Below are 112,055 nucleotides of genomic sequence, written 5' to 3'. Positions count from 1 at the left end.
TCGCCGTCGCGCGGGCCCTGGTCGTCGTACGTCAGCAGCGCGCCGTCGACTTCGAGCTGCGGCATGGGGCGCCTCCTGGGGTGCATTCGATTACTGACGAGTACGGTAGTCGGCCGCCCGGCTGTCGTCACCGCCGTTCGCCGAGGAAGTCGAGGATGTGTCCGAACACGTCGAGGGCGGCGCCCCGGCCCAGGAAGGTGTCCAGATGGCCGTAGCCGGGGATCTCGGTGTATGTCACGTCCAACTGCGGTTGCCGGTGGGCGAGGACCTCGTGGCAGAGCTTCTGGGAGTCGAGCCACAGCCCGTTCTCGCTGCCGGCGAGGAGCAGCACCGGGGTGTCGATGCGGCCGGCCGCGTCGAGCGCGTTGGGGGGCAGGGCCCGGTAGCGGTGGTCGGTGTCGTGCCAGCGGACCACGGTGCGGGCCAGCTCGATGCGCCGCAGGTGGGGCAGGATCCACAGCGGTGCGGGGCCGAGCAGGTCGGCCAGCCGGTCGTGGGTGGCTTGGGACAGGTGCTCGTGCACGAAGAGCGAGGCGCCCGTGCCCCAGGCGGAGTTGTGCAGGATCTGGCAGGTGGGGTCGGGGCAGGACGCCTTCCGTGCGGCCAGCGCGAACAACGGCGTGTACCTGGACCACAGGCCCACCTTGCGGAAGTCCACGGGGATGTGGTCGATCCGGGTCTTGAGCAGCTCCCCCGCGACCGACATGCGCAGCGAGGTCCGGCCCGCGAGCTTCGGCGTCAGGAACACCCCCTGGGACACCACGCCCGCCAGCCCGGGCACCAGCCCCGCCGCCATGCTCAGGGACAGGGTGAGCGAGCCGATGCAGTGGGCGACCACGAACAGCGGGCGGTCGCCGACGCGTTCGCGGATGTGGGCGACGGCGGCGGGAATGTCGTACAGGGCGACGTCGTCGTACGTGTATCGCCGCCCGGTCTCGTTGTACGGCAGCCGGCAGCTGCCCCGCCAGTCCAGCAGCCAGGGCTCGTAGCCCTCGTCGAGGAGGACGTCGACCAGGTTGCGGGTCTCGGGCAGCAGGAACATGTCGGCGGAGGCGGTGTGGCCGTGCAGGAGCAGCACGGCCGGGCGGCCGGTGTCGCCGGTGTGGATGCGGGTCAGGCCGAGGCGGAGCCCGTCGCCCGCCCGGAAGGGGATCTCCTCGACGGCGGCCGGGTCGAGACGGTGCTGGAGGGGGCGCAGGGCCGGGGTGGTCCTGACCCTGCGGAGCGCCGGCCTCGGGGCGCGGGAGTTCGCGGCTGGGAAGATCATCGGTGGTGCTCCGTGAGGGTCGGGGTGCGGCGAAGGTCGAGCAGGTCGGCCGCGGCCCGTGCGAAGGGGCCGAGCAGGCCGCGGCCCATCTCCAGGCCGAACCAGGCGAGCCAGGTCAGCTTGGCGGCGCGCTTCTCCCGGCTGGTCAGGCGCGGGTCCACCTTGATGCCGTCGATCTGGTCGCGGACGTAGGAGTCGGCGGGTACGACGACCTCGCCGGTGAGGCTCGCCGGTTCCCCGGCGCGGCCGATCTCGACGGTCAGTGCGCGGGTCTGCCGCCACAGGTCGCGCCGGGCGCGGGCGTGCTTGCGTCCCTCCAGCCACCAGTGGCCGCCGTCCGCGTCGCGCAACAGCAGCCGGTAGCACAGGAGTTGGTGGGCCAAACCGTGCTGCCGCGGGATGCCCTCCTCGGGCCGGATCCAGACGTCGCCGCGCTCGACGGTCAGCGGCTCGGGGTGGACCGCCGCGCAGGAGACCTCGCCCGTGACGTCCACCCGGCGTTCCTTCATCAGTTGGTACATGCTCGCGATGGAGAGGGTGAGCGCCATCGAGCAGGGCGTGTCGGCGGGGGCGCCGGCCGGGCCGACCGCGCCCTCGGTCGTCTCGGCGAACCACAGGTACGGCTGGTCGTCCTTGTGCGGCAGCCGGGCGAGGCCGTCCTGGGCGAGCCGCTCGAACGTCTTCAGCTGAGCCCGCGCGTCGTAGCGGGCCGCGGGCGGCAGACCGAGCGCCGCGACGAGCGCGGCGGTGCGTTCGCCGGTGGCGGCCGGGCCCTTGAGGGTGGCCTCGCAGAGCTTGACGGCCGTGGGGCTCTGCAGCACGCGGCTCAGGAAGGCCAGTTCGGGCACCGGTTCGGCCTCCAGTCGGGCCAGCGCGTCGGTCCGCCACTCGTCCCAGTCCTGCACGCGCACGTGCATGCCACCGAGCGCCATGTCGCGTACGACGTCGTCGAGTGTGTTGGGCACACCGGTGAGGTTGTAGTCGAAGCCCCAGGCGTCCGGTTCGCAGATCGCGGCGACGGCGACGCGGCTGACCCAGTCGACGGGCGCCGCGTTGAGGCAGTGGAAGGCGGGGACGGTGCGGAAGCGGCCGAACGCGGAGATGAGGCCGCTGCTGAGGTCCTGGGGGTTGTAGGCGCCGGTTCCGGTGTGGCCGCCGATGCCGCCCGGGCGCAGCGCGGTGACCACCAGGCCGTGGTCCCTGGCCCGGCGCAGGGCGACTTCCGCCGTCCACTTCGACTGGTCGTAGCCCGAGATGAGCCGGTCGGCATGGGCGAGCGGGTCGTCCTCGCCCATGGAGGTGATGCCGATCTCGTTGAAGACGGCGATCGAGGAGATGTGGTGCAGCGGTTTGGGCCTGCCGGTGGCCGCGAGTTCGGCCAGGGTGAGTGCGCCGAGGACGTTGCTGCCCCGCAGCGAGTGGTAGCCGCGCAGGAAGTCCACGGCCGCGGCCACGCCCACGACGCTGTCCAGTTCGTGGGCGAGGGTGTGCCACTGCTCGTCGGTCAGGCCGAGCCGCGGCTGCCGGATGTCGCCGGGCAGGACGGTCACGCGCCTGCGCACTTCCGAGGACCAGGGCAGGCGGTAGCTCTGCAGCGCCTCGCCGAGCCGGGCGACGGCCGCCTTCTCGTCGGCCGCGCGGACCAGGCAGTACACGTGGGCGTCGCTGTGCCGCAGCAGATCGAGCAGCATGTGGCTGCCGAGGAACCCGGTGGCGCCGGTCAGCAGGATGCGGCGGGGCGGCAGCGGCTCGGGCAGGTCGGTGAACGGCAGGCGGTCGGCGAGCGAGAGGTCGGCCAGGATCTGGTCGAGGTCCTCTCGGCGGGCCCTGGAGTACGGGGCCTCGGCGGACCCGGGGAGGAGATCGGCCGGCACCGCCTCAGCGGTGCGCGGGGACGGGCCGGGCAGGGGGCCGGGAGGGGATGTGGTGGTGCCCGGGTTCGCTTCGGCGCCCGCTGTTGCCGGCAGGCAACGCCGGGCCAGGCTGATCGGCCGTGCGTCGGCGAACACCTCGTCCAGTTCCAGGGCGATGCCCAGCTCGGCTTCCAGTTGCGCCACCAGTTCCACGGCGTGCACGGAGGTGCCTCCGGCGTCGAAGAAGTCGGTGTCGGACGACAGGTGTCCGCCGGGCAGGTAGCGGCCCGCGGCGGCCGCGATGGTGGCGGCCAGGCCGTCGACGTCCCGGGCAGTGGTCGAGGCGGCACCGGAGTCCGTCGCCGTCGCCGACGCCATCACCCTGGCCAGCAGGTCGGTCACACTGAGGCCGCCGCCTCCGCGCTCGATCGACTCGGCGGCCGCCCGTTGTCCGGCGTCCTCGTGCATGTCACGCATCGGAGCCCCTCACCATGTGCCCGCTTCCTTCCCTGACTTCAGTGCTTTTTCCGACAAGTGAGTGCGAAGTGCGCATTTTCCTCAACGCTGCTCCCAGGAGCGGAACGCCCGCAGCTGGTCCGGCGTGACGACGGCTTCCAGTCGCTCGTCGTCGGGTTCGCCCCCGCCCAGCGCGGCCAGCAGCCGCCGGGCCGGTGCGTTGCGCGCGGTGCGTTCCGCCGTCAGCCGGACCTTCGCACAGCCCCGCTCCTCCGCGTGGCCGGCCAGCCACTGCAGAAGGCGTTCCTCGACGCCCCGGCCGAGCGCACGGCAGCTCATCAACCAGGCCAGGACGTCGAGTTGACCGCCGTCCGCGCACACGGCGAGCAGGCCGATCTGACCGTAGTCGCCGAACCGGTCGCGGGCGGCCGCCGTCCACACCTCCCCCCGCTCCCGCCACCGGGCGACGTCGCCGCCGTCGGCCGACCGGGCCCGCAGGGTGAACTGATTGGTGCGGCGGACGAGTTGCTCGGCCCGCTGCACGTCGGCCGCGGTCAGGGCCCGGATGTCGACCTCGAGGTCCAGCTGCGCCAGGAACTCGGCGAAACCGGCCTGCTCGCGGACGGCGTCCCGCTCCCGCTCCTGTGCGTAGAACCGGGCCCGCAGCGTGTCCTCCGCGGTCGCCGCGGCCGGGACCAGCGGCCACAACCGGCCCAGGAAGTCGTCCAGTTCCGCGACCGGGGGGCAGGTCACCGACAAGACCTCTGGAAGCGCCGCGCGCATCTTCGCGATCTCGGCCGGGTTGTCGTCCAGGAACAGGAAGCTGTCCAGGCCGAGGCCGAGCGTCCGGGCGGCCTCGGCCAGGCGGCCCGGCTTGGGGCCCCAGGCGGCGGAGACCACGCTGAAGTGCTCGGCCTTCAGCAGGCTGTCCGGACGGTCCAGGACGGCCCGCACGGTGGCCTCGTCGTTGTTGCTGACCAGCACCAGCAGCGCGCCCGCCGCGCGCCAGCGCAGCAGCCTGCGCGCGAGCCGGGCCCGCGGACCGGCCAGGTCGACGGCCTGCGGCCCGATCTCGCCGGCGACCCCACCCCACAGGGTCTCGTCGCCGTCCACCGCGATGACCTTCGGCGCGGGGCGCAGCACGGCCCGTACGACGTCCGCCAGACGCAGCGCCACGGCCGCCTGGAAGGGCGGGGTGAACGGCAGGTGGGCCAGCCGCTCGGTCCGCTCGTCGAAGCGCTGCTCGACGGGGTGGTGCCGGGTCCAGTCCTCGGGGCCGAGGACCGCCACACCGGGCACGTCGGCCAGCTCGCCGGCGATCCCGCGCTCCCACCGTGTGAGGCGGTCGTCCTTCCCCGCCGAGGGCAGGAGGCCGACGACCAGGGGAGTGCGGGTGCGGGCGGCCAGGGCCTTCACCGCGGCCGGGTAGGCGGTACGCAGCTCGGCCAGCAGCGCGTCGTCCACCGGACCGAAGCGCTCCAGGTCCGCCGCCCGCAGCAGCACCACACCCACGGCGGTCGAGGGGTCGGCGAACACGCCGGAGGGGTCCTGGAGGCCGGCGAGCACCTGGTGGTACGGCGCTTCGGCGATCGTCAACTCAGCGCCGTGCGTTCCGCCGTCTGTTCCGCCGTCGAGGGCCGCACGGCACATCAACGGCAGGTTGCCGAGCGCGAAGGTGGCACCGAGGGCCAAGGACCGGCGCGGCCCTGGCACCGAGGCGACGGCGGGCACGGCGTCGGCTGCGGCGGCGGACTCGGGTACTGGAGCCGCGTCGAGTGCAGGAGCGGCCACGGGTGCGGGAGCGGCGTCCGGTGCGGGAGCGGCGACGACCGCGGCACCGGCATCCTCCGCGGTCTCCTGGAGCAGCCGCAGGAACTCCTCCCCCAGCTCCGCCGTCGCCACCGCGTCCAGGATGTCCAGGTTGTGGTCGAGCCGGATGCGTGCCGCGTCCGGGGTCATGGTGATCATCAGGTCGAGGTCGGAGTAGCCGGTGCCGGCCGGCAGGACCTCCAGCCGGGTGAGGCGGCGTGCGGAGCGCACGTAGTTGAAGTAGACCTCGACCAGCGGAGCGTTCTCCCGGTACAGACCCTGCCGGGCCAGCGTGGCCAGGACGTCGGAGAACATGGCGCCCTTGGCCAGCACCCGTTGCAGGCGCCCGTCCGTGCGCCGCAGCACCTCGGCCACGGGCTCGCCGGCCCGCGCCTCGGCCGGGAACGGCACCGGCACACCGAAGAAGCCCACCGCGTCGTACGCGTCCGCGTGGATGCGGGTGTCCACGGGTACGGCCAGCACGAACCGCTCCCGCTCCCGTTTCCTGGCCAGCAGCACCGTCAGCGTGCCCAGGCAGAACGCGGCGGGGGTGATCGCCAGCCGGCCCGCCGCCGCCGACACCCGTTCCGTCAGCCCGTCGGGGATCGTCACGGTCACGCTGCCCGCCCGGTACGACCGTGTCGCCGGGCGCGGCCGGGCCGGAGTCAGGTCCAGGCGCTCGCTGCCGTGGAACGACTCGCGCCATTCGGTGTCCACGCCCTCGCCGCCGCGCTGGGCCTCGACGAGCAGGGCGATGTCGCGGTTGGTGACGGCGTCGCCGAGCGGGGTGCCGGAGAGTTCCGCGTCGATCTCGCCGGCCACGAGCAGCAGCGACTGCAGGTCGCTGACCGCGTGGTGGGCGCCGAAGACCAGGATCTGGCCGTGCGGGCCCGCGTCGACCAGTTCGAACCGCCACAGCGGCGCCCGCGCGGGGTCGAAGGGCGGCTCCAGCAGCTGCCGCAGCCGGTCGGCGGCGTCGGGTTCGTCCTCGGCGACCGTCCGGCGCAGCACCGGTTCCGCGAGCTCGCGGTCCACGCGCAGCTGCCACCCGCCTTCGCCACCGCTGACGATCGCGGTGCGCAGGGCGGCGTGCCGGGCCACGAGCCGTTCCAGGACGGCGGTGAGCTCCTCGCCGGTGGTCGGCGTGGTGAGCCGGACGGCCAGGCCGATCGCGTGCGCCGCGCCCGGCATGCCGGGCCGGGCGCTGCGCAGCAGCCGCACGACGTCTCGGGTGGCGGGCCGCAGTTCGGTGCCGGGTACCGGTACCTCCGTGACGGCGGTGTCGGTCTGCTGTCGTGCTGCCTGGGCCGCCCGTTCGGGCAGCGCCTCGCCCAGGGCCCGGGCCAGGCCGCGGATGTCGGCGGCGGCGAAGACGTCGGCGGCCGGGAGTTCGACACCCAGTTCACGGCCGAAGGCGTTGCGCAGCCGCACCAGCATGAGCGAGTCCAGGCCGAGTTCCTTCAGGGCCGTGGTCGCGGACGCGTCCACGGCGCCCCCGGAGACCTCACCGACCCTGGCCCGTACGTAGGCTTCGAGCCAACTGGCGCGGTCCTGCTCGGTCGTGGCCGCGAAGACCTTCTTCACGAGGTCGTCGGAGCCGGCCGTGCCGGTCGGTGCGGTGATCAGGCCGCCCAGCAGGGGACGGGTGCGCACGGCGTCGGGGACGAGTGTCAGCATCTCCCAGTCCAGGGCGAGCGGGGCGAGTTGGCGGCGGCCCGTGGCCAGCACCCGTTCGAACAGCTCGCCGCCCTCCTGCGGGGTGAAGGCGACCAGGCCCGACCGGCTGGTCTCGGCGGCCCGGGCATCGGACCCGGCGACCATGCCGACCCCGGCCCAGGCTCCCCAGTCCAGGCTCAGCGCGCGTCGGTCGGTGCGGGAGAGGTGGTGTGCCCAGGCGTCGAGGAAGGCGTTCGCCGCCGAGTACGGGCTCTGCCCGGCCGAGCCGAGGAGTCCGGCCGCCGAGGCGAACAGGACCAGGTCGCGGGCTTCCGGGACCAGTTCGGTGAGGAGGGCGGTGCCGAGGACCTTGGGGGCGAGCACGCGCAGGACGCGTTCGTCGGTCAGGTTCGCCACGGTGGCGTCGTCGAGCACACCGGCCGCGTGCACGACCGCGGCGATCGGCCCGGCCTGCTGTCGTACGGCGTCCAGCGCGGCCGTCAGACTGTCCCGGTCGGCCACGTCGGCGCGGGCGAGGTGCACCGTGACGCCGCGTTGCCGCAGGTCCTCGATCCAGCCTGCGGTGTGGCTGTCGGGGGTGCCGCGGCTCATCAGTGCCAGTCGGCGGGCGCCGCGCCGGACCAGTCGCTCGGCGACGACCCGGCCGATGCCGCCGAGGCCGCCGGTGATCAGCTGCACACCGTCGGGAGAGGTCTCGCCGGGTCCGCCGTCGTCCGGGTGGGTGCGGGCCAGCCGCGGTACCAGGCGGCCCGTCCCGCGCAGGGCGACGAGCCGTTCGTCGTCCGCGTGCCGCAGCTGGGTCCACAGGGCTTCGGCACCGCCGGTGGGCGGCAGGTCGACCAGTGTCGTCGACAGGTTCGGGTACTCCTGCGCCACGGCGAGCCCGAAGCCCCAGGCGAGCGCCTGCTGCGGGTTGGTCACCGCGGTGCTGTCACCGGCGGCCTGGCTGCCGCGCACCACGACGAACAGGCGCGGTGCCCGGCGCCGCGGGCGGTCGGCGAGCGCGCGCACCAGGTGCAGGGTGCTCAGGCAGCACAGCCGCGCCGCCTCCTGGGCCGTGGTGGCGTCCGTGATGGAGGGTGCGTCCAGGGCGGACAGCTGGACCACCTGCTCGGGCGGTCCGTCCGGGAACGCCTCGTCCAGCAGCCGGGTCAGGTGCCGCGGGTCGGCCGGGTCCAGGACGTAGCGGCCGGGGCCTTCCACTGCGAAGGCGTTGCCCCTGCGGGCGATGACGTGCGGGACCGACTCGCCGAGGCGCTCGCCGAGTTCCCCGGCCACTCCGCTGTCGTCCGCCAGGATCAGCCAGCTCCCCTCGGTGGGGGGCTCCTGGGCCACCGGCCGCGTCTGCCAGCGGGTCTCGAAGAGCGCGCCGTCCAGCGGCGACAGCGCGGCCAGACCGAACTCCTGGGCCTCCAGCAGGAGTTGCTCGTCCTCGTCCCAGATCGCGAAGTCCATGGTGGCGCTGTCCCCGGCCACGGACCGCAGTCTGCAGGTGGCCCAGGCGGGCGTGCCGCGATGCCCGGTGAACCGCAGCCGTCCGACGCCGGACGGCACGAACGCCCGGCCCTCGGGTGCGTCGCCGGGCAGGGCGGCCGTGTGGAAGGCGGCGTCGAGGACCGCGGGGTGCACCAGATGGCCGGCCGCCGGTCCGGCGCTCAGCCGGCCGAGGGCGGCGGCCCGGCCGCGCCGGCCCTCGGTGAGTCCGCGGAAGGCGGGGCCGTAGTCGATGCCGAGCGCGGCCAGCCGGGCGTAGACGTCCGACGTGTCGACCTCTTCCGTGCACTGTTCGCGCAGCTCGGCCGGTCCGGGGCCGGCCCGGCCCGGTGTGGCGGCGGGTGCGGGGGTGAGACGTCCGCCGGCGTGCTGCTCCCACCGGGGGAACCGGCCCCCGGCGGCCGCGGAGGCGACGGTGAAGTCCCGGATGCCGTCCTCCTGGGCGGGCCGCAGCACCAACTGCAGGCGGACGGGCCGCTCCGGGTCGAGCCGCAGCGGCCGCAGGAATCTCACGTCGGTCAGGCACACGTCCCGTTCGTCCTGCACCGCGGACGCTGCCTCCAGGGCCATGCCGAGGAGCGCGGCCCCGGGCAGCCAGATCTCGCCGTTGACCCGGTGGTCGGTCAGGTGGGCGAATCTGCTGTCCCGCAGGTCGATGTCGCTCTGGAAGATGTGCCGACCGGGTTCGTCGCTGGACTCGACGTGCGTGCCGAGGAGCGGGGAGGAGCCCTCGGTGGTGGCGGGGGCGGGCGCGAGCCAATGGCGTTCGCGGTCGAAGGCGTAGGTCGGCAGATCGACGCGGTGGCCGTGCGGGAACGGCACGGTCCAGTCGGGGGTGTGGCCTGCCGTGTACAACTCGCCCAGTCTGCGCACCAGTACGTCGGGGCCGTCCTGCTGGCGGCGCAGCGAGCCGATGCCGACGGCGTCGACCCCGGCCTCGGCGGCCACCGCCTCGATGGAGGAGAGCAGGGAGGGATGCGGGCTGAGCTCGACGAAGTAGCGGTAGCCGTCGTCCAGCATCCGCCGGATCGTGTCGGCGAAGCGCACCGGCTGCCTCAGGTTGGCGTACCAGTACTCGGCGTCCAGCCGGTCGCCGGTCACGGCTTCGGCGAGGACCGTCGAGTACAGCCGCGTCGACGACGGTGTGCCGCGGACGCCCGAGAAGCGGTCGAGCAGTTCCTCGCGCAGCGGCTCCATCAGGGGGGTGTGGGAGGCGAACGGCGTGGACAGCGGCCGGGCGGAGATCCCTTGCTCTTCCAGGTACCGGCGCAGTGCCGCCAGCGCCTCGGCCTCGCCGGACACGGCGGTGGAGCCGGCGCTGTTGACCGCGGCGACGAACAGCCGGTCCTCGTGCGGGGCGAGCAGTTCCTCGACCCGGGTGCGCGGCAGGTCCACGGACAGCATGCCGCCCTGCCCGACCAGCGGCACGACGGTCCCGGCGCGCCCGGTCACCACGGCCACGGCGTCGTCGAGGGTGAGGGCGCCGGCGCTGTACGCGGCGGCGATCTCACCCAGGCTGTGCCCGACCACGGCCTCCGGTGCGACGCCGAGCGGCCGCCAGGCCGCGGCCAGGGCCGCGTTGACGGCGAACAGCACCGGTTGCAGGTACTCGGTCCGGTCGAGGGGGGAGAACTCCTCCGGCGCCCGCAGCACATTGAGCACCGACCAGCCGACGTGCCGCCGCACCGCCTCGTCGATGCGCGCCAACTCTTCCCGGAACGCGTCCGATCCGGCCGCCAACTCCAGTCCCATGCCGGGCCATTGACCGCCGTGCCCGGAGAAGACGAAGGCCACCTTGCCCGTCGGGTCCGCGCGGGGCGGAGCCAGCGGTGCCCGTCCGGTGCCCAACGCCTCCAGCGCCCCGCGCAGTTCGTCCCGGTCGTCGGCGGCGACCGCCGTCCGCCACTCGAAGTGGCTGCGATGCCGGGCGAGGGTGTGGGCGATGTCGGGCAGCGCGGTGTTCCCGCTCAGGTGCCGGGCCAGCCGGGCGGCCTGTCCGCGCAGGGCGGCCTCGGTCCGTCCGGACAGAACGAACAGCCGCTTTCCGGGCGAGGGTTCAGGTGTGCTCGCGGTCGGTGTCCGGGGTGCCTCCTCCACGACGACGTGGGCGTTGGTTCCGCTGATCCCGAACGCGCTGATCCCGGCACGCCGCACCCGCTGTGGCGTCGACGGCCAGTCGAGCGCCTCCCGCAGCAGGTGCAGCCCGCTGCCGTTCCAGTCGACGTGGCGCGTGGGCGTGTCGGCGTGCAGGGTGGCCGGCAGCGTCTCGTGGCGCAGCGCCTGCACCACCTTGATCAGCCCGGCCACGCCCGAGGCGGCCTGCGTGTGCCCGAGGTTGGACTTGAGCGAGCCGAGGTGCAGCGGGCGGTCCTGCGGGCGGAACCCGCCGAAGACCTGTGCCAGGGCGTTCGCCTCGATGGGGTCGCCGAGCGTGGTGCCCGTGCCGTGGGCCTCCACGTAGTCGATGTCCGCGGGCTCCAGCCCGGACAGTCGAAGGGCCCGGCGGATCACCTGTTCCTGGGCGGGGCCGTTGGGCGCCGACAGGCCCTGGCTGCGGCCGTCCTGGTTGACGGCGGTACCGCGCAGCACCGCCAGCACCTGGTCGCCGTCGCGCAGCGCGTCGCTCAGCCGCTTCAGTACGATCATGCCGGCGCCCTCGGCCCAGACGGCGCCGTCGGCGTCGTCGGAGAACGAGCGGCACCGGCCCGTGGCGGACAGGCCGCGCAGCCGGCTGAACTCGACGAAGGTCTGCGGCGTCACCATCAGGGTCGCCCCGCCGGCGAGCGCCAGGTCGCACTCGCCCGACCGCAGTGCCTGCGCCGCCAGGTGCACCGCCACCAGGGACGACGAGCACGCCGTGTCCACGGTCAGCGCGGGGCCGTGCAGACCCAGCGCGTAGGCGAGCCGGCCGGAGGCAACGCTGAGCGCCGACCCGGTGCCGACGTACCCGTCCAGCTGGTCCAGCCGGGATCCCGCCAGGTACTCGCTGCCGAACATGCCGACGTACACGCCGGTGGTGCTGCCCGCCAGCCCGGCGGGGACGATCCCGGCGCCCTCCAGGGCCTCCCAGGCGGTCTCCAGCAGCAGCCGCTGCTGGGGGTCCATGGCCGCCGCCTCCTTCGGGGTGATGCCGAAGAAGCCCGCGTCGAAGGACTCGATGTCGTCGAGGAAGCCGCCCTCCCGGGCGTAGGACTTGCCCGGGGCGTCCGGGTCGGGGTCGTACAGCGACTCCACGTCCCAGCGCCCGGCGGGGAACGGGCCCACCGCGTCCCGGCGTTCGGCCAGCAGCTGCCACAGGCCTTCGGGATCGCTCACCGAGCCCGGCAGACGGCAGGCCATGGAGACGACGGCCACCGGCTCGTCGCAGGGCACGGCCGTGGTGCGGGCCGGGCGTGCTTCGAGGCGAAGGGTGCTGCGGCTGCTCGTCGCGAGCGCCGTGCTCAGCAGGTGCTCGGCGAGCCGGGCAGGGGTGGGGTGGTCGAACAGGAGGGTCGCGGGGAGGCGGGCACCGATGCGGGTGCCGATGCGGTTACGGAGTTCGACCGCCGTCACGGAGTCCATGCCGAGTTCGCGCAGCGGCTGGTCGGGGCGGACGGACTGAGCCGAACGCAGGCCGAGCGCGCGGGCGGCCTCCTCGCGGACCAGGCCCAGGATCCGTTCGGCGCGTTCGGCTTCCGGCAGGCGGGCCAGGCGGTCCGCCAGGCCCTGGCCGTCGTCCTGCCCGGTGCGGGGTGCGGGCAGCAGGGTGCGCCACAGCGCGGCCGCGGCGCCGCCGGTGGCGGCCGTGGTCCGGCGCAGGCGGGACAGGTCCAGGCTCCAGGCGACCAGGTGCGGGTTGTCCCGGCGCAGGGCGAGTTCGACGAGGTCGCGGCCCTGCTCGGGGGTGAGGGACCGGTGCCCGAGACGGGCCATCCGTTCCAGGTCGGCGTGCTCGGCGGCCAGGCCTTCACCCGCCCAGGCGCCGAAGGAGACCGACAGGGCGGGCCGGCCCAGGGCTCGCCGGTGGTGGGCGAGTTGGTCGAGGAAGACGTTGGCTGCCGCGTAGTTGGCCTGTCCCGCGTTTCCGACGACGCCGGCGGCCGAGGAGACCAGCAGGAACAGGTCGAGCGGCGTGTCGCCGGTGAGCCGGTGCAGGTGGGCGGCGCCGTCGGCCTTGGGGCGCAGCACCCGGGCGAGGCGCTGCGGCGACAGCTCGGCCACCACCCCGTCGTCGAGGACGCCGGCGCAGTGCACCACGCCCCGCAGCGGCAGCTCGTCACCGATGGCGCCGAGTACGGAGGTCAGGGCCGCCGCGTCCGTGACGTCGCACGCCATCACCTCCACCTTGGCGCCGAGCGCGGTGAGTTCGGCGGTGACCTCGGCGGCGCGTGGGTCGGCCGGTCCCTGACGTGACGTCAACAGCAGGCGCGAAACGCCGCGTTCGGCGAGCAGCCCGGCGATGTGGCGGCCGACCGCACCCAGGCCACCGGTGATCAGTACGGTGCCGTCGGTGGGGATCGGCGCGGGGGTGGGCTCCCCGGCGCGGGCGCGCACCAGCCGGGGCGCGAACAAGGCGCCCGAGCGCAGGGCGAGTTCGGGCTCGTCCACGCACGCGACGGCGGCCCGCAGGGCGACCGAGGGGTCCTCGGTGCCGTCGAGGTCGAGCAGGGTCAGTCCGAGTTCCGGGTGTTCGGCGCGGGTGCTGCGGGCCAGGCCCCACAGCACCGACTGGGCCAGGCCGGGCACCGTGTCCCCGGAACCGGTGGCGACCGCGCCCCGGGTCACCCAGACGGTGCGTGCGGGGGCCTCCTTCCGGGCCAGGAGCGCCTGCAGCTCGGCGAGGGCCTGGGCCGCGAGGTCCCCGGCCCCGGCCGCCGGTTCGGCGGGGTCGGCGGCGCGGGGCCAGAACCGTACGAGGACGTCGGCGCCCTGCTCGCGCACCCGGACGCCCGCCGCCGCGATGCCGTGCAGGGCCGCGGCGAGCTGCGGGTCGGTCCGGTCGCCGACGACGTCCCACTCGGTGCCGGGCGCCGCGTCCGGCTGCTCGGTGAGCGCCGTCCATGCCACCTCGTACAGGTGACGGCCGTTCTCCGCCGCGCCGACGAGGTCCGCCGGGCCTGCGGGCCGCAGCCGTACGCCTTCCAGGCGCCCGGCGGGGAAGCCGTCGGCGTCCCACAGCGTGACGTCCAGGGTGAGGTCGGTACCGGAGCCGCCGGTCCGCCGTACGGACACGGTCAGTTCGTCGGTACGACCGTGCGGCAGTGCGCAGCGGCCCACCGAGACCGGCAGCAGCACCCGGTCCGCGGAGCTGTCGAACGCGGTGGCCACGTGCAGTGCGGCGTCCAGCAGCGCCGGGTGGACCGGATAGGGGTCGGCCGCGTCGCGGGCCACGGACGGCAGCGAGAGCCGGGCCAGCAGTGCGCCGTCGCCGGTCGCCGCGGCTTCCCGCACCCCTTGGAAGGCGGGGCCGTAGCCGAGGCCGAGCGCGGTGAGCCGCTGGTAGGTGCCGGGAGGCCAGGCCGCCTCCGCGGCTTGAGGCCATGCGGGCTCCGGCGTCGGCGCCGGGGTCACCGGCTCGGCAGCCGAGGCGGTGGCGTGCAGGGTCCAGCCCGAGTCGTCCTGGCCGCGGGGTCGGCTGTGCACGGTGACCTCGGGAACCGGGCCGGCGGTGACCACCTCGACGGACACCTCGACGGTGCCGGAGCCGGGCAGCGTGAGGGGCGCGAGGAGCAGCAGGTCGGTGACGTCGGCCGGGTCCTGCGGGCGAGCCACGGCCAGGGCGGCGCGGCACAGCTCCATCAGGGTCGTGCCCGACACCACGGTCCGGCCGAAGACGGTGTGGTCGGGCAGCCAGTCGGCGGTGGCCGCGGACCACTCGTTGCGGAAGGTCCAGCGGGTCTCGTCCGCGGACTGCAGCTGGATGCCGAGCAACGGGTGTGCGGCGCGGTCGAGGAGGCCGGGGGCACCGGCCGCGGGCTCCGGCTCGATCCAGTGCCGCTCGCTGTCCCAGGCGTAGGTCGGCAGGTCCGCGGGGGCGGTGTCGGCGACCAGGCGCCGCCAGTCGACCGTCCCTCCGTGGACGTGGAGTTCGGCGGCGGCGCGGTCCAGACAGGAGGGTCCGTGCTCGTCGCGGCGGAGCGAGCCGACGGCGACCAGTGCGTGGCCGGAGTCCTCACCGATGGTGTGCAGGGCGGTCAACAGCGAGGGGTGGGGGCTGAGTTCGACGAAGTAGCGGTGGCCGTCGGCCGCCATGCGCTCGACGGTGGACGCGAAGCGGACCGGCTCGCGCAGGTTGGTGTACCAGTAGTCGGCCCCCAGCTCCTCGGTGACCGGCTCGGCCGTGACCGTCGAGTACCAGGCGACCCGGGCCGGGTGGATGGTGACGCCGTCGAGCTCGTCGAGCATGCGCGTGCGGACGGCCTCCACGCCCGCGCTGTGCGAGGGGTAGTCGACGTCCAGGCGGCGGGCGAAGACCTGCTCGCGGTCGAGGTCTGCGAGCAGGGCTTCCAGCGGCTCGACGGCTCCGGCGACGACGGTCGTCCGGGCGCTGTTGACGGCGGCCACGCAGACTTGGCCGCCGAGACCTTCCAGGCGTGCCTCCACCTCGGTGTGCGGCAGGGCGACGACGGCCATGGTGCCGGTGCCGGACAGCCCGGTCAGGATCTGGCTGCGCAGGGCGACCACCGCTGCCGCGTCGTTCAGGCCGATCGCTCCGGCGACGCAGGCGGCGGCGACCTCGCCCTGGCTGTGCCCGATCACGGCGTCGGGCCGGACGCCCCGGGCCCGCCACACGGCGGCCAGGGCCATCATCACCGCGAACAGCACCGGCTGGACGACGTCCACACGGTCCATGGACGGTGCGTCCGCGTCGCCGCGCACGACAGCCGCCACCGACCACTCGGTGAAGGGGCGCAGAGCGGCGTCGCAGCGGTCCAGTTCGTCGGCGAACACCGGCTCGCTCGCGAGCAGGTCGCGGGCCATGCCGGCCCACTGGGCGCCCTGGCCGGGGAAGACGAAGGCCACCTTGCCGGCCGGGAGGGTCCGTTCGGGGCCGACGGTGCGGCCGGTGTCCGGCTCGCCGTCTGCGAGCGCCCGGAGTGCGGTGAGCAGTTCATCGCGGTCGGCGGCCCGGACGACGGCCCGGTGTTCGAACCGGGTGCGGTGGTGGGCCAGCGTCGCGGCCACGGCGGGCAGCGGTGTCCGCGGGCCGGTGGTGAGGTGGTCGTGGAGCCGCCCGGCCTGGGCGCGCAGCGCGGGAAGGCTGCGGGCGGAGAGCGGGAAGAGGGTGCTGCCCGGCAACTCCTCCGCCCCGGTGGGCCGCAGCAGGTCCGCCGGTGCTTCCTCCAGCACCACGTGCGCGTTGGTTCCGCTGATGCCGAACGCGCTGACACCCGCCCGCCGAACCCGGTCGGCACCGCGCGGCCACGGCCGGGCGGCGCTGAGGACGCGCAGGCCGCCGCTCTCCCAGTCGATCTGTTCGGTGGGCTTCTCGGCGTGCAGGGAGGCGGGTATCGCCTCGTGCCCGAGGGCGAGCACCGTCTTGATGACTCCGCCGATGCCCGCCGCGGCCTGGGTGTGACCGATGTGGGACTTCAGGGAGCCGACGCCGAGGGGCCGGTCGGCCGGGCGGCCCGGCCCGAAGACGGCGGCCAGCGCGCGGCCCTCGATGGGGTCGCCGAGGCGGGTGCCCGTGCCGTGGGCCTCCACGTAGTCCAGGTCGTGCGAGTGCAGACCGGCGGCGGCCAGGGCGGCGCGCAGCACTCGTTGCTGCGCCAGGCCGTTGGGGGCGCTCAGGCCCTGGCTGCGGCCGTCCTGGTTGATCGCCGATCCCTTGAGGACGGCGAGCACCCGGTCGCCGTCCCGGCGGGCGTCGGTGAGCCGCTTCAGCAGCACCACACCGCAGCCCTCTGCCCACACCACGCCGTCCGCGTCTGCCGAGAAGGGGCTGCACCGCCCGGACGGCGACAGCCCGCGCAGCCTGCTGAACTCGACATGGCCGCGCGGGGTCGCCATGACCGTGGCGCCGCCCGCGAGGGCGAGGTCGCACTCGCCGTCGGCCAGTGCACGGGCCGCCAGGTGCAGGGCCACGAGGGAGGAGGAACACGCGGTGTCGACGGTGACCGCCGGGCCGTGCAGTCCGAGGGTGTAGGCGATGCGCCCGGAGGCCACGCTGGGGGCCGAGCCGGTGCCCACGTGTCCGTCGAGCCGGTCGAGCGGTGCCGAGGCGAGGTATCCGCTGTCGTACAGGCCGGCGTAGACGCCCGTGGCGCTGCCGTGCAGGGTCTCCGGCACGATCCCGGCCCGCTCGATCGCCTCCCAGCCGGTCTGCAGCAGCAGCCGCTGCTGCGGGTCCATGGCGGCGGCCTCGCGCGGTGAGATGCCGAAGAAGGAGGCGTCGAACCGGTCGATGCCGTCGAGGAATCCGCCGCGCAGGGTGTAGGCCGTGCCCACCGACTCCGGATCGGGGTCGTACAGCCCCCGGGTGTCCCAACGGCCCGCGGGCACCTCGCGGATGGCGTCCTCGCTCCCGGCGAGCAGCCGCCACAGGGCCTCCGGGTCGTCGGCGCCGCCGGGGAAGCGGCAGGCCATGGAGATGATCGCGACGTCGTCGTCCGTGCGGCCGGGCGGGCCGTCCGGCGCCGAGTGGGCCGTCTCGGCGGGCCGTTCGTCGAGGATCGCCTCGGCGAGCTCCGTGATGGTGGGGTGGCTGAAGACGAGGGACGGCTCCACCGGCCGGCCGGTGCGTGCGGAGGCCTCTGCGGCCAGTGTCACCAACTGGCGTGATCCGAGGCCGAGTTCGGCGAGCGGCCGGTCGGGGTCGACGGCGAGCGGGTCGAGCCCGGTGGTCTCGGCGACGGCCGACAGCAGCCAGGCGCGCAGGTCGTCGGAGGTGGTCGGGTGCGTCTGTACGGGCTGTTGGGGGAAGTCGTTCGCAGGCATCAGCAGGGTGTCCTAGGGAACGGGATGCTGGCGGTCGCCGTACGCCGGGTACGGCGACCGCCTCGGGTGAGGGGGGACGCGTCGGGTCGCGCGGGGCCGGGAGGCACCGGGAGGCGCGGCCCCGGCGGTGGTCCGTGGGGCGCACGGCCGGTACGGCGGCCGCGGCGACGGTCCGGGATGCCGTGCGTCAGGCCGTCGCCGCAGGTCGGGGCCCTCGGCTCGGGCCGGTCCGCTTCGACCGGCCCGTCGGCGATCCGCTCGGCGCGCGGCCGGTGCGGCGGGCGGGCCGGCGCCGGCGCGACGGTGTGCGCGGGCGCCCGCCCGGCGTCATGGCGCCGCGGGCGCGCCGACCGGGGACAGGGTGCTCTCGTGGTACGCCGCCCGGGTGGCGCGGCGCTGGATCTTCCCGCTGGACGTCTTCGGGATGGTGCCGGGGTGGACGAGGACTATCTCGCGCACGGACAGACCGTGCGCCTCGCCGATCGCGCTGCGGACCCGGTCGGCGATGGTCTCCGCCTCGCCCGCCGCCTCCGGGGCCACTTCGGCGACGACGACGGGCTGTTCGCCGTCCACTCCGCCGTCCACGGAGAACGCGGCGGTGCAGCCTGGCCGCAGCGCCGGGTGGGACAGTTCGGCGGACAGCTCCAGGTCCTGCGGGTAGTGGTTGCGTCCGTCGATGACGATGAGGTCCTTGAGCCGGCCGGTGACGAACAGTTCGCCGTCCCGCAGGAAGCCGAGGTCGCCGGTGCGCAGGAAGCGTCCCTCGTGGCCCGGCAGCTTGGCCCGGAAGGTCTCGCGCGTGGCGACGGCGTTGCGCCAGTAGCCCTTGGCAACGCTCGCGCCGCTCACCCAGATCTCGCCGGTCTCGCCCTCGGGCAGTTCCTCCTGCCGCTCGGGGTCGGCGATCACCACGGTCACGTCCGTGGCGGGGCGGCCGCAGCCGACGGCCGCCGCGTCCGCCGCGCCCGCGTGCGGGCCGCTCTCGTCGGCCTCCAGGAGCGTCGCGGGCGCGTCCACCGAACCGCCGGTGACCATCAAGGTGGCCTCGGCCAGGCCGTAGCACGGGTAGAAGGCGGCGCGCCGGAAACCGGCCGCGCCGAACGTCTCGGTGAACCGCCTGAGGGTGGCGGCCCGTACCGGTTCGGCGCCGTTGAAGGCGACCTTCCAGCTGCTGAGGTCGAGCGCGTCGAGGACGCCGGGGGTGGCGTGCTTCAGGCAGAGCTCGTAGGCGAAGTTGGGGCCGCCGCTGGTGTGCGGTCGGTAGCGGCTGACGGCGGCCGGCCAGCGCAAGGGCTGCTGCAGGAAGTGCAGCGGCGAGAACAGGGTGGCGGTCACGCCGAGGTGGATGGTGTTCAGGACCGGGCCGATGAGTCCCATGTCGTGGTACACGGGCAGCCAGCTGACGAACATCTCGTGGCCGTACTCGGCGATGGTCTCGGGTGTGTGCCCCATCCGCTCGGTGATGATCCGTTCGTTGTCCAGCAGGTTGCCGTGGGTCACCATCACCCCGCGCGGCGCGGAGGTGGAGCCGGAGGTGTACTGGAGGAAGGCGACCGAGTCGGCGGTGAGGTCGGGTGCGCGCCAGGAGTCGGCCGCGTCATCGGGGATGTCCTCCGTGGCGACCCGGGTGATGGCGTCCAGTTCGGGCAGGTCGTGCGTCAACGCGCCCAGTACGTCGATGACTTCGCGGCCACCGAGGATCACCCGCGCGTCCGCGTCGGCGAGCAGCCGCTTCGTCCGGACCAGGGCGCGGTGGTTGTGTGCCCGTCCCTGCGGAGGTACGCCCGGGACGGCGACGACTCCGGCGGCGAGGCAGCCCAGGAACGCGCTGACGAACTCCAGCCCCGGCGGATACAGCAGCATGGCGCGGGAGCCGGCCAGCCCGCGTTCCTGGAGCCAGGCGGCGACGGCCCGGGAGCGGCGGGCCAGTTGTCCGTAGGAGAGCTCCTGGATCTCTCCGTCGCAGTCCCCCGTGAGGAGGTACCGGTAGGCGGTGCGTTCGGGCTGTTGCGAGGCGTGTGTGGTCAGTACATCGACCAGGGAACGAGCCATGTGACGAGTCTCACCTGTCCGGAATAGCGGGTGCGGGAACTGGAGTTCGATGGCCGCGTGCCATGTGCGCACGGAACCGGAACCGGCCTGGCCCCCTTGCCACGCCGCCCGTCTCGACCACCCCGCCGGGGGGAGCTGCGGCGCGGTCCACGCGCAGGCTCCCCGTCCCCCCAGTACAACTTGCTACCAACGAGTAGCACCATAACAAGTCCCATCGGTCGACGCGCCGAACACACGTAAACGCTGTGTGTCCAAACGGAGTTGAATGCGTCACCCCTCCGAGGCCGGGCGCCGGGAGCGGTGTGCGGGCAGGGCTGCGGACCGACCGCCACGGACGCCGCGCGCCGCCGGGGTGCGCTCCGATACGCTGCCCCGGCCACACGCGCCCGCCGCCCGACCGACCAGCGGAGCCGCCCGATGCATGTTCGCCGCGTCGTACCCACTCTCCACTCGCCCGCGCCCCGGGAGAACTCCGAGTTCTACGGGGCGCTGGGCTTCGAGGAGGTCATGAACCACGGCTGGATCGTCACGCTGGCGTCCGCCGAGAACCCCGCCGCGCAGATCAGCTTCATGAGCGAGGACAGGACCGCGCCGGTCACACCCGACCTGAGCATCGAGGTCGACGACGTCGACGCGGCGTACACCGCCCTGCGGGAACGCGGCGCGCAGATCGTGCATCCGCTGACCGACGAGGAGTGGGGCGTCCGCCGTTTCTTCGTGCGCGATCCGGGCGGGCGGGTGGTCAACGTCCTCGGCCACCTCTGACGGGCGGCCCCGCCCCCTCCCGGCGCACCGCGTCCGATGCAACCTCTTCGCAACCTCGGCACTGGTTGTCTGGGTCCGCTTCTTCCGGTGCGGCGAAGGACGGCGACTGATGTACGAGGAGACCCCGCGCGTCGAGCTCACTCCCGCGGCGGCCGGCCTGGTGCGGCGGCTGAGCGAGGCCCATGGGCCGCTGATGTTCCACCAGTCCGGCGGCTGCTGCGACGGCAGCGCCCCCATGTGCTACCCGGAGGGTGAGTTCCGCACCGGCGGCTCGGACGTGCTCCTGGCGGAACTGCACGTCGAGGGGGTGGACCGGCCGGTGACGTTCTGGATGTCGCGCAGCCAGTACGAGGTGTGGAGCCACACCCGGCTGATCGTCGACGTGGTACCCGGCCGGGGCAGCGGCTTCTCCCTGGAGGCACCCGAAGGAGTGCGTTTTCTCATCCGTTCCCGCGTCGTCGACGCCTGAGCACCGCACGGGACACCGCGTTCTGATGCACTTCCCCTGAGTCCTGGGCAAGTTGACGAGACATCAGGGGGCACCGTGACACGTCGCTACCGACGGCTCAGAACGGCACTGACGGTTCTCGTGGCATGCGGCTCACTGGCCGGTACGGCCCTCGTGGGGGCGGCACCGGCCAGCGGTGCGCTACGGGCCGAGGAGATCGCCCCGGGCGTCGAGTACACCGAGTTCGACCTCGACGCGGCACACGGCACCACGCGCGCACACCTGGTCAGCGTCGACCTGGACAACAAGCACGTCAGGGTCGATCTGCTGCACCCGGACGCAGTGGCGGCACGGGGCGCCGTGTCCAAACTCGCCGACGCGCAGGGCGCACTGGCGGGCGTCAACGGCGACTTCTTCAACATCACCGAGTCGGAGCACCCGGGCGTCGAGGCGACCGGCTCGTCCGTCGGCCCGGAGATCGCCGCCGGGCACACGCTCAAGGCCGCGGTGCCCCGCGCGCAGCGCTTCGGCCCCGCGCTGCCGCCGGGCACCGGCACCGAGGACGTGCTCGGGGTGGGCACGGACCGCACCGCCCGGCTGGACCGGCTCACCCTCGCCGGCTCGGTGAGCACCCCTCAGGGGAAGCTCGAGCTGCGCGGCCTCAACCAGTACGCGCTGCCCGAGGATTCGATCGGGGCGTACACCTCCGACTGGGGCGGCGTCTCGCGGGCCCGGGCCACGTGCGGCACCGACTCCAGCAGGGGCGCGCCGTGCAGCACCGACACCTACGAGGTGACCGTGACGGACGGCCGGGTCGTCGCCACGTCGGACGAGCCGGGCAGCGGCACGATCCCGGCGGGCACCACCGTGCTCGTCGGCCGCGAGGCGGGGGCACAGCAGCTGCGCAAGCTGTCCGAGGGCGATGCGGTACAGGTGCAGCACCACCTGGTCGCGGCCTCCTCGGGGGTCCCGTACGCCTTCGCCGTCGGTGGCTTCCCGGTGCTGCGGTACGGGATGCCGCTGTCGGGCCTCGACGACACGACGTCGGCCGTGCGCACCGCCGCGGGCATCGGGGACGGCGGTCACCGGTTGTTCCTGCTCGCGCTGGACGGGGGGTCGGCGTACCGCACCGGCCTCACGGTCGCGGAACTCGCCGTGGTGCTGCGCGACGTGGGCGCCAGCGACGGCTTCAACCTCGACGGCGGCGGCTCCACGACACTGGTCGCCCGGGAGGGGGGCGAGAGCGGGGTGAGCGTGCTCAACCACCCGAGCGGGGGTGCCGAGCGGGCGGTCGCCAACGGTATCGGGGTCTTCCCCGCCTCCTGAGTCAGGGACGCAGACTGCTGACGATCTGCGCCGTCGCCGCCAGCCCTTGGTGAATGGTCGGCGCCATGCTCGAACCGGCCAAATAGAAGCCGAGCAGAACGCAGACCAGGGCGTGCGAGATCTTCAGCGCGCCGTTACGCAGGAACACCACCGCAAGGATCAGGAGCAGCACCACCACAGAGATGGAAATGGCCATCGTCAACCTCCTCCGCCACGCCCACTTCGCGGCTTTCGGCCGCAAGTGTGGCGTAGCGGAGGGTTCGTCCGGGCGGCTGACGTGTCCGCCGAACGTGTGGTTCTACGGCCGCTCGTGGGCGTCGAGGAACGCCTCCAGGCCGGCGAGGTCGTCGGTGTTGAGGTAGTCGACGCCGGCGGCGAACAGTTCGCTCCACAGCGCCTCGCGCGCGGGGCCCGCCGTGTCCGGCGTGGCCCAGAATCGCACCTTCTGCTCGTGCGCATGGGCCTCCCGCACGATGCTCCGCAGCTTGAGCCGCTCGGCGTCCGGGAAGGGACCCTCCCCGAGCCAGGTGAAGTTCAGCGTCCAGTTGTCGGAGATCAGCGGGACGAAGGAAGCGGGCGCCGGGCTGCCGAGGTCGGTGAGGCGGCCGTCGTAGAAGGCCCGCCGCTCGGTCTGCGCCTCCATGGGCGTACGGGCCGCCCGGTCGCCGGAGACGACGGCGGTGACCGGGCCCGGCCGCACGTGCCCGTGCATGTACGTCGTGAACAGGTGCGGGTAGCGCCTCAGATGCCGGTCGAGTTCCAGGTACGTCGAGGAGCCCTCGGTCTTGATGTCGATGAGCAGTTGCAGGGGTCTGCGCCAACCCCGGTACATACAGCCGTGATTGGCCCTGACACGGGCGGCCAGCGGGGCGAGGTAGAGGGACTCGAGGGTGCGCCGCGGGTCGAGTTCGACCGGATCGTGGGCGACCAGGAGCTGGTCGCCCACGAGGTGGATGTCGGCCTCGACACTGCCGAAGCGGTGGCCGAGCGCGTCGAAGAGCGGGCGGGGATGCTCGTAGTCGTTGTGGGCGTGCGCGCGCCACAGCGGGCGCCTGCCGTGGTGGGCGTCGGCCGCGACCGCGCGCGAGGCGGCGGGCGGCGCGACCGCGCCGGCCAGGGCGGCGCCGAGGGTGGTGAGGGCTCTGCGGCGGGTGGTGAGGGCCATGCTCTGCCTCCCTTGATGTGCCGTACCGGACCTCAAGGGAGTATGCGGCCTGGCTTGCTCAAAGGGCCCTGATGTAAAGGGAGTTGGCTGGATGGCCGCGCCGTGTTCACCTCACCGGGCGCGGCGCCGGCGTGGTCCCCGGCCCCGGGCGTGCCGGAAGGCCCGCCCGAGGCCGGGGCGGGCCTTCCGCGTGGACGTCAGGGGGCTCGGAGGTCGACCAGTTCGGCCAGCGCCTCGCGGTGGGCGCCCGCCGTGCCGTAGGCGATCGAGTCGGCCTTGGCCCGCTTCAGATGGAGGTGGACCGGGTGCTCCCACGTCATGCCGATGCCGCCGTGCAGCTGCAGCGCCTCCTCGGTGGCGCGCACGGCGACGGGCGCGGCGTAAGCCTGGGCGACAGGCACCGCCACGTCGACGTCCCGGCCCGTGGCCAGCGCGTCCGCGGCGCCCCGGGCGGCCGCGCGGAGGCTGACGACCTCCAGCCAGAGCTGGGCGAGCCGGTGCTTGAGCGCCTGGAAGCCGCCGACCGGCCGGTTGAACTGCTTGCGCTCCTTGAGGTAACGCACCGTCTCGGTCAACGCCCAGTCGGCCACGCCGAGTTGCTCGGAGGCAAGCAGCCCGGCGCCGGCCCGCAGGGCCCGTCGTACGGCGGGCTCGGCGTCGCCCAGCCGACGGCCGGGCGCGCCGTCGAGGACCACCTTCGCCGGCGGCCGGGTCAGGTCCAGCGGCACCTGCGCGGCGACGGTGACGGCCGCGTCGGAGGTGTCCACGGCGTACAGTCCACCGTCCTCGGCGGGCACCAGCAGCACGTCCGCGACCGCCGCGTCGGCGATCGAGGTCAGCTCCCCGTGCAGCCGGCCGTCGTCCTGCCGCACGGCCTTGACGGCGCCGCCCGGGGCGGTGTGCAGCCCGACCGCGAGAGCCCCGACGGTCCGGCCGGACGCCAGCCGGGTCAGCAGCCCGGCCGCTTCCTCCCCGCCGCAGGCCAGCAGTGCCTCGGTGGCGACGACCGCACTCGTGAGATACGGAACCGGAGCCACCGCACGCCCCAGCTCCTCCAGCACCACGGCCACTTCCCGGTGCGTGGCGCCCTGGCCGCCCAGTTCCTCGGGTACCAGCAGACCGGCCAGCCCCATGCCCTCGGTGAGCGACTTCCACAGCGCGAGGTCGTGCGGGGCGTCGGACTCCATGCGCGCGATCACGCCGGCCGCGTCGCAGTGGTCGGTGAGCAGGTCCCGGACGGCGGCGCGCAGCGCCTCTTCCTCCTCCGAGTACAGCAGGTCGGGGTCAGTGCTCATCGGGCCAGGTCCTTCCAGGCGACGTCCTTGTCGGTGCGCGGCTCCGCGGGCAGGCCCAGAACACGCTCGGCGACGATGTTCAGCAGGACCTCGTTGGTCCCGCCCTCGATGCTGTTGCCCTTCGAGCGCAGGTAGCGGTAGCCGGCGTCGCGACCGGTGAAGTCGACCAGTTCGGGGCGGCGCATGGTCCAGTCGTCGTACAACAGCCCCTCCTCGCCGCGGAGTTCCACCTCCAGGCCGCTGATCTCCTGGTTGAGCCGGGCGAAGGCGAGCTTCATGCCGGAGCCCTCCGGGCCGGGCTGGCCGGCCACGAGCTGCTGGCGCAGCCGTTCGCCGGTGAGGCGGGCGACCTCGGCCTCCACCCACAGCGTCAGCAGCCGCTGGTGCAGATCGTGGGTGCGCAGTTCCGGGCGTTCCCGCCAGGTGTTCGCGACCGGGCCGATCATGCCGCCCTCCCGGGGCAGCCGCATGCCGCCGATGGACACGCGCTCGTTCATGAGCGTGGTCTGGGCGACCCGCCAGCCGTCGCCGACCTCGCCGAGCCGACGGGCGTCCGGGATGCGGACGTCGGTCAGGAAGACCTCGTTGAACTCGGCCTCTCCGGTGATCTGGCGCAGCGCCCGCACCTCGACGCCCGGGTCGGTCATGTCGCAGACGAAGTAGGTGATCCCCTGGTGCTTGGGCACGTCCGGGTCGGTACGGGCGATGAGGATGGCCCAGCGCGCGAGATGGGCGCTGGAGGTCCACACCTTCTGCCCGTTGACCACCCAGGTGTCGCCCTCACGGACGGCCCGGGTACCGAGCGCGGCCAGGTCCGAGCCCGCGCCGGGCTCGCTGAAGAGCTGGCACCAGACCTCCTCCCCCACCCAGAGCGGGCGCAGATAGCGCCGTTTCTGCTCCTCGGTGCCGTAGCGCAGGATGGTCGGCGCGGCCATGCCGAGGCCGATGCCGATGCGGCGCGGGTCGTTGTCGGGGGCGCCCGCGGCCTCCAGCTCGGCGTCCACGACGGCCTGGAGGGAGCGCGGCACGCCCAGTCCGCCCAGGCCCTCGGGATAGTGGACCCAGGCCAGTCCCGCGTCGAAGCGGGCCTTGAGGAAGTCGGTCCGGCCCGTCTCGGCGGGCGGGTTCGCCGCCAGCAACTCCTGGGTACGGCGGCGCAGTTCGGCTGCGTCGGTCATGCGACGGCTCCGTTCTCCGGCGCGGGCAGCACGGCGACGCGGCCGGTGGTGACACCGTCGGCGACCCGCTGCACGGCGGCCGCGGCCCCCGTCAGCGGCACCCGCTCGCTCACCAGCGGCCTGACCGCGCCGCGGGTGGCCAGTTCGGTGAGCTGCTCGTGGCAGTGCTGGATCAGCTTGGGATTCTTGGTGTTGTACAGGCCCCAGTGCAGGCCGAGGATCGAGTAGTTCTTCACCAGGGCGTGGTTGAGTGCCGGGCTGGGGATCGTGCCACTGGCGAAACCGACCACGACGATCCGGCCCTCGAAGGCGACGACCTTGGCGGACTGGGCGTAGGCCGCGCCGCCGACCGGGTCGTAGATCACATCGGCGCCCCGGCCTCCGGTGGCCTCCTTCACCGAGGCGATGACGTCCTCGCCGCGCCGGTCGATCACCACGTCGCAGCCGAGTTCCCGGGCGACGGCGGCCTTGTCGGCCCCGCCGACGACACCGATGACCCTCGCCCCGGCGGCCTTGCCGAGCTGCACGGCCGCGCTGCCGACCCCTCCTGCGGCAGCGTGGACGAGCAGCGTCTCCCCGGCCTCCAGGTGGGCCCGGCGATGCAGCCCGAACCAGCCCGTCTGGTACCCGATGTGCAGCGCGGCCGCCTCGGCGTCGTCCAGCGCCTCCGGGGCGGGCAGCAGGGCGGCGGCATCCGCCACGGCGTACTCGGCGAACCCGCCGTACGGAAGTGCCGGGTTGGCGAGCACCCGGCGCCCGTCCTCGGTCTCGCCGCAGATCTCCACGCCCGGGGTGAAGGGCAGCGGCGGCCGGACCTGGTACTGGCCGCGGCACAGCAGCGCGTCCGGGAAGTTGATGTTGGCGGCACGCACCTTGAGCAGCACCTGGCCCTCGCCGGGCACGGGCGCCTCGGCGTCCTCCAGCCGCATCACCTCACTCGGCTCGCCGTTCTCGTGCACTCGCCATGCCTGCATGCGCCGCCTCCACGGGACTGCCTCGTCCGACTGCTTCATCCGACTGCTTCGACCGCATACTAAGCGGTCGCTTGCCCATCTGGGAACAGTACGGGTCAGTCGCCTTCACCACGCTTCGACGGCCGGGCGCGTACGTGCATGCGTTCCCCCTGCGGCCCGAACAGGCTGAGGAACTCCACCGGCCCCTCCCCCGTGGACCCGAACCAGTGCGGCACCCGGGTGTCGAACTCGGCCGCCTCCCCGGCGGTCAGCACCACGTCGTGCTCCCCCAGCACCAGCCGCAGCCTGCCGGACAGCACGTAGAGCCACTCGTATCCCTCGTGGGTGCGGGGGTCGGGTTCCGTCCTGCGCCGGGGTTCGAGCACTTTGAAGGCCCGCAGACCGCCGGGCTGCCGGGTCAGCGGCCAGTGGGTGCGGCCGTGCCGCACGACCGGCTCGGCCCGCACCCGGGGATCCCCGACCGGCGGTGCCCCCACCAGCTCGTCCAAGGGCACCCGGTGGGCCTGCGCGATCGGCAGCAGCAGTTCCAGGCTGGGCCTGCGCAGACCGGACTCCAGCCGGGAGAGCGTGCTGACCGAGATGCCCGTCGTCTCCGACAGCGCCGCCAAAGTCACCTCCCGGTCCTTGCGGATCCGCCGCAGCCTGGGGCCCACGCCCGCCAGAACGTCGTCCGTACTCGTGACCGTACTCATGACCGTATTGCAGAATCGGCAAAGGCGTTTGTCAATCCGGCAGCGGCCGACGACCTTCGCCGACCTGGACGCGGCCGGCTGAGGCCTCCTTCTCCATCGGCACGGTCGCGCGTCCGGTCAGGCGGTCGCCCTCCCTGGTGCGGTCGGTGGTGCGGCGAGCGCAGCTCTCTCGCCGGTGACGCAGCTCTCTGGCCGGTGACGCGGGAGGCGCCCGGCCTTGTGCTGCCGCCCGGGTGTGGAGCGTCGTCCTCCGGTGCACCATTGCTGCATGCTGCTTGCCCGGCTGGCCCAGGTGTCGCGGGAGGTCGCCGCCACTTCGGCGCGGTCCCGGAAGATCGCCCTGCTCGCCGAGCTGTTCCGGGACGCCGAGGCGGACGACGTGCCGATCGTCATCCCCTATCTCGCGGGGAGGCTGCCGCAGGGCCGGCTCGGCGTCGGCTGGAAGGTGCTCGGCCGCCGGGTCGTCCCCGCCGCCGGGCCGTCGCTCACCGTGCGCGAGGTGGACGCCCGCCTCACCGAGCTCGGCAAGGTGTCCGGCGCCGGCTCCCAGGCCGAACGAACACGGATCGTAGGCGCGTTGATGGGCGCGGCCACCGAGGACGAGCAGCGGTTCCTGCTGGGGCTGCTCACCGGTGAGGTGCGGCAGGGGGCGCTGGACGCCGTCGCCGTCGAAGGTCTGGCCCAGGCGACCGGCGCACCGCCGGCCGATGTGCGCAGGGCGGTGATGCTGGCCGGGTCGCTGCAGACCGTGGCCCAGGCCCTGCTGGCCGCCGGCCCCACGGCGCTGGACCGCTTCCGGCTCACCGTCGGCCGTCCCGTCCTGCCGATGCTTGCGCACAGCGCCTCCTCGGTGGCCGAGGCGGTCGACAAGCTCGGCGCGAGCGCGGCCGAGGAGAAACTGGACGGTATCCGGGTACAGGTCCACCGGGACGGCGACATGGTGCGTATATACACCCGCACCCTGGACGACATCACCGACCGGCTGCCGGAAGTCACCTCGGCCGCCCTGGACCTGAAGGGCGAGCGCTTCATCCTGGACGGCGAGGTCATCTCCTTCGGCGCGGACGGGCGCCCGCGCTCGTTCCAGGAGACCGCCGGGCGGGTCGGCTCCCGCGTGGACGTGGCCACCGCCGCCGAGACGGTTCCCGTCTCCCCCGTCTTCTTCGACGCCCTGTCGGTCGACGACCGCGACCTGCTCGACCTGCCGTTCGCCGAACGGCACGCCGAACTGGCCCGCCTGGTCCCCGAGCCGATGCGGGTCAGGCGCACCCTGGTCTCCGGGCCGGACGACACCGCCGAGGCCGAGCGGTTCCTCGCCGACACGCTGGAACGCGGCCATGAGGGGGTCGTCGTCAAGGCCCTCGACGCTCCCTACAGCGCGGGGCGGCGCGGCGCCTCCTGGCTCAAGGTCAAACCCGTGCACACCCTCGACCTCGTCGTCCTGGCCGCGGAGTGGGGTCACGGCCGCCGCACCGGCAAGCTCTCCAACCTGCACCTGGGCGCCCGCACCGCCGACGGCGGCTTCGCCATGCTGGGCAAGACCTTCAAGGGGATGACGGACGCGATGCTGGCCTGGCAGACCGAGCGGCTGCGGGAGCTGGCCGTCGAGGACAACGGCTGGGGGGTCACCGTGCGCCCCGAACTGGTCGTCGAGATTGCCTACGACGGCCTGCAGAAGTCCACACGCTATCCGGCCGGTGTCACCCTCCGTTTCGCCCGGGTCGTGCGCTACCGCGAGGACAAGCGCCCGCAGGAGGCCGACACGGTGGAGACGCTGCTGGCCGCGCACCCGGAGGTGAAGCCGTGAGGCTCCGGCACATCGCGAACCCCCCGCCGACACCCCACCGCGCCCCGACCCGGCCGCTGACACGGCGGCACCGCACGAACCGCGCGCCTCAGGCACGGCCGTGACCGAGCGGCGGGAGAGGCGGAGCGCGGGCCTGCTGCTCTTCCGGCGCACGGACCACGGCCTGGAGGTCCTGCTCGGTCATATGGGCGGCCCCTTCTTCGCCCGGAAGGACGCGGGAGCCTGGACCGTCCCCAAGGGCGAGTACGCCCCCGACGAGTCGGCCTGGGCGGCCGCCCGCCGCGAGTTCCAGGAGGAGCTGGGTCTGCCGCCGCCGGAAGGGGAGGCCGTTCCGCTCGGCGAGGTCCGTCAGTCGGGCGGCAAGATCGTCACGGCCTGGGCGGTCGAGGCCGACCTGGACCCGGCGACGATCAGCCCCGGCACCTTTCTCATGGAGTGGCCGCCGCGGTCCGGCCGGACCCAGGAGTTCCCGGAGCTCGACCGCGTGGACTGGCACGGCCTGGACCGGGCCAGGGAGCTGATCGTCACGGCCCAGGCGGCGTTTCTCGACCGCCTGGCGGAGCACTCGACCTGAGGAGATGCCCACGCGTTGCGGTCGTCACCGCCGCGCGGGAAGGTCGTAGCACAGCCCGCTCCCAGGGAGGCCAGTCATGCCCATCGCAACGGTGAACCCGGCGAACGGCGAGACGCTCAAGACGTACGAGGCCATGGGCGAGGAGGAGATCGAACGCCGGCTCCAGCTGGCGGAGGCCACGTTCCGCACCTACCGGACGACGGCCTTCGACGAGCGCGCCCGCCTCCTGAACAAGGCCGCCGGTCTCCTCGACGAGGACCAGCAGGAAATCGGCCGGGTCATGACCACCGAGATGGGCAAGCCGGTCAAGCAGGCTCGCGCGGAGGCCGCGAAGTGCGCCAAGGCCATGCGCTGGTACGCGGAACACGCCGCGGAACTCCTCGCCGACGAGGAGCCCGCGGAGTCCGACGTGAAGGACTCCGGCGCCACGCGGGTCCGCGTGCGCTACCGGCCGCTGGGCCCGGTGCTGGCGGTGATGCCCTGGAACTTCCCGCTCTGGCAGGTGATCCGGTTCGCGGCGCCCGCGCTGATGGCGGGCAACGTGGGCCTGCTCAAGCACGCCTCCAACGTCCCGCAGACCGCCCTGTACCTGGAGGACCTGTTCCACCGGGCGGGCTTCCCGGAGGGCTGTTTCCAGACCCTCCTCGTCGGCTCGGGCGCGGTCGACGACATCCTGCGCGACGAGCGCGTCAGGGCGGCCACCCTCACCGGCAGCGAGCCGGCGGGCCGGGCGGTCGCCTCCACCGCCGGCGAGATGATCAAGAAGACCGTGCTGGAGCTGGGCGGCAGCGACCCCTTCGTGGTGATGCCGTCCGCCGACATCGACCGGGCCGCCCGGGTCGCGGTGACCGCGCGGGTGCAGAACAACGGCCAGTCGTGCATCGCGGCCAAGCGGTTCATCGTGCACACCGACGTCCACGACGCCTTCGCCGAGCGCTTCGTGGAAGGGATGAGGGCGCTGAAGGTCGGCGACCCCATGCAGGAGGACACCGAGGTGGGGCCGCTCTCCAGCGAGCGGGGCCGGTCCGATCTGGAGGAACTGGTGGACGACGCCAGGCGGGGCGGCGCGAGCGTGCTGTGCGGCGGCGCACGGCCCGACTGGCCCGGCTGGTACTACCCGCCGACCGTCCTCGCCGGCATCACCCGCGAGATGCGCATCCACCGCGAGGAGGCCTTCGGGCCGGTCGCCACGCTGTACCGGGCCGGGGATCTGGACGAGGCGGTGCTCATCGCCAACGACTCGCCGTTCGGACTGAGTTCGAACGTGTGGACGCGGGACGAGAAGGAGGTCGACCGGTTCGTCCGGGACATCGAGGCGGGCAGCGTCTTCTTCAACGGGATGACGGCCTCCCACCCGGCGTTCCCCTTCGGCGGGGTCAAGCGGTCGGGCTACGGGCGTGAGCTGTCCGGGCACGGAATCCGCGAGTTCTGCAACATCACCACGGTATGGCACGGAGCGTGAGGCTTCCACGGCTACGATCCCCTTTGTGAACCGCGAAGTGACTCTCCCTCTCATCGTCGACGACCGCGGTACCTTGCAGGTGGCCGCGGCCGACGTGAGCAAGCTGCTGCGGACGGTCGGCGGCCGGTGGCTGCGTCTGGTGGAGGCCGGGCAGGAGGGTCTCGACGAGGACACGGTGGCCGCGCTCACCATCGAACTGGCCAAGCTGGCCGACCGGATCGATGTGGCGTGCATCGCGCACAGCAGTGGAGCCGCCTCCGGGTGAGCGGGTGGCGCACCCCTCAGCGGGTCTGCTGGTCGCGATCCCACAAGGTGTCCCAGAACATCGCCTCGTAGCTCTGCGGCAGGGAGCCGTACCGGTGGACGAGGCCCTCGTCGACCCGTCCCTCGTCCAGGCCCTCCTGCACGGCTGCCGTGGCCTGCCGCTCCAGGCCTGGCAGCCCGGCGGTGGCTCGTGGGCCGCGGTCCGCGCCCGGTCGACACCGCGGACCACGGCGAACGCCTCCAGCCGCTCCCCCGCCCGTTCCTCGCCCTCGGCGAGCGCGGCGAAGAACGCCGCGGTCGCCGGCCGGTCGGCCGTGCTTTGCGCCAGATGCTCGCAGGAGCGCCGGTCGCCGGCGATCACCCACCGCTGTTCCAGGGCCGGCGCAGCGAGCGTGTCCCGGCTCGCCGCTCCCCGGGCTACGAGCGGCAGAAGCCGGTTGGCCTGCGGTTCCGGGGTGAGCTTTCCGGTGGTCGACGCCGGCGGTTCCCTGGCCGTGGCTGTCATCACTGCTCCGATCGTGGGGGTTTCGGGCACTGCCGCACTCCTACCCGTTGTCCCCGGTTTGGAGTAGTCCGGCGAGAGATCGTCGCTCTCTCGGGTGATCGTGGGTGGACCACCCTTCTGGGTGCACCACCCTCTGACCGGGGGGCTACCGGCCTTCCGGAAGGCGAAAGCAGGCACGGCTCATGGCGACTTTGTGCAGACCTTCGGTGTCCGTTCCAGAGCACGTGATCACGATGGAGGAAACGCTGGAGCTCGCACGCTCCCGCCACGCGGACCACCCGCAACTCCCGCTGGCCCTCCGGCTGATCGAGAACACCGGCGTGCGCACCCGGCACATCGTGCAGCCCATCGAGGAGACCCTGAAGCACCCGGGGTTCGAGGCCCGCAACAAGCTCTACGAGCGGGAGGCCAAGGCCCGGGTCCCCGCGGTCGTCCAGCGCGCGCTCGACGACGCGGAACTGCTGACCTCGGACATCGATGTCATCATCTACGTCTCGTGCACGGGCTTCATGATGCCCTCGCTCACGGCGTGGCTGATCAACGAGATGGACTTCGACAGCACCACCCGGCAGATACCCATAGCCCAGCTGGGCTGTGCCGCCGGCGGCGCGGCGATCAACCGTGCGCACGACTTCTGCACGGCCTACCCGGACGCCAACGTCCTCATCGTGGCCTGCGAGTTCTGCTCTCTGTGCTACCAGCCCACCGACCTCGGCGTCGGCTCGCTGCTCTCCAACGGCCTGTTCGGCGACGGCATCGCCGCCGCCGTGGTCCGCGGCACCGGCGGCACCGGCGTCAGGCTGGAGCGCAACGGCTCGTACCTGATCCCCAAGACCGAGGACTGGATCGCCTACGACGTCCGGGCGACCGGCTTCCACTTCCTGCTGGACAAGCGGGTGCCCGCCACGATGGAGCCGCTGGCCCCGGCCCTGCAGGACCTGGCCGGTATGCATGGCTGGGACGCGTCCGACCTGGACTTCTACGTCATCCATGCGGGCGGCCCCCGCATCCTGGACGACCTCAGCAAGTTCCTGCAGGTCGACCCGCACGCGTTCCGGTTCAGCCGGGCGACGCTCACCGAGTACGGCAACGTGGCCAGCGCCGTCGTCCTGGACGCGCTGCGCCGGCTGTTCGACGAGGGCGGTGCGCATGAGCATGCGCGCGGGCTGCTCGCCGGGTTCGGCCCCGGCATCACGGCGGAGATGTCGCTGGGCCGCTGGCACGACGGGGACGCGGAATGACCGAGCTGACCGAGGCGGCCGCACCGATCGGGGCGGCCCCGGTGACCGAGGTGACGCTCACCGGGGCCGCGCTCCCGACCGGACGGAAGCCCGGAATCACCGAGGAGAGGCTCGCCGGGGCCCTGCCCCCGGTCCGGCAGTGGCCGGCGCGCGACCTGAGCGGCGTCGGCTTGGGCCCGGTCCTCACCGACCTGATGCGGGAGGGCCCCGTCACCCGCATCCAGCTGCCCAACGGCAAGGGCTGGGCGTGGCCGGTCACCCGCATGGAGGATGTCCGCATGGTCACCAACGACCCGCGCTTCACCCGCGAGGTCGTCATGGACGGGCAGGTCACCCGGCTCGCGCCGCGTTTCGTCCCGTTCCGTGGCGCGGTGGGCCTCCCGGACCCGCCGGGCCACACCCGGCCGCGCCGCGCGGTCGCCCCCGCCTTCACGGCGCGCGGCGTCGCTCGGGTCCGCAAGCGGGGCCGCCAGACGCTCGGCGAGCTGGTCGACGAGATGCTCCGGGACGGGCCGCCCGCCGACCTGAGCGCGGCGGTGCTGAGCCGGTTCCCGATCGCGGTGATCTGCGAGCTGATGGGTGTACCGGCCGCCGACGGGCACGCCGTGCACACCTGGACGCAGCTGATCCCGTCCTCCTCGCACGGCGCCGATGTCGGCGAGGGGGCCGAGCACCGGATGACCGCGTATTTCACCGACCTCATCGGCTCGCTGAAGGACGGCACGGACCAGCGGCTCGGTTCGCTGCCGGGGGCCGCCGTCGGCAAGGGCGAGATCACGCCGGAGGAGGCCGCCGGGCTCGCCGTGCTCCGTCCGCAGGCCATCGACGAACTGCTGCGCTACGTTCCCGCACCGCAACGCGGTCGGGCTGTCCCCGATCGCCCTGCGGGAGCTCGTCGGCGCGCTCCTCGACCGGGTGCCGGGGCTGAGGCCGGCGGTGCCGCCCGACGGGGTGCCCTGCAAGAAGGGCGCGCTGATCCGCGGGCCCGAGGCGCTGCCCGTGACGTGGTGAGCCGACGATGACGGCGACCAATCAGCCTCTGCTCGGCACGGCCACCGCGGTCGACGGCTCCCCGGTCGGCGCGGCGGACGGGCTGCTCGTGCCACCGGGCCACGGCCGGGTCGTCGAGACACCCGCCCAGCGCGTGACGTTCAAGGTGACCGGCTCGCACTCGCGGTTCACCTCCACCTTCGAGGTGGAGGTGCCGCCGGGTTTCGACGTCGGCGCCCATGTGCACAGCCGCAGCGAGGAGTTGTTCTACGTGCTCGAGGGAGAGCTGGACGTGCTCGCCTTCGAACCTCTCGTGCGGACCCCCGACAACTGGCAGAAGTGGGAGTCCCGTTCGGGCAACCGGGTGGTACGGGCGACACCCGGCACGGTGATCGTCGTCCCGCCCGGCTGCCCGCACGCGTTCGCCAACCCGACCGGCACCGCGGCGAAGATGTTCTTCCAGACCTCCCCGCCGCCGGACCACGAGCGGTACTTCGAGGAGCTCCTGGAGATCCTGGGCTCCGGGGGTCCGCCGGACCTCGAGGCGATCGAGGACCTCAGGAAGCGCTACGACATCGAGCAGCTGACACCGCTGAAACACCGGTGAGCCCTCGTGTCGCAGGGGCGCGGGGAGCCGCGCGGCAAGCGCAACGGACCGGCATACCGCGATCGGACCGCACCCCTGCGGCGCTCACCGGCTCGGCGCCTACCGGATCGGCATCCCGGAGACCGTCCGCGCGATCACCAGCCGCTGAATCTCGCTGGTCCCCTCGAAGATGGTGTAGATGGCCGCATCCCGGTGCATCCGCTCCACCGGGTACTCCCGGGTGTAGCCGTTGCCGCCCAGGATCTGGATCGCCTGGGCGGTGACCTCCTTCGCGGTCTCGCTGGCGAAGAGCTTCGACATCGAGCCCTCGGCGGCGGTGAACTGCTTGCCGTTGACCGCCATCCAGGAGGCCCGCCACACCAGCAGCCGGGCCGCGTCGATCCGGGTGCGCATGTCGGCGAGCTGGAAGGCGACCGCCTGGTTGTCGATGATGGGCCGGCCGAACTGCTGACGCGTCATGGCGTAGTCGAGGGCGACCTCGTAGGCGGCCCGGGCGGTGCCCACCGCCATCGCGCCGACCGCCGGCCGGGACGCCTCGAAGGTGGCCATGGCCGCGTTCTTGACGCGCTCCGTGCCCTTGCGGGCCTTCTCGCGGGCGCGGGCGAGGCGCTCGTCCAGCTTCTCCTTGCCGCCCAGCAGGCAGGAGCCGGGAACCCGTACGTCGTCGAGGACGACCTCGGCGGTGTGCGAGGCACGGATGCCGTGCTTCTTGAACTTCTGGCCCTGGGACAGACCCGGCGTGTTCGGCGGGACGATGAAGGAGGCGTGGCCCTTGGAGCCGAGCTCCGGGTCGACCACGGCGACGACGACGTGGACGTTGGCGATGCCGCCGTTGGTCGCCCAGGTCTTCGTGCCGTTGATCACCCACTCGTCCCTGGCCTCGTCGTACACCGCGCGCGTACGCATGGAGGCGACGTCGGAGCCGGCGTCGGGTTCGGAGGAGCAGAACGCGGCGACCTTGACATCGTCGACGTCGCCGTACATCTGGGGGATCCAGGTACCGATCTGTTCCTCGGTGCCGTTGGCGAGGACGCCCACCGCGGCCAGGCCCGTGCCCACGATGGACAGGGCGATGCCCGCGTCGCCCCAGAAGAGCTCCTCCATCGCCATGGGGATGCCGAGGCCGGTGGAGTCGAAGTATTGCCGGGCGTAGAAGTCGAGGGAGTAGATGCCGACCTTCGCGGCCTCCTGGATGACCGGCCAGGGAGTCTCCTCACGCTCGTCCCATTCGGCGGCCGCGGGGCGGATCACGTCGGCGGCGAAGCCGTGGAGCCAGTCCCGAACCTCCTTCTGTTCGTCGTTGAGCTCCATGGTGAACTCGGCCATGTCCCCTCCTGCGGTGCACGTGCATGTTACTTGCGGTAACACGAGTCTGTTACTGGCAAGTAGGAAAAGTCAACTCCTACTGACCGGTCGGCAGCCCGTTCGATGCCGGGGGCTCGGTCAGTGTTAGTTTGCGCAGGCGTCACCGAATCAGCACGGGTGGGGAGAGCTCATGGACACCACGCAGCGGACCGATCAGCAACGGTCCGCCGACCGCCGACGGCGCGAGCTGCTGGAGGCCGCCGACCGAGTGGTGCTGCGCGACGGGCCGCAGGCCTCCATGAACGCCATCGCGGCCGAGGCCGGCATCACCAAGCCGATCCTCTACCGCCACTTCGGTGACAAGGGCGGTCTGTACGCCGCCCTGGCCAAGCGGCACACCGACGCCCTGCTCGATTCACTGCGGGCGGCGCTGGACGCGCCGGCCGACCGGCGGGAGCGGGTGGAGTCCACGCTGGACACCTACCTCTCGGCCATCGAGGCCCGCCCCCAGGTGTACCGGTTCCTGATGCACCCGGCAGAGGGCAGCCAGGGCGGCGACCAGGGCTTCGACGTCGGCAAGCACTCCGCACCGCTGCTGCGCCGCATGGGCGAGGAGCTGGCCCAGGTGATCGAGGAGCGACTGGACCTCGGGCCGGGCAGCCAGCAGCTCGCGCGGGTCTGGGGCCACGGCATCGTCGGGATGATGCATGCGGCGGGCGACTGGTGGCTCGGGGAACGGCCGTGTTCCCGGGCGGAACTGGTGCGGAGTCTGGCCGATCTGTTGTGGGGTCGTCTGGCGGCGGCGGGGGACAAGATGGGCGGACCGGGCTTCTGACGCCGCCCGGGTGAGCTGCCGCTCTCAGGGCCGTGGGGCTGGTGCGCGGCTGCGCCGCGTGGGCGCGACCGGCCGAACGGCGGCCCGCGGCCGCGCGAACGTCACCGCCCCCACGGCGCCCGCGCGGCCTGCCGCAGCAGGCGTCGCTTCCGCCACCCCGTGAGGTGATCCACGTACAGGCGGCCCGCCAGGTGGTCGCACTCGTGCTGAAGACACCGGGCGAAGAATCCCGTTCCGTGCACGGTCACCGGCTCCCCGGTCATCGTGAACCCCTCGACGACCGCGTGGTCGCAGCGCTCCGTCCCGGCCTCCAGACCCGGCAGGGACAGACAGCCCTCGGGTCCGCGGATCACCACGCCGTCGGACTCGACGAGCCGCGGGTTCACCACATGTCCCACATGCCGGACATCATCGTCGTCCGGACAGTCGTAGACGAACACGCGCAGCGGCTCGCCGATCTGGTTCGCGGCCAGGCCCACCCCCTGCGCCGCGTACATCGTCGCGAACAAGTCCTCCACGAGCCGGGCCAGTTCGGTACCGAAGTCGGTGACCTCCTGGCACGGGGCCCGCAGGAGGGGGTCACCGAGCAGGGTGAGGGGCCGGACGCGCCCGCGGGCGCCCGGGATCGAGCCGTTTCGCATGGCGGCAAGGGTACGGTCCTACTGTCCCGCGCGAAGGGCGCGCGGGCGTCGCGACGGTGCCGGGGTTCGGGAGCGCGAATGATCTCGATAGGCTGAGGTCCACACCACGTTGCCGAATGGCTTTGAGGCGCGGCGCGTACGCAAGGAGGATCGAGAACTGATGGCAGGCAACTCGGACCCGCTCACGCCGCGGGCCAAGCTGGCCGTGACCGCGGGCAAGGCAGTCGCTGCGGCATCGCGCGCCGCGGGACGCGGCAGCGGTTCGGTGATCGGGGGTCGGGTGGCCCTCAGGCTCGACCCCGACCTGCTCGCCCGGCTGGCCCAGAACCTGGACGTGGTCCTGGTCTCGGCGACCAACGGCAAGACCACGACCACCCGGCTCATCGCCGAGGCCCTGCGGGCGGCCGGCCCGGTCGTCTCCAACGCGCTCGGCGCCAACATGCCGGCCGGCATCACCTCGGCGCTCGCGGGCAGCTCGGAGGCCAAGTTCGGCGTGATCGAGGTCGACGAGAAGTACCTCGCGGGTGTGGCCCGCGACACCGACCCCAAGTGCATCGCGCTGCTCAACCTCTCCCGCGACCAGCTCGACCGGGCCGCCGAGACCCGCATGCTCGCGGAGAACTGGCGTGAGGGCCTGTCCGGGACCAAGGCCGTGATCGTCGCCAACTGCGACGACCCGCTGGTGGTGTGGGCCGCGTCCTCCTCCCCCAATGTGATCTGGGTCGCCGCCGGCCAGATGTGGAAGGACGACGCCTGGTCCTGCCCGTCCTGCGGCGGTGTGATGCAGCGCCCCGGCGAGGACTGGTTCTGCGGCGACTGCGGGTTCCGCCGGCCCACGCCGAGCTGGGCGCTGTCCGGCGACCACGTTCTCGACCCGCACGGCTCGGCCTGGCCGATCCACCTCCAGCTGCCGGGCCGCGCCAACAAGGCCAACGCGGCCAGCTCCGCGGCCGTCGCCGCCGTCTTCGGAGTGCCGCCGCAGGTGGCGCTGGAGCGGATGTACCAGGTGCAGGCGGTCGCCGGGCGCTACGACGTGGTCCAGTTCCAGGGCCGCGACCTGCGCCTGCTGCTGGCGAAGAACCCGGCCGGCTGGCTGGAGACGTTCTCCCTGATCGACCCGCCGCCGACCCCGGTCATCCTGTCCGTGAACGCGCGCGGCGCCGACGGCACCGACACCTCCTGGCTGTGGGACGTCGACTACACCCGCCTCACCGGCCACCCCCTCTTCGTGATCGGCGACCGGAAGCTGGACCTCGCGGTGCGCCTGGAGGTGGCGAACCAGCACTTCCAGGTCTGCGAGAACCTCGACCAGGCCGTGCAGCAGGCACCGCCGGGCCGCATCGAGGTCATCGCGAACTACACCGCGTTCCAGGACCTGCGCCGCCGCGTCGGCAACTGACCACGAAGGACGATCACTTCATGACCGACAACCAACTGCGTCTGGTGTGGATCTACCCGGACCTGCTGAGCACCTACGGCGACCAGGGCAACGCCCTCGTCGTGGAGCGGCGGGCCCGGCAGCGCGGACTGGACGTGGCCCGGCTCGACGTGCGCAGCGACCAGCCGATTCCGACCTCCGGCGACATCTACCTGATCGGCGGTGGCGAAGACCGGCCGCAGCGGCTGGCGGCCGAGCGGCTGCGCCGCGACGGGCACCTGTACCAGGCCGTGCAGAACGGCGCGATCGTGTTCTCCGTCTGCGCCGGCTACCAGATCCTCGGCCACGAGTTCATCAACGACCTGGGCCAGCGCGAGCCGGGCCTCGGCCTGCTCGACGTGGTCTCGGTGCGCGGCGAGGGAGAGCGGTGCGTCGGCGACGTCCTGGCGGACATCGACCCGCGCCTCGGGCTGCCCCCGCTGACCGGGTTCGAGAACCACCAGGGCGTCACCCACCTCGGCCCCACGGCCCGCCCCCTGGCCCAGGTACGCCTGGGCAAGGGCAACGGCACGGGCGACGGCACGGAGGGCGCGTACAACGACACCGTCTTCGGCACGTACATGCACGGGCCGGTGCTGGCCCGCAACCCGCAGATCGCCGACCTGCTGCTGAAGCTGGCACTCGACGTCAACGCCCTGCCGCCGATCGACGACCGCTGGTACGAGGCGCTCCGCAACGAGCGCATCGCGGCTGCGGAGCAGCCTGCGTAGGTACGGCTGCGGAGCAGCCTGCGTAGGTACGGCTGCGGAGCAGCCTGCGTAGGGACAGCCGCTGGGCAGTCGGCGGACGAGCCCGTCTGACGGGCCGTCCGCACAGGTGAGCGGCCCCGTCCAGCAGGCGGACGCATGGTTCGGCCCCGCCCCCTGGTGCCGCTAGGGTGGCGGGGATCGAGCCGGACAGCGCGGTCCGGTCCCGTGCCCACGTGGAGAAGGTTATTCGGGCTATGCGCATTGGTGTCCTCACGTCCGGCGGCGACTGCCCCGGCCTGAACGCCGTCATCCGGTCCGTCGTGCACCGTGCCGTCGTCGACCACGGCGACGAGGTCATCGGCTTCCGGGACGGCTGGAAGGGCCTCCTGGAGTGCGACTACCTCAAGCTCGACCTCGACGCGGTGGGCGGCATCCTCGCCCGCGGCGGCACCATCCTCGGCTCCTCCCGGGTCCGCCCCGAGCACCTGCGGGACGGCGTGGAGCGGGCCAGGGGCCATCTCGCGGAGCTCGGCCTCGACGCGATCATCCCGATCGGCGGCGAGGGCACGCTCAAGGCGGCCCGCCTGCTGTCGGACAACGGTCTGCCCATCGTCGGCGTGCCGAAGACCATCGACAACGACATCGCGGTCACCGACGTCACCTTCGGCTTCGACACCGCTGTGACCGTCGCCACCGAGGCCCTGGACCGCCTGAAGACGACCGCCGAGTCGCACCAGCGCGTGCTGATCGTCGAGGTCATGGGCCGCCACACCGGGTGGATCGCGCTGCAGTCCGGCATGGCGGCCGGCGCCCACGCCATCGTCGTCCCGGAACGGCCCTTCGACATCGAGGAGTTGACGAAGAAGGTCGGCGAGCGCTTCGAGGCGGGCAAGAGGTTCGCGATCGTCGTGGCGGCCGAAGGCGCCAAGCCCAGGCCGGGCACCATGGACTTCGACGAGGGCGGCAAGGACCTCTACGGCCACGAGCGGTTCGCCGGGATCGCCCGGCAGCTCTCCATCGAGCTGGAGGAGCGGCTCGGCAAGGAGGCCCGCCCGGTCATCCTGGGCCATGTGCAGCGCGGCGGCACGCCGACGGCGTACGACCGGGTACTTGCGACGCGGTTCGGCTGGCACGCGGTGGAGGCCGTGCACCGTGGCGAGTTCGGCAGGATGACCGCGTTGCGCGGGACCGACATCGTGACGGTGCCGCTGGCCGAGGCGGTGGAGACGCTGAAGACGGTGCCGGAGGCTCGGTACGCCGAAGCGGAGTGCGTTCTCTGACGTTCGCCCTGAACAGGCTGCTCCGCCCCCGGTCGCAAGCGCGGCCGGGGGCGGTTCTACTCTTGGGTGCGGACAGACGCGTACAACCCCCACGAAACAGGAGCCGGCGGATGGATCACAGCGGGCACGGCATGATGACGGATCTGCCGCCGTTCACGCTCGCACGGGGGCTCCACTGGTCCGCGGACCCGTTCTTCCTGGTCGCCTGCCTGCTCGGGCTCGCCCTGTACGGCTGGGGCGTGGTGCGGCTGCGGCGGCGCGGTGACTCGTGGCCGGTGGGGCGCACGGTCGCGTACGCGGCCGGTGTGCTGACCGTCGGGCTGATGATGTGCACCGGGCTGAACGACTACGGCATGGTCATGTTCAGCGTGCACATGGTCCAGCACATGGTCATCAGCATGCTCTCCCCGATCCTGATCCTGCTCGGCGCCCCCATCACCCTGGCGCTGCGCGCGCTGCCGGTCGCCGGCAAGGGCCGCAAGGGGCCGCGCGAGGTGCTGCTGGCACTGCTGCACAGCCGCTACATGCGGATCATCACGCACCCGGCGTTCACCATCCCCCTGTTCATCGCGAGTCTGTACGCGCTGTACTTCACGTCGATCTTCGACTTCCTGATGGGGTCCAAGGCCGGACACGTCGCCATGATGGTCCACTTCCTCGCGGTGGGACTGGCGTTCTTCTGGCCGATCATGGGCGTGGACCCCGGCCCGAACCGGCCGGGGTACCTCATGCGGATGCTGGAGCTGTTCGCGGGGATGCCGTTCCACGCGTTCTTCGGCATCGCGCTGATGATGGCCTCCACGCCCATGGTCAGCACCTTCAAGCACCCGCCCGCCTCGCTCGGCATCGACGCCCTCTCCGACCAGAACGCGGCCGGCGGCATCGCCTGGGCGTTCAGCGAGATCCCCTCCGTACTGGTGCTGCTCGCGCTGCTGTTCCAGTGGTACGGCTCCGAGCAGCGGCAGGCCAAGCGCAAGGACCGGGCCGCGGACCGTGACGGCGACAAGGAACTCGAGGCATACAACGCCTATTTGGCCTCACTCAACGCACGTGGGCGCTGAAAGGCCTCTCATTCAGTAGCATGAAACGCGATGGGGGAACTGCCGCCGGGGGGAGCGGTGATGAAAATTCGCGTGTTCATGCAGAACGCAGGGAAATCGGCACTCCGGAACGTCGCCGTCCTGCTGGTTTTCGTGCTGGTTCTCAGTGGATGCAGTCACGGCGCACAATTGTTCGTAGTGAAGGCGGTTGCCGCGGGAGTTCCTTCGCTCGCGCCCTTCTTCGACGAGCGTGAGGGACTGGGCCACGACACCGGGCTCCGCGCGCAGCCGGTCCGCGGCACCCTGCAGCTGGGTGACACGCCCGGCCTGTACGGCGGGACGAGGAAGCCGACCATCTGCGATGTGGCCCGGCTGAAGAAATTCCTCACCGATCCCGCCAATCACCGAAAGGCTCAGGCGTGGGCCGGTGTCTTCGGAATCACCACCGGTGAGATCCCGGATTATCTGGACCGGCTCACTCCTGTTCTCCTGCGTCACGACACTCTTGTGCAGAACCACGACTACAAGAAGGAAAAGGCAGTCCCCTTCAGCTCTCTGCTCCAGGCGGGAATCGCCGTCCTCGTGGACGCTCAGGGACTCCCCGCCGTGAAGTGCTCGTGCGGAAATCCACTGCGGCCCTTCCCCGGCGACCCGAGCCGGATTTCGGTCAGCTTCGACGACGGCAACCGGAAATGGCCGGGGTACGACCGGGCGTCGCTGGTCGCCGTGCAGCCCGCCCCGCGGAAACTGCAGCAGCTGGCGCTCGTGGACGTCGACGATCCGGGCGTGGGCATCAAACGGCCGGTCGGCACGACGGGACGGCAGGACTCGACGTTCGACGCGCACCGGCGGATCACGGTGCCGGACCTGACCGTGATGACGTTCGGGGAGGCGAGCCGGCGCCTGGCCGCGCTCGGGCTCGCGGTCGGCTACGCGGGCACCCGGCAGCCCGCGGCGGACGACAGGGTCACGGCGTCCGATCCGCCCGCAGGCACCGCACTGCGGTTCGGGGCGTACGTGACGCTGCACGTGGCCGGGGAGACGAGCGACGGTGCGCCTCCTCCCACGGCTCCCGGGCCGTCCGGCCCCACCAAAGCGCCGCCGCCGACTGACCAGGGCACGTCCGGAACCTCGTCGTCCGAGCCGGCGTCGTCCGGGGGTGGGAGCGGGTCGTCGTCCGGAGGCGGGGCGGGGACGTCTTCCACACCGTCGTCCTCCGGCCCCTCCTCCGGAGGGCTGTCCTCCGGAGGGGGGTCGTCCGCAGGGCCGTCGTCGGGAGGGCCGTCGTCGGGAGGGACCTCGTCCGGAGGAACGTCCTCAGGAGGGCCATCCTCGGGAGGGACCTCGTCCTCAGGAGGGACCTCGTCCGAAGGGCCTTCCTCAGGAGGGACCTCGTCCGAAGGGCCTTCCTCAGGAGGGACCTCGTCCGGAGGGCCTTCCTCAGGAGAGCCTTCCTCAGGAGGGACCTCGTCCTCAGGGCCGTCCTCAGGAGGACCGTCCTCGGGAGGGACCTCGTCCGGAGGAACGTCCTCAGGAGGGACCTCGTCCTCCGGGCCATCGTCCCGCATGCCGACCTCGAACCGGCCGACCGGCTCGGGGTCCTCCCCGTCAAGCCCGCAGTCCGCGTCCCCCACGCCCCGGTCGAGCACTCCGACGCCCGTACAGCCGCGGCCGTCGAGCACGGCCCCCACCGCGGAGCCGACGTCCCCCTCACCGCCGAGGACGGCCGGTTCTCCTCCCGGGGGCACCGGCACACCGCCGAAGACGAACAGCCGGGCTCCGGCCACCGGTGCCCCCGCGTCGCCGAGCACTCCACCAGCGGCCGACCGGTGAGCAGCACACCGCCCGCGGCCGTCGCCCCCCTTTGCGGGCCCGAGGACGTAGCACCCTCGCCGAACCCGGGAGTCAACGGATGCCTTCAGGATCACCGACGTCGGGAGTGGGCCGGGTCGTCGCCGGCCGGTACCTGCTGCTGAACCGCCTGGGCAGCGGCGGGATGGGCCATGTGTGGCTCGCCCTCGACCAGAGACTGGCCTGCGAGGTAGCCCTCAAGGAGATCGTGTTCAGCAGCCCCGCGGAGGCCGACGCCGAGCGGGAGGCCCGGGTCGCCCGGGCGCGGGCCGAGGCCCGGCACGCGGCCGGACTGCGCGGCCACCCGCACGTCGTGACCGTGCACGACGTGCTGGAGCACGAGGGGCTGCCGTGGATCGTCATGGAGTACGTGCCGGGCGCGCTGGACCTGCGCGAGCTGGTCGCCCGGCACGGCCCGCTGCCGCCCGCCGAGTGCGCCCGCGTCGGACTGGCCGTGCTGGACGCACTGACCGCGGGGCACGAGCGCGGGGTGATGCACCGGGACGTGAAACCGGCGAACATCCTGCTCGCAGCGGACCGCGCGGGCGCGCCGTACGCGCGGGTCCTGCTCACCGACTACGGCATCTCCGTGCGCCCGGACGCCGACGAGACGCGATACACGCTGACGTCCGTCCTCGTGGGCACCGCGGGCTATCTGGCACCGGAACGTGCCACGGGCGGGGCACCCACGCCGGCCGCCGACCTCTTCTCACTGGGCTGCACGCTCTACTACGCCGTCGAGGGACAGGGTCCTTTCGAGCGCGGGTCGCACCTCGCGGAGATCACCGCCGTGGTGATGGAGGAGCCGCGGCCACCGGTGCGGGCGGGCGCGCTGGAACCCGTCCTCCGCGCGATGCTCGAGAAGGATCCCGCGCGACGGACCACGGCGGCCGACGCGGAGGCGGCGCTGTCGCGGATCGTCGTGCCCGAGTCCGCGTCCGAGCACTACCGGCGGACCCGGACCGACGTGGGTTCCGAGCCGCCCTGGGAAGCCGGGCCAGGTCAGAACCGGCTCTTGCCTACTTCCGGTTCGACACTCGGCCGGAACACCTTCGACGCACCGTCCACCCCGGTCACCGGCCGGAACGGCTTCGAAGCCGCGTCCACCCCGGCCCCCAACGCACACGGCTTCACCGCACCATCCGCCCCGGCCCCCAACGCACACGGCTTCGCAGCACCATCCGCCCCGCCCCCCAGCCCACACAGCCTCAAAGCACCCTCCACGCCGACCTCCCGCCCACACGGCTCCGGAACACCATCCGCCCCGGACCCCGGCCCATCGCCGGCTCCCGCGCCCGCCGCCACCCCCGGTCGGCGGCACCGCACCCGCCGCCGCTTCCTCCGGCCCGTCCTGTCCCTGGCCCTCGGGCTGGTCCTCGCCCTGGGCGGCGTCTGGTACGCCATGGCCAACCGGACGACAGGCGCAACCGCGCAGCCCTACGGGAAGGCCGTCGGGCTGAGCGCGCCGCTCAAGGACGGTGACTGCGTGCTGGCCGACTGGCCGGACGGCCGCTTCCAGGGCACGCCGCGGCTGAGCGTGGATCCCAGTTGCCGGGACAAGGCACCCGACGGTCAGGTGATGGGCTTCGTGCCCGCCGCGTCCGCCGCGGAGGCGGCGCGGCTGGGTCCGGCGCGGTGCGAGCAGCGGACGCAGGAGGTCCGGGAGAGGCTCGCGGACGTGCGGGGTCTGGCCGTCGTACCGACCGTGGCGGGATTCGAGGCCGCCGGGCGGCGCACCGTGTGCCTGGTGCTCGGCGCACATGGTCCGGTGTACGGCCCGCTGGGCGATCACCGCAAAACGGGCTCGGCCTTCCCCGACACCGCCACCATGCAGAAGCGGGACTGTCTGGACGTCCACTCGAACCGGGAGGCCCGCCTGGTGCCCTGCACCGGTCGGCACGATCAGGAGGTGCTGGGCTTCACCAGGCTGGCCCGCGGTGTCACGCTCGCCGGGGCCCGCACCGCGTCCGACGCGGCCTGCTCCCAGGACGTACCGCCGGGCGACTACGGCTTCGACCCTTCGGTGTACGAGGCGGCGTCCTGGACGAGCGAGGGTCCGTGGAAGTCCGGAACGCATCTGGTCGTGTGTGCCGTCAGAAAGCAGAACGGGGGCACCATGGAGGGGGACGGACCATGAGGAGGGTGTCGCGATGCCCGGTTCCACGGACAGTTCCACGAAGGCGATGGGGGTGCTCACCGTCGGCGCCCTCGTCGTGGTGACGGCCTACACGGTGGCGCTAGGCAGCAGCGGCTGGCTGTGGTTCGGCTGGGTCGTCCTGGGCCTGATCACCCTCGGCATGGTCGTCACCCGCGGCACCTGACTCTCACTCCACGGCGAGGCGCCCCGAAGAGTGCACGCCCGGCTGGTACTTCGGCAGCCGGGTGGTGATCTTCATGCCCGCCCCCGGCGCGGTCTCGATGACGAGGCCGTGAGCGTCACCGTAGACCTGGCGCAGCCGGTCGTCGACGTTGGACAGCCCGATGCCGCCCGAGGGGCTGACCTCGCCGGCCAGGATGCGGTGCAGCAACTCGGGGTCCATCCCGGCGCCGTCGTCCTCGATGACGACCAGGGCCTCGGCCCCGGCGTCCTGCGCGGTGATCCGGATGTGGCAGGTGTCCGGCTTGCCTTCGAGGCCGTGTTTGACGGCGTTCTCCACCAGCGGCTGCAGACACAGGAAGGGCAGCGCCACGGGGAGCACCTCGGGGGCGATCTGCAGGGTGACGGCGAGGCGGTCGCCGAAGCGTGCCCGGACGAGCGCCAAGTAGTGCTCGATGGCGTGGAGTTCGTCGGCGAGGGTGGTGAAGTCGCCGTGCCGGCGGAACGAGTAGCGGGTGAAGTCGGCGAACTCCAGCAGCAGTTCACGGGCGCGTTCGGGGTCGGTACGGACGAAGGATGCGATCACCGCGAGGGAGTTGAAGATGAAGTGCGGTGAGATCTGGGCGCGCAGGGCCCTGATCTCGGCCTCGATGAGCCGGGTGCGGGAGCGGTCCAGGTCGGCGAGCTCCAACTGGACGGAGACCCAGCGGGCGACCTCGGCGGCCGCCCGCACCAGGACGGCCGACTCGCGGGGTGCGCAGGCGACGAGGGCGCCGTGCACGCGGTCGTCGACGGTGAGCGGGGCGACGACCGCCCACCGCACCGGGCAGTCCTGGGTCGCGCAGTCGAGCCGGAAGGCCTCACCGCGGCCGGTCTCCAGGGGGCCGGTGAGGCGTTCCATGATTTCGGCGCGGTGGTGTCCGCCCACGCCGTCCCAGGCCAGGACCCGCTGGTCGTCCGTGAGACACAGGGCGTCGGTGCCGAGCAGGGAGCGCAGCCGGCGGGCCGATCGGCGGGCGGTGTCCTCCGTCAGCCCCGCCCGCAGCGGGGGCGCGGCCAGGGAGGCGGTGTGCAGGGTCTGGAAGGTGGCGTGCTCGACCGGGGTGCCGAGTCCGCCGAGGCTCTCCGGGCGGGCGGTGCGCCGGCCGAGCCAGAAACCGGCGGCGAGCAGCGGCAGGACGGCCACGCACAGCCCGGCCAGGAAGCCGCTCATGCCCTGACCTCCGCCCGCAGCTGCTCGGGGAGGTGGAGCCGGGCCAGGACGGCCGCCGTCCCGGCGGGCACCCGGCCCGGCGTGGCAAGGGAGACGAGCGCCATGGTGAGGAAACCCAGCGGCACCGACCACAGGGCGGGCCAGGCGAGCAGCGTGCGCAGCGGGCCGGCACCGGGGTAGCCCGCCATGGTCGCGGCGACGGCGGCGAGCGCACAGCCGCCGCCCACCAGCATCCCGGCGGCCGCGCCGGGTGGGGTGAGGCGCCGCCACCAGATGCCGAGGACGAGCAGGGGGCAGAAGGACGAGGCGGACACGGCGAAGGCCAGCCCGACGGCGTCGGCGACCGGCAGTCCGCCGACCAGCACACTGGCGGCGAGCGGGACGGCCATGGCCAGCACCGTGCCGAGCCGGAAGTGCCGTACGCCGCGCGAGGGCAGGACGTCCTGGGCCAGCACCCCGGCCACGGCCATGGTCAGGCCGGAGGCGGTGGACAGGAACGCGGCGAAGGCGCCGCCCGCGACCAGCGCGCCCAGCAGGTCGCCGCCGAGGCCGCCGATCATGCGGTCGGGCAGCAGCAGGACGGCGGCGTCCGCGTCCCCGGTGAGAGCCAGTTCCGGGGTGTACAGGCGGCCCAGGGCACCGTAGACGGGCGGCAGCAGGTAGAAGCCGCCGATCAGTACGAGGACCGCAACCGTCGTGCGGCGGGCGGCGACCCCGTGCGGGCTGGTGTAGAAGCGGACCACGACGTGCGGCAGGCCCATGGTGCCGAGGAAGGTGGCGAGGATCAGTCCGTAGGTGGCGTACAGCGGGCGCCGCTCGCCGCCCGCGGCCGACGCGGTGGACACGGCGCCGCTGCTGCCGGGCCTCGCCTCGGGTACCTCGCTGCCCCGCGGGAAGGTCAGGCGGGTGCCGCGCTCGACGCGGTGGACGCCGGCGGACAGCCGTACCGGCCGGGCGTCGTGGCCGCGGCCGTCGACCGTGCCGGTCACGGTGACGGACAGCGGCCGGTCCAGGCGGAGATCGAGGGTGTCGCCGACGCGGACGGTGCGCTGCTCCCGGAAGGCCGTCGGTTCGTCGAAGGCGTGGCGGGGCGCGCCGTCGGCCTGCCAGGCGAGTACCAGGAAGAGGGCGGGGACGAGCAGCGCGGTCAGTTTCAGCCAGTACTGGAAGGCCTGCACGAAGGTGATGCTGCGCATGCCGCCCGCGGCCACGGTCGCGACCACGACGAGGGCGACGATCACGCCGCCGAGTGCGTCGGGTGCTCCGGTGAGCACCGTCAAGGTCAGTCCGGCGCCCTGGAGTTGGGGCAGCAGATAGAGCCAGCCGACCCCGACGACGAAGCCGCCGGCGAGCCGCCGTACGGCGTGCGAGGCAAGCCGGGCCTCGGCGAAGTCGGGCAGCGTGTAGGCGCCGGAGCGGCGCAGCGGGGCGGCGACGAACAGGAGCAGCACCAGGTAGCCGGCCGCGTAGCCCACCGGGTACCACAGCATGTCCGGGCCCTGCACCAGCACCAGGCCGGCGATGCCGAGGAAGGAGGCGGCGGAGAGGTACTCGCCGCCGATGGCGGCCGCGTTCAGGCGCGGGCCGACGGTGCGGGAGGCGACGTAGAAGTCGGAGGTGGTGCGTGAGATGCGCAGGCCGAAGGCGCCGACGAGGACCGTGGCCACGACGACCAGGGCGACGGCGGGGACGGCGTAGCCGGAGTTCACGGTCCGGGCGGTCCTCTCAGCGGTCCTCGACGAGGCGTACGAAGTCGCGTTCGTTGCGTTCGGCGCGGCGGACGTACCAGCGGGCGAGCAGGACCAGGGGCGCGTACAGGCAGAAGCCGAGCACCGCCCACCGCAGCCGACGGGCGTCCGGGGCGGCCGCGAACACCAGCGGCAGCGGGCCGACGAGCAGGACCAGCACCGCGCACACCGTCAGCGCGGCGCGCAGTTGGGTGCGCATCAGGGAGCGGACGTAGGTGTGCCCGAGGGTGGTCTGCTCGTCGATCTCCGTGCGGGGGCGGTAGTGGCCGGGGGCACGCCGGATGCGGCGGGGCGGGCCGGTGACGACGACTCGGCGCTCGGTCGGGTCCTGTGGCATGGGCTTCCCTCGGCACGTGGTGTCCTGCGGCATGTACCCCCCTAGCGCGCGGTCCGGCGCATCAGCAGGTCCCGCAGTTCGCGGGCGTGGCGGCGGCTGACCTGGAGTTCCTCGGAGCCGACGAGCACGCTCACCGTGCCCGCGTCCAGGCGGAGTTCGCCGATGTGGCGCAGCGCCACCAGGTGGCGGCGGTGAATGCGGACGAAGCCGCGGGAGCGCCAGCGCTCCTCCAGCGTGGACAGCGGGATGCGCACCAGGTGGCTGCCCCTGTCGGTGTGCAGGCGCGCGTAGTCGCCCTGCGCCTCGACGTGGGTGATGTCGTCGACGGCGACGAACCGGGTCACGCCGCCGAGTTCGACGGGGAGGTGGTCGGGGTCGGGCTCGCTCACCGGAATCCGGGGCGCGGTGCCGCGCAGTTGGGCGGTCCGGCGCACGGCTTCGGCCAGCCGCTCCTTGCGGACCGGCTTGAGGACGTAGTCGACGGCCTTGAGGTCGAAGGCCTGCACCGCGAAGTCCTCGTGGGCGGTGACGAACACGATCAGCGGCGGCTCGGCGAACCCGGTCAGCAGCCGGGCCAGGTCCAGCCCGTCCAGGCCGGGCATCTGGACGTCGAGGAAGACCACGTCGATGGCGTCCGGGCCGGCGGGACCCGACCGGAGCGCCCGGTTGATGCGGCGCAGCGCCTCGGTGGCGTCACCGGCGCCCTCGACGCCGCCGACGCGGGGGTCCGCGCCCAGCAGGTAGAGCAGCTCCTCCAGCGAGGGGCGTTCGTCGTCGACGGCGAGGGCGCGGAGCATGAACGTGGAGTGTAGGGGTGATCCGCACGCCTGGACATGTGCCGGGTATGGACGTTCCCGCTGGATACAGTGCCGACATGAACAGCAGGCCAGCGCCGTTCGACGAGCTCGACCGGAAGATCCTCACCGCCCTCATGGCCAACGCCCGCAGCAGCTTCCCGGAGATCGGCGCGGCGATCGGTCTGTCCGCGACGGCGGTCAAGCGCCGGGTGGACCGGCTGCGCGAGGCGGGTGTGATCACCGGGTTCACGGCCACGGTGAAGCCGTCGGCGCTGGGCTGGCGCACGGAGGCGTACGTCGAGGTGTACTGCGAGGGCGCGGCTCCGCCGCGGCGGCTCGCGGAGGTCGTCCGCAACCACCCGGAGATCACGGCGGCCATGACGGTGACGGGCGGCGCGGACGCGCTGCTGCATGTGCGGGCACGGGACGTGCAGCACTTCGAGGAGGTGCTGGAGCGGATCCGGACGGAGCCGTTCATCCGCAAGACGATCAGTGTGATGGTGCTGTCCCATCTGCTGCCGGACAGTCCGGAGGCGGGGGCCAGCCACGCCGCACCCGAGGACGCAGCGGACGTGCGTTAATGCTGGCCAGGACGCAGCGATCCTGCGTGGATGCGCAGCTTTCATTTCTTGTCGCGCGTCCGGGTCGCTTCCTACCTTTGTGTCACCCCTCAGTCGACACCCCTGGAAGCGGAGGAACACCTCTGTGCCCGAATCCCGTGTGCCGCGGCGGCGGCGCTTCGTCGTCTGCGAACCCAGACACTTCGCCGTGCAGTACGCGATCAATCCCTGGATGCATCCCGACACCCCCGTCGACGTGGCACTGGCCCAGCGGCAGTGGCACGAGCTGATCCGCGTCTACCGTGCCCACGGCCACGGCGTCGACTGCGTGGAGCCGGTGCCCGGTCTGCCGGACATGGTCTTCGCCGCGAACGCCGCGGTGGTCGCCGGCGGCCGTGTCTTCGGTTCGCTCTTCCACGCCCCCGAGCGGCGTCCCGAGTCCCTCCCCTACGACACGTGGTTCAAGTCGGCCGGTTTCGACGTCTACCGGCCGGAGTCGGTGTCCGAGGGCGAGGGCGACCTGGTGCCCACGGGCCGATGGGTCCTGGCCGGCACCGGCTTTCGCACCACCCGGGAGGCCCATCGTGAGGCGCAGGAGTTCTTCGGCCTCCCGGTGATCAGCCTGACGCTGGTGGACCCCTACTTCTACCACCTGGACACGGCGCTGTTCGTCCTCGACGACGGGGCCGACGGCGGTGACGGGAACATCGCCTACTACCCGGAGGCCTTCTCCCCCGGCAGCCGCGAGGTGCTCGCCCGGCTGTACCCGGACGCGGTGATCGCCACCCGCGAGGACGCGATGGCCTTCGGCCTCAACTCCGTCTCCGACGGACGTCACGTGTTCATCTCACCCGGGGCGACCGCCCTCGCCGACCAGCTCGCACACCGCGGCTACGTCCCCGTCCCCGTCGACCTGTCCGAGTTCCACAAGGCCGGCGGCGGCATCAAGTGCTGCACCCAGGAGATCCGCTCATGACCGCACCCGCCCGTACCCGCTCCTCCGCCGAACTGATCCAGGCGGAGCAGCCGGTCCTCGCGCACAACTACCACCCCCTGCCCGTCGTCGTGGCCGGCGCCGAGGGCACCTGGGTCGAGGACGTCGAGGGCCGCCGTTACCTCGACATGCTGGCCGGCTACTCGGCCCTCAACTTCGGCCACCGCCACCCCGTGCTGATCGAGGCGGCCCACCGCCAGCTCGACCGGCTCACCCTCACCTCCCGCGCCTTCCACAACGACCGGCTAGCCGAATTCGCCGAGCGGCTCGCCGAGTTGACCGGGCAGGACATGGTGCTGCCCATGAACACCGGCGCCGAGGCGGTGGAGAGCGGCATCAAGGTGGCCCGCAAATGGGCGTACGAGGTCAAGGGCGTGCCGGCCGACCGGGCGACGATCGTGGTCGCGTCGGACAACTTCCACGGCCGTACGACCACGATCGTGAGCTTCTCGACGGACGAGACGGCACGGTCGGGCTTCGGGCCGTTCACCCCTGGATTCCGGATCGTCCCCTACAACGACCTGGCGGCGCTGGAGGCCGCGGTCGACGAGACGACGGCGGCGGTGCTGATCGAGCCGATCCAGGGCGAGGCGGGCGTCGTCATCCCCGACGACGGTTACCTGACCGGCGTACGGGAACTGACGCGCCGCAAGGGCTGCCTCTTCCTGGCGGACGAGATCCAGTCGGGTCTCGGCCGCACGGGACGCACCCTCGCCGTGGAGCACGAGGACGTCGTGCCGGACGTCCTGCTGCTCGGCAAGGCGCTGGGCGGCGGCATCGTGCCCGTGTCGGCGGTCGTCGGCAGCCGGGAAGTGCTGGGCGTGCTGCGGCCGGGCGAGCACGGGTCGACGTTCGGCGGCAACCCGCTGGCAGCCGCGGTCGGCACGGCGGTCGTCGAACTCCTGGAGACCGGCGAGTTCCAGCGCCGTGCCGCCGAGTTGGGCGTGGTCCTGCGCGAGGGGCTGACCGGGCTGGTCGGCAGGGGTGTGGTCGGTTTCCGCTCGCGCGGTCTGTGGGCGGGCGTCGACATCGACCCGGCCATCGGCACCGGGCGCGAGATCAGCGAAGGTCTGATGCGGGAGGGCGTCCTGGTCAAGGACACCCACGGCTCCACGATCCGGCTGGCGCCGCCGCTGACCATCACGGAGGACGAGCTCCGCTCGGCGCTGGTGTCCTTGGAGAAGGTACTGACCGTCTGACGGCGGATCCGCCGGGGGCGCGCCGACACGGTGCGGACGCCCCCGGCGCAGACCGTGTCTCCGGGGGCACTGGCGGGGTGTCTCCGGGGCCACGGGTTGGTGCGCGCCGATGTCTCCCGGCGCCGACTCGGGCCGTGTTCGCCGGTCGTCTCGGGGCCGTCGGGGATGCTCCGGTCGCGCGAGCGGGGTACTCGTCGCATGATGCAGGAGACACGGAAGAGGGCCGCGCTCGGCGGATGCCGGGCGCTTGCGCGACAGGAGGCCCCGCCGTGAGCGAGACACAGGCAGCACAACGGCCCGGACCCGCACGCCGGGAGAACGTCCTCGCCGCGCTGGACCGGCGACAGCCCAGCGCCTTCTACTGGTCGCTGACCCTCCTGGCGACCCTCGGTGGCTTCCTGTTCGGCTACGACACGGCCAACATCGGTTCCGTCCTGGACTTCATCCCGTACCACCTGAGCGGCTTCGCCCTCGGCTATCTGGTGGCGGGTGCCTCCGTGGGCGCCGCGGTCGGGGCGATCCTCGCCGGCCCCGCGACGGACCGGTTCGGCCGCAAGTCGCTGCTGATCGTGGACGCGGGCATCTACGCGGCCGGGGCGCTGCTGTCGGCGGTCACCTGGAACGCGGAGGTGCTCCTGGTGGCCCGCACCCTGATCGGGCTGGCCATCGGGGCGGACTCCGCCATCGCCACCGCCTACATCTCGGAGTACGCGCCCGCCAACCGGCGGGGTTCGCTGAGCATGCTTCAGCAGTGGATGATCACCGTCGGCATCCTCGTCTCCTACCTGGTGGCCCTGGCCGTGCTGCGCAGCATGCCGGGCAACGCGTACGGCGCAGACTGGCGGCTGATCTTCGGCCTGGGTGCCGTGCCCGCACTGATCGGTCTCGTGCTGCGCACCCGGATGCCGGAGTCCCCGCGGTGGCTGCTGCAGCAGGGCCGGTACGAAGACGTCCGCAAGGCCCTCGGCAAACTCGGCGTCGAGGTCTCGTTGCGCCAGGTCGAGGACACCGCACAGGAGGTCCTGCGGCAGGAGCGGCGGGAGCAGAGCGACAAGCGCGTCAGCCACTGGACCCCCGGGGTACGCCGGGCGGTCCTCGTGGTCTCCGTGTTCTTCGTGTTCCAGCAGATCACCGGCATCAACGTGCCGCTGTACTACGGCCCCCACCTGCTGGCGCCGCTGTTCCAGAGCGGCGGGCACGGCCAGGCCGTGGACGCGGCGATCGCGGGTGTCGAGGTCACCGCGATCATGACCGCGGTGAACGTGGCGGCGACGTACTTCGGCTTCAAGTACATCGACCGCATCGGACGCCGGCGTCTGTCCATGGGCGCCTACGGGGGTATGGCGGTCGCCGCCGTGCTTGCGGGTATCGCTCTCGGATTCCTGAGCGGCACGGCCGAGATCGTCGTCGTGATGATCGGCCTGGACCTGTTCATCGCGGCGTTCGCCGTCGGCGTCGGCGGCACCGGATGGCTGATTCAGGGCGAGACGTTCCCGACGGCGGTGCGCGGCCGGGCGGCGTCGCTGTGCGCGACGGCGGACTGGCTGGCCAACTTCGCCCTGATCGAGGTCTTCCCGGTCTGGCAGGGCGCGATCGGCCTGGGCTGGGTGCTGGTCTGCTTCGCGGGGCTGTGCCTGATGGCGATCGCGTTCGTGTGGGCCTTCCTGCCGGAGACCAAGGGGCTGTCCGTGGACGAGATCATCCACCTGTACGAGAAGCAGGCCCGCACCGGCCGGCCGGCGTCCGGGATCGGACCGGCGGCGCATCAGGAGACCGGGTGAGGCGCCGCACGGGCCCGCGCACCATTGACGATCACGGAGCGCCCCGGGGCGGCCGTACGGGCACGTACGCCCCGGGGCGGACGGGCGTCACCGCCGGCCGAGCATCCTCCTCATCTCGGCGATCTCGGCCGACTGCGAGGTGACGATCGATGCCGCCATCGCCGTGGCGGGGCCGTAGGCCCCCTTGACCTTCTCGGTCCGGGCCATGTCGACGGCGCCCTCGTGATGGCCGATCATCATCTGGAGGAACGCCTGGTCGAAGGCGTCACCGGACAGCTTCTCCAGCCTGCCCATGTCGCCGTCCGGCATCATGCCGGGCACCGACGAGCCCGAGTGGTCCATCCCCGGCATGCCCGCCATGCCTGACGCGCCGCTGTCCGGGACCTTCGCGCCCCAGGCCTTCAGCCAGCCCGTCATCGTGTTGATCTCCGGGTCCTGAGCCTTGCTGATGGCGGCGGCGAGGTCTTTGACCTGCTGGGACCCGGCGCGTGACGGGGCGAGGCCGGCCATGGCGAGGGCCTGCCGGTGGTGGGGGATCATCTTCTGCGCGAAGGACACGTCCTGCGCGTCGTGCCCACTCTGCCGGGCAGAGGCGGACGGGCTGGAGGACATCGCTCCCATGCCGGGCCCGGCGTGACCGGAGGACTCCGAGGACGAGTCGCCGCCACCGCAGGCGGTCAGAACCGCCGCGGCGGTCGCTGCCCCGGCCAGCGCTGCGGCGCGGCGGACGAGAGAACGGCGGGATGCCTTGAGGCGAGATGCCATGAGAGGTACAGCGCGAGATGCCATGAGAAGTACAGCTCCTTGAAGGCCGCGCGTGGGAGCGCGGGAAGAACGGGTCTTGGGCGGACCGGTGCACACCACCCCGGGTGAGGGCGGCGTGCGGGCGCCTCTAGATCCGCAGGAGCTGCAACTCGGAGAGATCGGGCGGAGCCCGGTCGTCGTTCGCCCCGGCGACCGTGGTGCCGGGGTGCACCGCGGCGGGCTCAGCGGGCACCGCGGTCAGGGGCAGCAGGGCGGGCGGCGCGTACGCGGTGGACGTACCGGCGGCCGCGCAGGTGCCGCCCGCGTGCCGCATGGACATGCCGCCGTCCGCGTCCGCGTCGGACAGGTGGCGGCAGGCGTCGCCGGCCCGGTGCACGGGCGCGGCGTGCCGGTCGGCCCCCTCGGGCGCCGCCGTCATGGCGGTGTGCTGCCCCGGCGCCGCCATCATGGCCGTGTGCTGCCCCGACGCCGGCATGCCGGCCGGGGACAGCGCGTGCATCGCGAGCACTCCGGCCAGCACGGCCAGGGCGAGGAGCATCCAACGCGCTCGGCCGGCCACGGAGCCGGTGCGCACGCTGGATGTCATGGCCCCATCCTACGGAGCCGCTCGCCGCCGGCCGGCGCCGCCCCGCCGCCGGTCGGTGGCCGCCTCACCCCTTGTCGCTGACGCTCTCCCTCTCGCCCTGCACCTCTCGCCCCGCACGCCTGCGCCGCAGCAGGTGCCGGACGACCAGCGCGACGACGAGGACGCCGAAAGCGATCAGCACGTACCTCTGGTACCGGCTGATCTCGTCGTAGACGGCGTTGATGTGCGTGCCCGCGATGTAGGCCAGGGTGGTCCACAGTCCGACCCACAGCGCCGCGCCTAGTGCGTTGAAGGCGAGGAACCGCCGCCAGGGCATGCCCGATGTCCCGGCAATGATGCCGTTGGCCTGGCGCAGCCCCTCGATGAAGCGTGCCACAGTGACGATCTTGCCGCCGTGGTGCGCGAAGAACCGCTCGGCCGCCCGGAACCGTTCCGGGGTGAGGAACACGTACCGGCCCCAGCGGTGGACGAAGGCGCGGCCACCCGAGCGGCCGATCAGGTAGCCGATGTTGTCCCCGGCGACGGCCGCGACGAACGCGATCGCCGCCACGGCCCCGACGTTCAGCCGCCCGGCCCCGGCGTAGACACCGGCCGCGATCAGAATCGTCTCGCCGGGGGCCGGGATTCCGAAGTCCTCCACGAAGACCACAGCAGCGACGGCCCAGTACCCGTAGTGGCTGAGCAACGGTGCCAGGTGCCCGAGCGGGCCCGGAAGCGGAGGCTCCATGTCCCCCACCGTACGTCCGCGGGATCAGCACGAGGCCGCCTCCGGGCGAGGCCGAACTTCTTGGACGCCCGCGCGTGTCATGCAGCGCGCGCCGGACCAGGAGATGCCCCGGATGCTCCCGAGCGCCCCCGTTGCGGGAGTTCGCCCGAAGTGCGGATGCGGGCAGTGATCGCCGAGTAGTGGGTGACCATCCAGCCCACGGAAGGAAGGAAAGCGATGAACCGACCCAGGGCCCGGCGCGCCGGGCTCACCGTCCTCAGCGCGCTCTTGGCCGGAGGACTGCTGACGGCCGCCGCGCCCTCCGCCGCCGCCGGTCCCGCGAAGTACACGCACGCGGCCGCGGCCCAGCAGTTACGGAACGCGGGCATCACCTGGACCTCGTCCGGTGCGTGCAGCAACCGGAACAACTCGAGGTGTACGTCGTTCGACCAGATCAACAAGACCACCATCTCCGGCGTGATCGCGTTCAAGGGCGCAAGCCGTTGCGCGGTGACCATCACCGGCGGCACGGAGACGGGGCACGCCCCCGGCACGTACAGCCACTGGAACGGCTACAAGGTCGACGTGAAGCTGACCTCGTGCGTGGACCGGTACGTGACGACGAAGTTCCGTTACGTCGGCCCGCGCCCCGGTGACCACGCGAAGCAGTACAGGTCACCAGCGGGCAACATCTATGCCCACGAGGGCTCGCACTGGGACATCACGTACTACAACGGCGGGAGCTGAACCACTGTGCCGTGGTGGGGGCCGACCGGGCCGGCCCCCACCTCGGTTCTCAAACGGCGCCGGCAACAGTAATGGTCCCTGAAATCAAGAGCCACATGCCTGCCATGCAGCATCTGTGTTTGCGTCACCTTGCACCGCGGAGTTGATCCCCGCCCGCCAGGGGCGGAAGGCTGATCCCGCACTCCCCACCCGTGCCACAACCACCCGACCGCGCAGCCGATTACCCATGGGTAAAGGCGGCGTTGGGTCAGCATTGACACGACCGGACCCGGTTCCACGTGACTGCGCCCGCACTTACACTGGCACCCCCGCGACACGCCGGTTGACCTGCGAGAACGCGGCGGTTGAGCCGATCCGCACGAGTGAGGAGCGACCCCTTGTTCTACTACCTGCTCAAATACGTGCTGCTGGGACCGCTGCTGAGACTCGTCTTCCGGCCGCGTATCGAGGGCCTGGAGCACGTGCCGGCGTCCGGATCGGCCATCGTCGCGGGCAACCATCTGTCGTTCTCGGACCACTTCCTGATGCCCGCGATCCTCAAACGGCGCATCACCTTTCTCGCCAAGGCGGAGTACTTCACGGGCCCGGGCATCAAGGGCCGGCTCACTGCGGCCTTCTTCCGCAGCGCCGGGCAGATCCCGGTCGACCGCTCCGGCAGGAATGCCGGTCAGGCCGCGATCCGGGAGGGCCTCGGCGTGCTGCGCAAGGGTGAGCTGCTCGGCATCTACCCGGAGGGCACCCGGTCGCACGACGGCCGGCTGTACAAGGGCAAGGTCGGCGTGGCGGTCATGGCCCTGAAGGCGGGGGTACCGGTCATCCCCTGCGCGATGATCGGTACGTTCGAGGCCCAGCCGCCGGGCAAGGTCATCCCGAACGTCCACCCGGTCGTCATCCGCTTCGGCAGGCCGCTGGACTTCTCCCGCTACGCCGGTCTGGAGAACGAGAAGGCGGTCCTGCGCGCCGTCACCGACGAGATCATGTACGCGATCCTGTCCCTGTCCGAGCAGGAGTACGTCGACCAGTACGCGGCCGTCGTCAAGGCCGAGCAGGCCGCCGCCAAGGGCGAACGGGAGCGGAAGTTCCCGCGGGCACCGCTCAGTTGACGGGGTGCGCGCGGAAAGGGGCGGCCGGAAGACCGGCCGCCCCCCGTCGCGTACGACCGCCGGTTACGGTTTCGGCGTCGCGTGCGGAGCGCAGGTCGCGTCCGCGGCGTCCACCTTGCCGGTCAGCAGGTAGGCGTCCACCCGGTCGTTGATGCACGGGTTGACCAGGCCGGTGACGCCGTGGGAGCCCGCGTCCTTCTCGGTGATCAGGCGGGAACCCTTGAAGCGCTTGTGCAGTTCGACGGCACCGGCGTACGGGGTGGCGGCGTCCCGCGTGGACTGCACGATCAGCACGGGCGGCAGGCCCTTGCCGGTCCTGACGTTCACCGGGCTCTGCTGCTTGACCGGCCAGGTCGCGCAGGGCAGGTTCATCCACGCGTTGGCCCAGGTCATGAACGGGTAGTCCTTGTTGAGCCGCGTGTTGTCCCGGTCCCACTTCCGCCAACTGGTGGGCCAGTGGGCGTCGGTGCACTCGACGGCCGTGTAGACGGCGTTGCCGTTCTCCGAGGCGATGTTGCCCGCGGTGTCCGACATGTCGGGGGCGGCCGCGTCGACCAGCGCCTTGGCGTCACCGGCGAAGTACTTGCCGAAGACCGTCGCCACCGGCACCCACGAGGAGTCGTAGTACGGGGCGTTCTGGAAGAAGGAGATCAGCTCGGCCGGGCCGACGACCCCGCCGATCGGGCTCTTCTTCGCGGCGGCCCGCAGCTCGGTCCACTTCGCCTGGACGGCGGCGCGGGTGGTGCCCAGGTGGAAGGCGGCGTCGTTCTTGGCGACCCAGTCCTCCCAGTCCTTCCAGCGGCCCTCGAAGGCGACGTCCTGCTCCAGGTTGGCCTGGTACCAGATGTTCTCCCGCGCCGGGTTGACGACGCTGTCGACGATCATCCGGCGGACATGGCCCGGGAACAGCGTGCCGTAGACGGCGCCGAGATAGGTCCCGTAGGAGACGCCGAGGTAGTTGATCTTCTTCTCGCCGAGGGCGGCACGGATGACGTCCAGGTCGCGCGCGGTGTTCGCGGTCGTCATGTACGGCAGCAGCGCGCCGCTGCGCTCGTAGCAGCCGTCGGCGTACTCACGGGCCAGCTTGCGCTGGGCGAGCTTGTCGGCCTCGGATCCGGGCACCGGATCCGCCTTCGGCGCCTTGACGAACTCCTGCGGGTCGATGCAGGAGATGGGCGCCGAGTGACCGACACCGCGCGGGTCGAAGCCCACGAAGTCGTACGCCTTGGCGGTGTTCGCCCAGAGCGGGCTCTTGGTGGTGATCCGGCGCGGGAAGCGCAGGCCGGAACCGCCCGGGCCGCCCGGGTTGTAGATGAGCGCGCCCTGGCGCTCCTTCTTGGTGCCCGTGTTGCCGATGCGGTCGACGGCGAGCCTGATCTGCTTGCCGTACGGCTTCGCGTAGTCGACGGGCACCGAGACCCAGCCGCACTGGATGGGCTTCTCCAGCCCCCAGTTCGCGGCGCAGTCCTGCCAGTCGATTCCGGCCTTCGCGGCACGCGCCGCGGCGATCGCGGCACCGCGCGCCTCACGGTCCTGGCCGTGGCGGGTGTCCGCACTCGCCGCAGGGGCGGAGACGGCTCCGGCTATCAGGGTCGCCGTGACGAGTGCACCGGCCGAACCGAGCGCCATGACCCGGCTCTTCGGTCTGATGTCCCTCAAGTAGGACCTCCCCGTACATCGTTGCGAATAGTACGGGGAAGGATCCTTCCGGCTGTGCGGTGCCTGAGAACAGGGTTTGTTGACCTTCTTTGCCAATCCGATAACCGGCGCGTTGCATCCCGCTGAGCGGAGACCCGGCCGGTACGCGCGGGGTTCTCAGCCGATCGCCGCCAGGGCCTGGTCGAGCAACCGGCGCAGCCGCAGTGCGTCCGGTGCCACCGCGGTCACCAGCGCGGCCGGTCCGGCCAACGGAACGACCACGGCGCCGGCTTCCCCCTCCCCCACGGCCCGAGGGACGACCGGCTCCACCGCGAACTGCGGCCCCGCGACGAGGAGCTGGCCCAGGGCTCGGTGTCCCGCCAGCACGGCGGGACCGTCCCAGCCACCCGGTGCTCCCGGGCCGCAGGCCAACTCCTGGTCGAGGACGGTCCGCCCGGCGATCCGTACGGCAAGACGGCTGGTGAGCCGACCGGGTTCCTCCCCTACACGACCGAGAACCTGCTCCTCGCGCAGCACGAGGCGGGCCTTCGGCGCGAGCTCGACGCGGGTGGTGACGCACAGGTCGCTACCGGTGGCGCAGATCAACTGCTCGGGCAGCCAGTGCAGTTCGGCTCCGTCGGCGACGGTGAGCCGGACGTCGTACCGGGCCTCGTCCTTCCCCTGCCCGGGCAGCGCGATGGTCGCGGCGGCCGACCCGACCCGCAGCCGGGCCCCGTCCGCGACGTCCGCCCGCACCGCAAAGCGGTCGCCACCCAGGGGCCCGCTCATCGCCCCCACGAGCATGACCCGCGCCTCGGTGCCCTCGCCCCGGGTGCGCCGCAGCGCCAGCGGTCCCTCACCGTCTAGGACGGGCAGGGATGTACCGCCGCGGCCGTCGCCGCGGGCGACGATCCGCGCCCTGGCCCGTACCCCGCTCGCCGTCTCCGTCATGCCGCCCACGCGGCGAGTTGTGACCGCACCCAGTCCGCGACGTCCCGCACACCACTGTCGCCGCGCAGCGACTGCAGGACGACCGGCAGTCCGGCCCGGGCCGCCCTGGCGTCGGCGGCCATCCGCGCGAGGTCCGAGCCGACGTACGGCGCCAGGTCGGTCTTGTTGACGACCAGCAGATCGGCGGTGGTGACGCCGGGCCCGCCCTTGCGCGGGATGTCGTCTCCGCCGGCCACGTCGATCACGAAGATCTGCGCGTCGACGAGGCCTCTGGAGAAGGTGGCGGTGAGGTTGTCCCCGCCGGACTCGACGAGGATCAGGTCCAGTGGGCCGACCGCGTCCTCCAGGTCCTCGACCGCTTCGAGGTTCGCCGAGATGTCGTCCCGGATCGCCGTGTGCGGACAGGCTCCCGTCTCGACGGCGGTGATCCGCTCCGGAGGCAGCACGGCCTCGCGCAACAGGAACTCGGCATCCTCGCGGGTGTAGATGTCGTTGGTGACGACAGCGAGCGAGAGCTCGTCGCGCAGGGCACGGCACAGCGCCGCCACAGTGGCGGTCTTGCCCGAGCCGACGGGTCCGCCGAGACCGAGGCGCAGGGCACGCCGCGCCCCGTCGGGGCGGCGGGCATCGGCACTGACGGCGGCGGGACCGTGGTGGGCGTGGTCCAGATGCATGGACGGCTCCTGTCTGACGGGACCGGTCCCCTCCAGGGGAACGACGGGGGTCGGAAACGGCTGGACGGCGGAGGCGAAGCCCCTTTTCAGGACGCGAAGAGACGCACCGGCCAGGCGGCATGCAGCTCCGCGCCGATCTCCAGCAGCGGTGCGGACCCCGCGGGCAGGGCGTCGACGCCCTCGGCGGCCACCAACCGGGCCGCCGCCACCGCCTGGTGGACCGCCCGGTCCAGCTCCGGCGCCAGCCGGGCCAGCACCGCCGTGGCTTCGAAGGGGTCCAGACTCAGCAGCCGCACCGTAGCCGTCGCCGGCCCGCTCACGCTCTCGTACGCCGCGCAGTGGGCGGCGTCCTCGGGCCCCAGCCCGGCCGCCCGCGCCACGAGCCCGAGCACCACCGGCTGGTGCGCCCCCTTCGGGAACTTTCCTGCCACGGCGTCCAGTTCGGCAGACGGCCAGGTCGCCCGGGCGGCCCGCATCAGCTGCCGGCCCAGCTTCCGGGCGGCCGCGCGCAGGGCGGGGGACGGCGTCCGTGCGTCTGCGGCCTCGTCCAGTTCCGCGGGATCGTGACCGAGCGCGGCTGCCGCGGCCAGCGCGGCGGCGGTCAGCCCCGCCGTGTGCAGGCGGCCCCGGCAGAAGTCCTCCAGGCTCGCCGCCCCGGTGACGCGCCCGGCCCTGACGGCCGCCTCCGCCCCGCCGGAGTGTGCGTGCCCTCCGGCGGGAAAGCGGCCGTCGGCCAGGACGAGAAGTGCTGCCCGGGACATCAGAAGAGGAAGTAGCGCTGGGCCATGGGCAGTTCCGCGGCCGGTGTCGCCTCGACCAGCTCCCCGTCGATGTGCACGGCGAAGCTGTCGGGGTCGACCTGGACGAGGGGCCGCGCGTCGTTCTCCCGCATGTCCGCCTTGGTCACCGCGCGGGTCGAGTCGATCGCCACGAACTCCTTTCCGAGCTGGAGCCGCTCCGGCAACCCGTCGTCGATGGCGAGCGGCGCCACGAAGTTGACGGAGTTCGACGCCGGCGCCCGCCCGATCGCCCCGTACATCGGGCGCGGCAGAATCGGCTGCGGGGTCGGGATCGAGGCGTTGGCGTCACCCATCTGCGCGTACGCGATCTGCCCTCCCTTGATGACGAGGTGCGGCTTGACCCCGAAGAACGCGGGCTCCCACAGCACGAGGTCGGCCAGCTTGCCCGTCTCGACGGACCCGATCTCACGGGCGAGGCCCTGCGCGAGCGCGGGGTTGATCGTGTACTTGGCGACATAGCGCCGTACCCGGTGGTTGTCCGCGTGCCCGTCGCCCGGCAGGGCGCCCCGACGGCGCTTCATCACGTGCGCGGTCTGCCAGGTCCGCAGGACGACCTCGCCCACCCGTCCCATGGCCTGGGAGTCGGAGGAGATGATCGAGATGGCGCCCAGGTCGTGCAGGACGTCCTCGGCGCCGATCGTCGACGGGCGGATCCGCGACTCCGCGAACGCGAGGTCCTCGGGGACGGCGGGATTCAGGTGGTGACACACCATCAGCATGTCGAGGTGTTCCTCGGCGGTGTTGACGGTGAACGGCCGGGTCGGGTTCGTGGAGCTCGGCAGCACGTGCGGCTCGGAGACGACCGTCATGATGTCCGGCGCGTGCCCGCCGCCCGCGCCCTCGGTGTGGTAGGCGTGGATGCCCCGCCCGGCGATCGCGGCGAGGGTGTCGCCCACGAAACCGGCCTCGTTGAGGGTGTCCGTGTGGATGGCGACCTGGACGCCCGTCCGGTCGGCGACCGTGAGCGCGGCGTCGATCACCGCGGGGGTCGATCCCCAGTCCTCGTGCAGCTTCAGGCCGAGCGCTCCGCCGCGGATCTGCGACAGCATCGCCTCGTGCGAGACGGTGTTGCCCTTGCCGAGCAGGCCGATGTTGACCGGGTGGGCCTCCAGCGCCTCGAGCATGCGGGCCAGGTGCCACGGGCCGGGTGTCACGGTCGTCGCCTTCGAGCCCTCGGCCGGTCCGGTGCCGCCGCCGACGAGGGTGGTGACGCCGGCCGCGAGTGCTTCCTCGGCGATCTGGGGGCAGATGAAGTGGACGTGCGCGTCGATGGCGCCGGCGGTGAGGATGCGCCCGTTGCCCGCGATGATCTCGGTCTCCGGGCCGATCACCAGGTCGGGATGGACGCCGTCCATGGTGTCGGGGTTGCCCGCCTTGCCGATGCCGGTGATCCGGCCGTCGCGGATGCCGACGTCGGCCTTGACGATGCCCCAGTGGTCGACGATGACGACGCCGGTGATGACGGTGTCGGGGGTGCCGTCGGCGCGGGTGGCGCGGGACTGGCCCATGGATTCGCGGATGACCTTGCCACCGCCGAACACCGCCTCGTCACCGGCGAGCCCGGGGCCGCCGGCGCGGTCCTCCTCGATCTCGATCAGCAGGTCGGTGTCGGCGAGCCGGATGCGGTCGCCGGTGGTCGGGCCGAACAGGTCGGCGTACGCGGCGCGTGAGATCTCAGGCATCGAGCGGGCCTCCGGTCTCCCCGCGCAGTCCGGGCACGATGCGGGCGCCGGTGAGCGGAACGAGTTCGACCTCGACGGGGATGCCGGGCTCGAAGCGCACGGCGGTCCCGGCGGCGATGCCGAGCCGCCTGCCCCGCGCGGCGGCGCGGTCGAAGTCGAGTGCGGGGTTGGCCTCGGCGAAGTGGTAGTGGGAGCCGACCTGGACGGGACGGTCGGCGGCGTTGAGGACGGTCAGCCGGGTGAGTTCGCGGCCCTCGTTGCACACGATCGGGTCGTCGGCGAACAGGATCTCTCCGGGAATCATCGGCGCCGCCCTCAGATGATCGGCTCGTGGACGGTGACGAGCTTGGTGCCGTCCGGGAAGGTGGCCTCGACCTGTACGTCGTGGATCATCTCGGGGACGCCTTCCATGACGTCGTCACGGGTGAGCAGCTTGCGTCCGGAGGACATGAGCTCGGCGACGCTGCGGCCGTCGCGGGCGCCTTCGAGGATGTGCGACGTGATGAGCGCGACCGCCTCCGGGTGGTTCAGCCTCAGCCCCCGGGCGCGGCGCTTGTCGGCCACGTCGGCCGCCACGTGGATCAGCAGTCTCTCCTGCTCGTGCGGGGTCAGTTGCACGTAGCCACCTCACAGTCCTCGCTCCGGACCGTGCGGGGTCCGGTTGCCGCAGCCACCCGACGGGATAGGTGTAACACACAGACAGATGGCCCGGATCTTGAGCGATCCGGATGCAAGAAGCCCCGAGTGGCCTGGATCCGCAGGCTAGTTCGCCGGAGTTTCAGCGACGTTAACCAGGCCACCTCCGTTGTCGGTTCCATGCCGGGACAACGACAATCACCAGCTCAGGACACGAACCGCTGCTGGAGTGCCGGGGATTTCCGGGGGCGGTGGAGGCCTGCGTGCCGGTGCGCGGCCCGGCGGCTGGTCACTCCGGCTTGATGCGCGGCTTGTCCTCCTGACTGCGGCGGCGGTAGGACTCCGCGTACACCTGGGAACGGAAGTGCAGGACGGGGTCGTTGGACGGTTCGATGCCCGGTGGGACGTTGGTGGGGTCGAAGACGAGTCCCTCGACGTGCTCCTGGTCCTCGTGCAGCCGGTCGACGACGAGGCGGCCCGCGGTCACCGTTTCGCGGTCGTCGGGCCACTGGCGGGTGACGTCGTCGGTCGGGTCTTCGGGGGCCGCCAGCTGGAAGACCAGCCGCCAGACGGCCGGCGCCTGTTCGACGCGCTGCTTGATCTCGCTGATGAGGTACTGCGGCGGCAGCAGCCGGTCGTCCTCGGGGCGGATCGCCGCCTCACCGGCTTCCGGGACCCAGCGGTAGCGGAACGCCCGCCGCCGTCCCTCCGCGTCGACGAGGTAGTACGCGTGGAGCCCGTGGAACGTCGTCGTCGCGAAGCTCTCGGTGGCGGGCAGCCCGGCGATGGCCTTCAGCCCGGGAACGGCGTGGCGGTGGCCCGCCACGTACTTCAACAGCCGGCCGGGGTTGGGCAGCCCGAGCCTGCCACGGCGCTGGGCCGTCGTGATGCCGATGAACTCCTCGGCCGTGCCCGCCGGGAACGCGGAGATGTTGGGCGCGCCCCAGGTCGCGTGTGATCCGGACGGCAGCGCGAAGCGGACCGCGAGGCCGAGGACGGCGCCGCGACTGCCGGAGGCACGGTCCGGTGCGTACGGGCTGCCGGTCGCGTTCGACAGTCGTACGACCGTGTCGACGGGCGTGCCCCGGAAGTGCTCGGCGGTGGTCAGCGCGGCGGCCTCGGGGGTGGCGGTGAACGTGCCGCGGAAACCGATGCCTCGCGGATGTGCCCGACGGTGGCCCGGCACGGTGCCGGTGTGGTCCTCCATGGCGCGCATTGCCCGGTCGACCTGGTCGGCGGTGTGGCGGGGCGTGGCCCCGGGGGTGTGGGTCATGGGATCTCCCTGGTGGCGCAACTGTTGGCGCCACTGTGTGGTCGCTGCTCGCGTGTGGTCATTTCCCGCGGTGGGCGGAAACGGACTCCATGCCCACGGGGGTGAGCGTCATGTTGATGCCGAGAACGGCCTCGACCGGCTCGACGACCGGGATCTGGTGCAGTGGGTCGAGCGCGGAGTATCCGGTGAAGGCCGGAGCCCCGGTGCCGCGCCACATCTCCTCGGCGCGGACCTCCACCTCGGTGCGGACGTATTCGTCCAGCGGAGCCGGGCCGCCCGTCAGGGCGGGCACGCGGCGCAGCCCGAGCCAGGTCTCGCGTACACCCTCGACCGGGCCGTCGAAGACCTGCGGCTGGAAGACGCCGTACGCCAGCGGCACACCGGCCGGCCGCTCCAGCCGGGCCTGGAAGAGTCCGCTCGCGGTCTCCTGCGAGCGGTCGAAGTCGATCGCGGCGAGCAGCTTCGGGTTGCCGATCAGCTCGCGCCCGCCGACCAGGGCGTTGTCGTTGGGCACCGGCACCAGCACGTACTCCGCCCAGGCGCCGTCGAAGTCGAACGTTCATCGCTGATCTCCTCGGTGCCCAGGGCAATGGGCAAGGGGCTCGAGCACATTGTTGAGCAATGCTCAATACCGTTGTACGGGCTCTGTTGAGCAACTGTCAACAAAGCCCGGGGTGTGCTCGAACACAGGCGCCCGCGCTGTCGCCGTCGCCCTCGCGGGGGCTGACCGGCGTACGTGATCGTTCCGGTCGCGCGGGCTCATAGACTGCGGGCATGCCCGGCAAACGCATTACTCGTCTCAGTCCCGAACTGCGCAGACAGCAGCTCGTCGGCATCGGGCTGGAGCTGCTCGCCGAACGCTCCCTGGACGAACTGTCCACCGACGAGGTCGCACGCCGGGCCGGTATCTCCCGGGGACTGCTCTTCCACTACTTCGACTCCAAGCGGGACTTCTACCGCGCGGTGGTCCGTACGGAGTGCGAACGGTTCATGGCCGCCGTCGAACCGGACAGCCTGCTGGAACCGGAGGCCTGGCGACGGGAATTCATCTCCGGATTCGTCGCGTATGTGCTTCAGCACCGCCAGGTGTACCTGTCGCTGGTGCGAGGTGCCGCGGGCAGCCATCCCGCGGTCGAGGACATCGTGAACGAGACCCGGGAGGCCGTCGCCCGGCGCGTGATGGACGGTGCGCTCCGCCTCGGGGTGCCCGACACGCCGCGACTGCGCATCGCCACGCGCGCGTGGATGGCCTTCGCGGAAGAGGCGATGACGAACTGGCCGGTGGACGAGGCAGGAGCGCGGGACGAACTCCGCGTGTTCCTCGACGCGAGCTTCGTCAGCCTGCTGGGCATCCTCCACGACGGGCGGCCGTCTCCCGCGACCGAGGAGTGACGGGCCGCCCCGCGGCCACCGCCGCAGCTTGAGCGGCCTGCGCCGGGCGGCCGGGAGCCGGTGACGGCGACCGGCCGACGTGGGCGCCCACCGCCGACGGGCGAGGACACCGCCTTGGAAGTCGAACCGAGGACACCGCCTTGGAAGTCGAACTCGGTCGCCGTGCGCAGTAAGCGGCGCTTGGCCGACCCGTCCGGGACCTGGGCGGATACAGCTCCCGGGCCATCAACGCACGGCCGGTGCTGGTGGCGTAGGCGGCGAAGACACCGATCCGACCCGCATCCGGCGCCGCCGGTGGCACGGCCGAACTCGCCGGCAGGGAGGCCGTCCGTACCAGACTCCCTGACACACCATCTGCCGACTGCACCCCGGACGACACCTGCGACCAGGCCAGACAGCGAAACGCTGCTTGGGTACTACGGGAGTACTAGCGGACCTCCGGCCCCCGGTGCTCGGCCGTGATGTCGTAACGCTGCGGTTCCCGGGGCGGCGAGGAGGGGACGTCGCGGACCCGGGGGAAGGCCCTGACCACGGGCGCCTCCGCGGGCTCCGCGGGCTCCTCCAGCCGTTCGAGGTCGGCGGCGGAGACCAGGGCGACGAGCGGTTTGCCGTGCCGTGTGACCACCACGCGCTCACCGCCGTACACCACCCGGTTGATGAGGTCGGCCAGCTCAGCGCGGGCTTGCGTCACCGGAATCTCGTAGGCCATACCCCCAGCTTACGGGGGCGAGCGCGACTGCCCCTCAGGGCTCGGGGCGGTCCACGGGGAAGCGCATCGTGTGCCGGTCCAGGGCCCGCCTGAACTCCTCCAGCTCGGTGTCGGACAGGGCGCCGCCCTGCGCGAACTTCAGGACGTGCTCGGCCACGGTGCGCACCTTGGTGTTCGTGCGCTGGGAGACCTCTCGCAGCACGCACCAGGCATCCTCCGGCGGGATCCGCCCCAGGGTCACGACGGCGCCGATCGCCTGGTCGATGACCGCGTGCGAGGTAAGGGCGCGCTGGAGCTGGTCGAGCTCCTCGTGCAGCCGTTCGTGCTCCGCCACCAGTTCGGTGAGGGGCAGAAGCTGCAACGGGTGCCGTCCGGAAATCGCGAAGAACGCCATGGCAGTCCTGTGGGTCGTCGAGCGGCCGTCGCTCCAGCTTCACCCAGGAGTGCGCCGCGCACGACCCGGACATTTCCGACAGCCGCCGGTCCGACATCCCGAGCGGTGCGTACATCCTGTACATTTTTTACAGAAGGTCAGTCCGCCGGAGACGGCCCTGCCGCACAGAGGGGTGTGCCATGACCCGACCGTCCGCCCGCCATGTCCTGCCCGAGTTCACCGAGCGCACGAGCGCCGGTTTCCGGACGCTGGATCCGTACGCGAAGCTGCTGGAGGAGCGGATCGTCCTTCTCGGCACCCGGATCGACGACACCTCGGCGAACGATGTGATGGCGCAGTTCCTGCACCTGGAGCACCGGGACCCCGACCGCACCATCTCGCTGTACATCAACTCCCCGGGCGGCTCCTTCAGCGCGACGGCGGCGATCTACGACACGATGCGGTTCGTCGGCTGCGACGTGGAGACGGTCTGCCTGGGGCAGGCGGCCGCCTCCGCGGCGGTGCTGCTCGCCGCGGGTACGCCGGGCAAGCGGTTCGCGCTGCCGGGCGCCCGCGTGCTGCTCGACCAGCCCGCGCTGTCCGAGACCGTGGAGGGACGGGCGTCCGACCTCGTCATCAGGGCGGAGGAGCTGGTGCGCGTGCGGGCCCGCCTGGAGGAGATGCTCGTACGGCACACCGGCCGGCCCCGGGACCAGGTGCGGGCCGACCTGGAGCGGGAGACCATCCTGGACGCGCGGGGCGCTCTGGAGTACGGGCTGGTGGACCGGATCGTCTCCAGCCGCAGGACGCCCGGCACCACTTCGGACCCGAGGTGAGGCGCCGATGCTGCCTCCGGAACTGCCGCCGCTGCCGGCGCTGACCCGCGCCGAGGCCGACTTGATCGACCGTTACCTGGAGGTGGTGGACCTGCTGGGACGCATCAACCCGGCCCGGCACGAGGACACCTACCGGGGCCTGAGGGCCGCTCAGGCACTCGTCGGCAAGGCGGCCGAGCTGCGCGCGGCGCTCGCGCTGATGCACCAGCGCGGAGAGAACGAACTGCACGCCGCGACGCTGGCGCGCGCGCTGCGCGTGCTCGACGGCGAGCGGCGCACGCGCCGCGTCACATTGCCCCCCGACGGCGGCAGTTGACGCATCGTCCGGGCGTCCCCGTCCCCGGCGCTGACAGGGCGTCCGCTGCGGCGTCGAAACGGACCAAATGACGTACGGCCTTTCGGCGTAGACGCAGACCCTTTTTCGGGGGTGCTCCAGTTGCGCAACGCGCGTGGCCAAATGGCGGAATGAGCTGTTCCGGCGCTGGTCCGGGGCTCGTCGGGAGACGCGACGGCCGTTCGAGGGCGCGGGTGTCCACCCGAACGGGTGAGTGGTGAGTAACAACACAAACCCCCGGTTCCGTTGGGTTTTTCGGACATGCGTAGGTGAAGATCCGTGTCTGACGACAAGCCCCCGCCACAGCGGCGGGGCGGTCCGGGCGGACGCCGAGTCCTGCCGCCGCCCGGATGACCGGTCGACAGGAGTGGATCGGCAGGAGTGGAGGACCCAAGCACGACGGGTCGCCGGAACGGTCACGCCATGACCGGGCCGAGCAGCCCTTGGGGTGAAGCCGCGGCAACGCGGCCGGGCAACTTCGCCAGCCCGAATCCGACAGGTCATCCTTCACAGGCGGCTGACGAAGGGTTGCGCATGACTGCGCTCAATCGTGTCCCGTCGCTGATGGCCCGGGCCGGTACGGCCTCGGCCCTGACCATCGCCGCCGTGGGTGGCTCGATCGTGGTCCCGGGCGCCGCGTCCGACGCCTCGGCCGCCACGCTGGCGACGAGGGCGCTCCAGATCGCGGCGTCCAAGAAGGGTTCCCCCTACCAGTGGGGGGCGGCGGGCCCGCGGCGTTTCGACTGCTCCGGGCTCACGCTGTACTCGTTCAAGAAGGCGGGCAAGACCCTGCCCCGTACGGCGGCCGGTCAGTACAACAAGACCCGTCACATCTCGGCGAGCAGCCGTCAGGCCGGGGACCTGGTGTTCTTCCACTCCGGCTCGTACGTCTACCACGTCGGCATCTACGCGGGTGGCGGCAGGATCTGGCACGCTCCGAAGACCGGGGACGTGGTGAAGCTGCAGAAGATCTGGACCAGGAGCGTCTGGTACGGCCGGGTCAGCTGACCACCTGGGGGTGGTGGTGGCGTCCTGACGCGCCGCCACCGCCCTCGGGTTGCCGTACTGCGCCGTGCGGCGGCCCACGCGCCCACCGCGCCGCCGGCGCATGCGTGGGCGGCCGGGCGGCCCGGCTCCGGGCTGACGTGCGCCCTACGGTTCCTGCTGGCCCGCGGCCGTGACCGGCCGGGCCGGCACCGTCCACGGAAGTTCGATGCAGACGGTCTTGCCGCCCTCGCGGGTGGGGCGCACCGTCATCCTGCCGCCGCACTCGGCGGTGAGCCACCGGATGATCACCATGCCCCGGCCGTTGTCCTGCTGGACGGCGGCCGGCAGTCGTTTCGGGAACCGCGGATGGCTGTCCGTGACCCCGATGTGCAGCTGTTCGTCACGGTCGAGCACGAGATCCACCGTGAAGGTGGGTGACTGCCCGAAGGTGTGCTGCACGGCGTTGGTGGCGAGTTCGGAGACGATGAGCCGGATGGTGTCGGCGGCGTCCGTGTCCGACGACAGGCCCCACTCCGCCAGGGTGCCCACCACGTAGCCGCGGGCCGCGGCGACCGAGGCCGGATCGCTCGGCAGAGTGACGGATGCTTCCAGATGGTCTGCCATGGCGACGTCGTCCCTTTCCCACGGGACCGCAGTCCGACACGGAGCGGATGGTTCGAGTACGGTCCCGGACTGGTGCTTCGTCGTCAGACTGCCATTACCGCGTCTGTCACGGGTGGCGATCCACCAAGATGTGCATATATCTGTCGCTCGAAGCGGTGAACTCTGCGACGGCAGAGCGTATTTGGGCGGCCCGGAAGGAGTAGGGAGTAAGCCCATGCAGCACGGAACCTCGGTGCGCCGCCGGAAACTCGGCTCCGAACTGCGCGCGCTGCGCACCGGTGCGGGTCTCACCAGTGGTGAGGCGGCCCGGCTCGTGGGTTGGCACCAGTCGAAAGTCAGCCGGATCGAGACCGGCGCCAGCGGCGTGAAACCAGCCGATGTGCGCTTACTCCTGGACGCCTACGCGGTCGAGGACTCCCATCTGCGCGACCTGCTCACCGTGCTGGCGGGCTCCGACGACGGCGGCCGTCACCACTGGTGGCACGCCTACCGCGGCGTACTGCCGCCCACCTACCGGGATTTCATCAGTCTGGAGTCCCAGGCGAGCGGGATGCGCACGCTGGAGACCTCGGTCGTGCCCGGACTTCTGCAGACACCCGAGTACGCCCGTGCGGTGACCCGGGCCGCCGTGGACGGGCTCGACCACGACCGGCTGGACGCGCTGGTGGAGGTGCGGCTGGCCCGCCAGGACGTGCTGCGGGCGGATCGCCCGCTGGAGCTGAGCGCGGTCCTGGACGAGGCGGTGCTGCGCCGGGAGGTCGGCGGCCCTGGGGTCATGAACCGGCAGCTGGCGCGGCTGACGGAGGCGGCGCGCCTGCCCCAAGTTCGGCTGCAGGTCCTGCCGTTCGCCGCGGGGGCGCACATCGGACTCACCGGCCCTTTCGTTATCTTGTCATTTCCGAGCACTTCTGATCTGGATGTGGTTGTTCTCGACCAGTTGACGAGTAGCCTCTACCTCGAACGGAAAGAAGACCTGGAGGCCTACACCGAGGCCTTCAACACCCTCCAGATCCACGCCCTTTCACCCGAGGACTCGTTGGATTTCATCGCCGGGATAGGTGACGACGGGTAACCGCGTAAGGAGGCACCATGTCTGCTCTGCCTCGGAACGTACCTTCCAGTACCGATCTGCACGGTGTGCGCTGGCTGCGCAGCAGCTACAGCACCGGAGCGAACAACTGCGTCGAGACGGCCTCGCCGTGCTCCGGTCCCCGGGCCGGGCTGCTCGCCGTGCGCGACTCCAAGGATCCGGCCGGCCCCGCGCTGCTCTTCTCCCCCGAGAGCTGGGCGGGATTCCTCACCACGCTCCGGTGACGCACCCGCGGGCGCCCCGACCCGACTGATCACACACGCATCGCGCGAGGCACGGCCGTGTCACGCCGACTCATGGTCGCGTTTCGCCGATCACACGTACAGCGCGTTCGATCTGCTCCCCGGAGAGGTCCGCGCGAGCGGTCAGCCTGAGCCGTGAGATGCCGTCGGGCACGGAAGGAGGACGGAAGCAGCCCACGGCCAGGCCCGCCGCACGGCATTCGGCCGCCCAGCGCACGGCCCCATCGGGGGACGGCGCGCGCACGGAGACCACCGCGGCGTCCGGACGTACCGCCTCCAGCCCCAGGGCGGTCAGGCGTGCGTGCAGCTCGGCCGCCACCGCGCGCGCCCGGGCCGCCCGCTCCGGCTCACGGCGCAGCAGCCGCAGTGCCGCCAGGGCCGCGCCGGCCGCGGCGGGAGCGAGACCCGTGTCGAAGATGAAGGTCCGGGCCGCGTTGACCAGGTGGTCGATCACCGGTGCCGGCCCGAGCACGGCGCCGCCCTGGCTGCCGAGCGACTTCGACAGCGTGGCCGTCACCACGACGTCGCCGGCCCCCGCCAGCCCCGCCGCCTGCGGCGCGCCGCAGCCGCCGTCACCGAGGACACCCAGACCATGGGCGTCGTCCACGACCAGCCCCGCGCCGTGGTCCCGGCAGGCCGCCGCGAACGCGGCCAGCGGGGCGGCGTCGCCGTCGACCGAGAAGACCGTGTCGGACACCACGACGGCCGGTCCGTCGTGGGTGTCCAGGGCCTTGCGCACGGCCTCGGGATCGGCGTGGGCGACGACCTGCGTGGTGCCGCGGGCCAGCCGGCAGCCGTCGATCAGCGAGGCGTGGTTGCCCGCGTCCGAGACGATGAGGGAGCCGTGCGGGGCGAGCGCGGTGACGGCGGCGAGATTGGCCGCGTATCCGGAGGAGAAGACCAGTGCCGCCTCGAAGCCGCAGAAGTCGGCCAGTTCGTCTTCCAGTTCGCGGTGCAGCTCGGTGCTGCCGGTGACCAGGCGGGAGCCGGTGGCGCCACCGCCCCAGGTGCGGGCCGCGGCCGCGGCCCCTTCCGTGACCTCGGGGTGGCGGGCCAGCCCGAGGTAGTCGTTGCTCGCCAGGTCGAGGAGCGGTGAATGGGCCGGACGCGGACGAAGCGCCCTTACGAGTCCGGCGCGGCGGCGCAGTTCCCCCTGCTCGTCGATCCAGCCGAACGCCATGGCTCCTCCGGGGCATTTGTAGGCAGTGCACAGACACTAGCGGGACGGCCGACGGCCCAGGATGTGGCAATACCCACACGTCGAACCGTCTCTGTTGTGCAAACTCTCCTTGGCCCGAGGCGGCACCTTAGGACAGGATCGGACCTCATGGACCTGCTGAACACGCTGGTGGACAAGGGGCTTCGGCGCGAGCTGCCGACCCGCGAGGAAGCTCTGGCCGTGCTGGCCACCTCCGACGACGACCTGCTCGATGTGGTGGCCGCGGCCGGAAAGGTGCGCCGGCACTGGTTCGGTCGGCGGGTGAAACTGAACTACCTCGTCAACCTCAAGTCCGGCTTGTGCCCCGAGGACTGCTCCTACTGCTCCCAGCGGCTGGGCTCCAAGGCCGAGATCCTGAAGTACACCTGGCTCAAGCCCGACGACGCCTCCAGGGCCGCGGCGGCCGGGCTGGCCGGCGGCGCCAAGCGGGTCTGCCTGGTGGCCAGCGGGCGCGGTCCGACGGACCGTGACGTGGACCGGGTCTCGGAGACCATCAAGACGATCAAGGACCAGAACGAGGGCGTCGAGGTGTGCGCCTGTCTCGGTCTGCTCTCCGACGGCCAGGCCGAGCGGCTGCGGGAGGCCGGCGCCGACGCCTACAACCACAACCTCAACACCTCCGAGTCGACGTACGGCGACATCACTACCACTCACACCTACGCCGACCGGGTGGACACGGTGCACAAGGCCCACGCGGCCGGGCTGTCCGCCTGCTCCGGTCTGATCGCCGGCATGGGCGAGAGCGACGAGGACCTGGTCGACGTGGTCTTCTCGCTGCGCGCGCTGGACCCGGACTCCGTTCCGGTGAACTTCCTGATCCCGTTCGAGGGCACCCCGCTCGCCAAGGAGTGGAACCTCACCCCGCAGCGCTGTCTGCGCATCCTCGCCATGGTGCGGTTCGTCTGCCCCGACGTCGAGGTCCGCATCGCCGGCGGCCGCGAGGTCCACCTGCGCACCCTGCAGCCGCTCGCCCTGCACCTGGCCAACTCCATCTTCCTGGGCGACTACCTCACCAGCGAGGGCCAGGCCGGCAAGGCCGACCTGGAGATGATCGCGGACGCCGGGTTCGAGGTGGAGGGCACCGATCAGGTCACCCTGCCGGAGCACCGGGCCCTGGACGGCGGCGGCTGCAGCACGCCCGCGGTCGCGGGCTGCGGATCCCACGGGGATGGCGGGTGCGGATCCCACGAGGGTGGCGGTTGCGGCTCGCACGACGGTGGCGGCATCTGCGGTTCCGCACCGGCCTCGGCCCCGTCCGGCAACGAGCCGCGTACCGACCTGGTCGCCGTACGCCGCAGGGGCGCCGGTACGGACCTCGCGCCCAATGCCTGACCGGCCCGGCCCGAGCGTGCCCGAGCTGCTGGAGCTCGACCGGCGGCACGTGTGGCACCCGTACGGTCCGATGCCGGGCCGGCAGGAACCGCTCGTCGTGGAGTCGGCGAGCGGGGTCCGGCTGCGGCTGAGGCTCCCGGACGGAACCGAGGACGAAGTCGTGGACGGCATGTCGTCCTGGTGGTCGGCCATCCACGGTTACAACCACCCGGTGCTCAACGAGGCGGCCCACGAGCAACTGGCGCGAATGAGTCACGTGATGTTCGGCGGCCTCACCCACGAGCCGGCCGTACGCCTCGCCAAGCTCCTTGTCGACATGTCGCCCGAGGGGCTGGAGCATGTGTTCCTCGCCGACTCCGGCTCGGTGTCGGTCGAGGTCGCCGTCAAGATGTGCCTGCAGTACTGGCGCTCGCTCGGCCGTCCGGGCAAGCAGCGGCTGCTGACCTGGCGGGGCGGCTACCACGGTGACACCTGGCAGCCGATGTCGGTGTGCGACCCCGCGGGCGGGATGCACGAGCTGTGGACCGGTGTGCTGCCCCGCCAGCTGTTCGCGGACGCGCCGCCGACCGCCTACGAGGAGTCGTACGCCGACCGGCTGCGCGAGCTGATCGGACGGCACGCCGACGAACTGGCCGCGGTGATCGTCGAGCCGGTGGTGCAGGGCGCGGGCGGGATGCGGTTCCACTCCCCCGGGTATCTGCGGGTCCTGCGCGAGGCGTGCGACGCCCACGACGTGCTGCTGGTGTTCGACGAGATCGCGACCGGGTTCGGGCGCACCGGCGCGTTGTTCGCGGCGGAGCACGCCGCCGTGACGCCGGACGTGATGTGCGTGGGCAAGGCGCTGACCGGCGGCTACCTGACGATGGCGGCGACGCTGTGCACCGCGCGGGTCGCCGACGGGATCTCGCGGGGCGAGGTGCCGGTGCTCGCGCACGGACCGACGTTCATGGGCAATCCGCTGGCGGCGGCCGTGGCCTGCGCGTCGATCGAACTGCTGCTCGGACAGGACTGGCTCGCGCAGGTCAAGCGGATCGAGGCGGGTCTGCGGCAGGGGCTTGCCCCCGCGGCGGAACTCGAAGGGGTCAGGGACGTACGGGTCCTCGGTGCCATCGGGGTCGTTCAGCTCGACCACCCGGTGGACATGGCGGCGGCGACCAGGGCGGCCGTGCGCGAGGGCGTGTGGCTGCGGCCGTTCAGAGACCTGGTGTACACGATGCCGCCCTACGTCACCGGTGACGCGGACGTGGCGCGGATCGCGCGCGCGGTGTGCGCGGCGGCACGGGAGGGATGAGATGCCGGTACTGGTGATCACGGGCACGGGCACGGAGGTCGGCAAGACGGTCGCCACGGCGGCCGTCGCCGCCGCGGCCCTCGCGGCCGGGCGGTCGGTGGCCGTGCTGAAGGCCGCCCAGACGGGTGTACGGCCGGACGAGCGCGGGGACGCCGACGAGGTGGCGCGGCTGGCCGGCCCGGTGACGACACGTGAAATGGCCCGCTACCCGGAGCCCTTGGCCCCGGGGACGGCCGCTCGGCGGGCCGGGCGGGCGCCGGTGCATCCGCAGGAGGTGGCCGAGGCCGCCGCCAAGCTGGCCACCGAGCACGACCTGGTGCTGGTCGAGGGCGCGGGCGGGTTGCTCGTACGGTTCGATGCGGCGGGCGGCACGCTGGCGGACGCGGCCCGGCTGTTGCGGGCGCCGGTCCTCCTCGTCGCCTCCGCGGGGCTCGGCACGCTGAACACCACGGAACTGACGGCACGTGAACTGCGCTCCCGTGAGCTCGACCTGCTCGGCGTCGTGATCGGCAGCTGGCCCGCGGCCCCCGACCTGGCCGCGCGCTGCAACGTCGCCGACCTGCCGCACGTGGCCGGGGCACCGCTGCTCGGTGCGCTGCCCGAGGGCGCCGGTGCCCTCGCCCCGGCCGACTTCCGCACCACCGCGCCGAACTGGCTCGCACCCCGCCTGAACGGCAGGTGGGACGCCGAGGCGTTCACGGTACGGGAGGCACCCGCGCCCTTTGCGTAGGCCGGGCGGGGCGTGCGGCGCAGCCGGACGGGGGAGACTGACCGTAGGCCCCGTCCTGTCCGGGAGGTCGCCATGCCGCTACGGTCCACCGGCTCCCAGAAGGTGGCCCGGGATCCCGTCCACCATCCGCTGTTCGCCCGCTACTACGCCCGGGTCAGTGTGGCCGCGGAGACCAGGTTCGGCATGGCCGCGGTCCGCGACCGGCTGCTGGCCGGGCTGTCCGGACGGGTGATCGAGATCGGGGCGGGCAACGGGCTGAACTTCGCGCACTATCCGGGCGCGGTCTCGGAGGTGGTCGCGATCGAGCCGGAGCGCATGCTGCGGCAGCGGGCGGTCGAGGCCGCGCTGCGGGCCGATGTGCCGGTCGACGTGGTGCCGGGCTCGGCGGAGGCACTGCCGGTCAAGAGCGAGGCCTTCGACGCGGTGGTGCTGTCCCTGGTGCTGTGCAGCGTGCGCGACGTGCCGCGCGCCCTGGGTGAGGTGCGGCGGGTGCTGCGGCCGGGTGGCGAGGTGCGGTTCTTCGAGCACGGCAGGGGCGGTGGCCGGGTGATGACCCTCACCCAGCGCGCCCTGGACCGGACGGTGTGGCCGGCGCTGAACGGCGGCTGCCACCTGGCCCGCGACCCGGTCGCCGCCCTGCGGGACGCCGGTTTCCGGCTCGGCCCCTACCGGCGGTTGCTGATGCCGGAGAAGGGGCCGGCGCTGCCCACCTCTTACTGCGCGCTCGGCACGGCGTGGCACCCCGAGGCGGACGGCCCGGTCAGCGGAGCCTGATCACAGGCTCCACTGCCGCAGCTCCCGCGCGATGTCGCCCACCGACGCCTCGCCGTTCTTGACCAGCCGGGCCAGTTCGCGTACCTGCTCGGGCGAGGTGACGACCTTCAGGCCGCTGGCGACCAGGTAGGCGTAGGCGACTGCGGAGGCGAACAGGGCGTTGGAGCGCTCCAGGGCGGGGACGTGGATGAGGAGCTGGAGCAGCGCGGCCGCGCGCGCCTGCGGTGTGTCGTAGACGGGGACGTCGAATATCTCGGCCCGGTGCCGTGCCACCGCGGCCACCAGGGCGCCCCAGTCGGTGACCTGGGGGTCCCCCGGTGTCATCCGCTCGGCGAGCATGAGCAGCCAGGCGAGGTCGATCGTGAGGTTGTTCGACGGATCGTTCAACGGATCAGTGCCGGCCTTCGCTCCGCTGCTTCCGTGCGCCCTCGCGGTCCTCCCCCACTCTCGGCTTCGCTCGTGCGGGGGCACCCCCGTCGAACTCCTCGGCGAAGACGGCCTCGTACTGCTTCATGAAGTCGGCGGCCGCCTCCACGAAGGTGTGGCCCACCTCTCCGGTGTCCTGGCGGACCAGCTCCTCGATGTAGCGGTTGACGCTCATGCCGCGGGCCAGGGCTCGTTCGCGGGCGGCGCGGGCGGTGCCCTCGTCCACCCGCACGTTCAGCTGAGTCTTCGCCATACCTTGAAGCTAGCGCCGAACTGCTAGCACAGGCAAGACCGCGCGTCCGGGTCCGAAGTCCGCCGACGGGGTGGAGGGTGCCCCTTACACCGTTCACCGAGGGGCCGACCTGGGGGTGGAGACCGCCTGGGCCCAACGGGGGATACCGGCTGTGCGCCGGGTCACACTACGCTCGGCCGGGGACAAAGGAGTCATGCGTCAGGACATTCAGGGTCGCAGGATCATCGAGGAGGCCGCCGTGTCCACTTCTGCTGCGGCGCCGGACCGGGCGTCGGCCGACCGGGTCGCGGCCCGCGCCCGCGGCCTGACCAAGGCGTACGGCTCGGGCGAGACCACCGTGCTCGCGCTGGACTCGGTGGACGTGGACATCGCCCGGGGCCGCTTCACCGCGGTCATGGGTCCCTCAGGATCGGGGAAGTCCACCCTGATGCACTGTCTGGCCGGGCTCGACACCGTCTCGGCCGGCCAGGTGTGGCTCGGCGACACCGAGATCACCGGCCTGAGGGATCGCGAGCTGACCCGGCTGCGCCGGGACCGGATCGGCTTCATGTTCCAGTCGTTCAACCTGATCCCGACGCTCAACGCGCTGGAGAACATCACCCTGCCGATGGACATCGCGGGCAGGAGGCCCGACGAGAAGTGGCTGGACCAGGTGATCGACACCTTGGGTCTGCGCGATCGCCTCCGGCACCGGCCCTCCCAGCTCTCCGGCGGCCAGCAGCAGCGCGTCGCCTGTGCACGGGCGCTGGCCTCCCGCCCCGAGCTCATCTTCGCGGACGAGCCGACCGGCAACCTCGACTCGCGGGCCGGCCTGGAAGTGCTCGGCTTCCTGCGCGAGGCCGTCGACGAACTCGGGCAGACGGTCGTGATGGTGACCCACGACCCGGGCGCCGCCGCCCACTCCGACCTGGTGCTCTTCCTCGCGGACGGCCGGATCGTGGACGAGATGGAGCAGCCCACGGCGGAGGCCGTGCTGGAGCGCATGCGCCTGTTCTCCGGGCGACGCGCCCAGCCGCCCGGCCTCGAGGTGGCCCAGGGCCGGTTCGACGGGGACGCCGCCGTACCCGAGGAGGCCTGACCCCGTGCTCAAGGCGACACTGCGCAGCTTCCTCGCGCACAAGGGCCGGCTGCTGCTGTCGGCGCTGGCCGTCGTCCTGTCCGTGGCGTTCGTCGCGGGCAGCCTGATCTTCTCCGACACCGTCACCCGCACCTTCGACCGGCTCTTCGCCTCCACCTCTGCCGACGTGACGGTGGAGCCGAAGCAGGATCTGAAGTCGTCCGTGCCGACGGGCACCGTGCAGACGGTGCCCGCCGCGCTGGCCGCGCAGGTGGCAAAGGTCGAGGGGGTGGCGGCGACCCACCTGGACGTGGCCGTCGAGAACGTCGTGGTGGTCAACAGCAGAAACGAATCCGTCGGCCCGACGACCGGCGCCCCGACCATCGCCTCGAACTGGGAGCCCACCAGGCGCAGCCCGGTGCGACTGACCTCCGGCCACGCCCCGTACGGCGGCGGTGAGGCCCTGCTGGACGCGGACACGGCCCGCAACAAGCACGTGCGGATCGGCGACGCGCTGACGGTGCAGGCCCCGCCGGGCAGCTTCGGGGTGCGGGTGGTCGGCATCGCCACCTTCACCACCACCAACCCGGGCGCGGCCCGGCTCTTCCTCGACACCCCGACCGCACAGGCCGGGCTGCTCGGTTCCCCCACCCGCGCCACGAGCATCTCGGTCGACGCGGCCAAGGGGGTCGGCGACGCCCGGCTCAAGCGCCGCGTCGGTGCGGCGATCGGCACCCGCGCCTACGACGTGCGGACCGCCGGCGAGCACGCCAAGTCGGCAGCCGCCTCCCTCGGCGGGTTCCTGAAGGTCATCAAGTACGTCATGCTCGGCTTCGCCGGGATCGCGGTCCTCGTCGGCATCTTCCTGATCGTCAACACCTTCTCGATGCTGATCGCCCAGCGCACCCGCGAGCTGGGCCTGCTACGGGCGCTGGGCGCGGACCGGCGTCAGGTGCGGCGTTCGGTGCTGACCGAGGCGGTGCTGCTCGGCCTGGTCGGCTCGACGCTCGGCCTGGGGGCCGGGATCGGGCTCGCGGCCGGACTGATCCGGGTCATGGGCACGTTCGGCATGAACCTGAAGACCACCGAGATGGTCATCGGGTGGACCACTCCCCTGGCCGCGTACGTCGTCGGCGTCGGCGTGACCTTCGTGGCGGCCTACCTGCCGGCCCGCCGGGCGGCGGCCGTGTCGCCGATGGCGGCCTTGGCGGACGCGGAGGTCGCCGGTGCGGGGCGCCCGTTGAGGGTGCGCGCGGTGGTCGGCTCGGCCGTCGGGGCGGGAGGCGTGGCCGCGCTGGCGGGCTGCGCCGCGGCGACCACCACAGCGACCGCCGCCTCCCTGCTGGGCGTCGGTGTGGTCCTCACCCTCGTCGCGACGGTGGTCGCGGGGCCGCTCCTGGTTCGTCCCCTGATCCGGGTCCTGGGCGGGGCCTTCCCGGCGCTGTTCGGCTCGATCGGCCGGATGAGCCAGCGCAACGCGCTGCGCAATCCTCGCCGCACCGGCGCCACCGCGGCCGCGCTGATGGTGGGGCTGGCACTGGTCGGCGGCATGTCGGTGGCCAGCGCCTCGATGAACCGTTCCTTCGACCACCAGATCGACAAGACTCTCGGCGCCGACTTCATCGTCCAGAACCGCAACTTCCTGCCGTTCCCGCGGGAGGTCACCGACAAGGTGCGCGGCACACGGGGCGCCGGTGTCGTCGTACGGCAGCGGTTCGCGGCGGTCGCGGTGGGACTGCCGGACGGCCGGCGGGTCGAGACGACCGCCGCCGGGTACGACCGGCGGCTCGACGACGTCGCCCACATCACGTACGCGTCCGGCGGTACGCCGACGGCGCTGGCCGACGGGCACATCGCCATGGACGTCGGCTTCGCGAGGAAGCACCGGGTACGGCTGGGCAGCGTGCTGCCCGTCGAGTTCCAGGGCGGACGGCACACGCGTCTGACCGTGGGCGCCCTGACGAACCAGGAGGCGGCCGAGGGGTTCGGCATGCAGGGCGGCCTGTTCTTCGGCATGGGCACGCTCGAGAAGTACGTGTCCGGCGCCCAGGACGCCGCGCTGTACGTCAACGCGGCCCCCGGCACCGGGGCCGGCCAACTGCGCTCCCGGCTGGAACGGACCCTCGCCCCGTATCCCCAGGTGCAGGTGCGCGACCAGGCGGACTACAAGAAGCTGGTCCACGACCAGATCGCGGTGCTGCTCTATCTCGTCTACGCGCTGCTGGGGCTCGCGATCGTCATCGCGGTGCTCGGCGTGGTCAACACGCTCGCCCTGTCGGTGGTCGAGCGGACCCGGGAGATCGGGCTGCTGCGTGCCATCGGCCTCGCCCGGCGGCAACTGCGCCGGATGATCCGGCTGGAGTCTGTGGTGATCGCGGTGTTCGGCGCGGTGCTGGGGCTCGCGCTGGGACTGTTGTGGGGGGTGTGCATCCAGCAGGTGCTGGCGCTCCAGGGCATGACGGCGCTCGCGATTCCCTGGGGCACGATCGTGGCGGTGGTGATCGGCTCGGCGGCCGTCGGCATCGTGGCGGCCCTGCTGCCCGCGCTGCGTGCCTCCCGCATGAATGTCCTGGCGGCGATCGCACACGAGTGACGCCACCGCGGCGCATGCTCAAGCCGCCCGCCATCGAGGAGAGTTCACGCCGCGTCCGTTCCGCCCGACCTCCAGGTACGGGCCGCGACCGCGCAGGATCTCGACCGGTTCGTCCGGCTCGGCGGCCGGCGCGGGGACGCCATGGTGCTCACCCGCGACGAGACCGCGCGCCACGCGTGGCGCGCGGCGGGCTACGGGCCGGAGGAGCTCTGGCGGCGCTGGGTGAAGCCCCGTGACCGGCTGACATCCGCGCCCCCCTCAGGGCCGGACGACAAGGTTTCTTTGCCCATTCTTTACCGTTGGAGGATCACTCGGTTCTGCATGAAAAGTTGTGAGCGTTCGCCCATGGGCGAGCCTCCCGGTGCGCGACATCGCGCCATTCCCCCTGCCCTGCCCGACCATGGAACGGGGGTGAAGCGATGACCGAAGTGCTGCTGTTGCTGGTGGCCGTTCTGCTGTGCCTCATCTGCGGCGCCTTCGTCGCGGCGGAGTTCTCGCTGACCACCGTCGACCGCGGGGCGCTGGAGCGGGCGGCCGAGCGCCGTGAGCGCGGCGCGGCGGGCGCCCTCAAGGCCGTACAGAACCTGACGTTCCAGCTCTCCGGCGCGCAGCTCGGCATCACGGTCACCAATCTGGTGGTCGGCATGCTCGCCGAGCCCTCGATCGCCAGGCTGATCGCGGGACCGCTGCAGGCGCTCGGGTTGCCGCGCTCCACGGCGACGTCGGTGGCGCTGATCCTGGGCACCGCCCTGTCGACGGTGTTCCTGATGGTCGTCGGGGAGCTGGTGCCCAAGAACTGGGCGATCTCCTCGCCGCTGGCGGTGGCCAAGCGGGTGGGGACCCCGCAGCGTCTGTTCAGCGCCGCATTCCGCCCCTTCATAGGCCACCTCAACAACACGGCGAACCACGTGGTGCGCCGCCTCGGCGTGGAACCGGCCGAGGAGCTCGCCTCCGCGCGCGGCCCACAGGAGCTGGCGGCCCTGGCGCGGCACTCCGCGAAGGAGGGCGCCCTGGAGGCGGACACCGCCGAGCTGTTCGTCCGCACGCTGAACCTCGCCGACCTGACCGCGGAGAACGTGATGACGCCCCGGGTCCAGGTCGTCGCCCTCGACTCCCAAGCGACCTGCGAGGACGTGGCGAACGCGACCCGGGCGACCGGACTGTCCCGCTTCCCCGTCTACCGCGGCAACCTCGACTCGGTGGTCGGCATCGCCCACATCAAGGACTGCCTGGCGCTGCCCGCCGAGCGCCGTATGCACGTCCCCGTCACCGAGATCATGCGCGAGCCGCTGTTCGTACCGGAGTCCCTCACCGTCGACCGGCTGCTCGACCGGCTGTCCGGCAAGCGGACGATGGCGGTCGTCATCGACGAGTACGGCGGCACGGCGGGCCTCGCGACACTGGAGGACATCGTCGAGGAGGTCGTCGGCGAGGTGCGGGACGAGCACGACCCGCAGGAGACCCCCGACCTCGCCCCGGCCGGGGCCGACGCGGAGGGCCACGCCCTGTACTCGGCGGACGGCTCCGCGCGCGTCGACCAGGTCGCGCGGGTCGGGCTGCGGGTGCCGGAGGGCCCGTACGAGACGCTCGCCGGGTTCGTCGCCGCCGAGCTGGGCCGGATACCGCAGGTCGGCGACATCCTCCAGGTCGGCGGCTGGCGGCTGGACGTGGTCGACGCGACCGGTCGCCGGGCCGCGCGCGTGCTGCTGCACGCGCCCCTCGACGACGAGCAGCAGATCCACCGGACGTACGGCAAGGGGGCAGGACGATGACCGTCGTGCAGATCCTGATCGGTCTGGCGACCCTGGTCGTCAACGCCTTCTTCGTGGGCGCCGAGTTCGCACTGATCTCGGTGCGCCGCAGCCAGGTCGAGCCCTACGCGGAGCAGGGCGACCGGCGCGCCAGGAGCGTGCTGTGGGGCCTGGAGCACGTGTCCGCCCTGCTGGCCGCGGCGCAGCTCGGCATCACCCTGTGCACGCTGGTCCTCGGTGTGGTCGCCGAGCCCGCGATCGCGCACCTGCTGGAGCCGGTGTTCCACGCGCTGGGCGTGCCGTCCGGCGCCGGCCACGCGGTGTCGTTCGTGATCGCCCTGACCCTGGCCACGTATCTGCACATGCTGTTCGGTGAGATGGTGCCGAAGAACATCGCGCTCGCGGAGCCGGTGCACAGCGCGCTGCTGCTCGGGCCGCCGCTGGTGGCGCTGTCCCGCACGCTGCGGCCGGTGATCTTCGCGGTGAACACCTTCGCGAACGCCCTGCTCAAGCTGTTGCGGGTGGACACGAAGAACGAGGTCGCGGCGACCTTCACGGACGCGGAGCTGGCCGAGATCGTCAAGGACGCGAGCGAGGCCGGTCTCATCGACGACCGCGCGCAGGAGCGGCTGCACGACGCCCTGGAGCTCGGCAGCCGGCCCGTGCGCGACGTGGTGGTCCCGCTGGAGCGCGTCGTCTACGCCCGCCAGGGCGTCACGCCGGAGCAGCTGGAGCGGCTCTCCGCCGAGTCCGGCTACTCCCGCTTCCCCGTGGTCGACGAGCAGGACCGGATCGTCGGCTACCTGCACGTGAAGGACGCGCTGGACGCCTCGCCGCGCAACGAGCCCTTCCGGCTGCGCGACATGCGGCCCATCGCCCGGGTACGGGAGACCACGCCGCTCGACGACGTGCTCACGGCCATGCGGGCCGGCCGTGCGCATCTGGCCGCCGTTCTGGGGGCGGACGGGCGACTGGCCGGGCTGGTGACCATGGAGGACGTGCTGCGCGAGTTGTTCGGGCAGCAGGTGTGAGGTGCACCGGCCCCGGCGGCCACACAAAAGGGGGGTGACCGACTGGTTGGTATGCCGAGGGTCCGGCGGGATACCATCGCTCACGCCATGCAGACGAACCCCACTTACACCAGCCTGGTCGCCGTCGGCGACTCCTTCACCGAGGGCATGTCGGACCTGCTGCCGGACGGCACGTACCGGGGCTGGGCGGATCTCCTCGCGGCGCGGATGGCCGCCCGTACCCCCGGCTTCCGGTACGCCAACCTCGCCGTGCGCGGCAAGCTGATCGGGCAGATCGTCGCCGAGCAGGTGGACACGGCGGCGGCCATGGGGGCCGACGTGGTGACGCTGGTGGGTGGACTCAACGACACGCTGCGGCCCAAGTGCGACATGGGCCGGGTCCGGGGGCTGCTGACGGAGGCCGTGGAGCGGCTGGCACCCTCGTGCCGGCAGCTCGTGCTGATGCGGAGCCCCGGACGCCGGGGACCGGTGCTGGAACGCTTCCGGCCGCGCATGGAGGAGCTTTTCGCCTGCGTGGACGAGCTCGCCGAGCGGCACGGCGCGCTCGTCGTGGACCTGTACGGGGCGCCCTCGCTCGGCGACCCGCGCGTGTGGGACGTGGACCGGCTGCACCTCACGGCCGAGGGGCACCGCCGGGTCGCGGAGGCGGTGTGGCAGGGGCTCGGCTACCAGCCCGAGGACCCGCAGTGGCGCAGCCCGATGCCGGCGACCGTGCCACCGGACTGGCTCACCCGCCGGACCGCCGACGTCCGTTTCGCCCGTCAGCACCTGCTGCCCTGGATAGGGCGGCGCCTGACCGGCCGGTCCTCCGGGGACGGACGCCCGGCGAAGCGACCCGAACTGCTGCCCTACGAGGACCCGGCGTAGCCCTCATGGTCACGCGGGTGATCAACCTCCGGGGCCGCATCCACGAGGTCGGCCCCCGGCTGGAACGCGCCCCCGAGGTCGTCTACGTCGGCCGGCGCTGGACCCTGGGCGGCTGGGACCTCCCGAGGCACCCGCTGTACAACCCCTTCGCCTACGACACCGCAACGAAGAAGCGGGACGGCACCCGCGCCGAGGTGATGGCGATGTACCGGGCGTATCTGCTGGAGCGGCACGAGCTGCTGGAGCAGGTGCCCGAGCTCCGCGGACGGACGCTGGCCTGCTGGTGCGCGCCCGAACTGTGCCACGCCGATGTCCTGGCCGAGCTCGCCGAGACGCTCTCGTAGCTTTCGACGAACACCCGATGGCGCCGGCCTGCACGAATCGCCAGCAGAATCCGTTCACCTTCCACTCGGTCACCAGGTCGGTGACGACGAGCGCGGCGACGTACTCGGCGCCCTGCCTGGAGGTGTCGGTGGTGATCTTTCCCCGCCGGCGATGGGAGTGGCCGCCGAGGGGGCGCCAGCCGTCGGAGCCGTGCGGCTCCTCCACCCGGTACGCCCACGCCCTCTCGGTGCCCATGGCACCGATCCTGTCACCGTGAGGAGCCTCCTGCGCCGGAGATCACGCTGCGTCGAAGTCCGACCGGGGCCGGACCTCCACGACGAAGTCCGCCTCCGCCATGTCGGCCGCCTCCTCGTGCCAGAGGAAGACCCGCACGTGCATCGCGTGATGGAGGCCGATCCTCTCCCACTCGGTCATCAGATCGCCGACGATGCGGCCGATGACGTGCTTGGCGCCCTCGGGGGAGTCCGGGGCGGTGATCGCGCCCTGCCAGTGTTCGGGGTCGCTGCCGTAGGGGCGCCAGCCCTCGGAGCCGTGCGGCTCGAACACCCGGTAGGCCCAGTCCGTATTGGTGTTCATAACACCGATCCTGTCACCACAAGGAGCCTCGTGCGCCGCATCGGCTCGACCCCCGCCGAGCGCGGGCGCGGCCGCCGGAGGCCACAGTCGACGTTGGGCTGGACCTTCACCGTGAAGGCCGCGTCCTCAGGGCCGCCCGCCTTCCTCGTCACGCCAGGTCGGTGACAACGAGGACGGCGACGTACCCGGGGCCTTGCCTCCATTCCACTCGTCAGCACGACGCGGGCAGGAGACGAAGCGCCTCGCCGCCCAGTGTCCTGACCTAGCGCCTGCTTAGGAGATCATCCGCTGTCTGCACCCGGCAGGGCCCTGACACGGAGGAATCGGAAACCTCCACTCGTCGGGGCCCTGCCGTGTCCGCGGCGCGCGTCGGGTCGTGGCGTCTCACCGATGTCTCGCAAAGGTTGTGAGCGGTGTCGCCGAGGCGCCACCGACCAGGGACCTGGTGGACGCCACGAAGTTCCGGAGCCCTCAAAAACGCCAGGTAAACTCCGTTCACGTGACATCTGCGCCCGCCAAGCCCCGCATCCCGAACGTCCTCGCCGGACGCTACGCCTCCGCCGAGCTCGCCATGCTCTGGTCGCCCGAGCAGAAGGTGAGGCTGGAGCGGCAGCTCTGGCTCGCCGTGCTGCGGGCCCAGAAGGACCTCGGGATCGAGGTGCCGGACGCGGCGATCGCCGACTACGAGCGTGTGCTCGACCAGGTCGACCTGGCCTCCGTCGCCGAGCGCGAGAAGGTCACCCGGCACGACGTGAAGGCGCGGATCGAGGAGTTCAACGACCTCGCCGGGCACGAGCACGTGCACAAGGGCATGACGTCGCGCGACCTGACGGAGAACGTCGAGCAGCTGCAGATCCGGCTCTCGCTGGAGCTCATGCGCGACCGCACGGTGGCCGTGCTCGCCCGCCTGGGCAGGCTGGCCGCCGAGTACGGCGAGCTGGTCATGGCCGGCCGCTCCCACAACGTGGCCGCACAGGCGACCACTCTTGGCAAGCGCTTCGCGACCGCCGCCGACGAGCTGCTCGTCGCCTACGGCCGGCTGGAGGAGCTGCTGGGCCGCTACCCGCTGCGCGGCATCAAGGGCCCGGTGGGCACGGCGCAGGACATGCTGGACCTGCTCGGGGGCGACGCCGACAAGCTGGCGGACCTGGAGCGGCGCGTCGCCGGGCACCTGGGCTTCGGGCAGGCGTTCACGTCGGTCGGCCAGGTCTACCCGCGCTCCCTGGACTACGAGGTGGTCACCGCGCTGGTGCAGCTGGCGGCCGCCCCGTCGTCGCTGGCGAAGACGATCAGGCTGATGGCCGGGCACGAGCTGGTCACCGAGGGCTTCAAACCGGGCCAGGTCGGTTCCTCCGCCATGCCGCACAAGATGAACACCCGCTCCTGCGAGCGTGTCAACGGCCTGATGGTGATCCTGCGCGGCTACGCCTCGATGACCGGCGAGCTGGCCGGCGACCAGTGGAACGAGGGCGATGTGTCCTGCTCGGTGGTGCGCCGGGTGGCCCTGCCCGACGCCTTCTTCGCGCTGGACGGCCTGCTGGAGACGTTCCTGACCGTGCTCGACGAGTTCGGTGCCTTCCCCGCGGTGATCGCCAGGGAGCTGGACCGCTACCTGCCGTTCCTGGCGACGACCAAGGTGCTGATGGGCGCGGTGCGGGCGGGTGTGGGCCGCGAGCTCGCCCACGAGGCCATCAAGGAGAACGCCGTCGCCACCGCGCTCGCGATGCGCGAGCAGGGCGCGGAGCGCAACGACCTGCTCGACAAGCTCGCTGCCGACGAGCGCCTTCCGCTCGACCGGGCCCGGCTGGACGAACTCATGGCCGACAAGCTGTCCTTCACCGGCGCGGCGGCCGGCCAGGTCGGCGCGGTCGTCGCCCGGATCGAGGAGATCGTGAAGCAGCGCCCGGAGGCCGCGGCCTACACCCCCGGAGCGATCCTCTGACCCGCTTCACCCCGGCGGAGCTGGAGGCCGCCCGCGACCGTCTGGTGCCGGACGTGGTCGCGGACGGCCTTCAGGTGCTGTTCTGCGGCATCAATCCCGGTCTGATGACGGCGGCCACGGGTCACCACTTCGCCCGTCCCGGCAATCGCTTCTGGCCCGTGCTGCACCTGTCGGGCTTCACCCCGAGGCTCATGCGGCCTTCCGAGCAGCGGGAGTTGCTGTCGTACGGGCTGGGCATCACGAACGTCGTGGCCCGGGCGACGGCGCGGGCCGACGAGCTGACGCCCGCGGAGTACCGCGAGGGCGGGCGGCTGCTGGCGCTGAAGGTGGCACGGCTGCGGCCGCGGTGGCTGGCGGTGGTGGGTGTCACGGCGTACCGGGCCGCCTTCGGCGACCGCAAGGCGTCGGTCGGGCCGCAGGAGCGGGCGATCGGGGACACGCGTGTGTGGGTGCTGCCCAACCCGAGTGGACTGAACGCGCACTGGACGGCGCAGACGATGGCGGAGGAGTTCGCGCGGCTGAGGGTGGCGGCAAAGGACCGCTGACGGTCACGGCGGATCTATGTCCGTGACGATCGCCAGGAGGTGGATCTCGTCGGCCTGGTCGCGGTCGGCGACGCCGACGGCCACCCACCGGCCGGTTGCGTCCGGCTCCCACAGGTTCAACTCGTCCGTGCGAAGGCTGATGTCCGACCAGGGCTGCGGTATGGTCTCGCCCCGCGCGGCGCGCACTCTGAGGGTCAGCATGCTCCAGGACGGCTGGTGTGCGCCCCTGCGGTGGTCCAGGATCCGGGAGACCGACTCCTTCAGGGCGTGGAAGTCCTCCGCGATCCGGGCGCGCCGCGCGGCCTCTGCCACCCGCAGGCCCCGGCTCGTCTCCAACTCGGCCACGAAGTAACCGGGTGCGGCCAGGACCAGGTCCGACCGGCCCTGCTGCGCGGGGAACTCCCGGGTGCACAGCCGGTCGATCAGGGCGAGGAACTTCGCGATGTCCATGTGATCCAGTAAACCGGCCGGCACTGACATTTGGCGGTGCGTCAATACGCCTGCGCCGTCAGGCGTCCCGGCGTCGCACGCTCCACGCTCCCCCGAGCAGCGCGGCGGACGCCCACAGGGCGGTCACCACAAGTCCGCTCCAGGGCCCCAGGCTTCCGTCCCAGTGGCCGCGCAGCACGACCTGCCCCGCCCGGTCGGGCAGGAAGTCCGCGACGCCGCCCGACAGGTCGCCGATCACGAAGGACACGATCAGCAGAAGCGGGATCAGCACGCTCAGGGTCGCGGCTGCGCTGCGCAGTGCGGCGGTGAGTCCGGCCGCGAACAGTGCCATCAGTGTGAGGTAGATCCCGCAGCCCAGCACGCCCCGCGACCCGGAGGTCCAACTCGGCCCGTCCGTAGCCATGACCGCCTTGCCGACCGCCAGACTGCCCGCCCCGGTGACCAGACCCACGGCCAGGACCGGCAGGCCGATCGCCGTGGCCTTGGCCGCGAACCACCGCCGCCGGTGCGGAACCGCGGCCAGCGACAGCCGCAGCGCACCGCCGTGGAACTCGGCCGAGACGGCCGTCGTACCGAAGGCGATCGCCGCGATCTGCCCGAAGGTGACGCCGAAGAACGCCGGGTACAGGACGTCGGTGTCCGCGCCCGTGGTGCCGGTGGCGGCGAAGAGGGCCGTGAATCCGGCCGTCACCAGCGGGATGGCGCACAGGGCGCCGATCAGCGACCGCAGCGAACGGATCTTGATCCATTCGGAGTGGAGCACGGGACTGAACGGCATGATCAGGCCTCCTGGGGCTGCGCGGCGAACTCGGTTTCGGCGGCGGTCAGATCGAGGTAGGCCTGTTCCAAGGTGGCCTCCTCCGCGGTCAGTTCGAGCACCGGCACGCCCGCCTCGGACGCGAGGCGTCCGACGTCCTCCACGCGCGCGTGGGCCACGGTCCAGTACCCGTCCGCGTGGGGAACGGCATCGAGCGCCCGCCGCGCGAGCGCCCGGTGGAGGGCGTCGGCGTCGGTGGTGCGGATCCGCACGCGCGGCCGCACACGCGCGTGGATGAAGTCGCGCATCGGTGTGTCGGCCAGGAGGCGGCCCCGGCCGAGGACGACGAGGTGGTCGGCGAATGATGCGGTCTCGTTCATCAGGTGGCTGGAGACCAGGACCGTGCGGCCCTCCCGGGCGAGCTGCCGCAGCAACTCGCGGATCCAGACGATGCCTTCGGGGTCCAGGCCGTTGGACGGCTCGTCCAGCAGGACCACCTCGGGGTCGCCGAGCAGGGCGGCGGCGATGCCGAGCCGCTGGCGCATGCCCAGGGAGTACGTCCTGACCCGGCGCCCCGCGGCCGCCGCCAGCCCCGTCTGCTCCAGTACCTCCTCGACCCGGCGCCGCGGCAGACGGTTGCTCACGGCGAGGGCCCGCAGGTGGTCGCGGCCGGTGCGGGACCCGTGCGCCGCCTGCGCGTCGAGCAGGGCGCCGACGTGGCGCAGGGGTTCGGGCAGCGAGGCGTAGGCGCGGCCGCCGATCGTGGCGGTGCCCGAGGTCGGCCGGTCGAGGCCGAGGACGAGCCGCATGGTGGTGGACTTTCCGGCGCCGTTGGGCCCGAGGAAGCCGGTGACCCGGCCGGGGCGGACGCTGAAGGTGAGGTGGTCGACGGCCCTGCGGGCGCCGTACTCCTTGGTTACGTCCTGGACGTCGATGCTGGTCATGGCAGTAGCGTGGCGGGCGGCGCCGGGTACGGTCCTCCCCCGCCGGTGGAGATCGTCTCCCCCGCTCGGGGGAGGTGAGTTGTCAGTGGCGCCTGACACCATGTCGGAATGGTCCGCTTCCTGCGCCCGCTGCTGCGGGGGACGACGTACACGCGCCTGCTGCATCTGTGGGTGCCGATGCTGTTCGTCAGCGTGTGGTTGTTCGTCGACATGTCGAAGCCGTGGTTCCCGGCGCTGGTGGTCCTCCCCGTCGGGCTGATTCCGGCCGTGCGCAAGGGCGAGGGCGTGCAGGCGCAGTTGTTGCTGACACCGGGCGAGCAGGAGCCCGGATTCTCGGTCGCCCCCGCGGCGGCCTGGGGGGACCGGCTGCGCACCGTGCTGTGGCTGGAGATCCGGATGGCGCTGGGCTGGGTCACCTGTTTCTGCTGCGTCTGGCTGCCGGTCGGGGCGTACGCGTGGGTGCGGGCGGCCGCCGGATCGTCGACGTCCGGTGTGCCGTTGCCGCACGGCGACTGGCCCTCCTGGGTGTACGCGGTCCTGGTGCCGCTGCCACTGCTTGCGCTGTACGCCGTCGTGGTGGGCCTCGGCGAGGTGGTCACCGCCGTCGCACGGCGCCTGCTCGGTCCCTCCGCCGCCGAACGGTTCGCGGCCCTGGAGGAGCGCACGGAGCAGCTTCTGGAGCGCAACCGCATCGCGCGGGAGCTGCACGACTCCATCGGGCACGCGCTGACGGTGGCGGTGGTCCAGGCGGGAGCGGCGCGGGCCGCGGGCGACCCCGCTTTCACGGCGCGGGCGTTGGCCGCCATCGAGGAGACCGGCCGGGCCGCCCTGGAGGACCTGGAGCGCGTTCTGGGTGTCCTCCGCGAGGCGGGGCGGCCCGCGGGCGGCCGTCCCACGCTCGCCGAGGCGGACCGGCTGCTGGAGTCCACCCGGGCCTCGGGCACGAAGGTCGACGCGGAGCTGTCCGGTCCGCTGGACGCGGTGCCCGGACCGGTGTCGCGGGAGGGTTACCGCATCCTCCAGGAGGCCTTGGCCAATGTTCTGCGGCACGCGACGGCCGTCCCCGTGCGGGTCCGCGTCACGGTCGCCGACGGCACGCTGTCCCTCGAGGTTCGCAATCCGCTGCCGGCCGGGGTCCCGGGGCCGGGCAGCGGGAACCGCGGTGGCAGCGGCCTTCGGGGCATACGCGAGCGCGCGTCCCTGCTCGGGGGCAGCGCGCGGACGGGACCGGACGACGGTGACTGGCAGGTGCATGCCGAGCTGCCGCTGAGTTGATCTACGCTGGCGGGATGCCGGTCACCGTTCTGCTCGTGGACGACGAACCCCTCGTACGCGCAGGTCTGCGCGCTGTGCTGGAGGCGCAGCCGGACATCGAGGTGGTCGGCGAGGCGGCGGACGGGGCGGCGGTGATCCCGTTGGTGCGCCGGCTGCGGCCGGACGTGATCGCCATGGACGTCCGCATGCCGCTACTGGACGGCATCGAGGCCACGCGCGCGGTGCTGCGGACGATCGACCGGCCGCCGAAGATCGTCGTCGTGACGACCTTCGAGAACGACGAGTACGTGTACGAGGCACTGCGGGCCGGTGCCGACGGGTTCCTGCTGAAGCGGGCGCGCCCGGCCGAGATCGTGCACGCGGTGCGACTGGTCGCCGAGGGCGAGTCACTGCTCTTCCCCGCCTCGGTCCGGCAGCTCGCGGCCCGCTACGGCGACGACGGAGCCAACCGGGCGGCCCGCGCGGTGATGGACCGGGCCCGGCTGACCGACCGCGAGGCCGAGGTGCTGCGTCTCATGGCCCGGGGCCTGTCCAACGCGGAGATCGCCGAGCGCCTCGTCGTCGGTACGGAGACGGTGAAGTCCCATGTGAGCGCCGTCCTCGCCAAGCTGGGGGCCCGGGACCGCACGCAGGCCGTGATCGCGGCCTACGAGTCCGGGTTCGTGTCGCCGGGCTGACCGGCCGTCGCCCGACGCCGGGAGGGGGTCCGGGGGGGCGGGCCGGTCCCCGGCTCTCGCTGTCCCGGCCCGCGCCGAGTACCATCCGCCCCACACGCGCACGAGCTGGGAGGACGGACGTTGGGGCGGCTGACCGGCGGGGATCCCTCGCTGCTGCGAAGGATCAATTCCGCGGTGGTGCTGCATGCACTGCGTGCCACGGACTGCGCGACGCTCACGGAGATCACGCGGGTGACCGGGCTGTCCCGGCCGACGGTCGAGGGCGTCGTGGAGGACCTCATAGGGGCCGGTCTCGTCGTGGAGAAGGCGGCCGAGGAGGGCGCCGCCCGGCGGCAGGGGCGTCCCGCCCGCCGGTTCCGCTTCCGGGCCGAGGCCGGGCATCTGCTGGGGCTGGAGATCGGGGCACACCGCGTCGCCGCGCTGCTGGCCGATCTGGACGGCCGGGTGCTGGGCGCCCAGGCCAAGGAGGTGGCCGAGACGGCGGAGGCGGACGAGCGCCTGGAGCGGTTGCGCAGCGCGGTCGCCGAACTGCTGCGCCGCGCCGGTGTCGCCCGCGGTTCGCTGCGGGCCGTGGGGGTCGCCACACCGGGCATCGTCGAGGCGGACGGCACCGTGCGGCTGGGTACGGCGCTGCCCGGGTGGACGGGCCTGCGTCTGGGCGAGCGGCTGAGTCGCTCCTTCAAGTGCCCGGTCCTGGTCGAGAACGACGCCAACGCCGCGGCGGTCGCCGAGCACTGGAAGGGCGCCGCCACCGAGTCCGACGACGTGGTGTTCGTGCTGGCCGGGCTGAGCCCGGGAGCCGGATCGCTGATCGGCGGGCGGTTGCACCGCGGATACGGCGGGGCGGCCGGCGAGATCGGCGCACTGCATCTGCTGGGGCGTGGGGTGACGCCCGAGACCCTGCTGTCGACGACGGACCAGCCGCTGCACCCGCTGGACGAGCAGGCGGTGGCCGAGGTCTTCGCGCTCGCCCGCGACGGCGATCAGCGGGCTCGCGCGGCCGTGGACCGGTTCATCCAGCGGCTCGTCCACGATGTGGCGGCGCTGGTCCTGGCCCTGGACCCGGAACTGGTCGTGATCGGTGGCTGGGCGGCCGGTCTGGACGGCGTCCTGGACCCGCTGCGGCGCGAGCTGGACCGCTACTGCCTGCGGCCGCCGAAGGTGACCCTCTCCCTGCTGGGCGAGGCGGCCGTCGCGACGGGCGCGCTGCGACTGGCCCTCGACCACGTTGAAGAGCAGCTGTTCGCGGTGGAGGGCACGGCGACGGCACGTCGATGAGGGCGGCCGCCGGGGCCGGAGACGACACAGAGCGGCTGCCGGGGCCGACGAAGACCCGGCACGGGACGGGGCGGGACGGCCGCCGAGGCCGACGAACACCCAGCAGGAAGAGGGTCACCTTCGGAGGCCGCCGGGCCGGAGACGACCCAGCTCGGGGTGGCTGCCGAGGCCGACGCCGACCTGGCAGGGCGAGGCCGCCGGGGCAGAGACGCCCCGGCACGGGACGACCGCAGAGGCCGACGACGACCCGGCACGGGGACAGCCGCCAAGGCCGACAACGACCCAGCACGCGGCAGCCGCAGAGGCCCACTACGACCCGCCCGGGTCAACGGCCGATCACCCGCTGCCGAGGCGTCCCCGCCCGCATCAGCACCGGTCGGACCAGCCGCTACGACGCCTGGCGTTCGGGTCCGTGGTGGATCTCCACGTTGCCCGAGTCGCCGAAGGTCAGCCGGCAGGTGTCCGCGCGGTAGGTGGCTACGGAGAGCGCCGCGGTGCGGCCCTCGGCGACGAAGCGGGTGGTGACGACGAGGACGGGCGCGCCGGGCAGGCGGTCGAGCTCCTTGGCGTCGTCGGCGCGGGCGGAGCCGAGCTCGACGGAGCGTTCCTCCGCCTCCAGCTCGAGGCGGTGCAGCTCACGCAGCACCGCACGCGCGCGTGCCGGTCCGGAGGGCGCGTCGATCCCGCTCAGCTCGGGCACCGACGCCTCCGGGATGTAGAGCAACTCAGCGGCGACCGGCCGGCCGTGGCTCGTCCGGGTCCGGCGCACCGTGTGCACCGGCTCGTCGCGGCCGGTCTCCAGGGCGTCGGCGACGGCTGCGGGCGGGGCCGACTGCGCGCAGTCCACCGCCTGCCAGTCGTCCCCGGCCGCTCCCGGCCAGGCGTGCTGCTGGGTGCCGACCGCCACGCCCACGCGGGGCGGGGCGACGGTCGTGCCGACGCCGCGGCGGCGCTGCAGCCTGCCCTCCAGCTCCAGCTGCTCCAGGGCCTGGCGGAGCGTGGCGCGGGCGACGCCGAAGCGCGCGGCGAGCTCCCTCTCGTTGGGCAGGATCTCGCCGACCGAGAACTCGGAGTCCAGTGCCTCGGTGAGCACGGTCTTGAGGTGCCAGTACTTCGGCTCCGGCACCGTTTCCAGCTGCGTGGTCCCCACCCTGTCCTCCGCGGTCGCCGTGGTTCCGGCGGCGTTTTAGCGCCCTTGTTTATTAAAGGTTGTTGTACTTGTTTGCGACCATAGGGCGGCCCCCACCCTTGGTCAAGACCAATCCTCGATCCCCGGCGCGCGGCAGTGATACGCCGCAGCGAAGCGTTCACGAGGCGTTCGCACTGGGCCGCATGTGTGACGTCACGGCAAAGCCCCCGTCGCGGGGACGGGAGCTTTGGCCGGGGCTGGACCGGTCCCGCTGCGGCGCGCTCAGAGGCCGGCCAGCGACTCCAGCTTGTCGGGGTTGCGGATGATGTAGACGGCCTGGATCCGCCCGTCGGCGACGTCGAGCTGGAAGACGCTGTCGGGCGTGTCCCCGGACCGGACCAGCACCGCCGGACCGCCGTTGAGCTCCAGGACGCGGAGCGAGGGGTCCGCAATGCCCTTGCCGGCCACGGCGACCAGGAAGCGGCCCACCTTGTCGGCGCTCTCCAGGACGCGCAGCGGCGCCCTCGACTTGCCACCGCTGTCGCCGACCAGGCGGACGCCGGGTGCGAGCAGCGACATGAGTCCGTCCAGGTCGCCGTCGGTCGCGGCGGCCAGGAACCGCTCGGTGAGGTCGCGGCGCTGGGCCGGGTCGACCTCGTAGCGCGGCCGCCGTTCGTCGACGTGCCTCCGGGCCCGCCCGGACAGCTGGCGCACCGCCGACTCGGTCCGGTCGAGCATGGCGGCGATCTCGGCGTACGGGTAGCCGAAGGCCTCCCGGAGGACGAACACCGCTCGTTCCAGCGGTGACAGCGACTCCAGGACGACCAGCACGGCGAGCGACACCGAGTCGGAGAGCACGGCCCGCTCCGCGGAGTCCGCGACGCTGCCCGCGAAGTCGGTGACGAGCGGCTCCGGCAGCCACGGGCCGACGTAGCTCTCGCCCCGCGCCTTGATCTGGCGGAGCCGGTCGATGGCGAGGCGGGTGGTGACGCGTACCAGGTAGCCGCCGGGCTCGCGCACCTCGCTCCGGTCGACGCCGGACCAGCGCAGCCATGCCTCCTGGACCACGTCCTCGGCGTCCGCCACCCGCCCGAGCATGCGGTAGGCGACCCCCATCAGGACGGGCCGGTGTTCTTCGAATACGTCGGTCCCGGTGTCGGTGATCACCGCTCCATCCCAGCCGAGACCTCGGGCCGTGTCCAGGCGGAATCGCCGTGGCGGGCACAACAGTGGCTACGGCTCCGGATGTGCGCGCGTCCAACCCGGCGGTGCGCGACGCCCGTTGAGTGCCGTCCGGCCGGGGCGAGCGGGCACGAGGTACACGGCGACACGGGGCTACCGACTGGTAGCAATTGCTGACAAGCTGTCTACCCTCTGCCCGGCGTTCGTCAGCGATTCCCGACGAGGAGCACCCATGTCCGCCACCGTCTCTTTCAAGGTCCCCACTCCGCACGGCCCGCGGACCGTGACCCTCTCCTACGCGCGCGTGGGCAGCGGTGAGCCGCTGATCCTGCTGCACGGCATCGGTCATCACCGGCAGGCCTGGGACCCGGTGGTCCACCTCCTCGCGGCGGAACGCGACGTGATCGCCGTGGACCTCCCCGGCTTCGGCGCCTCCCCCGCGCTGCCCGACGGCCTGCGGCACGACCTGCCCACCATGAACGCCGCGCTCGGCGCCCTGTGCGAGGCGCTGGAGATCGAACGGCCCCATGTGGCGGGCAACTCCCTGGGCGGCCTGCTCGCCCTGGAACTGGGCCGCGAGAAGCTCGTGCGATCCGTCACCGCCTTCTCTCCGGCCGGGTTCTGGACGCAGGCCGAACGGCGTTACGCCTTCGGCGTGCTGCTCACGATGCGGCGGATCGCGCGCCGCCTGCCGCTGCCGCTGGTCGAACGGCTGGCGCGCACAGCGGCCGGACGTACCGCCCTGACCAGCACCATCTATGCCCGCCCGAGCCGTCGTTCACCCGAGGCCGTGGTCGCCGAGACGCTCGCACTGGCGCGGGCCACCGGGTTCGACGACACGCTCCGGGCGGGTGTCGCCGTGCAGTTCACCGACGACGTGCCGGGCATCCCCGTCACCGTGGCCTGGGGCACGAGGGACCGGCTCCTGGTACGCCGTCAGGGAGTCCGCGCCAAGCAGATGATGCCGCGGGCCCGGCTGGTGCGACTGCCCGGCTGCGGGCACGTCCCGATGAACGACGACCCGGCCCTGGTCGCGCGTGTGATCCTCGACGGCAGCCGCTGAATCCTGCCCGGCCGCCGCAGCGCAACCCACGCGCGTGCCGAACGGGGCGGCCACGGTACGGGACGAGGCCCTCTTGGTGCCGACTGTGTGGGGCTCGTCCTGGGGCATGTGTCAGGTCCGGTGCCCGCACGGCCAGTTGTTCACTCGTGGTTTGCGTGGGCGCCGCGCCGCCCCAGTAGGTGTGGCACTGCACACCGGCCGGAACCCGTCCCTGGAGGCGTACACATGGCACACCGTCCGTTCCCCGGCCGCCGCAGCGTCCTGCGCGGCTCGCTGGCCGCCTCGGCGGCCCTGACCCTGCCCGGCGCGCTCGGCGCGGCTCCGGCGCTCGCGCTGTCCGGTCGCCCCCGGGCGAGCTGGGGCGTGCAGGCGGGAGACGTGACCTCCGACTCCGGCCTGGTCTGGGTACGGTCCGACCGCCCGGCCCGGATGATCGTCGAGACGTCGGCCACCGAGTCGTTCCGCCACCCGCGCAGATGGCACGGCCCGTTGCTCGGCGCCGGTTCGGACTTCACGGGGACGACCCGCCTGCGCGGGCTTCCGGCGGGCGAGCAGATCCACTACCGCGTGCTGCTCGCCGACCCGGACGACCCGCGCCGCACCTGCGAGCCCTCGGCGGGGACCTTCCGCACGGCGCCCGCGGGCCGGCGGCAGGGCGTGCGGTTCGTGTGGTCCGGCGACCTGGCCGGACAGGGCTGGGGCATCAACGAGTCCATCGGCGGATACCGGATCTTCGACGCCATGGCGAAGGTGGACCCGGACTTCTTCCTGTGCAGCGGCGACAACGTCTACGCCGACGGACCGATCCCGCCCACCGCCACGCTCCCGGACGGCAGCACCTACCGGAACGTCACCACCGAGGAGAAGTCGCACGTCGCGGTCACCCTGGCCGACTTCCGGGGCAACTTCCGCTACAACCTGCTGGACTCGGCGCTGCGCCGGTTCAATGCCCAGGTGCCCAACGTCATCCAGTGGGACGACCACGAGGTGCGCAACAACTGGTACCCGGGCGAGGTCATCGGCACCGGAACCCCGTACCCGGCCGGCACCAGGCTCGACGACCTGGCGCTGCGCGCCCGGCAGGCCTTCTCCGAGTACTTCCCGGTCTCCACCCTGGGCGGGCGACCGGACGGACGGATCTACCGCGTCCACCACCACGGCCCGCTCCTCGACGTGTTCGTGCTGGACATGCGCACGTACCGCAACGCCAACTCGCCCGACAACCAGACGACCGACCCGCAGGGCATCCTCGGCGCCGAGCAACTGGAGTGGCTCAAGCGGGAGCTCGCCCGCTCCCGTGCGGTGTGGAAGGTCATCGCCGCGGACATGCCGCTCGGCCTGGTCGTGCCCGACCCGGTCGAGGGCAGGCCGAACTTCGAGGCCGTCGCGCAGGGCGACCCGGGCGCGCCGCTCGGCCGCGAGCTGCAGATCGCCGAGCTGCTGCGGTTCGTCAAGCACCGCCGGATCACGGGGACGCTGTGGCTGACGGCCGACGTGCACCACACCTCGGCCCAGCACTACGACCCGTCGCGGGCCGCGTTCAAGGACTTCGAACCCTTCTGGGAGTTCGTCTCCGGTCCGCTCAACGCCGGTGCCTTCCCGGCCAACGCGCTCGACGGCACGTTCGGCCCGGACCGGGTCTTCGTCAAGGCGCCCACCGCGTCGAACGTCTCGCCCGCCGTGGGCTACCAGTTCTTCGGCGAGGTAGACATCGACGGTGACAGCGGGGAGCTGACCGTACGGCTGCGGGAACAGGACGGCACCGTGCTCTTCACCCAGGTGCTGCAGCCGGGCCGGGTCGGTCAGTGACTCTCCCGTAGTCTCTTCCTCTGCGCCGCGCACCGGCGTCATCCCCCGGTGCGCGGCCGGACTGCCGTAGTTAAAAGAGTAATAAAAGGTACAGATCCCTGCTTTACCCGTCGGTCACAGTGCGTTCGTGATCACGCAACACCGTTCCTTCACAGTGGCTGCATGACTCGAAAAATGTCTGATGTGACCCACGGCAGGCACGGTCGTCCCGCGCATCACTGGCGGCGGGACGTGGTCGAACTCGCCGCGCTCTTCACGGCCGTGGCGGTGGCGGACGCCGTGGCGAACCTGGTCGGGCACGGGCCCGGCGGGCCGGCCCTGCTGGTGACCTCGGCGGTGGTACTGATCGCCACGGTGGCGTTCCACACCTGGTGGGCACGGCGGCATGGGCACGCACCGCCGACGCACGATCCCGGTGCCCGGCCGCTCGCCGCCCGACGGCAGCGGACCGGGCGGCCGTCCGCCGGCTCCCCGCAGTCGCCCGACGAGGTGTCGGGAGCGAGCGCCCTGTGGCGGATGCGGACGACGGTCAGGGACGAGCCGGGAACGCTGGCCGCACTGTGCGCGGCGCTGGCCGCCCATCGCGTCGACATCCTCAGCCTGCAGACGCATCCGCTGGCCGAGGGGACGGTGGACGAGTTCCTGCTGCGCGCTCCCGGAGAGGTCGAGGCGTCCGGGATCACCAAGGCGGTGTCGCTGGCGGGCGGCAGCGACACCTGGATCGAGCGGGCCGACGCGCACGACCTGGTGGACGTCCCGACGCGGGTCCTGGGCCTGGCCTCCCGCACGGCCCTGGACGCGGCCGAACTGCCGCTGGCGCTCCGGCAGTTGCTGGGGCGGTGCACGATCCGTTCGCTGCCCGCCAGGCCGGTGGGCGGTGGGCGCGGCCCGCAGGAGGTACCGGCCGAGGGGGTGCTGGAGGACACGGTGATCCGGCTGCGGGCGCCGGAAGGCGGAGTGATCACCGTGGAACGGCCGTACCTGCCCTTCACGCCCACCGAGTTCGCGCGCGCCCGCGCCCTGGTCGAGCTGGACTCCCGGCTCGGTCCCCGCATCCCGCACAACCAGGACGTGCTGACCCTGCCCGAGGGCAACGCGATCACCGTGCGCCGGGCCGACACGAGGGACCTCGCGGCGGCCAGGGCGATGCACGACCGCTGCTCGGCGCGAACGCTCGGCAGGCGGTACCACGGGCCGGTCGGTGACGCCGACCGCTACCTGAACCACCTGCTCAGCCCGCGCTTCGGGCGGACGCTCGCGGTGCAGACCGCCTCGGGACGGATCGTCGGCCTCGGTCACCTGCTGTGGGACGGCGACGAGACGGAGGTGGCGCTGCTGGTCGAGGACGAGTGGCAGCGTCGTGGCGTCGGAGCCGAGTTGCTGGGCCGGCTGGTGGCCATGGCCGTCGAGGCGGGCTGCGAGAGCGTGTACGCCGTGACGCAGGCGTCGAACACCGGCATGGTCGCCGCCATGCGCGGCCTCGGCCTGCCCCTGGACTACCAGATCGAGGAGGGCACGCTGGTCATCACGGCCCGCCTCGATGCGACACCGGTGACCTCAAGGCTGCCGTACGACCTCCGGCAGGAGGAGTACGAAGGACCCGGCGTGCGCGACTGAACCGTGACCGGACCGCGCCGGGCCGCGGGCCCCGGTGACGACGATTGGCCCGGCGGTCTCCGCCGGGCCAATCGTCGTCGTTGAACGGGACCGCCGGCCACCGGCCGTGCCGTCAGCCGGTCAGCCCGTCAGCCCGTCAGCCGCTCAGCTCAACGCCTCGCGGAGTCCCATCGGGGTCCGGTGCTGGTGCGCGTCCGTCAGTGCCCCGTCCAGATCGGCCCAGAGGTCGTCGACGTCCTCCAGCCCGACCGACAGGCGCAGCAGTCTGTCGCTCACCCCGGCGCCCCGCCGGTCGTCGGCGTCGACGATGCGGTGGCTGATGGACGCCGGGTGCTGGATGAGGGTGTCGACGCTGCCGAGGCTGACCGCCGGGGTGATCAGGCGGACCCCCGCGATCACCGCGTGCGGGTCCTCGTGGACCTCGAAGGCGATCATCGCGCCGCCGATGCGCGGGTAGTGGACCCGGGCGACGCGCGGGTCGGCCGCCAGGCGGCGGGCCAGTTCCGCGGCGGTGGCGGAGGCGGCCCGGACCCGCACCGGCAGCGTGGACAGGCCGCGCAGCAGCAGATAGCCGGCGAGCGGGTGCAGGACGCCGCCGGTGGCGAACCGCACCTGCCGCAGCCGTCCGGCGAACTCCTCGTCGCAGGCCACCACACCCGCCATCACGTCACCGTGCCCGCCCAGGTACTTCGTCGCGCTGTGCAGCACCAGCCGTGCCCCCTGCTCGGCCGGACGTTGCAGCACGGGCGTGGCGAAGGTGTTGTCGGCCAGGAGCGGCACCGAGCCGCAGGCGTGGGCGACGGCCCGCAGGTCGACCTCGGCCAGCGTGGGGTTGGCCGGGGACTCGACCATGACCAGCCCGGTGTCCGGGCGCAGCGCGTCCGCGATTCCGGCCGGGTCGGTCCAGGTCACCTCCGTGCCGAGCAGGCCCGCGGTCAGCAGGTGGTCGCTGCATCCGTACAGGGGCCGTACGGCCACGACGTGCCGCAGCCCCAGGGATGACCGGACCAGAAGGACCGCGGTCAGCGCCGCCATGCCGCTGGCGAACGCGACCGCCGACTCGGTCCCCTCCAGCCGTGCCAGGGCGGTCTCGAAGCGGGCGACGGTCGGGTTGCCGAGCCGTCCGTAGACGGGCGGGCCGTCCAGGTCCGCCCCGTCGGCGGCGAAGGCGTCGATGCGGGCGGCCTCGCCCCGGCTGTCGTACGAAGGGTAGGTGGTGGACAGGTCGATCGGCGGGGCGTGCAGTCCCTGGCGTGCGAGGTCGTCACGACCGGCGTGCACGGCCTCGGTGGCCAGTGCTCTGGATGCGCTGCGTATGTCGTCGTACGCGTGCGTGCTCGCTGAGTCCATGGGCGGAAGGGTGAACACCGGCCGGGGGGCCGGCTTCGCATCCCGTGTTACGTTCTGGCCATGGCCGAATCCGTCGTACTGGATCCGGTGGATCTGCATCTGCTGCGGCTGTTGCAGAACGACGCCCGGACCACCTATCGAGACCTCGCGGCGCAGGTCGGGGTCGCGCCGTCCACGTGCCTGGACCGCGTGACCCGGCTGCGGCGCTCGGGCGTCATCCTCGGCCACGAGCTGCGGCTCGATCCGGCCAAGCTGGGCCGGGGGCTGCAGGCGCTGCTGTCGGTGCAGGTCCGGCCGCACCGGCGCGAGCTGGTGGGGCCCTTCGTGGAGCGGATCCGGGCACTGCCGGAGTCGATCACCGTCTTCCATCTGACCGGCCCGGACGACTATCTGGTCCACGTCGCCGTCGCGGACATGACGGACCTGCAGCGGCTGGTTCTGGACGAGTTCACATCGCGGCGCGAAGTGGCGCGCGTGGAGACCCGGCTGATCTTCCAGCAGTGGGACTGCGGTCCCCTGCTACCGCCCGGTACACACCTGGCGACGCCCTCAGCGAAATCGGACTGATTACGGCCGGGCACCCGGAAATCCGGGCTGACGCCGACCATGTCTCCGTATGAGGATGGTCCGCATGTCACAGACCAAGAGCCCGCTGCCCCGCCAGGTCGCCGACGCCTACGTCGACGAGCTCATCGCCCTCGACCCGGTCACCGGTACGTTTCTCGGTGTGAAGGAGAGTTCGGGCAGGATGCCCGACCTCTCGCCCGCGGGCCAGGAGGCGCTCGCGGAACTGTCGCGCAGGACCCTCGCCGAGTTGGCGGAGGCCGAACGCCGCCCCGGCGCCGACAGTGACATCGAACGCCGGTGCGCACGCCTGCTGCGCGAGCGGCTCACCGCGCACCTCGCCGTGCACGAGGCCGACGAGCACCTGCGCTCGGTCGGCAACCTCGGCACGGTCGCGCACCACGTGCGCGAGGTGTTCACGGTGACGCCGACGCAGACCGACGAGGACTGGGCCGCCGTCGCCGAGCGGCTGCGCGCCGTCCCGGGGGCGCTGGCGGGGTACCGCGAGTCCCTGGCGCTCGGCCTGGAACGCAAGCTGTACGCGGCCCCGCGTCCGACGGCCACCTTCGTCGAACAGCTCACCGAGTGGTCGGACACCGACGGCAAGGGCCGCGGGTGGTTCGAGGACTTCGCCTCGGCGGGCCCGGACGCACTGCGCACCGAGCTGGACGAGGCGGCCCGCGCGGCGACCGCGGCCGTCGTGGAGCTGCGCGACTGGCTGCGCGACGTGTACGCGCCGACCATCGAGGGCGCGCCCGACACGGTGGGCCGGGAGCGGTACGCCCGGTGGGCGCGCTACTACAACGGCACCGACCTCGACCTGGACGAGGCGTACGCGTACGGCTGGTCGGAGTTCCACCGCATCCTCGGCGAGATGCGGCGGGAGGCCGAGAAGATCCTGCCCGGCGCCGAGACGCCGTGGGTGGCGCTCGCGCACCTGGACGAGCACGGCACGCACATCGAGGGGGTCGACGAGGTCCGCGAGTGGCTGCAGGGCCTGATGGACCGGGCGATCGAGGAACTGGACGGCACACACTTCGAGCTCGCCGAGCGGGTACGGAAGGTGGAGTCGCACATCGCGCCGGCCGGCAGCGCGGCCGCGCCGTACTACACGCCCCCGACGGAGGACTTCTCGCGTCCCGGCCGCACCTGGCTGCCTACCATGGGCCGGACCCGCTTCCCGGTCTACGACCTGGTCTCGACCTGGTACCACGAGGGTGTCCCCGGCCACCACCTCCAGCTGGCGCAGTGGGCGCACGTCGCCCGGGACCTCTCCCGGTACCAGGCCTCCGTGGGCCAGGTCAGCGCCAACGCGGAAGGCTGGGCGCTGTACGCGGAGCGGCTGATGGACGAGCTGGGCTTCCTCACGGACCCCGAGCACCGGCTCGGCTACCTCGACGCGCAGATGATGCGGGCCGCCCGCGTCATCGTCGACATCGGTATGCACCTGGAGCTGGAGATCCCGGCGGACTCGCCCTTCCACCCGGGCGAGCGCTGGACGCCGGAACTGGCCCAGGAGTTCTTCGGCGCGCACAGCAGCCGGCCGGCGGACTTCGTCGAGAGCGAGCTGACCCGCTATCTGACCATCCCCGGGCAGGCGATCGGCTACAAGCTCGGCGAGCGGGCCTGGCTGCTCGGCCGCGAGCGGAGCAGGCAGCGGCGCGGCGACTCCTTCGACCTGAAGGCCTGGCACATGGCGGCCCTCTCCCAGGGCTCCCTCGGCCTGGACGACCTGGTGGACGAGCTGTCTCGGCTGTGAGTCCCGAAGGGCGGCCGTTTCCGCGGCCGCCCTTGCGGCGTGCTCCGCCTCAGCAGCCGCAGTCGTCCGCGGCGAGCGGCGCCGTCAGGGAGTCGGCCGGCCTGCGCTCGGGGCCCTGCCAGGTCTCGTACGCGAAGCCCTCGCGCACCCAGTACTCGAAGCCGCCGAGCATCTCCTTGACCCGGTAACCGAGTTCGGCGAGGGCGAGGGCGGCGCGGGTCGCCCCGTTGCAGCCCGGCCCCCAGCAGTAGGTGACGACCGGGACCGACCGGTCGAGGAGTTGCCCGGCCTGCTCGTTGACGAGGCCGGTCGGCAGATGGATCGCGCCCGGTATGTGCCCCTGGTCCCAGGCCTGGGTGGAACGGGAGTCGAGCAGGACGAAGCCGGGGTCGCCGCCCGCCGCGAGCGCGGCGGCGACGTCGGAAACGTCGGCGTGGAAGGCGAGGCTCGCGCGGAAGTGGGCGACGGCCTCGGCCGGGGGCGCGGGGGCGACGCGAAGGACGGGGTTGGCGGGGGGCGTGGCGGGGGTCGTTGCGGGGGTCATCGTCTGGCCCTTCCTGGCGTGTCCGGCGGATGCCGCGGCTGTCGGTGACAGGAAATCTACGGTCGTGGATCACCTCCCTGAAGTCGCGATCCACGGCGCAGTTCTTGATGTGCCGGGGATTCCCCTGCTATTTCTCCGTCATGACCGCGTTTTCCCCGGACGCCACCGACTGGCGCATCCTCGACGTCCTCCAGCGGGAGGGCCGGGCCAGCTTCGCCGAGCTGGCGCGGGCCGTGTCCATGTCACCGAGCGCGGTGACCGAGCGGGTGCGCCGACTGGAGGAGGCGGGGGTCATCCAGGGCTATGCGGCCGTGGTCGACCCGGAGCGGCTCGGGCTGCCGATCCTCGCGTTCGTGCGTCTGCGCTATCCGAACGGCAACTACAAGCCCTTTCACGACCTGGTCGCCGCCACCCCCGAGATCCTGGAGGCGCACCACGTGACGGGGGACGACTGCTTCGTCATCAAGGTCGCCGCCCGTTCCATGCGTCATCTGGAGGAGGTGTCCGGGAAGATCGGCACGCTGGGCTCGGTGACCACGAGCATCGTCTACTCCTCGCCCCTGCCCCGGCGCCCCCTCGGTCGCTGAGGTGAGGTCGGAAGACCCCGTCCTCAGGACACACCACGCCGGCGCACCGTCGAACCGGAACGGCCCTTGACGACCTCCAGCTGGGCGTGGATCCGTCTGCGCAGGTCGGCGACGTGGCTGACGATGCCGACACTGCGGTCGCGTTCGCGCAGGGAGTCGAGGACGTCGAGGACCTCGTCCAGGGTCTGGTCGTCGAGGCTGCCGAAGCCCTCGTCGATGAACAGCGTGTCGAGTCGGACCCCACCGGCCTCGTCGGTGACGACGTCCGCGAGGCCGAGGGCGAGTGCCAGCGAGGCGAAGAAGGTCTCGCCGCCGGACAGCGTGGCCGTGTCCCGCTCCCTGCCGGTCCAGGCGTCGACGACGTGCAGCCCGAGCCCGCTGCGGCCGCGCCCGGCCCGGTCGTCGGAGTGGACCAGGGTGTAGCGGCCGGAGGACATGCGCTGCAGTCGTACCGTCGCCGCGGCGGCCACCTGTTCCAGGCGGGCGGCCAGCACGTAGGACTCCAGGCGCATCCTGCGTTCGTTGTCGGCCGAGGTGCCCGCGGTGAGCGCGGCGAGGCGGGCGACCCGGTCGTACTCCTCGCGCAGCGGCGCCAGCCGCCGTGTTGCGGTCGCCGCGCGGGCGGACAGCCGGTCGAGTTCGGCGCACCGCCGGGCCGCGGCGTCGCGCGCGGAGGCGGCGTCGCGCACCCGTTGGCCGGCGGCGGCCGCGGCGGCCTCCGCCGCGACGAGGTCGGCGGCCGGCTGCCGGGCGGCGGCAGCGGTGTCGGCCTCGGCGAGGACGGCGCGTACGGCGGCCTCCTCGAACTGCCAGGCGTCCAGGCGCCGTTGAAGCTCACGGTGGGCGGTGTCGTCGAGGAGGGCGGCGGCCGCGGCCTGCGGTGTGTCGAACCCGGCGCGGAAGGCGGCCTCGGCGAGCCGTCCGTCGGCCTCCTTGAGCCGCTGTGCGCTCTGCTCTGCGGCGCGCGCGGCCTCGGCGGCGTCGGTGAGCAGGGCCGCCTGCCGCTCCAGCTGCGCGGCTCGCGCAGCGACACTGTCGGCGGCGCCTCGGGCCTGCGCCAACTCGCTCTCCAGCGTGGCACTTTCGCGTTCCAGGGTTTCCCTGCGGGTCAGGCGTGACGCCGCCCGCACCTCGGCCTGCTGCCGGTCGGCCAGTCGCCGCTCGCGTTCCTGCTCTGCCCCGCGCAGCTCCTGGTGCGCCGCGTGCAGTGCGGAGGCGTCCCGGCGTGCCTGGGTGAAGAGCCGCTCCAACTCCGCCAGGTCCGTGGCCAGTTGTGCGGTGGATGTGTCACCGGCCTCGGCGGTGGCGGCGGCCAGGGCCTCCCGGACCGCGCCCAGGCGGCGCTCGTCCCTGGCGCGCTGCTCGTCGCCCTCCTGGTAGGCGGCCAGGGCCTGTTCCTCCGCCTCTCGGTCGACGTGCCCGGCGATCTTCCGCGCGGGTGCGGGGTGGGCGGTGGAGCCGCAGACGGCGCAGGGTTCGCCGTCGGTGAGGTGCGCGGCCAGTTCGGCGGCGATGCCGTTCAGGCGCTGTTCCTTGAGGTCGAGCCAGTGGTCCCTGGCGCGCACCGCGCGGTCGGCCGAGTCCAGGGCCCTCCGCTGTGCCTCCTCGGTGTCTTCGGCCAGCTGGTCCCGTGTGCGGGCGGCGCCGAGCCGCCGCTGCGCGCCTTCCCGCTGGACAGCGAGCTGTTCGGCCCGCGTGGCCGCCTCCTGAGCGGATTCGATCCGGGCCCGCAGGGCCGCCCGGAGCGTGTCCCACTCGGCGAGCCAGGCATCGGCCTCCTGCAGGACCTCTTCGTCGTCCCGTTCCCGTCGGTCCAGGTCGGTCCGTTCGGCGACGAGCGCGGCCAGACGCTGCTCGGCGCGGCGCGCCGACTCCAGGCCGCCCAGTTCCTCCGCGGTCCGGCGGGCCACGGCGGTGAGTCCGGCCGCTCCGGCGTCGGCGAAGGCATCCGGGAGCAGGGCGCGTGCTTGTGCTTCGGCGGCGGACGCCCGGCGGTGCTCGGCGTCGGCGGCCTCCCGCAGCTCCAGCGCCGGGGCCACCGCCTCCGCCTTGCGCCCCCGCTCCATCCGCGCCTGCGCCTCCCGGTGCCCGTCGGCCCGCTCCTCGAGGCGCGCGGCCCGCTCCCGTGCCTGCGCGAACCGCTGCTGCAGCCGGGCCAGTTCGCGCACGCCGTCCAGGGTGCGCTCGGCGGCGGCCTGCGCGGACTCGGCGGCCGTGAGCCGGCTGTGGGCGATCGTCAGGTGTTCCCGGGCGGTGCTGCGGGCGGCGGCGGCCGCGCTCAGCACCGCCTGGGCGAGGCCGGGTTCGCCCGGGGCGAGCTCCGGCAGCTCCATGGCGTCGCCGGCCGCCTGCTGCATGCGGTGCGCGTCGGCCAGCAGCGCCGCGTCGCCCTCGCGGACCTGCGCCTCGGTGGTGCGCCTGCGTTCGGCGAGGCGCTTTTCCACCTCGGCGAAGCGATGGGTGTCGAACAGGCGGCCCAGCAGTTTGCCCCGGGCCTCGGCGTCGGCGCGCAGGAAGCGGGCGAAGTCGCCCTGCGGCAGCAGCACCACCTGGCAGAACTGCTCACGGCTCATCCCGAGCAGTTGGGTGATCTCCTCGCCGATCTCCTGATGGGAACGGCTGAGGTCCTTCCAGGTGCCGGCCGAGGCGTCGTACTCGCGCAACCAGGTCTGGGCCTTGTCGAGCGTCGTGCCCGTACCGCGTTTCTTGGGGCGCTCCCAGGGCGGCTGCCGGGTGACCTCCAAACGCCGTCCGGCGACCGTCAGTTCAAGGGTGACCTGGGTGCGGGTCGTCGCCGCCGCGTGGTCGCTGCGCAGCGTCAGACCCTGTCCGCTCTGCCGGGCGCCCGGCACCGAGCCGTACAGCGCGTAGCACACGGCGTCGAGGACGGAGGTCTTGCCGGCGCCGGTCGGGCCGTGCAGCAGGAAGAGGCCGGCGGCGGACAGCGCGTCGAAGTCGACGCTGAGCGAGCCGCCGAAAGGGCCGAAGGCGGTGATGCCGAGACGGTGCAGCCTCACCGGGCCTGCCCCCCGTCGTCGTACCGGCGAGGGATCACCGGGCCACCTCCCGCACCGCCTGGTCCGCGCGCACGGCGTCGAAGGCCTCGCGCAGCACGGTCTGTTCGTGTGCGTCGGGGGCCGCGCCGCGCACATGGGCCACGAAATCCTCCGCGATCTGCTGGTCGCTGCGGCCCGCGAGGCGGCGGGCGTAGGACACGTCGGGGTCGTCCGGGACCCGTTCGGGGTCGAAGACGAGGCTGAGGGTGTGCGGGAAACGCTCGCCAAGGCGGGCCATGGGGTCGGCCGGGCGGACCGGGTCGGTGAGCGTCGCCTCGACCCACGCCTCCTCGTGGCGGGTGAGGCCCGGGGCGGCGAGCAGGTCCTCCAGCGTGCCCCGGATCCGGGCCAGCGCACGCGGCACCGGGCAGTCGACCCGTTCGGCGGTGACGGAGCCGTCCGCGTCGAGGTCGACGAGCCACATGCTCTTGCGGTGGTCGGCCTCGGAGAAGGAGTACGGCAGCGGGGAGCCGGAGTAGCGCACGCGCTCGGTGATGGTCTGGCAGCCGTGCAGATGGCCCAGGGCCGCATAGTCGACACCGTCGAAGACGCCCGCGGGCACGGCCGCCACCCCGCCGACGGTGATGTCCCGCTCGCTGTCGCTGGCCCGGCCGCCGGTGACGAAGGCGTGCGCGAGGACGACGGACCGGGTGCCCGGCGCGCGGGCGGCGAGGTCGGCGCGGACGCGGTCCATGGCCGCGGCGAGTACCGTCTCGTGGGCGGCCGTCTCGACGCCGAACTCGTCCTTGACCAGGGCGGGTTCGAGGTACGGCAGACCGTAGAAGGCGATGTCGCCGTGGGCGTCCTGGAGCACCACCGGCGTCGCGCACGCCGCCGGGTCGGTCCGCAGATGAATGCCCGCACGGTCGATGAGGCCCGCGCCGACGCCGAGGCGGCGCGCCGAGTCGTGGTTACCGGAGATCATCACCGTCGGCACACCGAGGTCGGCGAGGCGGTGCAGGGCGTCGTCGAACAGTTCGACGGCGGCGAGCGGCGGCACCGCGCGGTCGTACACGTCTCCCGACACGACCACCGCGTCGACGGCGCGCTCGCGCACGGTCGTGACGAGGTGGCCGATGAACCGGGCCTGGGCGCCGAGCATGTTCACGCGATGGAACGCCCGGCCCAGGTGCCAGTCGGAAGTGTGCAGCAGCCTCATGATCTCCGAAGACTAACGGCCGGGTCCGACACCTCGGGCGGTTACTCCCGTATCGGGCCGCCACGTGCGCGCCGATTACGCCCAGTTATGCGCTGCTTGTCCGGTATATCAGGCGTCCCCGTAGGCCTCGCCGCCCAGTTCGAACCCCGCGGTCCCGGCCGTGGCGTCGGCCAGCCAGGCCCGGAAGGCGTCCACGTCCGCGTCCGGCAGACCGATCTCGATGCTGACCGCCTCGCCGTAACGCACGTCGCGCACCTCGCGCCCGGTGGCCCTCAGGTCGTTCTGCACCTTGCCGGCCCGCTGGTGGTCGACGGTCACCGTGGCCAGGCGGAAGCGCCGGCGCGTGAGGGTGCCGAGCGTGTCCAGGGCCTCGCCGACCGCCCCTCCGTAGGCACGGATGAGTCCGCCCGCACCGAGCTTGACGCCGCCGTAGTACCGGGTGACGACGGCGACGACGTACCGCATGTCGCGTCGGAGCAGCATCTGGAGCATGGGGACACCGGCGGTGCCGCCGGGTTCGCCGTCGTCGCTGGCCTTCTGCACGGCGGCGTCGGCGCCGATGACGTAGGCCCAGCAGTTGTGGGTGGCGTCGGCGTGCTCCTTGCGGACCGCGGCGATGAACTCCTGGGCCTGCTGCTCGGTGGCCGCCGGGGCGAGGGCGCACAGGAAGCGGGAGCGGTTGATCTCGGTCTCGTGCACGCCCGCGCGGGCGACTGTGCGGTACTCGTCCTGCATCCGGCCAGCCTATGTGCAGGCCCGGGGGACGCAGCGACGTCCGCGGATCACCCGTGGGACGGCCCGAGCGCGCGGCTCACCTCTTCGCGCCCCGCGGCACGACGAACTCGGTCAGCAGGGCCGTGCCGGGAGCGAGGGCCTGCCAGCCGGCGCCGTGCCACACCAGGACGGCGATCGCCGACGTCGGGAACTTCTGCCGGAGCCGCTCCAGCGTGTCGTCGAGCCCGTCCCCGGCGAGTTCGAGGACCAGTTCCTCCAGCCCGGGGTTGTGCCCGACCAGGAGCAGCGTCCCGACCTCGGCAGGCGTCTCGCGCACGGCCGCCAGCAGGTCGGGGACGTCGGCGGCGTACAGCCGCGGGTCGTGGCGCACCGGGGGCGGGGTACCCCACTGGGCG

Annotated in this window: 97 protein-coding genes, 3 pseudogenes and 1 riboswitch (2 of these 101 only partly in view); of the genes and pseudogenes, 52 read left to right on the top strand and 48 right to left on the bottom strand. The window is 72.6% G+C overall.

Translation table 11 applies throughout. The features are described from left to right. From AB0A61_RS07905 to AB0A61_RS07885, 5 genes are all read right to left on the bottom strand, one after another. Positions 1 to 65: the 5' end (the start) of an alpha/beta fold hydrolase gene (locus AB0A61_RS07905; protein WP_361287848.1), read on the bottom strand. Its footprint begins 715 nt before the window's first position; only the first 65 of its 780 coding nucleotides appear in the window; it begins with the start codon at positions 63 to 65; its stop codon lies beyond the left edge, outside the window. A gap of 62 nt (positions 66 to 127) precedes the next feature. Then, entirely contained in the window at positions 128 to 1,267 is a 1,140-nt protein-coding gene (locus AB0A61_RS07900) for an alpha/beta fold hydrolase (RefSeq protein ID WP_361287845.1), read from the bottom strand. Further along, positions 1,264 to 3,597, bottom strand: coding sequence for a thioester reductase domain-containing protein (locus AB0A61_RS07895; RefSeq protein ID WP_361287842.1), 2,334 nt, complete (start codon positions 3,595 to 3,597; stop codon positions 1,264 to 1,266). Before AB0A61_RS07895 ends, AB0A61_RS07900 begins: the two co-directional genes overlap by 4 nt. An 81-nt stretch (positions 3,598 to 3,678) precedes the next feature. Continuing rightward, the gene (locus AB0A61_RS07890; protein ID WP_361287839.1) at positions 3,679 to 17,475 is read right to left on the bottom strand and encodes an SDR family NAD(P)-dependent oxidoreductase; all 13,797 of its coding nucleotides are present in this window, start codon (positions 17,473 to 17,475) and stop codon (positions 3,679 to 3,681) included. Between the two features lie 327 nt (positions 17,476 to 17,802). Next, positions 17,803 to 19,527 (bottom strand): fatty acyl-AMP ligase, encoded by a 1,725-nt coding sequence (locus AB0A61_RS07885; RefSeq protein WP_361287836.1) that lies wholly within the window; start codon positions 19,525 to 19,527, stop codon positions 17,803 to 17,805. A gap of 417 nt (positions 19,528 to 19,944) precedes the next feature. On the opposite strand from AB0A61_RS07885, the gene AB0A61_RS07880 reads away from it, so the two are divergent. The 3 genes from AB0A61_RS07880 (at position 19,945) to AB0A61_RS07870 (ending at position 22,066) form a co-directional block, all read left to right on the top strand. Continuing rightward, positions 19,945 to 20,292, top strand: a complete 348-nt coding sequence (locus AB0A61_RS07880; RefSeq protein ID WP_361287833.1) for a VOC family protein — start codon at positions 19,945 to 19,947, stop codon at positions 20,290 to 20,292. A gap of 109 nt (positions 20,293 to 20,401) precedes the next feature. Then, positions 20,402 to 20,761 (top strand): DUF779 domain-containing protein, encoded by a 360-nt coding sequence (locus AB0A61_RS07875; protein WP_361287830.1) that lies wholly within the window; start codon positions 20,402 to 20,404, stop codon positions 20,759 to 20,761. A 75-nt stretch (positions 20,762 to 20,836) separates the two neighbouring features. Beyond that, positions 20,837 to 22,066 (top strand): phosphodiester glycosidase family protein, encoded by a 1,230-nt coding sequence (locus AB0A61_RS07870; protein WP_361287827.1) that lies wholly within the window; start codon positions 20,837 to 20,839, stop codon positions 22,064 to 22,066. A gap of 1 nt (position 22,067) precedes the next feature. On the opposite strand, the gene AB0A61_RS07865 is transcribed toward AB0A61_RS07870, so the two are convergent. The 6 genes from AB0A61_RS07865 to AB0A61_RS07840 form a co-directional block, all read right to left on the bottom strand. Then, positions 22,068 to 22,262, bottom strand: coding sequence for a hypothetical protein (locus AB0A61_RS07865; protein WP_361287824.1), 195 nt, complete (start codon positions 22,260 to 22,262; stop codon positions 22,068 to 22,070). A gap of 102 nt (positions 22,263 to 22,364) precedes the next feature. Further along, positions 22,365 to 23,231 (bottom strand): phosphatidylinositol-specific phospholipase C/glycerophosphodiester phosphodiesterase family protein, encoded by an 867-nt coding sequence (locus AB0A61_RS07860; RefSeq protein ID WP_361287821.1) that lies wholly within the window; start codon positions 23,229 to 23,231, stop codon positions 22,365 to 22,367. Positions 23,232 to 23,428: 197 nt separating this feature from the next. After that, the gene (locus AB0A61_RS07855) at positions 23,429 to 24,526 is read right to left on the bottom strand and encodes an acyl-CoA dehydrogenase family protein (RefSeq protein ID WP_361287818.1); all 1,098 of its coding nucleotides are present in this window, start codon (positions 24,524 to 24,526) and stop codon (positions 23,429 to 23,431) included. Continuing rightward, positions 24,523 to 25,704: an acyl-CoA dehydrogenase family protein gene (locus AB0A61_RS07850; protein ID WP_361287815.1), complete on the bottom strand. Its 1,182-nt coding sequence runs from the start codon at positions 25,702 to 25,704 to the stop codon at positions 24,523 to 24,525. The genes AB0A61_RS07855 and AB0A61_RS07850 overlap by 4 nt, the downstream gene beginning before the upstream one ends. Beyond that, positions 25,701 to 26,678: an NADPH:quinone oxidoreductase family protein gene (locus AB0A61_RS07845; protein WP_361287812.1), complete on the bottom strand. Its 978-nt coding sequence runs from the start codon at positions 26,676 to 26,678 to the stop codon at positions 25,701 to 25,703. The genes AB0A61_RS07850 and AB0A61_RS07845 overlap by 4 nt, the downstream gene beginning before the upstream one ends. A 95-nt stretch (positions 26,679 to 26,773) precedes the next feature. Further along, positions 26,774 to 27,370: an XRE family transcriptional regulator gene (locus tag AB0A61_RS07840; protein WP_361287809.1), complete on the bottom strand. Its 597-nt coding sequence runs from the start codon at positions 27,368 to 27,370 to the stop codon at positions 26,774 to 26,776. A 268-nt stretch (positions 27,371 to 27,638) separates the two neighbouring features. Here AB0A61_RS07840 and AB0A61_RS07835 point away from each other — a divergent pair, with 268 nt between their 5' ends. From AB0A61_RS07835 to AB0A61_RS07820, 4 genes are all read left to right on the top strand, one after another. After that, entirely contained in the window at positions 27,639 to 29,177 is a 1,539-nt protein-coding gene (locus AB0A61_RS07835) for an ATP-dependent DNA ligase (RefSeq protein ID WP_361287806.1), read from the top strand. 100 nt (positions 29,178 to 29,277) lie between these two features. Beyond that, complete coding sequence (locus AB0A61_RS07830) at positions 29,278 to 29,751, top strand: NUDIX domain-containing protein (RefSeq protein ID WP_361287803.1); 474 nt, start codon at positions 29,278 to 29,280, stop codon at positions 29,749 to 29,751. Positions 29,752 to 29,827: 76 nt separating this feature from the next. Beyond that, a complete protein-coding gene (locus tag AB0A61_RS07825; RefSeq protein WP_361287800.1) occupies positions 29,828 to 31,213 on the top strand; it encodes an NADP-dependent succinic semialdehyde dehydrogenase in 1,386 nt (461 codons plus the stop codon). A gap of 25 nt (positions 31,214 to 31,238) precedes the next feature. Then, positions 31,239 to 31,478 carry a DUF6213 family protein gene (locus AB0A61_RS07820; RefSeq protein ID WP_028423261.1) on the top strand — a complete coding sequence of 80 codons (240 nt, stop codon included), beginning with the start codon at positions 31,239 to 31,241 and terminating at the stop codon, positions 31,476 to 31,478. Positions 31,479 to 31,494: 16 nt separating this feature from the next. Here AB0A61_RS07820 and AB0A61_RS07815 read toward each other — a convergent pair whose 3' ends face one another. After that, positions 31,495 to 31,620, bottom strand: a complete 126-nt coding sequence (locus AB0A61_RS07815) for a hypothetical protein (RefSeq protein WP_361287797.1) — start codon at positions 31,618 to 31,620, stop codon at positions 31,495 to 31,497. Between the two features lie 535 nt (positions 31,621 to 32,155). On the opposite strand from AB0A61_RS07815, the pseudogene AB0A61_RS07810 reads away from it, so the two are divergent. The 3 genes and pseudogenes from AB0A61_RS07810 to AB0A61_RS07800 all read left to right on the top strand — a co-directional run. Beyond that, positions 32,156 to 33,223: pseudogene (locus AB0A61_RS07810) on the top strand (type III polyketide synthase); the annotation flags it as partial. Between the two features lie 95 nt (positions 33,224 to 33,318). Continuing rightward, positions 33,319 to 34,234 (top strand): annotated as a pseudogene (locus tag AB0A61_RS07805) (cytochrome P450). A 7-nt stretch (positions 34,235 to 34,241) separates the two neighbouring features. Next, positions 34,242 to 34,820: a cupin domain-containing protein gene (locus AB0A61_RS07800; protein ID WP_361287794.1), complete on the top strand. Its 579-nt coding sequence runs from the start codon at positions 34,242 to 34,244 to the stop codon at positions 34,818 to 34,820. Positions 34,821 to 34,919: 99 nt separating this feature from the next. Here the strand turns inward: AB0A61_RS07800 and AB0A61_RS07795 are convergent, their stop codons facing one another. Next, positions 34,920 to 36,146: an acyl-CoA dehydrogenase family protein gene (locus AB0A61_RS07795; RefSeq protein ID WP_361287791.1), complete on the bottom strand. Its 1,227-nt coding sequence runs from the start codon at positions 36,144 to 36,146 to the stop codon at positions 34,920 to 34,922. 169 nt (positions 36,147 to 36,315) lie between these two features. Here AB0A61_RS07795 and AB0A61_RS07790 point away from each other — a divergent pair, with 169 nt between their 5' ends. After that, complete coding sequence (locus AB0A61_RS07790; protein WP_361287789.1) at positions 36,316 to 36,960, top strand: TetR family transcriptional regulator; 645 nt, start codon at positions 36,316 to 36,318, stop codon at positions 36,958 to 36,960. 101 nt (positions 36,961 to 37,061) lie between these two features. Here AB0A61_RS07790 and def read toward each other — a convergent pair whose 3' ends face one another. Continuing rightward, positions 37,062 to 37,601 carry a peptide deformylase gene (def, locus tag AB0A61_RS07785; protein ID WP_361287787.1) on the bottom strand — a complete coding sequence of 180 codons (540 nt, stop codon included), beginning with the start codon at positions 37,599 to 37,601 and terminating at the stop codon, positions 37,062 to 37,064. A 160-nt stretch (positions 37,602 to 37,761) separates the two neighbouring features. Between def and AB0A61_RS07780 the strand changes: the two genes are divergently transcribed. The 7 genes from AB0A61_RS07780 (at position 37,762) to AB0A61_RS07750 (ending at position 46,220) form a co-directional block, all read left to right on the top strand. Next, positions 37,762 to 39,000: a MurT ligase domain-containing protein gene (locus tag AB0A61_RS07780; RefSeq protein WP_361287785.1), complete on the top strand. Its 1,239-nt coding sequence runs from the start codon at positions 37,762 to 37,764 to the stop codon at positions 38,998 to 39,000. A 20-nt stretch (positions 39,001 to 39,020) separates the two neighbouring features. Further along, on the top strand, positions 39,021 to 39,749 hold the full coding sequence (locus AB0A61_RS07775) for a glutamine amidotransferase (RefSeq protein WP_361287782.1): 729 nt from the start codon (positions 39,021 to 39,023) through the stop codon (positions 39,747 to 39,749). Between the two features lie 233 nt (positions 39,750 to 39,982). Continuing rightward, positions 39,983 to 41,008, top strand: a complete 1,026-nt coding sequence (locus AB0A61_RS07770; protein WP_361287779.1) for a 6-phosphofructokinase — start codon at positions 39,983 to 39,985, stop codon at positions 41,006 to 41,008. Positions 41,009 to 41,118: 110 nt separating this feature from the next. Beyond that, positions 41,119 to 42,069, top strand: coding sequence for a cytochrome c oxidase assembly protein (locus tag AB0A61_RS07765; protein WP_361287776.1), 951 nt, complete (start codon positions 41,119 to 41,121; stop codon positions 42,067 to 42,069). 30 nt (positions 42,070 to 42,099) lie between these two features. After that, a complete protein-coding gene (locus AB0A61_RS07760) occupies positions 42,100 to 43,881 on the top strand; it encodes a DUF6777 domain-containing protein (RefSeq protein WP_361287773.1) in 1,782 nt (593 codons plus the stop codon). 79 nt (positions 43,882 to 43,960) lie between these two features. Continuing rightward, positions 43,961 to 46,036, top strand: coding sequence for a protein kinase (locus AB0A61_RS07755; RefSeq protein ID WP_361287770.1), 2,076 nt, complete (start codon positions 43,961 to 43,963; stop codon positions 46,034 to 46,036). 13 nt (positions 46,037 to 46,049) lie between these two features. Next, positions 46,050 to 46,220 carry a hypothetical protein gene (locus tag AB0A61_RS07750; RefSeq protein ID WP_361287767.1) on the top strand — a complete coding sequence of 57 codons (171 nt, stop codon included), beginning with the start codon at positions 46,050 to 46,052 and terminating at the stop codon, positions 46,218 to 46,220. A gap of 3 nt (positions 46,221 to 46,223) precedes the next feature. Here the strand turns inward: AB0A61_RS07750 and AB0A61_RS07745 are convergent, their stop codons facing one another. The 4 genes from AB0A61_RS07745 to AB0A61_RS07730 are packed head-to-tail and all read right to left on the bottom strand — an operon-like array spanning position 46,224 to position 50,311. After that, on the bottom strand, positions 46,224 to 47,429 hold the full coding sequence (locus tag AB0A61_RS07745) for a histidine kinase (RefSeq protein ID WP_361287764.1): 1,206 nt from the start codon (positions 47,427 to 47,429) through the stop codon (positions 46,224 to 46,226). Beyond that, positions 47,426 to 49,138, bottom strand: coding sequence for a cation acetate symporter (locus AB0A61_RS07740; protein WP_361287761.1), 1,713 nt, complete (start codon positions 49,136 to 49,138; stop codon positions 47,426 to 47,428). Before AB0A61_RS07740 ends, AB0A61_RS07745 begins: the two co-directional genes overlap by 4 nt. A gap of 16 nt (positions 49,139 to 49,154) precedes the next feature. After that, complete coding sequence (locus AB0A61_RS07735) at positions 49,155 to 49,514, bottom strand: hypothetical protein (RefSeq protein WP_361287758.1); 360 nt, start codon at positions 49,512 to 49,514, stop codon at positions 49,155 to 49,157. Positions 49,515 to 49,555: 41 nt separating this feature from the next. Continuing rightward, positions 49,556 to 50,311, bottom strand: a complete 756-nt coding sequence (locus tag AB0A61_RS07730; protein ID WP_361287755.1) for a LytTR family DNA-binding domain-containing protein — start codon at positions 50,309 to 50,311, stop codon at positions 49,556 to 49,558. Between the two features lie 77 nt (positions 50,312 to 50,388). Here AB0A61_RS07730 and AB0A61_RS07725 point away from each other — a divergent pair, with 77 nt between their 5' ends. The 4 genes from AB0A61_RS07725 (at position 50,389) to AB0A61_RS07710 (ending at position 54,845) form a co-directional block, all read left to right on the top strand. Next, a complete protein-coding gene (locus AB0A61_RS07725; protein ID WP_361287752.1) occupies positions 50,389 to 50,892 on the top strand; it encodes an Lrp/AsnC family transcriptional regulator in 504 nt (167 codons plus the stop codon). A gap of 124 nt (positions 50,893 to 51,016) precedes the next feature. After that, the gene (gene ddaH / locus AB0A61_RS07720; protein ID WP_361287749.1) at positions 51,017 to 51,847 is read left to right on the top strand and encodes a dimethylargininase; all 831 of its coding nucleotides are present in this window, start codon (positions 51,017 to 51,019) and stop codon (positions 51,845 to 51,847) included. Next, positions 51,844 to 53,064 carry an ornithine--oxo-acid transaminase gene (gene rocD, locus AB0A61_RS07715; protein ID WP_361287746.1) on the top strand — a complete coding sequence of 407 codons (1,221 nt, stop codon included), beginning with the start codon at positions 51,844 to 51,846 and terminating at the stop codon, positions 53,062 to 53,064. The genes ddaH and rocD overlap by 4 nt, the downstream gene beginning before the upstream one ends. A 269-nt stretch (positions 53,065 to 53,333) precedes the next feature. Then, entirely contained in the window at positions 53,334 to 54,845 is a 1,512-nt protein-coding gene (locus AB0A61_RS07710; RefSeq protein WP_361287743.1) for a sugar porter family MFS transporter, read from the top strand. A gap of 87 nt (positions 54,846 to 54,932) precedes the next feature. Here the strand turns inward: AB0A61_RS07710 and AB0A61_RS07705 are convergent, their stop codons facing one another. The 3 genes from AB0A61_RS07705 to AB0A61_RS07695 form a co-directional block, all read right to left on the bottom strand. After that, positions 54,933 to 55,610, bottom strand: coding sequence for a DUF305 domain-containing protein (locus AB0A61_RS07705; protein ID WP_361287740.1), 678 nt, complete (start codon positions 55,608 to 55,610; stop codon positions 54,933 to 54,935). Between the two features lie 127 nt (positions 55,611 to 55,737). After that, positions 55,738 to 56,196, bottom strand: a complete 459-nt coding sequence (locus tag AB0A61_RS07700) for a DUF6153 family protein (protein WP_361287737.1) — start codon at positions 56,194 to 56,196, stop codon at positions 55,738 to 55,740. Between the two features lie 64 nt (positions 56,197 to 56,260). Then, positions 56,261 to 56,923 (bottom strand): DedA family protein, encoded by a 663-nt coding sequence (locus AB0A61_RS07695; RefSeq protein WP_361287735.1) that lies wholly within the window; start codon positions 56,921 to 56,923, stop codon positions 56,261 to 56,263. 216 nt (positions 56,924 to 57,139) lie between these two features. On the opposite strand from AB0A61_RS07695, the gene AB0A61_RS07690 reads away from it, so the two are divergent. Then, positions 57,140 to 57,649 (top strand): hypothetical protein, encoded by a 510-nt coding sequence (locus tag AB0A61_RS07690; protein ID WP_361287732.1) that lies wholly within the window; start codon positions 57,140 to 57,142, stop codon positions 57,647 to 57,649. Between the two features lie 377 nt (positions 57,650 to 58,026). Continuing rightward, positions 58,027 to 58,752, top strand: a complete 726-nt coding sequence (locus tag AB0A61_RS07685) for a lysophospholipid acyltransferase family protein (protein WP_361287729.1) — start codon at positions 58,027 to 58,029, stop codon at positions 58,750 to 58,752. Between the two features lie 63 nt (positions 58,753 to 58,815). On the opposite strand, the gene AB0A61_RS07680 is transcribed toward AB0A61_RS07685, so the two are convergent. From AB0A61_RS07680 to AB0A61_RS07640, 9 genes are all read right to left on the bottom strand, one after another. Continuing rightward, complete coding sequence (locus AB0A61_RS07680) at positions 58,816 to 60,381, bottom strand: alpha/beta hydrolase (RefSeq protein ID WP_361288294.1); 1,566 nt, start codon at positions 60,379 to 60,381, stop codon at positions 58,816 to 58,818. Between the two features lie 186 nt (positions 60,382 to 60,567). Further along, on the bottom strand, positions 60,568 to 61,341 hold the full coding sequence (locus AB0A61_RS07675) for an urease accessory protein UreD (protein WP_361288291.1): 774 nt from the start codon (positions 61,339 to 61,341) through the stop codon (positions 60,568 to 60,570). Next, a complete protein-coding gene (gene ureG / locus AB0A61_RS07670; protein WP_361287726.1) occupies positions 61,338 to 62,015 on the bottom strand; it encodes an urease accessory protein UreG in 678 nt (225 codons plus the stop codon). Before ureG ends, AB0A61_RS07675 begins: the two co-directional genes overlap by 4 nt. Positions 62,016 to 62,101: 86 nt before the next feature. Beyond that, positions 62,102 to 62,776 (bottom strand): urease accessory UreF family protein, encoded by a 675-nt coding sequence (locus AB0A61_RS07665; RefSeq protein ID WP_361287723.1) that lies wholly within the window; start codon positions 62,774 to 62,776, stop codon positions 62,102 to 62,104. Further along, positions 62,776 to 64,497, bottom strand: a complete 1,722-nt coding sequence (locus AB0A61_RS07660) for an urease subunit alpha (protein WP_361287720.1) — start codon at positions 64,495 to 64,497, stop codon at positions 62,776 to 62,778. Before AB0A61_RS07660 ends, AB0A61_RS07665 begins: the two co-directional genes overlap by 1 nt. After that, complete coding sequence (locus AB0A61_RS07655; RefSeq protein WP_361287717.1) at positions 64,490 to 64,801, bottom strand: urease subunit beta; 312 nt, start codon at positions 64,799 to 64,801, stop codon at positions 64,490 to 64,492. Before AB0A61_RS07655 ends, AB0A61_RS07660 begins: the two co-directional genes overlap by 8 nt. Positions 64,802 to 64,812: 11 nt before the next feature. Next, positions 64,813 to 65,115, bottom strand: a complete 303-nt coding sequence (locus tag AB0A61_RS07650) for an urease subunit gamma (RefSeq protein WP_361287714.1) — start codon at positions 65,113 to 65,115, stop codon at positions 64,813 to 64,815. A gap of 307 nt (positions 65,116 to 65,422) precedes the next feature. Beyond that, the gene (locus AB0A61_RS07645) at positions 65,423 to 66,406 is read right to left on the bottom strand and encodes a catalase family peroxidase (RefSeq protein ID WP_361287711.1); all 984 of its coding nucleotides are present in this window, start codon (positions 66,404 to 66,406) and stop codon (positions 65,423 to 65,425) included. Between the two features lie 58 nt (positions 66,407 to 66,464). Further along, positions 66,465 to 66,926 (bottom strand): acetoacetate decarboxylase family protein, encoded by a 462-nt coding sequence (locus AB0A61_RS07640; RefSeq protein WP_361287708.1) that lies wholly within the window; start codon positions 66,924 to 66,926, stop codon positions 66,465 to 66,467. Between the two features lie 254 nt (positions 66,927 to 67,180). Between AB0A61_RS07640 and AB0A61_RS07635 the strand changes: the two genes are divergently transcribed. Continuing rightward, positions 67,181 to 67,798 carry a TetR/AcrR family transcriptional regulator gene (locus AB0A61_RS07635; protein WP_361287705.1) on the top strand — a complete coding sequence of 206 codons (618 nt, stop codon included), beginning with the start codon at positions 67,181 to 67,183 and terminating at the stop codon, positions 67,796 to 67,798. A 427-nt stretch (positions 67,799 to 68,225) separates the two neighbouring features. Here the strand turns inward: AB0A61_RS07635 and AB0A61_RS07630 are convergent, their stop codons facing one another. Both AB0A61_RS07630 and AB0A61_RS07625 read right to left on the bottom strand, forming a co-directional pair. Beyond that, positions 68,226 to 68,507 (bottom strand): type II toxin-antitoxin system Phd/YefM family antitoxin, encoded by a 282-nt coding sequence (locus tag AB0A61_RS07630; RefSeq protein ID WP_361287702.1) that lies wholly within the window; start codon positions 68,505 to 68,507, stop codon positions 68,226 to 68,228. A gap of 34 nt (positions 68,508 to 68,541) precedes the next feature. Beyond that, entirely contained in the window at positions 68,542 to 68,901 is a 360-nt protein-coding gene (locus AB0A61_RS07625) for an ANTAR domain-containing protein (RefSeq protein WP_361287699.1), read from the bottom strand. A gap of 179 nt (positions 68,902 to 69,080) precedes the next feature. Between AB0A61_RS07625 and AB0A61_RS07620 the strand changes: the two genes are divergently transcribed. From AB0A61_RS07620 to AB0A61_RS07610, 3 genes are all read left to right on the top strand, one after another. Beyond that, positions 69,081 to 69,716, top strand: a complete 636-nt coding sequence (locus AB0A61_RS07620) for an ATP-dependent Clp protease proteolytic subunit (RefSeq protein WP_361287696.1) — start codon at positions 69,081 to 69,083, stop codon at positions 69,714 to 69,716. A 7-nt stretch (positions 69,717 to 69,723) separates the two neighbouring features. Continuing rightward, positions 69,724 to 70,032: a hypothetical protein gene (locus AB0A61_RS07615; protein ID WP_361287693.1), complete on the top strand. Its 309-nt coding sequence runs from the start codon at positions 69,724 to 69,726 to the stop codon at positions 70,030 to 70,032. A 335-nt stretch (positions 70,033 to 70,367) separates the two neighbouring features. Continuing rightward, a riboswitch (cyclic di-AMP (ydaO/yuaA leader) is annotated at positions 70,368 to 70,581 on the top strand. Positions 70,582 to 70,584: 3 nt separating this feature from the next. Then, a complete protein-coding gene (locus tag AB0A61_RS07610; protein ID WP_361287690.1) occupies positions 70,585 to 71,058 on the top strand; it encodes a C40 family peptidase in 474 nt (157 codons plus the stop codon). A 144-nt stretch (positions 71,059 to 71,202) separates the two neighbouring features. On the opposite strand, the gene AB0A61_RS07605 is transcribed toward AB0A61_RS07610, so the two are convergent. Beyond that, positions 71,203 to 71,661, bottom strand: a complete 459-nt coding sequence (locus AB0A61_RS07605; protein WP_361287687.1) for an ATP-binding protein — start codon at positions 71,659 to 71,661, stop codon at positions 71,203 to 71,205. A 214-nt stretch (positions 71,662 to 71,875) separates the two neighbouring features. Here AB0A61_RS07605 and AB0A61_RS07600 point away from each other — a divergent pair, with 214 nt between their 5' ends. Beyond that, entirely contained in the window at positions 71,876 to 72,733 is an 858-nt protein-coding gene (locus tag AB0A61_RS07600) for a helix-turn-helix transcriptional regulator (RefSeq protein WP_361287684.1), read from the top strand. 17 nt (positions 72,734 to 72,750) lie between these two features. Next, positions 72,751 to 72,975, top strand: coding sequence for a DUF397 domain-containing protein (locus AB0A61_RS07595; protein ID WP_361287681.1), 225 nt, complete (start codon positions 72,751 to 72,753; stop codon positions 72,973 to 72,975). Positions 72,976 to 73,045: 70 nt separating this feature from the next. Here the strand turns inward: AB0A61_RS07595 and AB0A61_RS07590 are convergent, their stop codons facing one another. Beyond that, positions 73,046 to 74,173 carry an 8-amino-7-oxononanoate synthase gene (locus AB0A61_RS07590; protein WP_361287678.1) on the bottom strand — a complete coding sequence of 376 codons (1,128 nt, stop codon included), beginning with the start codon at positions 74,171 to 74,173 and terminating at the stop codon, positions 73,046 to 73,048. 147 nt (positions 74,174 to 74,320) lie between these two features. Here AB0A61_RS07590 and bioB point away from each other — a divergent pair, with 147 nt between their 5' ends. The 4 genes from bioB to AB0A61_RS07570 all read left to right on the top strand — a co-directional run bounded on the left by bioB (position 74,321) and on the right by AB0A61_RS07570 (position 78,339). Then, positions 74,321 to 75,544, top strand: a complete 1,224-nt coding sequence (gene bioB, locus AB0A61_RS07585) for a biotin synthase BioB (protein ID WP_361287675.1) — start codon at positions 74,321 to 74,323, stop codon at positions 75,542 to 75,544. Next, on the top strand, positions 75,537 to 76,835 hold the full coding sequence (locus AB0A61_RS07580) for an adenosylmethionine--8-amino-7-oxononanoate transaminase (RefSeq protein ID WP_361287672.1): 1,299 nt from the start codon (positions 75,537 to 75,539) through the stop codon (positions 76,833 to 76,835). Before bioB ends, AB0A61_RS07580 begins: the two co-directional genes overlap by 8 nt. 1 nt (position 76,836) lies before the next feature. After that, positions 76,837 to 77,565, top strand: coding sequence for a dethiobiotin synthase (gene bioD / locus AB0A61_RS07575; protein WP_361287669.1), 729 nt, complete (start codon positions 76,837 to 76,839; stop codon positions 77,563 to 77,565). Between the two features lie 72 nt (positions 77,566 to 77,637). Then, positions 77,638 to 78,339: a class I SAM-dependent methyltransferase gene (locus tag AB0A61_RS07570; RefSeq protein ID WP_361287666.1), complete on the top strand. Its 702-nt coding sequence runs from the start codon at positions 77,638 to 77,640 to the stop codon at positions 78,337 to 78,339. On the opposite strand, the gene AB0A61_RS07565 is transcribed toward AB0A61_RS07570, so the two are convergent. Then, complete coding sequence (locus tag AB0A61_RS07565) at positions 78,340 to 78,678, bottom strand: fic family toxin-antitoxin system, toxin component (RefSeq protein ID WP_361288288.1); 339 nt, start codon at positions 78,676 to 78,678, stop codon at positions 78,340 to 78,342. It abuts the gene before it with no gap. Between the two features lie 52 nt (positions 78,679 to 78,730). Beyond that, on the bottom strand, positions 78,731 to 79,018 hold the full coding sequence (locus AB0A61_RS07560; protein ID WP_361287663.1) for a toxin-antitoxin system HicB family antitoxin: 288 nt from the start codon (positions 79,016 to 79,018) through the stop codon (positions 78,731 to 78,733). A gap of 238 nt (positions 79,019 to 79,256) precedes the next feature. Between AB0A61_RS07560 and AB0A61_RS07555 the strand changes: the two genes are divergently transcribed. The 7 genes and pseudogenes from AB0A61_RS07555 to AB0A61_RS07525 all read left to right on the top strand — a co-directional run bounded on the left by AB0A61_RS07555 (position 79,257) and on the right by AB0A61_RS07525 (position 86,661). Continuing rightward, positions 79,257 to 80,096, top strand: coding sequence for an ABC transporter ATP-binding protein (locus tag AB0A61_RS07555; protein WP_361288285.1), 840 nt, complete (start codon positions 79,257 to 79,259; stop codon positions 80,094 to 80,096). 4 nt (positions 80,097 to 80,100) lie between these two features. Continuing rightward, positions 80,101 to 82,668: an ABC transporter permease gene (locus AB0A61_RS07550; RefSeq protein ID WP_361287660.1), complete on the top strand. Its 2,568-nt coding sequence runs from the start codon at positions 80,101 to 80,103 to the stop codon at positions 82,666 to 82,668. 102 nt (positions 82,669 to 82,770) lie between these two features. Continuing rightward, positions 82,771 to 82,899: pseudogene (locus AB0A61_RS07545) on the top strand (GNAT family N-acetyltransferase); the annotation flags it as partial. Positions 82,900 to 83,087: 188 nt separating this feature from the next. After that, a complete protein-coding gene (locus AB0A61_RS07540) occupies positions 83,088 to 84,440 on the top strand; it encodes a hemolysin family protein (protein WP_361287657.1) in 1,353 nt (450 codons plus the stop codon). After that, positions 84,437 to 85,450, top strand: a complete 1,014-nt coding sequence (locus AB0A61_RS07535) for a hemolysin family protein (protein WP_361287654.1) — start codon at positions 84,437 to 84,439, stop codon at positions 85,448 to 85,450. The genes AB0A61_RS07540 and AB0A61_RS07535 overlap by 4 nt, the downstream gene beginning before the upstream one ends. 87 nt (positions 85,451 to 85,537) lie before the next feature. After that, positions 85,538 to 86,317, top strand: coding sequence for an SGNH/GDSL hydrolase family protein (locus AB0A61_RS07530; protein WP_361287651.1), 780 nt, complete (start codon positions 85,538 to 85,540; stop codon positions 86,315 to 86,317). Between the two features lie 5 nt (positions 86,318 to 86,322). After that, positions 86,323 to 86,661, top strand: coding sequence for a DUF4326 domain-containing protein (locus tag AB0A61_RS07525; RefSeq protein ID WP_361287648.1), 339 nt, complete (start codon positions 86,323 to 86,325; stop codon positions 86,659 to 86,661). Between the two features lie 277 nt (positions 86,662 to 86,938). On the opposite strand, the gene AB0A61_RS07520 is transcribed toward AB0A61_RS07525, so the two are convergent. Next, entirely contained in the window at positions 86,939 to 87,238 is a 300-nt protein-coding gene (locus AB0A61_RS07520) for a hypothetical protein (RefSeq protein ID WP_361287645.1), read from the bottom strand. Positions 87,239 to 87,737: 499 nt separating this feature from the next. Here AB0A61_RS07520 and purB point away from each other — a divergent pair, with 499 nt between their 5' ends. Beyond that, entirely contained in the window at positions 87,738 to 89,180 is a 1,443-nt protein-coding gene (gene purB / locus AB0A61_RS07515) for an adenylosuccinate lyase (RefSeq protein ID WP_361287643.1), read from the top strand. Beyond that, on the top strand, positions 89,177 to 89,725 hold the full coding sequence (gene mug, locus AB0A61_RS07510) for a G/U mismatch-specific DNA glycosylase (protein ID WP_361288282.1): 549 nt from the start codon (positions 89,177 to 89,179) through the stop codon (positions 89,723 to 89,725). Before purB ends, mug begins: the two co-directional genes overlap by 4 nt. Positions 89,726 to 89,728: 3 nt before the next feature. Here the strand turns inward: mug and AB0A61_RS07505 are convergent, their stop codons facing one another. From AB0A61_RS07505 to AB0A61_RS07495, 3 genes are read right to left on the bottom strand one after another with little or no spacing between them, the layout of a single operon-like run. Then, the gene (locus tag AB0A61_RS07505) at positions 89,729 to 90,175 is read right to left on the bottom strand and encodes a hypothetical protein (protein ID WP_361287640.1); all 447 of its coding nucleotides are present in this window, start codon (positions 90,173 to 90,175) and stop codon (positions 89,729 to 89,731) included. Between the two features lie 58 nt (positions 90,176 to 90,233). Further along, entirely contained in the window at positions 90,234 to 90,953 is a 720-nt protein-coding gene (locus AB0A61_RS07500) for an ABC transporter permease (protein ID WP_361287637.1), read from the bottom strand. 2 nt (positions 90,954 to 90,955) lie between these two features. After that, complete coding sequence (locus AB0A61_RS07495) at positions 90,956 to 91,876, bottom strand: ABC transporter ATP-binding protein (RefSeq protein WP_361287634.1); 921 nt, start codon at positions 91,874 to 91,876, stop codon at positions 90,956 to 90,958. 108 nt (positions 91,877 to 91,984) lie between these two features. Here AB0A61_RS07495 and AB0A61_RS07490 point away from each other — a divergent pair, with 108 nt between their 5' ends. The 3 genes from AB0A61_RS07490 (at position 91,985) to AB0A61_RS07480 (ending at position 95,106) form a co-directional block, all read left to right on the top strand. After that, positions 91,985 to 93,151 (top strand): histidine kinase, encoded by a 1,167-nt coding sequence (locus AB0A61_RS07490; protein WP_361287631.1) that lies wholly within the window; start codon positions 91,985 to 91,987, stop codon positions 93,149 to 93,151. A gap of 14 nt (positions 93,152 to 93,165) precedes the next feature. After that, positions 93,166 to 93,828: a response regulator transcription factor gene (locus AB0A61_RS07485; protein ID WP_361287628.1), complete on the top strand. Its 663-nt coding sequence runs from the start codon at positions 93,166 to 93,168 to the stop codon at positions 93,826 to 93,828. A gap of 120 nt (positions 93,829 to 93,948) precedes the next feature. After that, the gene (locus tag AB0A61_RS07480; protein WP_361287625.1) at positions 93,949 to 95,106 is read left to right on the top strand and encodes an ROK family transcriptional regulator; all 1,158 of its coding nucleotides are present in this window, start codon (positions 93,949 to 93,951) and stop codon (positions 95,104 to 95,106) included. A gap of 388 nt (positions 95,107 to 95,494) precedes the next feature. Here the strand turns inward: AB0A61_RS07480 and AB0A61_RS07475 are convergent, their stop codons facing one another. Continuing rightward, the gene (locus AB0A61_RS07475) at positions 95,495 to 96,256 is read right to left on the bottom strand and encodes a GntR family transcriptional regulator (protein ID WP_361287622.1); all 762 of its coding nucleotides are present in this window, start codon (positions 96,254 to 96,256) and stop codon (positions 95,495 to 95,497) included. 261 nt (positions 96,257 to 96,517) lie between these two features. Beyond that, complete coding sequence (locus tag AB0A61_RS07470) at positions 96,518 to 97,402, bottom strand: RNA polymerase sigma-70 factor (protein WP_361287619.1); 885 nt, start codon at positions 97,400 to 97,402, stop codon at positions 96,518 to 96,520. A gap of 247 nt (positions 97,403 to 97,649) precedes the next feature. Here AB0A61_RS07470 and AB0A61_RS07465 point away from each other — a divergent pair, with 247 nt between their 5' ends. The 3 genes from AB0A61_RS07465 to AB0A61_RS07455 all read left to right on the top strand — a co-directional run bounded on the left by AB0A61_RS07465 (position 97,650) and on the right by AB0A61_RS07455 (position 101,906). Continuing rightward, positions 97,650 to 98,480, top strand: a complete 831-nt coding sequence (locus AB0A61_RS07465; RefSeq protein WP_361287616.1) for an alpha/beta fold hydrolase — start codon at positions 97,650 to 97,652, stop codon at positions 98,478 to 98,480. Positions 98,481 to 98,705: 225 nt separating this feature from the next. After that, on the top strand, positions 98,706 to 100,289 hold the full coding sequence (locus AB0A61_RS07460) for an alkaline phosphatase D family protein (protein WP_361287613.1): 1,584 nt from the start codon (positions 98,706 to 98,708) through the stop codon (positions 100,287 to 100,289). 174 nt (positions 100,290 to 100,463) lie between these two features. After that, positions 100,464 to 101,906, top strand: coding sequence for a GNAT family N-acetyltransferase (locus AB0A61_RS07455; RefSeq protein WP_361287610.1), 1,443 nt, complete (start codon positions 100,464 to 100,466; stop codon positions 101,904 to 101,906). 144 nt (positions 101,907 to 102,050) lie between these two features. Here AB0A61_RS07455 and AB0A61_RS07450 read toward each other — a convergent pair whose 3' ends face one another. Then, positions 102,051 to 103,256, bottom strand: a complete 1,206-nt coding sequence (locus tag AB0A61_RS07450) for a PLP-dependent transferase (RefSeq protein ID WP_361287607.1) — start codon at positions 103,254 to 103,256, stop codon at positions 102,051 to 102,053. Positions 103,257 to 103,316: 60 nt separating this feature from the next. Here AB0A61_RS07450 and AB0A61_RS07445 point away from each other — a divergent pair, with 60 nt between their 5' ends. After that, a complete protein-coding gene (locus AB0A61_RS07445) occupies positions 103,317 to 103,823 on the top strand; it encodes an Lrp/AsnC family transcriptional regulator (RefSeq protein WP_361287604.1) in 507 nt (168 codons plus the stop codon). Positions 103,824 to 103,887: 64 nt separating this feature from the next. Continuing rightward, a complete protein-coding gene (locus AB0A61_RS07440; RefSeq protein WP_361287601.1) occupies positions 103,888 to 105,579 on the top strand; it encodes a DUF885 domain-containing protein in 1,692 nt (563 codons plus the stop codon). Between the two features lie 49 nt (positions 105,580 to 105,628). On the opposite strand, the gene AB0A61_RS07435 is transcribed toward AB0A61_RS07440, so the two are convergent. Then, the gene (locus tag AB0A61_RS07435; RefSeq protein WP_361287598.1) at positions 105,629 to 106,123 is read right to left on the bottom strand and encodes a rhodanese-like domain-containing protein; all 495 of its coding nucleotides are present in this window, start codon (positions 106,121 to 106,123) and stop codon (positions 105,629 to 105,631) included. A 140-nt stretch (positions 106,124 to 106,263) separates the two neighbouring features. On the opposite strand from AB0A61_RS07435, the gene AB0A61_RS07430 reads away from it, so the two are divergent. Continuing rightward, on the top strand, positions 106,264 to 106,710 hold the full coding sequence (locus AB0A61_RS07430; protein ID WP_361287595.1) for an Lrp/AsnC family transcriptional regulator: 447 nt from the start codon (positions 106,264 to 106,266) through the stop codon (positions 106,708 to 106,710). A gap of 23 nt (positions 106,711 to 106,733) precedes the next feature. Here AB0A61_RS07430 and AB0A61_RS07425 read toward each other — a convergent pair whose 3' ends face one another. From AB0A61_RS07425 to AB0A61_RS07410, 4 genes are all read right to left on the bottom strand, one after another. After that, positions 106,734 to 109,727, bottom strand: a complete 2,994-nt coding sequence (locus tag AB0A61_RS07425) for an SMC family ATPase (RefSeq protein WP_361287591.1) — start codon at positions 109,725 to 109,727, stop codon at positions 106,734 to 106,736. 34 nt (positions 109,728 to 109,761) lie between these two features. Further along, complete coding sequence (locus tag AB0A61_RS07420; protein WP_361287588.1) at positions 109,762 to 110,925, bottom strand: exonuclease SbcCD subunit D; 1,164 nt, start codon at positions 110,923 to 110,925, stop codon at positions 109,762 to 109,764. Positions 110,926 to 111,033: 108 nt separating this feature from the next. Next, positions 111,034 to 111,660 (bottom strand): YigZ family protein, encoded by a 627-nt coding sequence (locus AB0A61_RS07415; protein ID WP_361287585.1) that lies wholly within the window; start codon positions 111,658 to 111,660, stop codon positions 111,034 to 111,036. Between the two features lie 76 nt (positions 111,661 to 111,736). Next, positions 111,737 to 112,055: the 3' portion of a histidine phosphatase family protein gene (locus AB0A61_RS07410; protein WP_361288279.1), read on the bottom strand. Its footprint extends 221 nt past the window's final position; the window shows 319 of its 540 coding nt (coding positions 222–540); its start codon lies off the right edge, out of view — the gene reads right to left on this strand; its stop codon occupies positions 111,737 to 111,739.

Origin of the sequence: Streptomyces sp. NPDC046197, from assembly GCF_040646295.1 — a bacterium.
Lineage (GTDB): Bacteria > Actinomycetota > Actinomycetes > Streptomycetales > Streptomycetaceae > Streptomyces.
The sequence above is the reverse complement of the archived record's forward strand: the minus strand, read 5'-3'. Positions and strand labels throughout refer to the sequence as shown.

What these genes read in the sequence shown, in the direction of transcription:
- AB0A61_RS07900 (WP_361287845.1), bottom strand. Translation starts at nt 1,267, where the DNA reads ATGATCTTCCCAGCCGCGAACTCCCGCGCCCCGAGGCCGGCGCTCCGC.
- AB0A61_RS07895 (WP_361287842.1), bottom strand. Translation starts at nt 3,597, where the DNA reads ATGCGTGACATGCACGAGGACGCCGGACAACGGGCGGCCGCCGAGTCG.
- AB0A61_RS07890 (WP_361287839.1), bottom strand. Translation starts at nt 17,475, where the DNA reads ATGCCTGCGAACGACTTCCCCCAACAGCCCGTACAGACGCACCCGACC.
- AB0A61_RS07885 (WP_361287836.1), bottom strand. Translation starts at nt 19,527, where the DNA reads ATGGCTCGTTCCCTGGTCGATGTACTGACCACACACGCCTCGCAACAG.
- AB0A61_RS07880 (WP_361287833.1), top strand. Translation starts at nt 19,945, where the DNA reads ATGCATGTTCGCCGCGTCGTACCCACTCTCCACTCGCCCGCGCCCCGG.
- AB0A61_RS07875 (WP_361287830.1), top strand. Translation starts at nt 20,402, where the DNA reads ATGTACGAGGAGACCCCGCGCGTCGAGCTCACTCCCGCGGCGGCCGGC.
- AB0A61_RS07865 (WP_361287824.1), bottom strand. Translation starts at nt 22,262, where the DNA reads ATGGCCATTTCCATCTCTGTGGTGGTGCTGCTCCTGATCCTTGCGGTG.
- AB0A61_RS07860 (WP_361287821.1), bottom strand. Translation starts at nt 23,231, where the DNA reads ATGGCCCTCACCACCCGCCGCAGAGCCCTCACCACCCTCGGCGCCGCC.
- AB0A61_RS07855 (WP_361287818.1), bottom strand. Translation starts at nt 24,526, where the DNA reads ATGAGCACTGACCCCGACCTGCTGTACTCGGAGGAGGAAGAGGCGCTG.
- AB0A61_RS07850 (WP_361287815.1), bottom strand. Translation starts at nt 25,704, where the DNA reads ATGACCGACGCAGCCGAACTGCGCCGCCGTACCCAGGAGTTGCTGGCG.
- AB0A61_RS07845 (WP_361287812.1), bottom strand. Translation starts at nt 26,678, where the DNA reads ATGCAGGCATGGCGAGTGCACGAGAACGGCGAGCCGAGTGAGGTGATG.
- AB0A61_RS07840 (WP_361287809.1), bottom strand. Translation starts at nt 27,370, where the DNA reads ATGAGTACGGTCACGAGTACGGACGACGTTCTGGCGGGCGTGGGCCCC.
- AB0A61_RS07835 (WP_361287806.1), top strand. Translation starts at nt 27,639, where the DNA reads ATGCTGCTTGCCCGGCTGGCCCAGGTGTCGCGGGAGGTCGCCGCCACT.
- AB0A61_RS07825 (WP_361287800.1), top strand. Translation starts at nt 29,828, where the DNA reads ATGCCCATCGCAACGGTGAACCCGGCGAACGGCGAGACGCTCAAGACG.
- AB0A61_RS07800 (WP_361287794.1), top strand. Translation starts at nt 34,242, where the DNA reads ATGACGGCGACCAATCAGCCTCTGCTCGGCACGGCCACCGCGGTCGAC.
- AB0A61_RS07795 (WP_361287791.1), bottom strand. Translation starts at nt 36,146, where the DNA reads ATGGCCGAGTTCACCATGGAGCTCAACGACGAACAGAAGGAGGTTCGG.
- AB0A61_RS07790 (WP_361287789.1), top strand. Translation starts at nt 36,316, where the DNA reads ATGGACACCACGCAGCGGACCGATCAGCAACGGTCCGCCGACCGCCGA.
- def (WP_361287787.1), bottom strand. Translation starts at nt 37,601, where the DNA reads ATGCGAAACGGCTCGATCCCGGGCGCCCGCGGGCGCGTCCGGCCCCTC.
- AB0A61_RS07780 (WP_361287785.1), top strand. Translation starts at nt 37,762, where the DNA reads ATGGCAGGCAACTCGGACCCGCTCACGCCGCGGGCCAAGCTGGCCGTG.
- AB0A61_RS07775 (WP_361287782.1), top strand. Translation starts at nt 39,021, where the DNA reads ATGACCGACAACCAACTGCGTCTGGTGTGGATCTACCCGGACCTGCTG.
- AB0A61_RS07770 (WP_361287779.1), top strand. Translation starts at nt 39,983, where the DNA reads ATGCGCATTGGTGTCCTCACGTCCGGCGGCGACTGCCCCGGCCTGAAC.
- AB0A61_RS07765 (WP_361287776.1), top strand. Translation starts at nt 41,119, where the DNA reads ATGGATCACAGCGGGCACGGCATGATGACGGATCTGCCGCCGTTCACG.
- AB0A61_RS07760 (WP_361287773.1), top strand. Translation starts at nt 42,100, where the DNA reads ATGGGGGAACTGCCGCCGGGGGGAGCGGTGATGAAAATTCGCGTGTTC.
- AB0A61_RS07755 (WP_361287770.1), top strand. Translation starts at nt 43,961, where the DNA reads ATGCCTTCAGGATCACCGACGTCGGGAGTGGGCCGGGTCGTCGCCGGC.
- AB0A61_RS07750 (WP_361287767.1), top strand. Translation starts at nt 46,050, where the DNA reads ATGCCCGGTTCCACGGACAGTTCCACGAAGGCGATGGGGGTGCTCACC.
- AB0A61_RS07745 (WP_361287764.1), bottom strand. Translation starts at nt 47,429, where the DNA reads ATGAGCGGCTTCCTGGCCGGGCTGTGCGTGGCCGTCCTGCCGCTGCTC.
- AB0A61_RS07735 (WP_361287758.1), bottom strand. Translation starts at nt 49,514, where the DNA reads ATGCCACAGGACCCGACCGAGCGCCGAGTCGTCGTCACCGGCCCGCCC.
- AB0A61_RS07730 (WP_361287755.1), bottom strand. Translation starts at nt 50,311, where the DNA reads ATGCTCCGCGCCCTCGCCGTCGACGACGAACGCCCCTCGCTGGAGGAG.
- AB0A61_RS07725 (WP_361287752.1), top strand. Translation starts at nt 50,389, where the DNA reads ATGAACAGCAGGCCAGCGCCGTTCGACGAGCTCGACCGGAAGATCCTC.
- rocD (WP_361287746.1), top strand. Translation starts at nt 51,844, where the DNA reads ATGACCGCACCCGCCCGTACCCGCTCCTCCGCCGAACTGATCCAGGCG.
- AB0A61_RS07705 (WP_361287740.1), bottom strand. Translation starts at nt 55,610, where the DNA reads ATGGCATCTCGCCTCAAGGCATCCCGCCGTTCTCTCGTCCGCCGCGCC.
- AB0A61_RS07700 (WP_361287737.1), bottom strand. Translation starts at nt 56,196, where the DNA reads ATGACATCCAGCGTGCGCACCGGCTCCGTGGCCGGCCGAGCGCGTTGG.
- AB0A61_RS07695 (WP_361287735.1), bottom strand. Translation starts at nt 56,923, where the DNA reads ATGGAGCCTCCGCTTCCGGGCCCGCTCGGGCACCTGGCACCGTTGCTC.
- AB0A61_RS07690 (WP_361287732.1), top strand. Translation starts at nt 57,140, where the DNA reads ATGAACCGACCCAGGGCCCGGCGCGCCGGGCTCACCGTCCTCAGCGCG.
- AB0A61_RS07680 (WP_361288294.1), bottom strand. Translation starts at nt 60,381, where the DNA reads ATGGCGCTCGGTTCGGCCGGTGCACTCGTCACGGCGACCCTGATAGCC.
- AB0A61_RS07675 (WP_361288291.1), bottom strand. Translation starts at nt 61,341, where the DNA reads ATGACGGAGACGGCGAGCGGGGTACGGGCCAGGGCGCGGATCGTCGCC.
- ureG (WP_361287726.1), bottom strand. Translation starts at nt 62,015, where the DNA reads ATGCATCTGGACCACGCCCACCACGGTCCCGCCGCCGTCAGTGCCGAT.
- AB0A61_RS07665 (WP_361287723.1), bottom strand. Translation starts at nt 62,776, where the DNA reads ATGTCCCGGGCAGCACTTCTCGTCCTGGCCGACGGCCGCTTTCCCGCC.
- AB0A61_RS07660 (WP_361287720.1), bottom strand. Translation starts at nt 64,497, where the DNA reads ATGCCTGAGATCTCACGCGCCGCGTACGCCGACCTGTTCGGCCCGACC.
- AB0A61_RS07655 (WP_361287717.1), bottom strand. Translation starts at nt 64,801, where the DNA reads ATGATTCCCGGAGAGATCCTGTTCGCCGACGACCCGATCGTGTGCAAC.
- AB0A61_RS07645 (WP_361287711.1), bottom strand. Translation starts at nt 66,406, where the DNA reads ATGACCCACACCCCCGGGGCCACGCCCCGCCACACCGCCGACCAGGTC.
- AB0A61_RS07635 (WP_361287705.1), top strand. Translation starts at nt 67,181, where the DNA reads ATGCCCGGCAAACGCATTACTCGTCTCAGTCCCGAACTGCGCAGACAG.
- AB0A61_RS07630 (WP_361287702.1), bottom strand. Translation starts at nt 68,507, where the DNA reads ATGGCCTACGAGATTCCGGTGACGCAAGCCCGCGCTGAGCTGGCCGAC.
- AB0A61_RS07625 (WP_361287699.1), bottom strand. Translation starts at nt 68,901, where the DNA reads ATGGCGTTCTTCGCGATTTCCGGACGGCACCCGTTGCAGCTTCTGCCC.
- AB0A61_RS07620 (WP_361287696.1), top strand. Translation starts at nt 69,081, where the DNA reads ATGACCCGACCGTCCGCCCGCCATGTCCTGCCCGAGTTCACCGAGCGC.
- AB0A61_RS07615 (WP_361287693.1), top strand. Translation starts at nt 69,724, where the DNA reads ATGCTGCCTCCGGAACTGCCGCCGCTGCCGGCGCTGACCCGCGCCGAG.
- AB0A61_RS07610 (WP_361287690.1), top strand. Translation starts at nt 70,585, where the DNA reads ATGACTGCGCTCAATCGTGTCCCGTCGCTGATGGCCCGGGCCGGTACG.
- AB0A61_RS07605 (WP_361287687.1), bottom strand. Translation starts at nt 71,661, where the DNA reads ATGGCAGACCATCTGGAAGCATCCGTCACTCTGCCGAGCGATCCGGCC.
- AB0A61_RS07600 (WP_361287684.1), top strand. Translation starts at nt 71,876, where the DNA reads ATGCAGCACGGAACCTCGGTGCGCCGCCGGAAACTCGGCTCCGAACTG.
- AB0A61_RS07595 (WP_361287681.1), top strand. Translation starts at nt 72,751, where the DNA reads ATGTCTGCTCTGCCTCGGAACGTACCTTCCAGTACCGATCTGCACGGT.
- AB0A61_RS07590 (WP_361287678.1), bottom strand. Translation starts at nt 74,173, where the DNA reads ATGGCGTTCGGCTGGATCGACGAGCAGGGGGAACTGCGCCGCCGCGCC.
- bioB (WP_361287675.1), top strand. Translation starts at nt 74,321, where the DNA reads ATGGACCTGCTGAACACGCTGGTGGACAAGGGGCTTCGGCGCGAGCTG.
- AB0A61_RS07580 (WP_361287672.1), top strand. Translation starts at nt 75,537, where the DNA reads ATGCCTGACCGGCCCGGCCCGAGCGTGCCCGAGCTGCTGGAGCTCGAC.
- bioD (WP_361287669.1), top strand. Translation starts at nt 76,837, where the DNA reads ATGCCGGTACTGGTGATCACGGGCACGGGCACGGAGGTCGGCAAGACG.
- AB0A61_RS07570 (WP_361287666.1), top strand. Translation starts at nt 77,638, where the DNA reads ATGCCGCTACGGTCCACCGGCTCCCAGAAGGTGGCCCGGGATCCCGTC.
- AB0A61_RS07565 (WP_361288288.1), bottom strand. Translation starts at nt 78,678, where the DNA reads ATGCTCGCCGAGCGGATGACACCGGGGGACCCCCAGGTCACCGACTGG.
- AB0A61_RS07560 (WP_361287663.1), bottom strand. Translation starts at nt 79,018, where the DNA reads ATGGCGAAGACTCAGCTGAACGTGCGGGTGGACGAGGGCACCGCCCGC.
- AB0A61_RS07540 (WP_361287657.1), top strand. Translation starts at nt 83,088, where the DNA reads ATGACCGAAGTGCTGCTGTTGCTGGTGGCCGTTCTGCTGTGCCTCATC.
- AB0A61_RS07535 (WP_361287654.1), top strand. Translation starts at nt 84,437, where the DNA reads ATGACCGTCGTGCAGATCCTGATCGGTCTGGCGACCCTGGTCGTCAAC.
- AB0A61_RS07530 (WP_361287651.1), top strand. Translation starts at nt 85,538, where the DNA reads ATGCAGACGAACCCCACTTACACCAGCCTGGTCGCCGTCGGCGACTCC.
- AB0A61_RS07525 (WP_361287648.1), top strand. Translation starts at nt 86,323, where the DNA reads ATGGTCACGCGGGTGATCAACCTCCGGGGCCGCATCCACGAGGTCGGC.
- AB0A61_RS07520 (WP_361287645.1), bottom strand. Translation starts at nt 87,238, where the DNA reads ATGAACACCAATACGGACTGGGCCTACCGGGTGTTCGAGCCGCACGGC.
- AB0A61_RS07505 (WP_361287640.1), bottom strand. Translation starts at nt 90,175, where the DNA reads ATGGACATCGCGAAGTTCCTCGCCCTGATCGACCGGCTGTGCACCCGG.
- AB0A61_RS07500 (WP_361287637.1), bottom strand. Translation starts at nt 90,953, where the DNA reads ATGCCGTTCAGTCCCGTGCTCCACTCCGAATGGATCAAGATCCGTTCG.
- AB0A61_RS07495 (WP_361287634.1), bottom strand. Translation starts at nt 91,876, where the DNA reads ATGACCAGCATCGACGTCCAGGACGTAACCAAGGAGTACGGCGCCCGC.
- AB0A61_RS07490 (WP_361287631.1), top strand. Translation starts at nt 91,985, where the DNA reads ATGGTCCGCTTCCTGCGCCCGCTGCTGCGGGGGACGACGTACACGCGC.
- AB0A61_RS07485 (WP_361287628.1), top strand. Translation starts at nt 93,166, where the DNA reads ATGCCGGTCACCGTTCTGCTCGTGGACGACGAACCCCTCGTACGCGCA.
- AB0A61_RS07465 (WP_361287616.1), top strand. Translation starts at nt 97,650, where the DNA reads ATGTCCGCCACCGTCTCTTTCAAGGTCCCCACTCCGCACGGCCCGCGG.
- AB0A61_RS07460 (WP_361287613.1), top strand. Translation starts at nt 98,706, where the DNA reads ATGGCACACCGTCCGTTCCCCGGCCGCCGCAGCGTCCTGCGCGGCTCG.
- AB0A61_RS07455 (WP_361287610.1), top strand. Translation starts at nt 100,464, where the DNA reads ATGTCTGATGTGACCCACGGCAGGCACGGTCGTCCCGCGCATCACTGG.
- AB0A61_RS07450 (WP_361287607.1), bottom strand. Translation starts at nt 103,256, where the DNA reads ATGGACTCAGCGAGCACGCACGCGTACGACGACATACGCAGCGCATCC.
- AB0A61_RS07445 (WP_361287604.1), top strand. Translation starts at nt 103,317, where the DNA reads ATGGCCGAATCCGTCGTACTGGATCCGGTGGATCTGCATCTGCTGCGG.
- AB0A61_RS07440 (WP_361287601.1), top strand. Translation starts at nt 103,888, where the DNA reads ATGTCACAGACCAAGAGCCCGCTGCCCCGCCAGGTCGCCGACGCCTAC.
- AB0A61_RS07435 (WP_361287598.1), bottom strand. Translation starts at nt 106,123, where the DNA reads ATGACCCCCGCAACGACCCCCGCCACGCCCCCCGCCAACCCCGTCCTT.
- AB0A61_RS07430 (WP_361287595.1), top strand. Translation starts at nt 106,264, where the DNA reads ATGACCGCGTTTTCCCCGGACGCCACCGACTGGCGCATCCTCGACGTC.
- AB0A61_RS07420 (WP_361287588.1), bottom strand. Translation starts at nt 110,925, where the DNA reads ATGAGGCTGCTGCACACTTCCGACTGGCACCTGGGCCGGGCGTTCCAT.
- AB0A61_RS07415 (WP_361287585.1), bottom strand. Translation starts at nt 111,660, where the DNA reads ATGCAGGACGAGTACCGCACAGTCGCCCGCGCGGGCGTGCACGAGACC.